Source organism: Halorubrum sp. CSM-61, from assembly GCF_003781945.1.
Classification (GTDB): Archaea; Halobacteriota; Halobacteria; order Halobacteriales; family Haloferacaceae; genus Halorubrum.
In genome coordinates this window covers 54,184-167,119 of record NZ_RJJW01000006.1, presented here as the reverse complement: position 1 = coordinate 167,119, position 112,936 = coordinate 54,184, and the positions used below count along the sequence as shown (strand labels likewise).

Below are 112,936 nucleotides of genomic sequence, written 5' to 3'. Positions count from 1 at the left end.
CGTAGTCGATGAGTTGGGTCGCCGGTCGTCGGGGGCCGTTTCCCCTCTCATGATTCGACCTCATCGAACGCACCGTGACGGCGTAAACGGTGGTCCGGTGCGTTTCGACTACCAACTTAAAAAGAGAGAAATTCGGAACCTCGCTGCCGACCGGTGGTCATCGAGATGGCCCGCCTCAGGTCGTCTCCGTCTCCCGCTCGAGGTCGCGTAGCCACTCGATCCGGTTTTCCGTTGAGGGGTGCGTCGAGGCGATCCGACCGACGAAGCCGGCGCAGACCGGGATGATGAAGAAGGCGTTCATCTCCGCCTCTTCGTGAAGGTCCTCTTTCGGCACGCGGTCCATCTGGCCGTCGATCGTCATCAGCGCAGAGGCGAGCGCGCCGGGCTTGCCTGTGATCAGCGACGATGACGAGCGCGCCCTGTCGGTTGTCGCCGCTGAAGTATCTCCGAGTTCACCGAATCTGTCGGTGAATAGGAGTAACGGCTGGTTGGCACAGCCATCGACGTTCTTGTTTGACAAGGAAACTGGCGCATTTGCGTCTCAAGAACAGGTCACATCGGCTTTGTTGAAATTCTCAGAAAATGATACGCTCTACGCCGGTTCCGGTCAACACAGTGGGACTACTTTCACGAACTCCTTGTACGGCCACCACCAGAGGCGACGCCCGCCACGGCGCGGCGTCGCCACATATTCGTAGTGGAGATACCGCCAGACGTTCTGTAACGGCAGACTCACCACGACGTACAGCAGTCTCACCGTCGCATCTCGTGTCGTTGTCGTCGCTATCGCTTGCTCGGACAAGCGATAGCTCGACTCGATACCGAACCGTTTCGCGTAGTGGTATCGAGCGTCGCGTGGTCTCTCGATGAACGGCGCGTCAGCGGCGTAGCCGTGACGCGCCATACCGTGTTCGTCATACTTCCCGTTCAGGTACGTACAATCGATGTAGACGGGAAACTCGACGGTCACAGCTGGACCGTCGAGTTTTCCTGTCAGATCATGCTGAATGACACGACTCCACCCTTCCGAGAGCTCTTGCTGAATCATCTTCCCCCACCGGATGATCGGGATTACGTACGCGTAGTTATGCGTCTGAAGCAGCGTGAGGCACTTGCTGTCGTAGAATCCGCGATCAAGATAGACGGCCTTGACCTCGGTGTCAAGGCCGTCGAGGACACCAAAGAACTCAGCGAGGACGCTGCTGGCGGTGTCGCCGTCTTCGAGACGGCGCACCGCCAGCGTGTAGCGTTTGTTCCTCACACGCGCGTAGAGTGTCGCGTAGGCGTGGAACGCGGTGGTTCCACGCTTGGCTTCCGAGTGATAGAGGGTCTCCGTGTCGTCTTCATCACCGTAGTAGGGCCGCAGGTAGAGGTCTGCGCAGACCTCCACCTGCTCAGGAAGCAGTCCGACGACATCTCGTCAAAGAAGCGTGTTAGCGACTCGTTCGAGCCGTTCCGGCTCGAACTTCGTCGGAGATGGTAGAGGATCGTGTTGGCAGCGAGGCCGTTCTGACTCGACGCACAGAGCGTAGAGACAGAGGTCCCGTCGGCGCAAGCGCCGACGAGGACCTCATAGATGTCCTCAGCAGTGATTTTAGCGTTATTGGCTAAAGAAAGCGGAACTTCCTCGTCAAGCCGGTTGCCGAGAAAGTTAAGAAGCTGGTCCTCGTGAATCTCACTGTCTGCTTGCTGGGTCGTAGACACACCTTCAGCAAGCAGACGTTCTAACTAAGCGGCTTTGTGATGTACTGAAAACTACTGCTACGCCGTCTGGTGGAATCATGGTTAACTTAACATGGCTCAATTGATAAAAAAGGCCGCGTTATCGGCTTGGTGTTTCTCACGTAGTCCACTTAATATTGACCGCAGTTGAGTCAAGTATGTTACCTACAATAGAGCCGTAGATTTAACACCACAACTATCTTTCTCATACTATATTGATGGCTCAGACCTCGAAACCCGCCGTCCGCGTCGATGTGCGAAACATCGGCGGCATCGACGAGGCGTCGGTGACGCTCCCCGACGGCGTCTCGATTTTGACCGGGCGAAATGCGACGAACCGGACCTCTTTCCTACAGGCGCTGATGGCCGGCCTCGGCAGCCGGCAGAGCTCGCTGAAGGGCGACGCCGAGGAGGGCGAGGTGAACCTCGAACTCGGCGACGAGACGCACACACGGACGCTCCAGCGCCGCGGCGACTCGATCTCCTTCGGCGGTGATCCGTACCTCGACGATCCGGAGCTGGCCGACTTGTTCGCGTTCATCTTAGAGAACAACGAGGCGCGCCGGGCGGTGGCGCGGGGCGACGACCTCCGCGAGATTATCATGCGTCCGATCGACACCGACTCGATCGACGCGGAGATCCGCGAGTGTAAGCGCGAGCGCGACAGCCTGGAGTCCGAGATCGAAAAGATCGACGACCTCGAACGCGACCTCCCCGGCCTCGAAGCCGACCGCCGCGAGAAGGTTGAGGAGCTGGAGGCGGCACAGGAAGAACTGGAAGCGGTCCGCGAGGAGCTCGACGAGCTCGACGCCGACATTGAGGAGAGCCGAACGCGCAAAGAGGAGCTCGAGGAGGCGTTCCAGCGCGTCCACGACGCGCGGTCCAAACTCGACGACCTCAAGTTCGAACTGGAAACGGAACACTCGACACTCTCGGAGCTGAAATCAGAGCGCGAAGAGTTACAGGAGACGGTCGAGGCGGCGGAGGATCCGGACGAGAACCCGGACCGCCTCGCCGGCCGCATCGACGAGCTGCGCCGCCGGAAGCGCTCGCTCGACAACGAGATCAACGAGCTCGGGAGCGTCATCGGCTTTAACGAGGACATGGTTGACGGCTCGGGGATCGACATCGACGAGGGGATGCCCGACGACGACCCGACGGACGCGCTGACCGCGGGCGACCAGACGATGTGTTGGACCTGCGGGTCCGAGGTTGAGACCGACCAGATCGAGGCAACGCTCGACCGCTTCCGGGAGCTCCGCTCCGACAAGCTCGACGAGCACAACGAGATCCGCGCGGAGATACAGGAGCTCACCGACCGGCAGTCGTCGGTCCGCGAGGAGCAACGCGAGATCGAGCGCGCCGAGGAGCGGCTCGACGCGGTCGGGACGGAGATTGAGTCGACCGAGTCGCGGATCGACGACTTAGAGGAGCGTCTCGAGTCCAAACAGGACGAGATCAAGGAGCTGGAGGAGAAGGCCGAGTCGACCGACGTCGATGGCTACAACGAGGCGCTGGAGCAGCACCGCGAGGCGAACGGGATCGAGCTTCGGATCGAGCGGCTCGAAGACGAGATCGACGAGATCGACGGCGAGATCGAGGAGCGGGAGGCCGCAATCGAGCGTCGTGAGGACCTGAATGCGGAGCACGAGGAGCTCGCCGACCGCATGACAGAGCTCCGGACGCGCGTCGACCGCATTGAGGAGAACGCCGTCGAGGGGTTCAACGAGCACATGGAGACGGTGCTCGACATCTTGGAGTACGGGAACCTCGACCGGATCTGGATCGAGCGTCGCGAGATCGAAGTTCGGGAGGGACGCCGCAAGGTCACGCGGACGCGCTTCGACCTCCACATCGTCCGCTCGTCGCCCGACGGGACAGCCTACGAGGACACGGTCGACCACCTCTCGGAGAGCGAACGCGAGGTGACCGGCCTCGTGTTCGCGCTCGCCGGCTACCTCGTCCACGACGTTCACGAGACCGTCCCGTTTGTCCTGCTCGACTCACTCGAAGCAATCGACTCGGACCGAATCGCGTGCGTCGTCGACTACTTCCGGACGCACGCCGACTACCTCGTCGCCGCGCTCCTCCCCGAGGACGCTGTTGCCCTCCCCGACGAGTACGCCCACGTCGAAACCATCGACTGATCCCTATCTTGACATCCTCCTGCGCCTGAAGATGGAGGAATCTCGAGCGGTCATCTGTCTTTAGTTAAGCGAGAAACCGCGAGATAGCGGCGGCTTATCGAGGCATCTTTCGGAAGGAATGAGGAAGTCCAGTCTGTGCACGACAAGGACTCCTCATCTCGAATTATGCGTCGACTCACTACACTGTTTCCCTCTGAGTTCCTCGAAGAGCACGCCGAGGAACTCGGCGTGGTCGAACGTGACCGCAAGCTCCAGATCCCTGCCTTCGTTTGGGCGTTCGTGTTCGGCTTCGCCGCAGGCGAAAGCCGAACACTCGCCGGGTTTAGACGCTGTTACAACTCTACTGCCGATGAGACGATCTCTCCGGGTGGATTCTATCAGCGGTTGACACCGACGCTTGCAGAGTATCTCCGCGACCTCGTCGAGCGCGGTCTCGACGAGGTCGCTGTTCCTAACGCTGTTGACGCTGATATCGACCGATTTAGAGACGTGATGATCGCTGATGGAACGGTGTTGCGGTTACACGAATTTCTCTCAGACCAATTCGAAGCCCGCCACGAGGAGCAGGCTGGAGCGAAGCTCCACCTGCTCCACAATGCCACAGAGCAGACGATTGAACGGCTCGATACTGCTAACGAGAAAACGCACGACAGCACCTTGTTCAAAACAGGGCCGTGGCTTGAGAATCGCCTCGTGTTGTTCGATCTTGCCTACTTCAAGTACCGCCGGTTTGCGCTGATCGACGAGAACGACGGCTACTTCGTGAGTCGGCTGAAGCAGAACGCAAACCCGGTGATTACGGCAGAATTACGGGAATGGCGCGGCCGCGCCATTCCCTTAGAGGGCAAGCAGCTCCGAGCTGTTCTCGATGACCTTGACCGGAAATACATCGATGTGGAGGTCGAAGTCGAATTCAAACGGGGGCCGTACAATGGGACACAGTCGCTGGATACGAAGCGATTTCGCGTCGTCGGCGTCCGCAACGAGGACGCCGACGACTACCACCTGTACATGACGAATTTAGCTAGGGAGGAGTTCTTTCCGGCGGATTTAGCGGAGATCTACCGCTGTCGGTGGGAAGTTGAGTTGCTGTTCCGGGAGCTGAAGACGCAGTACGAATTGGACGAGTTCGACACGAGTGACGAACACGTGGTGAGGATCTTATTGTACGCAGCGCTGCTGTCGCTGCTTGTAAGCCGCGATCTGTTGGATCTAGTCACTGAGCAGGCGGATGATGAGCTTGTGTTTCCGACAGAGCGCTGGGCGGCGACCTTCCGGTCGCACGCCCAGCTCATTCTCCACGAACTCGGTGAGTTCCTCGGCTACTCACCGCCGCCGCTGCTCGACCGGCTGATCGAAGACGCTCAAAAGATCCACCAGCAACGACCAATCTTACAAGAGACGCTCGCTACCGCTACACAACCGAGGTGTGAGACTTAACTAAAGACGGATGCTCGGCCAGATAGCGAGTGGGTTCTTCGCTGGCCGGAGTTTCGGTCTCTCCATTGAACAGGCCTCGAAGATGGCGAGTGCGCTCGCTCCCCGCGGGGAGTTTTCGTTAGTGATCGCCGCCTTCCTCGTGACTGCTGGAACCACTGACGCCCTCCGGGAGACGATTCCGGCGTTCACCGTCGGCTACGTCTTGCTCACGAGTATCCTCGGGACGATACTGATGCGGAACGCTTACTTCATCGAACGCGTCGCACGCGGATTCCACACTGAGTGAGACCGTAGTCAGGCGTCGCCCTTCGCTAGGGCATTCAGTGCTGAGTGCTCCTCACGCGTCCCGATAGCGACGAGGATGTCTCCTGCGCTGAGTTCAAAATCGGCAGCCGGATTCGGCGTCGTTTCCGTGCCTCGCTGAATTGCAATCACAGTCGTCCCCGTCCGGCGTTTGAGTTCGATCTCCTGGAGCGTCACCCCGGCAAGTGGGGAGTCCCTCGGGACCTCGATCCACTCGATGATTGCGTCGCCGAGTGGGACGGTCAACTCGTCGACATTCACCGACTCGAAGTACGCCCCTTCGAGAATCGACCCGAGTTTGTTTGCTTCGTCTCCCGTGAGGTCGAGGAGTTTCTCGCCGTTGGTGTCTCGATCAGGCCGTCGGTAGAGTTCACACCGGCCGTCGTGATGGACGACGACCGAGGCGAGGCTGTCATCAGCTAATTCGAGGTCGAATTTGCGGCCGACACCAGGGAGATCGGTCTCGTAGACGGTCATATCGGCTGTCCGTCGGCTAACCGAATAATACTGTGGCCTCTGATAGTGCCTATACGAATTTCAGTTTTCTGCTGTCGGATGGGACGAAGCTGCAACCCCTTCCAAATCCTCCGTCATAGGTCAGTATCCGCGTGTAGTATTCAGAAAGTGTTGAAGTTTCATGGATTCCCTACACTCATATCCCGAACAGCTGCCCCGTAGGACAAATATACATTTACCCCGGCATCGCTAGTTGTAGTGAATGAACGTTCTCGTTCCTGTCCAATATCCACTCACGGAGATGAACAGACAGGCAATCCGCCGCGGCCAGGATTTGACCGACGGAAATGAAGGAACTGAACTGTTGATCTTCCACCTTAACCAAGTTCTAGAGGACCGTCGTGTCAGTCGGAAAGAGCTCCGAGCCGCGGTTGAATCTGCAGTGGGGGAGATCGACGCAAACTACGTTATTCGAGATGGGTTCTTTGTAGAGGAAGCGGTCATCGAAATAGCGATCGAATTCGAGATGGATATGATCGTCCTCAGCGAACAGCGACGGAATCGATGGCAACGTCTCCTCAGCGTGATATTCGGGATAGAGCGAGACCCAGAGGAAGTGATTGAGGAAGCGACGGGTATCGAAGTAACTGTGATCCGGGATCCAGATGCCGAAAATAGTTCTCTCGAATAAATATCGAGCACCGTGGGTAGCACTCCCGCGAAGTTGACAACTGAGACACCTTTCGAACATAGTCGTCTCACGAATACCTCCATAGAGTGCGAATGGAGGAAGTGACCGATACAAAACTCTACGAGTACACAACTGAGGTGATCGTTGAAGTCATAGGGATCGATAACTGTAGCGACTGCGCTTTGGGTTCGTATCAATTTGCCTTAAGTGACAGAGATGGAATTATCCGGTCAAAAGCCGATATCGAGGATGAGCCCGTATCTCACGTGGAATCCACTCTTTAAGATGCCGGATACACCCTCAAACGGTCTGAAAAGAATTTAAGATCCCGCTGGACTATGCGGCCGAGACCACCATGTATTGAGCGATTCGAGTTCTCTCTACTGATCGAACTCAATCCGACTATACGATTCGCTGGGATTCAACAAAGTGTTGGTATTACACCCTTATCAGCGATTATATGGATTATTCTAATGGCTCTTCTCAGAGTGAGAGCCAACGAATCTGCTATCTGTGTGAAGCGTACCAACTCGGAATTGCTATCAGAAACAATCTCGAAGACCGCAACCTCATCACCGCGTTTGAGAGCCTTAGTCACTCGATTGATAATATTGAAGATGGGTATCCGTCGTGGCATCCCGCGCCACTCTCCTTTCGCGCGATGGTCTTCTCATTCGTGTTCATGGAGATCACTGGAGATTCGTACGCCGACTTCAGTCGACGACTTACCCGACAGCCTGAGGTGGCGACGGTCCTCGGGTTTAGTCGGGTGCCCGATGAATCAGCGTTCTCACGGGCGTGGCGAAATCGATTTGACGACGCGACCCACAAATATGTCCACGCTGCCGCCCACTTCGTTGTCAAAGAAGTCCACGATCGCAACATCTCAGCGCCGGAGGTGCGGCCTAAGGCAAAGATCGTCGACGACACGCAAGAAGACGGGGGATCAGTAGAAGACAAATCCTTCTCACAGGAGAAGATCATCCAGACGACGCGCCTCGCACGTGATCACGCCTATGAACACTTCGACTCGGATCGGGCGTCGAACGCCTCGTACGAGGACACGCAATTTTTCGAGTTACAGACGTTCATGGGGATGGTTCGGTGTGGAACCGCGCAGGGAGCGACTCGCTTCCAGTACCGTCGTGGTGAAGAGTATGGACCCCACGGAGACACGCACCTCCGCGCTGTCAAACAGTTCGATCCCGATGAGCTCGTGAACGGCTTCAATGAGACAACGGATCGCTTGCTTTCCGTGATCGCTTCTGAATCCTCATTCCGCCGTCCAGTCACTGCGGCGATCGACATCACGACCATCCCCTATTACGGGGATGTCGAAGGGATGTCGATGGTTAGCGGGACGAAGGACAGAGACGGTCGAGCGTTCAAATTTGCGACGCTTTCGATCATCGGACAGAACATTCCGCTGATCTTGGCTGTCGAGCCGGTCCGAGAGAGCTCTGAGTGGGATGAGAACCCGTCGAATCAGATCCATCGTACTGTTCGGCGCCTCGTTCGACGAGCGAAAGAACACGTTCCGATCGAGACAGTACTGTGTGATCGAGAGTTTGACTCGAGACAAGTGTTCCAGACACTCTCAAACCTCGATGTGAACTACCTCATACCCAAGCGGATCTCCAGCTCCGAACAGGATGTACTCGAACAAATGGTGGAAGACGACCAAGAGGTGGCTGTTGAATCGGCTTCTGTCCATGTGGAATCTGGATCGCATCCAATGCGGCTCCTGTACGTACCGTCGACGAGTGGAGAGGGAACGGCCGTCTTCGCTACGAATCTTCGAGTCGGTCCCGAGGAAGCCGAGACATTCTGTCAGCGCTACAGCCGCCGGTGGCAGATCGAGAGTGAGTACAAATCGATCAAAGGTGATTTTCTCGCGAAGACCTCCTCAAAAGATTACCGTGTTCGCCTATTCTACTTCGTGTTCGCGGTCCTCTTGTACAATATCTGGCGGCTGACCGACTTCCTGCTGAAAGCGGATATCGACAGCGAGATGGACTACGCACCTGTGATTACTGCGGGTGAGTGTGTTGAGCTCGTTGCCTCGGCGTTGATCCCGCACGACTAATCGGCTGAGCTCTCGCTGGGTCCGCCGCTCAAGAGTGACAACCGTATTCAGCAGCGCCAAAATCCACGCAATTTCGTACGCTCGTCCGGTAGTTCGAGAGTAAGGATTCAAAATCGATCCCCGACCGCTGAGAATCACCACGACTTGATGGCTATTCGAACCAAAACTAGCCTATCCTCCGAAACTGTGGGGGTCGTCTGTGTCCAGATTTTATATAGCGACATACAATTTATTTGCTCGGCTTCGGACGGTTCAGTGTCGTCCTACGAGCAACGGAATCCGCGCAGATCCGATCGAACTCCCGCCGAGAGCGGAACGATTACCCCGGATGCACCCCCAACGTCGGCCATGGCCGACTCCGACTGGGGCGACTGGCTGCCGCGCGCGATTGCGGACGCCGACCCCGACACGGTGGCGCTGTGGTACCTGGGCTGCAACGGCTTCGCGATCAAGGGGAGCGAGGGGACGACCCTCTGGATCGACCCCTACGTCGGCACCGGTGACCCGCCGCGGACGATCCGGATGATTCCGGTGCCGTTCGATCCCGAAGATATCGACGAGGCGGACGCGGTGTTGGCGACTCACGAACACACGGACCACGTCCACGGCCCCTCGCAGGCCCCGATTCTCGCGAACACCGACGCCGACTTCGTCGCGCCGGACGACTCCCTCGCTGTCGCCCGCGAGGAGGAGCGTTGGACCGAGGACTTCGAGGTCGACGAGGAGGCGTTCCTCGAGGTGACCGAGGGCGACGAGCTGAAGATCGGCGAATTCACCGTACACGTCGTCGAAACGCAGGACGCGGACGCGACGCACCCGGTCGGGTACGTGATCGAACACGACTTGGGCACCCTGTTCCACGCCGGCGACAGCAAGCCCTCGGAATCGTTCTCGGGGCTCGCCGAGAAGTTCGACGTCGATCTCGGTATCCTCGCGTTCGGGTCCGTCGGCCGAGTTCCGGACAAGGAAACGGGCGAGCCGGTCGAAACGAAGTGGTACAGCGACGAGAACGAGATCGCGGCCGCCGCCGAGGACCTCGCGCTCGACCGGCTCGTCCCGACTCACTGGGACATGTGGAAGGGGCTGACCGCGGACCCCACCGCCCTCCACGAGCACGTCAGGAGCCGCTCGCATCCGAATCGGCTGGAGATAGTCGAGATCGGCGACCGGATCGATCTGTAGGTCTCGACCCCGATCGGGTCGATACCGCGATTTTCTCCGATCGGTGGTTATCAACGCCGAAACGCGGCCCGTGGAATTTAAGCCCCTGCTCCGGGAGGGTCTCCGTATGAGCGAACGGACGGCAGAAGCGACGACGACCGTCGACGAGGACGGTATTCGCGTCGAGAAGTCCTTCACGGACGACGCGTTCCCCGTACCCGCGGTGATGTACGAGCTCTCCTCGACCCGCGAGGACCCGGTGCGCGTGCGCATCGTCGACCGGATCCCCGAGTCGTTCCCGATGGACCGCATCGGGTTCCACCCGGAGTACGAGAGCGAGAACTGGACCGCCTACAAGGACCACCGCGTGGAGTTCGAGCGCGTGATCGATCCCGACGAGGGGATCGAGACGGTGTTCGGCATCCGCGACGACGACCCGGACCTCGACGGGTTCCTCGGAACGCCGGTGATAGAGCACGTCCCGGTCGGCGAGGAGATCGAAGACGTCCTCGGCGCCGGCGACACCGACGCCGTCAGGGAGGTTCTCTCCGGTGACCGCGCGACGCTCCCCGGAATGGAGGAGCCGCTCGCGCCCGAAGGCGAGGCGGACGCGGTCGAAGCCGACGAGGGCGTGGTCACCGAGGCGGAAGCCGCGGCCGAACCGGGAGACGCCGACGAGTCCCCGGAGGCCGCGGAAGGCGACGAGGATCCGGCCGACACCGAGTCTCCCGAACCGCGTGAGGTCGTCGAGGGGACCGCCGCGGTCACCTCGCACGGCGAGGAATCGGTCGAAGACGTGCCTGGCGCGGACGGCTCCGAGACGGACGAGCCGGCGGTCGACGAGGCGGCAGGGACGACTGAGGGCGAGACGGACGAATCGGTTGACGACGGGCCGGAAGCGCCCGAGTCGGGCGTCGACGAGGAGCAGGAACCGATCGACGCGGCGGGGACGATACCCGCGCCCGCCCCGGAGGAGGGGCTCGCCGCGGCGCTCGCCTCGGAGATCCGCGCGGGCGAGGTGGACGACGACGACCTCGAAACCCTGCGGTCCGAACTCGATATCGGCGTCCCGCACAGCGTCGACGTGCGGATCGCCCGCCTCCAGTCGAGCGTCGCCGACATCGAGGCGTACGCCGACGCGCTCGCGGAGTTCATCGACGGCGAGGGGACCGCTCGCGAGATCCTCGACGAGCTCGACGAGAAGGTGGACGCGGTCGAGTCCGAGACGGCCGCGATCGACGACCGGCTCGCCTCTGCCGACGCCGACCGGAACGACCTGCGCGAGGAGGTCTCGCGGGTCGGCGAGTCGGTCGAGTCGGTGACCGACGAGGTCGACGCCGTGTCCGAGCGCGTCGATGACGTCGACGACCGTGTTGAAGGCGTTGAATCGGGCGTTTCCGGCGTCGAGGAGTCGGTTGCGAGCGTCGAGGAGACCGTCGACGGCGTCGCCGACGACGTGTCGCGGCTCGACGACGAGACGACGGGCCTCGACGAGGCGGTCGACGACCTGGGCGACGACGTGGAGACGCTGTACGAGGAAGTCGACGACGCCGCCGCGGGGCTGGAGGCGGCGGAGGCCCGGGTGGACGACGTGGAGTCCCGGACCGAGCGGTTCGACGAGGAGTTCGACGATCTCTGGGACGACCTCGCGGAGGTCGACACCCGCCTGACCGACATCGAGGGCCGTCTCGGCGAGGACCTCGACGACGTCGAGTCGGAGATCGACGCGATCAACGACCACCTCGAAGAGCTCGAAGCCTTCAGAAAACGGCTCAACGAGGCCTTCGGTCCGTAATCGGAGTCTGACGCGGCCCCGCGACGCCGAAGTGGCAGCGAGCGGAAAGCGCAACCCGTTTTACCCGCGGCGGCCCATCTCCGGTAATGAGCGAACCGGTACCGGTCGCCGTCCCGAGGAAAGGCCGACCGCTCGAAGCGGTCCTCGAGCGGATCGCGGCCGTCGGCCCCGACGACCGGCTTGACGGGCTCGCGGACCGCGTGAGCAACACCCTCCGGTACGAGAAGGCCGTCACGAAGGGCCGCGTCGACGCCGAGGACGGCCCCTACGAGCGGCTGAGCGAGTACTCAGACCCCGGAGATCCCCGCGAGCCCGAATTCACGCTGCTGCGCGACGACCGGGACGGCAAACCCCGCCGGATCGTCTTCGACGCGGCCACCGTCGATCTCGGCGACGTGACGCTGAAGCTCGTCGGCCGCGAGGAGCCGTTCCGAGCGCTCCGGACGCACGAGTTCGCGCTCGGGTTCGACTCCGCGGACCTCGTCTTGGAGGAGGTTGTCGGGATCCGGCCCGGCGGTCTCGGGCAGATCGCCGACATCAACGAGCGGATCGACCCCGTCGACACCGACGTACGCGTGGTCAACGGGCTCGGCGACACCGTGTATCACACGCTGATGGGGCGTCCAGATGGGATCGAGCCGGGCACCGACCTCGATCGGGCCTTCGTCGCGGAGTACGAGGGGCCGCTGTGTATCTCTCCGCGCTACGAGCGGCTCGTCACCGCCGTGCTGGGAACGGACGCGCTGGAGGGGGTCGAGTTCGTCTATCCGAACGCGGACGAAGAGGAGGAAGCCGCCATCGCTCGAGTCGGGCTCGGCGTCTACCTCACGGTCACGGGCTCGACGGCCCGCGAACACGGGCTCGTCGTCGGCGAACATCTCTTCCCCAGCGAGACCGTCCTGATGCGGAACGCGGCCGAACGCGATCCGCGCGTCGAACGCGCGCTCGACGCGATCGCCGTCGAAGCGGCGTCCTCGGAGATCCGCGTCTGACTCGATATCTTACTATAGCGGCATACGATATACTCGTCGGCGATCGATCGTCTTCCCCGTGCATCTCGGATCGATGTGCGGTGAGAGCGACCCGGTAACCGGGTCTCGCCCCCTCGACTACTGTGGCGCCGCAACGGGCCCGATGCTACTCGGTGGATTTCTCCTCCCGTGACGCTAGAACACTCGTAAGTGATGAGAGAGCGCCCGCGACGCCCCGGAAGAAGTGACGAGTGCGTTGATCCGGACGAGTCTGGGACAGCACCCGACATCGCGCACGATGACTTGGTCCGCCTCTCCGGCGCCACAGGGCCCGAGTGGTAGCCACCGTCCTCGAACGTGAGGTCGAACCCGCCGATCGGATTCGATCGACGGAGCACGGAATGAGGCGACCATCGCCTCGAGATCCGAGAACTCGTCCCCGCTGTCTCGTTGTCGCCGTCTCGAGTGACTCGGTACCACCCGACGTGATGATCTCGGCAAGCGAAGCTCGTCGGATCGACTGTTGAATTATATCTTGATTTCTAGTGACAACTTCTCTTCTTTACGGTACTAGAAACATAGATATTCGACACAAAGCCGCTCTTTAGCAGTCCTACAGTACTGTATAAGTGACCTTATCCGGAATTATGGGATAGATTGAAGGCGGCGGCCCGAGTAGCCCGAGTCGAGAGATGAGCGACGACCGACGCTCGGTGAAGACGTACGTCCCCGAAGATCAGAAGGCGATCTGGCAGGACCACGCCGACGAGTTGGGGATGTCCCAAAGCGAGTTCGTCAGAACGATGGTACAGGCCGGGAGACGCGGGTTTTCGATCGAGGAGCTCGGCAGCCCCGTCGAACCCGATCCGTCGGGGTCTGACCCTGGGGGTAGCGACCTCGAAAGGCGGGTGGAAGCGGCGCTCGCCGACGGGGTGCTCTCGTGGGAGGAGCTCGTCGACGCGGTGTTCGACGACTTCGAAGGTCGGCTGGAAGACGCGCTCGATTCGCTCCAAGATCGGAACCGCGTCCGGTACAACGGGCGGGAAGGGGGGTACGCGCTGATCGATGAGTAGCGCGCGAGCCCCCGCCGAGGTCGACGATCCGATCGGGTACTTCATCGAGGACCTCACCTATCACGGCAAAACCGAACGGACGCGGGAGTCCTACGAGCGCGTGCTCCGTCGGTTCGAGTCCTTTCTCGACTCGGGGACCGCGCCCGCGTCGGCCACCCACCGCGACTGCATGGCGTTCGTCCACTCGCTGCGCGGCGACGCCGCCGACAGCACGGTGGCGACGTACGCGGCGTACCTCCACCGGTTTTACGGGTACATGACCGAGGTCGGCGTCTTCGAGGGGAACCCCATGACGCTCGTCATGGAGGAGATGGACGAGACGGTGGACAAGGATCCCGCGCGACGAGACGTGTCGATTCCGGCGATGCGCGAGTTCGTCGCCGGTGTTCGGCATCCCCTCCACCGCGCGCTCGTCGTCGCCCTGTTGAAGACCGGAATGCGGGTCGGCGAGCTCTGCAACCTCGATCTCCGCGATCTCGCGATCGACGACGAGGAGGTCCGAGAGGCGTTCGACCTCGGGACGCGACCGGCCCTCGCGGACCGGCCGAACTCGCTGTACGTCACCCCGGACGCGACGGTGGGCGAGGAGCTGAACGGCGAGGTTCGGACCGCGTCGAACAAGCGCAAGCGGGCCACCGTCATCCCGGTCGACGACGAGCTGGCGCGGACGCTGAAAGGGTGGCTCGCCGTGCGGCCGGACGGATCTTCGGACGCGAACCCCCTGTTCGTCGGTACCGCGGAGAGGTGGGGCGAGCGGCTCGATCCGCAGGCGGTCAGACACGTCGTCGAGCGCTACGCCCGCGACGCGGGCTGGTACCGCACGGGCGGCGGCGCCGCCGAGAACGTCACGCCCCACTACTTCCGGCACTTCTTCACGACGCACCTCCGGGACAGGACGGGGGATCGCGGCGTCATCAAGTACCTGCGTGGCGATGTCGCCGACGACGTGATCGACACGTACACCCACAACTGGGGCGATCAGGTCCGCGAGACGTACGAAGCGAACGTGTACCGGCTGTTGGAGTAGCGACCGCATACGCTGAGCGACTTCACCGAATTCTGTCGCCGAGTATCCAACTCATCTGACGTTCGATGACGACCAAATAAATTGTATATCGCTATACTGAATGGGGAGATTTCTCGAATCGTCGCCGATTCGAAAAACCGGACGCAGAGTCACTCTCGAAGCGATGGCGGTCCGGACGAACACGATCCCGACGCGGGCGGTCGGGACGGCAAACACCGAACCGCTCATGGTGCGTCGCCGAAAGAGTGAACTAACCGACGTATGTCCCTCCTCGAAGTAATCACGGTCACCGGGCTCTCGGTGCTGACGGGCACGGTGGCGGCCCTCCTCTTCTGTGTGGAGCGTCGACAGCTGCATCGAACCGCGGACGAGTTCGCCGTCCGGTTCCGGGGCGTCTCCCCGTATCTCGGAGCCGCCGGGGCGTTCCTCCTGCTCAAGCAGGCCACGCACGGCTATCGGCTCCGGCTCTCGCGCGCGCTGAACTGGAACGTTACCGACGAGCTCCACGCCGTCGAAGGCGGGTTCGTGGCGACGCTACAGAACGCTGTGCCGCCGGCGGCACTAGAGTTCTTCTCGGCGACGTACGTCTTGGGGTTCGCGTTCCTGTTGGTGACCGCGCCGGTGCTGTACTTCGTGTCGTCCTCTCAGCGACGGCTGAAGGAGCTGCTGGTCGCGTACGTGGTGAACTACATGATCGGGTCCCTCTGTTACACGCTGTTTATCGCGTACGGACCCCGGAACCACCTCCCGACCGTGGAGGGGCTGATGTACCAGTTCTACCCGGCGACGCAGACGCTCACGGCCGCGGTGTCGTCGAACACGAACGTCTTCCCCTCCCTTCACACGTCGCTCGCGGTGGCCGTCGCCCTCGTCGCGTGGCGGTCCCGGCGCGAACATTCCCGCTGGTTCGCGATCGCCGCGTTCGTCGCGACGAGCGTCGTGATATCTACGATGTACCTCGGCATCCACTGGCTGACGGACGTGGTCGCGGGGCTCGCGCTCGGCTGGGGAAGCGTTAGGCTGGCCGGGCACATCGTCGCGTCCGCGGAGACGCGATCGAGCGCAACGCGGCCCCGACAGGGAGGGATCGGGATCGACGGCGACGACTGATCACGTCGATGTCACCCGAGTCGCTTATTTCACCAGCGTCGTCGGAACCGTGGTCTCTCGGGTGACTGCCTCGGCGACGCTTCCGATGAGGGCCCGTGAGAGCCCCGAGCGACCGTGCGTTCCGAGCACGACGTGATCGAAGCCTTCCGCTTCGACGTACTCGGCGATCCGGCGCTCCGCCTCGCCCGTGAGGAAGGTGACCGCCACGTCGCGATCGCCGGCGACCTCGCGAACGGCGTCGAACACCGACGTGGCCGTCTCATCGCCCACGTCGTCGAGTTCGTCGATCGGCGCTTGAAAGACCTCCTCCGTGTCCTCAGGGAGCATGTCGAAGTCGGGGTAGGCGACGTGGACGACGGTGATCTGCGCGTCCGGGAACGTTTCGAAGGCGAACGCGAGCGCCTCGCGGCTCAGCGGCGAGTCGTCCATCGCGACGAGCACGTCGTCGGTCATACGTCGCCTTCGACGGGTGACGGTATCAAACCGGGGCCTATCGGGGCGCCACGAATGTAGCCCGCCGCGCGTGAACACGTTCGGGATCGGACCCAAACGGATAGGGCGAAAACTCCGAGTAAGCTGATGTTCGACGACCTCGACACGGACCGGCGACCGCTGGTTCTCATCTGGGAGGTGACGCAGGCGTGCGGGCTCGCCTGCCGTCACTGCCGCGCCGACGCGAAGCCGGCGCGTCACCCGGACGAGCTGACGACCGAGGAGGGGAAACGGCTCCTCGACGACGCGGCGGAATTCGGGGACGGACAGCTCGTCGTGCTCTCGGGCGGCGACCCGCTCGCCAGAGACGACCTGTTGGAGCTGGTCGCGCACGGTGACGACCAGGGCCTTCGAATGACGATCACCCCCAGCGGGACGGGGTCGCTGACGCCCGCCCGGGTCGAGGATCTCGCCGACGCCGGGATCCGGCGGATGGCGCTCAGTCTCGATGGCGCGACGCGCGAGCGCCACGACCGATTCCGGGGCGAGGAGAGCTTCGAGAGCACCCTCGAAGCGGCAGAGGCGGCGTCCGACGCGGGTCTGCCGCTGCAGATCAACACGACCGTCTGCGCGGAGACCGTCGACGAGCTCCCGGCGATCCGCGACCGGGTGCGGGACCTCGGCGCGGTCCTCTGGAGCGTGTTCTTCCTCGTTCCCGTCGGTCGGGGACGGATCCTCGACCCCATCCCGCCGGAGCGGGCCGAGGCCGTGATGGAGTGGCTCCACGGGGTCGCCGAGTCGGAGCCGTTCGGCGTCAAGACGACCGAAGCGCCCTTCTACCGCCGCGTCGGGCTCCAGTCAGACGGCAACAAGGGTGCGGTCCGGCGGCGCGGCGGGATCACCGCCGGCCGCGGGTTCGCGTTCGTGAGCCACACCGGCGAGGCGTACCCGTCGGGGTTCCTCCCGGAGTCCGCCGGTAACGTCCACGAGCGGTCGATCGTCGACATCTACCGGAACACGGACCTGTTCGAGTCGCTGCGCGATCCCGACCGGCTGAAGGGGAAGTGCGGCGCCTGCGAGTTCCGGCAGGTGTGCGGCGGAAGTCGCTCGCGGGCGTTCGCGACGACTGGAGACCCGCTGGAGAGCGATCCCCTGTGTCCGTACGTGCCGGAGGGATACGACGGCGAGTTGCCGGCGACGCTCGCCGGCGGAGCGGGTGCATCGACCGGCACGCCCGACGCCGCGGACTGAGTCGCGGCGTGGGACCGTCGACGGCGTGGGCGACGATGCGTACCGTGGCGAACCGAACCCTGCGCTATGCGTGTGGGCGGGTGTGTGAAACTAGCCGCACGCCGAGTGCCAGCCATCCCAGACCGAGCGGGATGAGGACCGCGTTCGTCCGGACGAGAAGCCGTGCAAGCGGTAGCGGGAGGCCGAACAGCAGATCGGCGGCGATCAGAACGAGCGGAATCGCTGGCGCGAGTAGCAGCAGCCACGACGTGACGGAGGCCCGTTTTTCACCTCGGCGGAGGGCAAGCCCGATCCCGCCGGCGCCGGCGACCGTGAGGGTCAGTCCGAGCAGCGTCGCCATCGAAAGTAGGAGGCCCGCCGGATCCTCGCCCGTCGCCGGAACCGCTCGGAACCCCGCCTCGACGAACAGCGCTGTCCGGCGAACCAACAGCGCGGAAACGATCGCCATTCCGACCGCCGTCGCGGCGACGCTGGCGCGGCCCAGTCGGCCGAATCGATCTCCGATCGTCGCGGAGACGCCTCCGAGACCGGCAAGCATCAGTACCCAGCCGACGAGCGAGCCCGCATCGAAGGCGCTCGTGACGTAGGGGCGGGTTCCGAAGACGGCGATCTGTATCCACGGAAGGCCGACCGCGAGTAGCGTCCCGACGATAGCGGCCGCACCGCTCCACCTCCGCGCTCGGCGGCGACGATCGGCGTTCCGCGTTTCTTCGGATCCCATACTGAAGCGCCTCTCAGAACACCGAACGCGTGGCAGCTAGATATGGCGTTTGATCGGGACTGAGTCACCTCCTTCGAGACATCGTGTCCGGCCTGCGAAGCAAATCGCCCGACTGTGAGGGGCCGTTTTTCGGAACCAAATGGTCGCCAGAAAATCGGCGATTTTGAGAAACGCGAATCCGCCGAATTGGGAGCCGTAGACGGCTCTAGAAGTTGATTTTATTTTACTCTGATCCGGCTTAATTTCGGATGGGCGCTGCAGGATTTGAACCCGCGACAGCTTGGTCCGAAGCCAAGCACTCTATCCAGACTGAGCTAAGCGCCCGTACGCCTCGCTACTTCGGTGAGGATGTTAAGTCCCGCGATTCGAAATCGCTATGGACCGTCTGGGGTCGATGTCAGCGATCCCGATGTCATATGTGATCAAAAAGAATATTATCGGGACCCGGCATGGTTCCCGTAGTAGATGTGTCTTGGTCGTACGGCGTCATCGCCGAACGAGTGGCCCGAGTCGGTTCCGTCGTCGCTGAGGTACGCCCATGTATGACCTGAGGCCACACTTCGACGAGGAGGTCGAACCCGGGACGAACCTCCTTCTCACCGGGCCGCCGCTCACGGGCAAGCGGTCGCTCATGATGGACCTGTTGGCGGCCGGGACCGAGCACGGTGACGGCGCGATCGTCGTCACCACGAAGGACGGTGCCGACCGCGTCCTGAGAGATTACAAGAAGCGGACGCCCTACGAGGGGAAGCCGGTGGCGGTCGTCGACTGCGTCACCCGCCAGCAGGGCGTCAGCGACGCCCGCGAGTCCGATCGGATCAAGTACGCCTCCTCGCCCGTGGACATGACGGGCATCGGGATCAAGCTCTCGGAATTCCTGCAGGCGTTCAGCGATCGCGGGATCGAGGAGAACCGCGTGATGGTCCACTCGCTGTCGACGCTGCTGATGTACTCGGACCTCCAGACGGTGTTCCGCTTTCTCCACGTGTTCACCGGTCGGATCCAGAGCGTGAACGGCCTCGGGCTGTTCAGCATCGACTCGACCTCTCACGACGAGCAGGCGATGAACACCCTCAAACAGCTCTTCGACGGCGTCATCACGGTTCCCGAGGACGGCGAGCCGAAGATCCGGCTTGCCTGAGCCGGTCGGAGACCCGATTCGCCCGCGCCGCCGTGCGTTTCAGCTGGATAACATCTTCGCCGGCGGGCGTTTTAATCCTCGCAACCGCGTACACACAGCTATGCCCATCACCGACGACGAGGGACTCGATCGACTGCTCGACGCCGACACGATCGCCGTAATCGGCTGCTCGACGACGCCCGGGAAGGCCGCCCACGACGTGCCGGCGTACCTCCAGCAGCACGGGTACCACGTGATCCCGGTGAACCCCTTCGCCGACGAGGTGCTCGGCGAGACGGCGTACGACGAACTGGCCGAGGTGGAGGCCGACGTGGACCTCGTGAACGTGTTCCGCCCGAGCGGGGAGGTGCCGGAGGTCCTCGGCGCCGTGCGCGAGCGACACGCGGAGCGCGGCGACGCGGGCGCGGCGTGGCTCCAGTTGGGGATCAGCCACGACGAGGCGGCCGCGGAGGCGGAGGCCGACGGGATCGAAGTCGTTCAGGACCGGTGTATGAAAGTCGAACACGGGCGGCTTCGCGGGTAGCGAAGCGAATCAGACGACGCCTCGATCCCTATCCTTCCCACTCCTCGAAGGAGCGGTACACGCCCTTCGAGAGGTATCGCTCTGAGGAGTCGGCGAACACGGTGGCGACCGTCTCGTAGGGGGCGTCGATCTCGCCGTCGCGGATCCCGCGAGCGACCCGCTTGGCCGCGATCGCGTTCGCGGCCGCGGAGGAGGCGACGAGCTGTCCCTCCTCGGCCGCGAGCCGACCCATCTCCCCGTGGACCTCACGGTCGGGGATAGCCCGAATGTCGTCGACGAGCTCCGGGTCGAACAGCTCGTTCCGCTCGATGTCGTGGGTGCCGATCCCCTCGGTCTTGTACTCCTCGTGGTCGACCTCCTCGCCGAGGAACTCGCGGTACGCGGAACCGGCGGGCTCGACGGCGACGACGTGGGTGTCGGGATGCCGCTCGCGGAAGTAGCGGGCCATCCCCATCAGCGTCCCGGCGGTGCCGCAGCCGGCGACGACGGCACCGACCCTGTCGTCGAGCGCGTCGCCGATCTCGGGGGCGGTGGTCGCGTAGTGCGCCTCGGCGTTGAGCGGGTTCGAGAACTGCTGAGGAACGACCGCGTCGTCGAGCTCCTCGGCGATCTCGTGGGCGCGATCGATGGCGAACCCCATCCCGTCCTCGCTCGGGGTGTTGACCACCTCGGCGCCGAGCGCACGCATGAGCTGCTGTTTCTCCACCGAGAACCGCTCGGGGACGACGAACACCGCGTTCAGCCCCAGCTGTCTGGCGGCGACCGCCAGCCCGATCCCGGTGTTGCCCGCGGTGGGCTCGACGACGGTGCCGCCTTCACCCACGTCGCCGCGTTCGAGCATGCGTTCGAGCATGTACTTCCCGATGCGGTCCTTGATGCTCGCACCGGGGTTGAACGACTCCAGCTTCGCGTACACCGGCACCTCGTCCGGGGAGTCGTGCACCCGGACGAGCGGCGTCTCCCCGATCGTCTCCAACACCGACGAGAGGGGCTCCCGATGGGTCGTCATGTTGCCGCAATCGTTGCCGGCCCTTTTGCGTGTTTCCATGATCGGTGCGGTCGATCCCTCGCGAACGCCGCCTCGCCGCGCGTGAGACCGTGCCGGGGATCGAACAAACTTATGCCCCTCGTCCGGTTCCGAAGAGATATGAGCGAGACCGATGCGCAGGCCGACGTGACGGTCGTCCTTCCGGACGGATCAGAGCTGGACGTTCCGGCGGGGGCGACAGTCGAGGACGTCGCCTTCGAGATCGGCCCCGGGCTCGGTCGCGACACGGTCGCGGGGAAGATCGACGGCGAACTCGTCGAGAAGCACGCGGCGGTCCACGACGGCGCGCGGATCGAGATCGTCACGGACCAGTCCGACGAGTACCTCACGGTGCTACGCCACTCCGCGGCCCACGTCTTCGCGCAGGCGCTCCAGCGGCTCTACCCGCAGGCGACGCTCACGATCGGCCCCCCGACCGACGACGGGTTCTACTACGACGTGACCGACGTGGACCTCGACGAGGACGACCTCGACGCCATCGAAGACGAGATGGACGACATCATCGCGGCCGACTACGACATCGAGCGCGAGGTCCGCTCGAGCGAGGAGGCCAAGGAGATCTACGCCGACAACGAGTACAAACTGCAGATCTTAGCGGAGGAGGCCGACGACGAGGAGGTCACCTTCTACGCGCAGGACGGCTGGCGCGACCTCTGTCGGGGCCCGCACGTCGAGTCGACCGGCGAGATCGGCGCGGCGACGCTCTTGGAGGTCTCGGCCGCTTACTGGCGCGGCGACGAGGACAACGACACGCTCACCCGCGTGTACGGGACGGCGTTCGCCTCCGAGTCCGACCTCGAGGAGCACTTGGAGATGCGCGAGGAGGCGATGGAGCGCGACCACCGGAAGATCGGACAGGAGATGAACCTGTTCTCGATCCCGACGGTGACCGGCCCCGGCCTCCCGCTGTACCACCCGCCGGGGAAGACCGTGCTCCGGGAGCTGTCGGACTTCGCGAACGAGCTCAACCGCGAGCACGGCTACGAGGAGGTCGAGACCCCGCACGTGTTCCGGACGGAGCTGTGGAAGCAGTCCGGCCACTACGAGAACTACAAAGACGACATGTTCCTCCTCGACGTGAACGACGAGGAGTACGGGCTCAAGCCGATGAACTGCCCGGGCCACGCGACGATCTTCGACCAGCAGTCGTGGTCGTACCGCGACCTCCCGCAGCGCTACTTCGAGAACGGGAAGGTGTACCGGAAGGAACAGCGCGGCGAGCTCTCCGGGCTCTCGCGCGTCTGGTCGTTCACCATCGACGACGGGCACCTGTTCGTCCGACCGGACCAGATCCGCCAGGAGATCGAGTCCGTCATCGAGATGATCTTCGAGGTCGTCGAGACGCTCGACCTCGACGTCGAGGTCGCGCTGGCGACCCGCCCCGACAAGTCCGTCGGCGGCGACGAGATCTGGGAGTCCGCGGAGGAACAGCTCCGCGACGTGCTGGAGTCGGGCGGCTACGACTACGACGTCGAGCCCGGCGACGGCGCCTTCTACGGCCCGAAGATCGACTTCGGGTTCGAGGACGCGCTGGGACGGGTCTGGGACGGCCCGACGGTCCAGCTCGACTTCAACATGCCCGACCGGTTCGATCTGACCTACACGGGCGAGGACAACGAGGACCACCAGCCGGTGATGATCCACCGGGCTCTGTACGGGAGCTACGAGCGCTTCTTCATGGTGCTCATCGAGCACTTCGACGGCGACTTCCCGCTGTGGCTCGCGCCCGAGCAGGTCCGCATCCTCCCCGTCTCCGACGAGACGCTCGGCTACGCGCACCGCGTCAAAAACGAGCTGGAGGACGCCGGCTTCCGCGTCGAGGTCGAGGACCGCGACTGGACGGTCGGCCGCAAGATCCGCGCCGGCCACGACGACCGCCTCCCGTACATGGTGATCGTCGGCGACGACGAGCAGGAGGCCGGCACGGTCTCGGTCCGCGACCGCTTCGAGAACCAGCGCGGCGACGTCGACCTCGACGACTTCGTCGACCACCTCGTCGACGAGCGCGACGAGAAGCGGACGGAGCCGGAGTTCGTCGACGCGGAGTAGGGTCTCGGGGGCGAACGGTCAACCCCGCCTCTCGCGTTTCGTCGTACTTTTGCCCTTCCTCTGGATAGACTCTCGCATGAGTGACGCATCCGCGCTGACCAAGCGGGAAGACGACGCCCCCGACGTGGGCGAGCTGACGCCGCCGGACCGAACGCTGATGGGCCCCGGTCCGAGCGACGTTCACCCGCGCGTTCTCAAGGCGATGAGCACGCCGCTGGTCGGCCACCTCGACCCCTCGTTCGTGGAGATCATGGACGAGGTACAGGAGCTGCTTCGCTACACGTTCCGGACCGACAACAAGTGGACGATCCCGGTGTCCGGGACCGGTTCCGCGTCGATGGAGGCCGCCATCGGTAACCTCGTCGAGCCGGGCGACACGATGTTGGTCCCGACGAACGGCTACTTCGGCGGGCGGATGAAGTCGATGGCCGAGCGCGCCGGCGGCGAGGTCGTCGAGGTAACGGCTCCGTGGGGCGAGCCCCTCGACCCGGTCGACGTGGAGCGCGCGTTCGACGAACACCAGCCGGACGTGTTCGGGTTCGTCCACGCGGAGACCTCCACCGGGGTCCTCCAGCCGAACGTCCCCGAGCTGACCGAGATCGCACACGACCACGACGCGCTCGTGATCGCCGACACCGTCACCTCGCTGGGGGGCGTCGAACTGCGCGTCGACGAGTGGGGGATCGACGCCGCCTACTCCGGGCCGCAGAAGTGCCTCTCGTGTCCGCCCGGCGCGAGCCCGCTCACGCTCAACGACCGCGCGATGGACAAGGTGCTCGACCGCGACGAACGGCCTCGTTCGTGGTACCTCGACCTCTCGCTTTTGGAGGGGTACTGGGGGGACGACCGCGCGTACCACCACACCGCGCCGATCACCAACGTGTACGCGCTCCGCGAGGCGCTCCGCCTCGTCGCCGAGGAGGGGATCGAAGCGCGGTGGGCGCGACACCGCGAGGTCGCCGGCGACCTGAAGGCGGGGCTACAGGACCTGGGACTGGAGATGAACGCCCCCGACGAGTACTGGCTCCCGAGCCTGAACGCGGTGCGGGTCCCGGACGGGATCGACGACGGCGCCGTCATCGACCACCTCCTCGCGGAGTACGACCTCGAGATCGCGTCCGGGCTCGGCGACCTCGAGGGCGACATCTGGCGGATCGGCTGTATGGGCCGGTCCGCCCGCCCGAAGAACGTCGAGTACGTCCTCGCGGCGCTGGAGGACGCGCTGGCGGAGCAGGGGTTCTAGTCGGCCGGTACCCCCGAGAGCGTCGGAACCGCTCCGGCCGCGTCCCCGCCCGCCGCCGAGGGGTTTATCAGTTAGTGTCCCTCCCCTCGGTAAGGGTATGAACGATCTACGAACCGGACTGAGCTACGGGGACGTGCTGCTCGTACCGCAGCGGTCGCCGGTCGACAGCCGGAGCGACGTAGACCTCTCGACGCAACTCACGCCGGGCGTCGAGCTGGAGACACCGCTCGTCTCGGCGGCGATGGACACCGTCACGGAGGCGGAGCTGGCGATCGAGCTCTCCCGCGCCGGCGGGATCGGGGTCCTCCACCGCTTTCTCACCGTCGACGAGCAGGCGACACAGGTCGAAGACGTGGCCGCGACCGGCGAGCGGGTCGCCGCCGCGGTCGGCATCAACGAGGACTACCTGTCCCGGAGCGCCGCGCTGGTCGCGGCCGACGTGGACGCGCTCGTCGTCGACGTCGCGCACGGTCACCTCGAACGGACGATCACGGCGGTCGAGCGCCTCGCCGAGGAGTTCCCGGACACGGACCTAGTCGCGGGCAACGTGGCCACCCCCGCGGGCGTCGAGGACCTCGCGGCCGCCGGCGCCGACTGCGTGAAGGTCGGAATCGGCCCGGGCTCGCACTGCACCACGCGGAAGGTCGCCGGCGCCGGCGTACCGCAGCTGACCGCGGTCGACGACTGCGCGACCGCGGCCGAGGACCTGGACGTGACGGTCTGCGCCGACGGCGGGATCCGCACCTCCGGCGACGCGGTGAAGGCGCTGATGGCGGGCGCCGACACGGTGATGCTCGGGAGCCTCTTCGCCGGCACGGAGGAGGCGCCCGGCGCGGTCGTCGAGGTCGACGGGACGCGCTACAAGCGGTCGCGCGGGATGGCGACGACCGCCGCCGCCGAGGACCGCGACGACAAGGGCGAGAACGTCGGCGCCGACGAAGGCGTCGAGGCGCTGACGCCGTACAAGGGACCGGTCGCGACGGTCGCCGGGGAGTTCTGTCAGGGGATCCGCTCGGGACTCTCGTACTGCGGCGGACACACGATCGAGCGCGCCCGCGATAGAGCCGAGTTCATCCGCGTCGCGCCCGGCGCGAAGGAGCGCGAAGGGTTCCACACCGACGACGACTGGGAGGGGATCAGCGTGGACAGCGAGACGAAACGGGTCGCCGACTCGACCGGGGGATCGGCGGCCGAAAGCGACGACTGAGGGGCCGTTTCGGCCGTTCCGAGACCTGACCGGTGTCGGATTGCGCAGACCTACCATGAGGTTGTGTGACTAACTCGCGTGCAGTTTTTCAGGGTGACGCGGGTCGCTCGAACCATGACCGACGCGTTCGGGCGAGCGATCCGCGACCACCACCGTGGCGACCGGACCCGACCCCTCCGACAGGGCGACGGAGAGGAAACCCACGAACACCCGATCGAGGCGTTCTACTTCACCGACTTCGACCCGAGCGAGGACTCGGATCGCGAATGGCTGGCGTCCCGGCTTCGGGGCCCCCTCGTCGACCTCGGCGCCGGGGCGGGCCGGCACGCGCTGTACTTCCAGGAGGAGTTCGAGACGGTCGCGCTCGAACCGAGTCCCGCGCTCGTCGAGACGATGCGGGACCGCGGCGTCGCGGACGCCCGCGAGGGCGACATGTTCGCGCTCCGGGAGTCGTTCGAGCGCGACCGGTTCGGGTCGGCGCTCGCGATCGGCACCCAGATCGGACTGGCCGGGTCGGTTCGGGGGCTCACCGAGTTCCTCGGCGACCTCGCGTTCGTGACGGCGCGAGACGCGACCGCCGTGGTCGACTGCTACGACCCGGACCACCCCGAGGCCGCGGACCTCCTCGGGTACCGCGAAGACCCGACGCCGGGGCTCGCGCACCGCGTCATGTGGTTCGCGTACGACGGGGAGACGGACCCGACGCTCCGCTTCAGGCTGTTCTCGCCGGATCGGCTCCGCGAGGCGGCAATTGGGACCGGATGGGAGATCGAGGCGATCGACCGCGAGGGGACGGGGGAGGGACCGCACTACCGGGCCGCGCTCCGGAAGCGGTAGGTGGGATCACGGGGCGGGCAACGAGAGCAGAGATCCCGCCCTACCACGCCGACAGCGCCGCGTGCCCGTGGTCGTGCGCGAGGATGGCGAGGAACGCGAGCACGCCGGTGATCGCGAACGCGCCGCCGACGTAGAAGACGGACGCCATGCTCACCTCGACCATCAGCCAGCCGGCGATGAGGGGCCCCGCCACGGAGCCCGGTCGCCAGACGAGCTCGCGGATGCCGAAGCTGGACGCGACGCCCCCGTCGTCGGTCCCCTCGTCGGCGAACAGCGCCATGCTCGCCGGCTCGCGGAAGGAGTCTGCGACGCCGAGCAGCCCGGAGAAGGCGACGAGCGGCAGGTACGCCGGCGGCAGCTCGCCGAGGATCGGGAGCGTCACCTCGGTGCCGACTCCGGTCCCGATCGCGGCCGAAAAGGGGATCGCCATCGCGACTAGTCCATAGGTGCCGCCGCCGGCGAAGACGAACAGCGACCGACCGTAGGCGTCCGAGAGCCGGCCGGTGAACAGCTGGCCGACCATGTTGGTCGCCTTCTCGGCGGTGACCGTCACCGCGACCGCGGTCGCGCCGACCGCGAGCCCGCCCGCGGCCAGCTCCGTGCCGGCGTAGATCGGGATCCACGTCCGCACCATCGTCACCGCGAAGGCGTACTGCGCCCGGAAGCTCGTCATCGTGAGGATCTTCCGGTTGACCGCGAGGTCGGTGAACGGGAACCCCTTGACCCGGGTCGGGTCCGGATCGAGGACGCCCCAGGTGATCACCCACGCGACCACCATGAGCGCGGTGATGATGGCGAAGACCGGTCCGAATCCGACCGCGTCGTACACCGCGCCCGCGCCGAGCGACCCGACGATGGACGCGGCGAAGGCGGCGGCGTTCGCCTTCCCGATCTTGTCCGCGCGCGTGCCGACGTCCGCGATCTGGCCGACCAGCGAGAGCGTCATCAGCCCCGCGCCGGTGACGACGAACCCCTGCAGCGCCCTGACGAGGATGAACGAGGTGGAGGAGTCAACAAGCGGGAACAGGGCGTACACGCCGGCGCCGACGCCCAGAACGACGAGGAGGACGAGCCGCTTGTCGAGCCGGTCGCCAGCCCACGCCAGCGGGATCACGGCGACGGTCTGCGCGAGCGTGAACCCCGTGGTGTACATCCCGATGATGAACCCGGCCGAGACGGTGAGGCCGAGCACCGTCGTCGACTGGGGGTCCAGCGCGTTGATGTACGTCGGAAGCAGCGTCAGTAGGGTGATGAACCCGAACCCCTCGGCGAATCGGGTGAGGTAGAGCGCCCAGAACTGCGATCGCTTCGCCCCGTTGCCCGCGTCCGCGTTGCTCACACCGGATCGGCGCGTACCCGTTCAAAATGGGTTTCGGTTCGAAGCGTCCGACGGGCCGGATCGGTAGGTCCGCCGTCGGACTTATGCGGCGGCCGGGCGGACGCACGGGTATGGGAGACCCCGCCTGCGACCGCCGGTTCTGTCCGGAGTGCGACCTCGCGGTCTCGTGCGCCGACGAGGTCTGTCCGGAGTGCGGTGCGCGGATCGAGGGCGGCGAGGGGTGAGGTCGGACCGCCACGGTCCTCCCTCCGTCCCCGCCAACGCTCGTCCCCCGTCTACGACCGCCTCACTGCATGTCGGCGAACTTGTCCCTCCGGAAGAGGTCGATCTCCTGTGCCGTCGACCCCTCTCGCGTGACCGCGAAGGCGATCGCCTCGGCGATCTCCTCGGGCTCGGTCACCGTTCCGGGCTCGAAGCGCTCCTCGAACGGGTCGCCGTCCTCGCTGCCGAACTCGGTGCGCACCTCGGAGGGGTTCACGACGGAGACGGCCACGCCCTCGTCGCCGACCTGCGCCGCGACGCTGTGGGCGAAGCCCCGCGTCCACCACTTCGTCGCGGCGTACACCGGGTTGTACGAGCGGGGGTACTGCCCCGCGAAGCTCCCGACCACGACGAGCGTTCCCTCGCTTTCCCGTAACTCCGGGAGCGCCGTCCGGGTGAGGAAGAACGTCCCGTCGACGTTCGTCTCCTGCATGGCGAAGTACTCCTCGTCGGTCATCGACTCCACGTCGCCGCCGCGACCGATCCCCGCGTTGGAGACGACCGCGTCGAGCCCGCCGAAGCGATCGACGACCGACTCGACCGCGGCCTCGGCGGTCTCGCGTTCGCGGACGTCGCCGTCGACGACGGCCGCTCGCGCGCCGTAGTCCGCCTCCAGCGTCTCCGCGACCGCCTCCAGCGCCTCGCGGCGGCGAGCGAGGAGCGCGACGTTCGCTCCGCGCTCCGCGAGCGCGTGCGCGGTCGCCTCGCCGATCCCGGAACTCGCGCCCGTTACCAGTACCGTCGTGTCGTCGAGCGTCCCCATGCGTGAGTCCTCGTCGACGACGGAGATAATAGATCGGGTCGGATAACATGGGACTCGCTCGACGGCACACGCCCCCAAGAGCGCACCCGACGCCTACAACCGGTTTCGCGGGCCTATTGAAAAGCTCAGCAGTTGATAGTTTGGTCTCGCTCGGTCAGTACGGGAGCTGTGGTGATCGATAGCGGGAGTGGGTATTGCAGATCGGTGTCCGCGAGACAGTATTTAAAAAAGCCGTGAGTGACGGCGACGAGCATTTATAAAGGACAATGCGGTGGCGCGTGCCGCCGAGCGCCCGAAGGGCGTGAGGTGCACGCGCGAGGGAGTCGCTGGCGGCTATCGCCGCCAGCGACGAGGCTGGGGAGGCGTGAGGTGAGGGGCGGTGCGGTCGGGTGGGACTCAAAGGGGCAGTCGCGAGGACGAAGCACGGCGACGCAAGCACTGCAAGGAGCGAACGAAGTGAGCGACTGAAGCGCGTGGTTCGAAACGGCTTCGCCGTTTCGTCATCACGAGACGCCTTCGGCGTCTCGAACGACAGCGAGCCGCGCGAGTCCTCGCGGCTGGGGCTTTGGAGGTCGTCACCGCAACGTCATCAGCGACCACTTATAAACGACCGATCAACCGATTTGCGAAACGTACTCCCGCTATCGATCGGTAAGTCTTCTTTAGCGACCAGATGTTTCAGACGAAAATATGTCTGAAAAAATTATTTCAATAAAGCTGTTTCGAGGGAAACTCACAGCGGTACGAGACGGAAACTCACGGCTTCGGCTACGGTCACTGACCCGTGGCTCCACGGTCAAATCGGTCGACTCCGCGGGTCGGCTTCCTCGCGTCGGGCCGGCAAGAGACGCACGGACGGCCGGAGGGCCCACCTCTCGTCTCCTAGCAGTACCGATTAGCCCGTCGCTCCGGACTCCCGGACGCCGTCGACGTCGGATCGAGGGATCCGGTGTCGACCGACTCGCACCACTGGCGTGAGAACCGCCACTAAGGTTGCCTTAATCCGACATTCAGCGCATATAACAATGGCTTTGGGTCGGCTCGGACACTTATGTCCGGTCGCAAGAGTGCCGTTATCTGGATCTGTGCTGTGGTAATCTTCGCAGTGCTGGTTCTCTCGGGAAGCACTGGCATCGGCGTTTCGGCAGCCGGCGACGCCGTCGAGCTGCAGGTGGACGCTCCCGACACCAATGAGACGGAGACTGGAGCATCCACTAACGATACGGAAACGGGAGCGTCCACCAACGACACGGAGACGGGAGCGTCCACCAACGACACGGAGACGGGATCGTCCACCAACGACTCGGAGATCGGCTCGGGCACCAACGATACCGGGACCGATTCTGACGATCCCCTCGAGCGGAACGAGACGGACGGAACGAGCGAGTCTGATGAATCTGCCGAGCAGAATGACACCGCCGAGCAGAACGAGACGGACGGAGCGGACGGGACAGACGGACCTACCGAGACGAACGAAACGGACGAGTCTGATGAGCCTGCCGACCAGAACGACACCGCCGATCAAAACGGGACGGACGGGACAGATGAGCCTACCGCGACGAACGAAACGGACGAGACAGACGGACCTACCGAGACGAACGAAACGGACGAGTCTGATGAGCCTGCCGAGCAGAACGAGACCGCCGAGCAGAACGAGACCGGTTTCAACGAAACAGACGAGCAGACCGATCCCGCCGACCGGAATGAGACCGATCCGACCGGGACGAACGAAACGGACGGGATAGAGACCGACTCCACCGAACCCTCTGAGTCGACTGATTCATCAGACTCGTCTGGCTCGTCCGGATCGTCTGACCCGTCGAGCTCTTCGAGCTCTTCGGGATCCAGCACGACCGGGGACGAGGGGCCGACCGTGGTCCGGTCCGAATCGGACGAGGCCGTCACCCTCGACGTCGACGGCGCGACCGACGGGCAGTACGATCTCGCCGTGGATCTCGCCGGCCCGTCGGAGGGACAGCCCGCCCTGTCGGTTTCCTCGGTCGGCGTGGATCCGGCCGGTGACCGGGAGTCGTTCGAGACGACGGTCGGACGGCCGACGGCCGAGCCGGAAGGTCGCGATCCCGTCCCCCACGGGACGGCGCTCGGATACGTGGAGTTCACCTCGTCGCTCGACGCCGCGAACACGAGCGGGACGACGCTCCGGTTCGACGTCGACGAGGAGGCGATCCCGGACGGGTTGGGTCCGGAAGACGTCGAGGTGTTACGGTACGTCGACGGCGAATGGACGACGGCCGACGTCACGCACGAGGTGGACGGGGACGCTCACGCCGCGACGCTGCCTGCGGCCTCGCCCGTCGCCGTCGTCGCGCTCGAACCCGGACGCGTCGACGTCGTCGACGGAGCGGTCCCCGCGGACCGGGTTCGAGCGGGGTACGAAACGACGGTCCGGGCCGCGGTGAGGAATCCCGGAGACCTCCCGGCGACTCGAAATCTCACCGTCAGCATGAACAACGAGTCCGTCGCCGAACGGGAGGTGACGCTCGAACCGGGCGAGAACACGACCGTCGAGATCGGGTTCGAACCGAGCGAGAGCGGGCCGGTGTCACTCGAGGATGAGGAGGTCGGCACGATCACCGTGTTCGAGACCGACGACGACGCGCCGCCGGCGGACGCCGAAACCGACGAGAGCGTTCCCGGGTTCGGCGCGATCGCCGCCGTGCTCGCGCTCCTCGTGACAGCGCTCGCTGTCCGGTTTCGGAAATCGTGACGGCGAGCCGATCGGGGCGGACGCTCGCGTCGCGGACGTTCAGCGGTTCAGTAAAAACGGGCCGGGCGCGATTTGTAACACACGGTCGGACGTGCTCGCTTCCGCTGCGCGCGACCTCCCTGCGTTCAAATCTCGCAGGGTCCGATACTCGCCGCTCGCGAGATTGCTCGCGGCGAGAAAGCGGGCCGGGCGCGATTTGAACACGCGACCGACGGATTAAGAGTCCGTCGCTCTCCCTAACTGAGCTACCGGCCCTCACTCAATCGTACCCCCGTCGACGTAAAAGGCCTTTTCATTCGGCGGCGATCGGATCGTGTCGTCTGATCGAGAAACCGACGGATGTAACCGAGATACTCTGATCGAAGCGGACATTCTCATGGGAAACCGTTATCAACTCCCGTTGTGTACTACATGTCGTATGTCAGACAACCCAATCAGCGAACGTATCGACCGTCGGACGCTCCTCCGCGGGGCGGCCGCGGCCGGCGTCGTCGGCATCGCCGGCTGTTCGGATAACGGCGGCGACGGCTCCGACGGTGAAGACGGCAGTGACGGAAGCGACGGAAGCGACGGCAGCGACGGCAGCGACGGTTCCGATGGCTCCGACGGTTCCGACGGCGACGACGGAGGCAGCCAAGACGTCATCCGCTGGCACGCCGGCGGCACGGGAGGGACCTACTTCCCGCTGTCCGGCGAGTTCGAGGGAATCATCGAGGACAACACCGACTACCCGGTCGAGGTCTCCTCGACGGGCGCGTCGGTCGAGAACGTCGGCAGCCTCGGCAACGGCGACGCCGACTTCGCGCTGATCCAGAACGACGTCGCCTACTTCGCCCGCAACGGCGAGGGCCTCGACGCGTTCGACGGCTCCCCGGTCGAGAACCTCCGCGGCGTCGCGACGCTGTACCCGGAGACGATCCACGTCCTCCTCAACCCCGAGGCCGACGTGAGCTCGCTGTCCGACCTCGAGGGCATGCGCGTCAACACCGGCGACCTCGGCAGCGGGACGCAGGTGAACGCGCTTCAGATCCTCGAGTCGGCGGCCGGTCTCACGACCGACGACTTCGAGGAGCAGAACACCGACTTCACGCAGGCGGCCAACCAGCTCCGCGACGGCGACGTCGACGCGGCGTTCGTCGTCGGCGGGTGGCCCGTGGGCGCGATTGAGGAACTCGCGACGACCACGGACGTGCAGATCCTCAACATGTCCGACGAGGAGCGGCAGGCGGCCCGCGACGACGCGTCGTGGTTCGCGGACGACACGATCCCCGGCGGCACCTACGAGGGCATCGACGAGGACGTCGACACCGTCTCCGTGCAGGCGATGATCGCGACCCGGTCCGAGTACTCCGCCGACGCGGTTGAGGCGGTCACCGAGGCCATCTTCGAGAACCTCGATCAGCTGTCGATCAAGACGGACTTCATCACCGTCGACTCCGCGCAGGACGGGATGTCGATCGAACTGCACGAGGGCGCGGCCCGCTACTTCGAGTAGCGTGGCGTTCCGGTCGCGACTCCCGTCGGGCCGACGCGGAACCGCCCTCGTCGCGGTCGCCGTCGTGGCGATCCTCGTAGCCGCGACGGGGGCGGCGTTCGCCACCGGCGCGGTCGACGCCGTCGCCGGCGGCCCGACGCTGGTCGTGACCGACGAGAGCGGTACCGAGCTGGTGACGGCTCCGGTCTCCGACGACACGGAGATCGCCATCGAGTACACGCACAGCGTCGAGAAGACGACCGTCCGAGACGTGTACGTCCCGAGGGACGGGGAGCTGGTGATGACTCGGATGGAGTTCAGCTCCTTCGGGGCCGGGCTCCCGTCGCAGGCGGACGTGACGGAGCGCGACGGACGGTACGTCTTCGAACCGCCGTCCGAGTCGCACGAGACGCTACACCTGAAGACGGGTCACGTCGCCGACCACGACCTGATCGTCGGCGACGAGCGGTACGACATCGCGGGGATGACCGACGGCGGGGCCGTCGAGCTGACGGTCGAGCGGCGGGTGGCGCCGCGGCTGTAGCGGTCGCCGTCGCGTCCGCCGACACGGGAAGACGGGAACGAGACAGGGACACGAGAGGGTGACACAACTGTGACGACGAACACATCAGACGGGATCGAACCGGACGCGGAAGGGACCGAAGCGGCCGATCAGGTATTCGAGGAGATCGACAACCGACGCTCGCTGAGGGGGGCCTCGCTGGTCGCCGTCGCGCTCGTCGGGATCGCCTTCTCGGCGTACCAGCTGTGGCTCGGCGCTCGGGGGTTCGTCTTCGAGTTCACGATCCCGGGCCTCACCACGGTGCGGCTCGGCGCGCTCTCCTCGCTGCAGGTGCGCGCGATCCACGTCAACTTCGCGCTCGTGATGGCGTTCCTCCTGTTCCCGGGATCGGGCGGTAGCGGGGCGATCACGAGCCGGATCGCCGCGCTCCCCTCGCTCGCGCGAGACAGGCTCGGCGACTCGCCGGTGACGCGAGCGACCGAGGGAGTTCGACGGGGCGTCTGGTGGCTGTTCGTCGACGAGGAGTCGACCCGGATCACGCCGTCGGACCTCGGGCTGGTCCTGCTGTCGACGTTCCCGACCCTCTATTATCTCACCCGGTACGACGAGATCACGGACATCATCCGCGTGCGGGGACTCGGCGGCGCGGGCACGCTCGGCGAGGTCGTCCCGTGGCTCTCGTTCGCGGAGGTCGGGTTCCTCACCGACTACAGCCTCGCGTACCTGATGGGAGTGCTCGCGATCCTCCTCGTGTTGGAGGCGACGCGGCGCGCGCTGGGGCTGCTGCTCACGATACTCGTGAGCCTCTTCCTCCTGTACGCAAAGTACGGGTACCTCCTGCCGCGCGACCTGCCGATCGCGCAGACGTTCGCCACCTCGGAGCTGCGCTGGAACCAGATCGTCCAGAACCTCTGGTACACGGTCGAGGGAATCTTAGGCGTGCCGGTCGGCGTCTCCGTGCGATTCATCTACATCTTCATCCTCTTCGGGGCGTTCCTGGAGATGTCCGGCGCCGGCAAGTGGTTCATCGATCTGGCGTACTCGATCACGGGCACGCGGAAGGGCGGCCCGGCGAAGGCGAGCGTCGTCGCCTCCGGGTTCATGGGGATGCTCTCCGGCTCCTCGGTCGCGAACACGGTGACCACCGGCGCGCTGACGATCCCGCTGATGAAACGCTCCGGCTACTCGCCGGAGTTCTCCGGCGCGGTGGAGTCGTCGGTCTCCTCCGGCGGCCAGATCCTCCCGCCGGTGATGGGCGCGGCCGCGTTCCTCATCGTCGAGTACACGGGGACGCCGTTCCGCGACGTGGTGATCGCCGCGACGCTGCCGGCCATCGCCTTCTTCTTCGGGATGTGGGTGATGGTCCACTTCGAGGCAGCCAAACACGGGATCGGCGGGCTGAATCGGTCCGAGCTGCTCGACATGGGCCCGCACATGCGTCGCGGCTGGTTCTATCTGGTCCCGCTCGGGCTCCTCCTGTACTACCTCGTGATCGCCCGGCTCTCCGTGGGCCGCGCCGGGTGGCTCACGATCATCGCGACCGTAGCGCTCATCGCCATGGTCGCCGCCTACAACGAGCGGACGGGACAGTACCTCGTCGGGGCGATCGCGGCCGGCTACGCGCTGTTCGCCGTCTCGTTGGCATCCCTCGGCGTGACGCCGATCGAGTTGGCGTACGGCGCCGAGGCCGCGGAGTACGGCGCGGCTGGCGCGCTCAGAGAGGCCGCATCCTCGCTGCCGACGATCATCACGGCGATCAGCGTCGCCTTCCTCCTCGCCGACCCGCGTGGGGACGCGCCCCTGCTCGACCTCGACGACGACGTGATCGACGCGGCGACGTGGTTCGACGAGCGGACCGGCTCCGAGGTCGCGTCGTCGCGGGCCGGCCAGTTTGGGTCGTTCGTGCTGAAGGCGATGGACTCCGGCGCGAAGACCGCGACCATCGTGGTCGTCGCGGTCGCCGCCGCCGGGATCATCCCCGGCGTCATCGGGATCACCGGGCTCGGCGGCAGCCTCCGGGCGCTCATCATTAGCGTGAGCGGCGGGTCGCTCGTCCTGCTGTTGATCCTCGCCGGCCTCGCGGCCGTGATCGTCGGGATGGGAATGCCGACGACGGTGATGTACATCATCATCGTCGTACTGCTCGGCCCCGTCCTCCCCGATTTCGGGATCGCGATCTTAGCGGTCCACCTGTTCGTCCTCTACCTCGGGCTGATGGCGGACGTGACGCCGCCCGTGATGGTCGCCGCGTACGCCGCGGCCGGGATCGCGAAGTCCGACCCCTTCGATACCGGCAAGCAGGCGTTCCTGCTCTCGCTGAACAAGATCCTCGTTCCGTTCGCGTTCGTGTTCTCGCCCGGAATCCTGCTGCTCCGCACGACCGACGGACAGGGATCGATTCTGACCGGCGCCGACGTCTCCGACCTCGGGTTCTTCCTGCCCGAGGTCGTCGCCCCGGTCGTCGCGGTGTTCGCCGGCGTGTACGCGCTCGGCGTCGCGATCATCGGCTACTACCACACCGACGTGCGGTCCGGGTCGCGCGTCGCGCTCATCGCCGCCGCGGTGTTGCTGTCGGTCCCCGCCATGGTGCTGTTGCCGGCGAGCGCCGCGTTCGGGCTCGTCGGCGTCGACGTCGCGCTGAACTCGATCACGAACGAGCTCGTCGCTCGGGGCGTCGGCGCCGCGCTGCTCGTGATCGGTCTCGTCCGCAACCGCCGGCGGGCGGACGGCGACGATCACGAGGAAGACGAGTCGAACAGGCGCGGGCGGCGGGACTCCCAGACGGCGGCCACGCAGTAGGTCTCCGCGCGGAGAGCGCACTCGTTAAGTGTCGTCCCGCGGAAATCACGGGCAATGAGTAGTGGGCCATCCGGATCGGCGCGAACGCGATACGCGATCCTCGGCTGTGGGAGCGTCGGGCACGCCGTCGCGGAGGACCTGACCGGTCGCGGTAAGGACGTGCTCATCCTCGACCGCGACGAGAGCAGGGTCGAGGCGCTCCGCGATCAGGACCTCAACGCCCGCGTGCAGGACATCGCCGACTCGGACGTGGTCGAGGCGCTCGACGACCGAGACATCGTGTTGATCTTAGCGAGCGACGTCGAGGCCAACAAGGCGGCCGTCTCGGCGGTGCGCGACACGGGCGGCGACCACTACGTCGTCGTCCGCGCCTCGGACCCCGTCAGCGAGGACGAGCTGCGCGATCGCGGCGCGGACGTGGTTATCAACCCCTCGACGGTGATCGCCGACAGTGCGCTCCAGTCGTTAGAGACCGGCGAGCTGGAGTACATGGCGCGCCAGCTCGCGGAGATCATCGAGGGCGGGGAGGGGCGGATGGCGATCTTGACCCACGACAACCCGGAGCCGGACTCCATCGCGTCGGCGACCGCGCTGCAGGCCATCGCCGACGCGTTCGGCGTGGAGGCGGACATCCTCTACTCCGGCGACGTGGGCCACCAGGAGAACCGGGCGTTCGTCAACCTCCTCGGGATCGACCTGCTGGCCCGCTCGGACGCGCCGGACCTCTCGGAGTACGGGACGGTCGCCGCGGTCGACCTCGCGAAGTCGGCCGAGGACGGCTTCGACTTCGACGTCGAGATCGATATCTACCTCGACCACCTGGAGGCGGAGGTCCCCTTCGACGCCCGGTTCGTCGACGTGCGGACCAACGTCTCCTCGACGTCGACGATCCTCACGAAGTACCTCCAGGAGTTCGACCAGTCGCCGACGGAGGCGGTCGCGACCGCCCTCCTCTACGGGATCCGCGCCGAGACGCTCGACTTCAAGCGGGACACGACGCCCGCGGACCTGACGGCGGCCGCCTACCTCCACCCGTTCGCGAACCACGACACGCTCGAACAGGTGGAGTCGCCGTCGATGAGCCCGGAGACGCTGGACGTGCTCGCGGAGGCGATCCAGAACCGCGAGGTGCAGGGGAGCCACCTCTTCTCGACGGCCGGGTTCATCCGCGACCGCGAGGCGCTCGCGCAGGCGGCCCAACACCTGCTCAACTTGGAGGGGATCACGACGACGGCCGTCCTCGGGATCGCCGACGACACCATCTACCTCGCGGCGCGCTCGAAGGACATCCGGCTGAACATCGGTAACGTCCTCGACGAGGCGTTCTCCGAGATGGGGGACGCCGCGGGCCACTCGACGCAGGGCTCGCTCGAGATCCCGCTCGGCATCTTCACCGGGATCCAGTCGAGCGGCGACAACCGCGACACCCTGCTCCACCTCACCGAGGAGGCCGTCCGCCGGAAGCTGTTCGACGCGTTCGGAGTCGAGGGCGGCGGCGAGAGCGGGAACGGCTCGTAGGCCCGCCGGATCGGTTTTCTTCTCGCGGGCCGTAGACGGAGCCGACCGCGGCTCCCGCCATGTACGTCCCCGAGAACCCGCCCGAGACCTGTCCCGCCTGCGGCGACCCCTACGCGTCGATGTCGCGCCACGACGACGGGTTCGTCGTCAACCTCCTCGATAACGAGCGATACCGGCGGGTGTGTTTCCACCCGGTCGATCCCGACGCCGACGCGGACGCCGCGTTCGACTGCTTCCACCACACGCACCGGCAGGCCGGGAGCTCAGTGGGGGAGTAGCGGGCGGGAAGTGGAAAATCACCGCCGACCGCGCGCTAGAACTCCTCGCCGTCGGTGATCGAGGTGTACGACCCGATCAGCGCGCCGGTCAGGTCCACGTTCTCCAGCGTGACGCCCTCGTCGAGCACGGAGTTTTCGATCTTCGAGTCCGTGATCGTCGCGTCGGGGAAGACGACGGTGCGCTCGAGCGTGGAGTCGGTGACGGTCGCGCCCGACATGACGTGGACCACGTCGCCGAGGTCGGAGTTCTCGACGGTCGCGTCGTCGGCGACGAGCGTGCCGCCCTCCAGGGCGTACTCCACCGCGTCGAGGTAGCTGTCGGCGGTGCCGATGTCGAACCACGCGCCGTCGAAGGTGTACGCGTGGACCGCGCCGCGCTCCTGGAGCCACTGCAGGAACCAGCCCGGCTCGTCCGGGTTGTTGCCGTCTTCGAGGTACGTCGAGAGGTCCGGCAGCGTCTCGGCGGGAAACGCGTAACACGCGATGGAGACGAGCGTGCTCTTCGGGTCGTCGGGCTTCTCCTGGAAGCTCACGACCTCGTCGCCGTCGAGCTCGACGAGCCCGTACGACTTGGCGCGCTCGCGGTCCCCCACGTCGTAGGCGGCGAGCGTCGGCGTTCCCTTGCTCTCGAAGAAGTCGGCGAACTCGCCCAGATCGAAGCTGATCAGGTTGTCGCCGGCGACGACGATGAGGTCGTCGTCGACGCCCTCGCGCTCGATCAGCTGGGCGAGCGCCCCGACGACGCCGAACTTCTCGTCCTCCTCGACGGTCTCCTCGACCGAGAGCGTGGGCTTCTCGAACGGGCTGTCGGCGAGGTAGTCGGCGAACGTATCGGCGAAGCGCTCGTTCGTCGAGACGAACACCTCGTCGACCCGGTCGTCGGCCTCCAGGTCCTCGAAGATCTCGTCGATGACGGTGTTCTCGCCGACCGGGAGGAACATCTTCGGTCGGGTCTCGGTGATCGGCCAGAGCCTCGTCGCATATCCCCCGGCGAGTACGACGGCTTTCATACGCCCACCGTCTCACCCCGGCGTCATACCTCTTGTGCTCGTGTCAGCGGAAGGAAACGGATCGAGGAGCGACTCGCGGGGGAACGGTTCGACCGAGACCACGGCGCAGCGCCACCGCCGCCGGCTACTCGCTCAGGCGGTCGGTGTCGATGTTCACGCCGGGCGGCGTGACGACGAGGAAGCCGCGGAAGTGCATCAGCTCGCCGCCCATGTCCTTGACCTCGCGCGCGAACCCCGCGGCCAGCTCGTTGAGGTCGCCCTCGACCGACAACACGAGGGTGTTGCCGTAGTCGACGCTGCGGACCCACTCGTCGGGGTCGGTCGTCCCGTCGAGGACGCCGAGGACGACGTCGCCGTCGGCCGCGAACGCCTCGTCCATCTGCTCTTCGGCGTCGCGTAAGTCGAGGTCCCAGTCGCTCATACCTCAGGGTTGCGAGGCGACGGCAAAAACGTTCGGACGCGTCCTCGACGGCACCCCGCGGGCGCGTCCCGTCTCTTCCCCCGATTTCCCCTCTCGGTGCGGTTAAGTGCGCTCCGGCCGGATCGGCGGTATGGAACACACGCGGCGGTCTCTGCTCGCGGGCGCGGCCTCGGTCGGTGTTATCGGCGCGGCCGGCTGTCTCGGCGGTGGCGGGGGAGCCGACGGCGGACTAAACCTCGACCCCGAGGCGTACGACTGCGATCTCTCCGAGCCGTCGGACCCTGACCTCGACTACCGACCGACGCTTGGAAATCCCGACGCAGACGTGACCGTTCAGGCCTTCGAAGACTTCACCTGCGGACACTGTGCGACGTACAAACTCGACCACTTCCCGACGATCCGCGAGGAATACATCGGGTCGGGCGACGTTCACTACGAGCACTGGGATTTCCCGCTCCCCGTCGACGAGCAATGGGCTGTCCCCGTCGCCAGCGCGGCCCGCGGTGTCGGTGCCCGCCACGGCGACGAGGCATTTTTCGAGTTCGCCACTGCGGCTTACGAGTCGCAGGGAAGCTACGGGGGAGGCAGCAGTACGGACGACATGCCGGCTGGTGCCGATACCTGTGCGGTCCTCGCCGATGCGGAGTTCTCGGCGTACGAGGAGTCCATTCAAAATGACAAGTCCGAGGGCGAGTCGATGGGCGTCTCGGGGACGCCGACGATCTTCGTGAACGGCGAGGCGGTCGCCGATTACCAGGCGGAGACGATCGCGGCGGCGATCGACGAGGCGCTGTAGTTCGGTTCGGCGGCGCCGGCCGTGTCGACCCGCCGAGCGTCGGTCTTTTGGGCGTTCGGCGCGTTTTATAAGTAGATGACGGAGGACGACCGCGGCGACCGGCGGCGGCTGGGCGCCGTCGTGCTCGCCGTGTTGATCTCCCAGGTGCTCCTCTACCCGGGGGTGCCGGACCTCGTGGTCGCGCTCGGCGCGCCGGCCGGGATCGACGCCGGGATGTGGTTCCTCGTCGCGGAGTTCGGCGCGTTCGTGACCTTCGCGGTCGTCTGGGGCGCCGCCAGCGACGCGCTCGGACGGCGATCGCCGCTGATCGCCGCCGGCGCGTTCGGGGGCGCGGCCTCGTACGTCGCGCTCGCCGCGGTCCCCGAGCTCGGGTTCGGCTTCCGGGCGGCGCTCGCGGTCCGGGTCGTCGGCGGCGCGCTCACCATCGGCGCCTTCTCGCTGGCGATCACCTCGCTGATGGATCTGGGCGGCGGCAACGGGCGGAACATGGGGACCGCCGGGGTCGCCATCGGGCTCGGCGCGGCGGTCGGCTCGGTGATCGGCGGTGCGCTCGCCGATCTGAACGCCTTCTACCCCGTCTACGCCGGCGCCGCGGTGCTCGCCGGATCGGGGCTGATCGCGGCCACCGTCGACGATCGGGTCGTCGACGGAGGAGAACGCGCCGAAGACGACGTCGGCTTCCGCGACGTGCTCGCTCGGGCGCGGACGACCCGCGGGCTCGCGGTCCCACTGGCGTTCGGCTTCGTCGACCGGCTCACGGCCGGCTTCTTCGCGCTGGTCGGCGTCTACTACTTCCAGGACCCCGAGACGTTCGGCCTCTCGGCGGGGGCCGCGGGGGCGACGCTCGCGCTCTTCTTCGTCCCGTTCGCGGTGCTGCAGGTCCCGTTCGGCTCGCTGTCGGACCGGGTGGGTCGCTTCCTCCCCGTGGTGGTCGGGTCGATCGCGTACGGGATCGCCACGATCGGCGTCGGCGTGGCGCCGATATACCCTCTCGCGGCCGCGCTGATGGTGCTCGTCGGCGTCTGCGGCGCGCTGATGGCGCCGGCGACGATGGCGCTCGTCACGGACCTCGTCGAGCCCGAGGCTCGCGGCGCGGCGATGGGGCTGTTCAACGTGTTCGGCTCGCTCGGGTTCCTCGCCGGCTTCCTCATCGGCGGGAGCGCCACCGACCTGTTCGGCTACACCCCCGCGTTCCTCGCGGTCGGCGGCCTCGAGCTCGCCATCGCGCTGGCGCTGTTCCCGGCCGTGAAGGCGATCGCGCCGGGCGACGGCTTCCTCGGACTCGGCGGGGGGACCGGGCGGTCGCCGTCGGAGTGACGCCCGCTCGCGACCCGAGAGCGGCTCGGACTGCGGCGACGGGTCCGCCCGAGTCGAGCCCTTTTAAGGCGCTCGTCCCGTCCGTACGGACGACAGATGGACCTCCTCGTGGTGGGCGCCGGCGAGATCGGCCGCTGGATCGCCGACACCGTGTCGGCCGACGAGTCGCCGGTCGACGCGACCGTCTCCTTCGCCGACAGCGACCCTGACGTCGCCGCCGACGCGGCCGACGCTCGCGACGCGGAGACGGTCCCGGTCGACGGCGACACCGCCCACGACGCGGTGTGTCTCGCGGTGCCGATGTCGGCGGTGCCCGCCGCCGTCGAGGCGTACGCCCCCCGCGCGGAGCGGGCGATCCTCGACGTCTCCGGGGAGATGACCGACGCGGTCGCGGCGATGCGCGAGCACGCCCCGGACCGCGAGCGCGCGAGCTACCACCCGCTGTTCGCGCCGCCGCGCGTCCCCGGCAACGTCGCCGCGGTCGTCGACGAGGGCGGCCCGGTGATCGAGGGGATCTCGGCCGCGATCGAGGCCGGCGGCAACGAGGTGTTCGAGACGACGCCCGCGGAGCACGACGAGGCGATGGAGACGGTGCAGGCCGGCGCGCACGCGGCCGTGCTCGCGTGGCGGCTCGCGGGCGACGACGTGCGCGAGGAGTTCCACACCCCCGTCTCGGCCGCGCTCGACGAGGTCGCCGACACCGTCACCGAGGGGTCGCCCGCGGTGTACGCCGAGATCCAGCGCGCCTTCGACGGCGCCGACGACGTGGCCGACGCGGCCCGCGAGATCGCCGACGCCGACTCGGCGGCGTTCGCCGACCTGTACGAGCGCGCCCGCGGCGACCGCGAGAGCCGGAATCGACACGAGTAACGCGAGAGACGCCAAGACGACGCCGCGACCGCGACTGAGACGAGGACCCACATGATAGACAGAGCAGCCGTCCGGAACAACGCCAACTACCTGCGCAACGTCAGACCGATCGACCCCGAGGAGATCGCGGAGTACATCGAGGGGGGCGCCCACCCCGCCGTCGTCCGCGAGACGCTCCGCGAGGAGGCGTTCGACCTCCGGCTCCGCGAGCGCGAGGACGGCGCCTTCGAGCCCGTCCCCGAGGAGCCCGTCCCCGACCCCGGCTGGGCCCCGACGGCGTTCCCCGAGGCGTACTCGTTCGCCCTCGAAGACCTGTTGGTCCGGGAGTTCGGCGCGAACTGGCACCGCGGGGAGTCCGGCGACGAGCTGCGCGAGGCGGTGCGCCGGCTGAAGGACGACTACCTCTACGGGAACGACGTGGCGTACGACCGGGTCGCGGCGCTCGGGTACGCGATCTACCACCTGCCCGCCTACTACGCGACGGTCGGATACGTCCTCGACGACCTCGTCGAGAACGGGCTGCTCGACCGGACCCTCCGCGTCCTCGACGTGGGGGCGGGCGTCGGCGGTCCCGCCTTGGGACTTCACGACTACCTCCCGGACGACGCCGTCGTCGACTACCACGCCGTCGAGCCGAGCGCGGCCGCCGACGTGCTCGAACACATGCTCGACGAGACGGGGCGGAACTTCCGGCCGACGATACGCGAGGAGACCGCGGAGTCCTTCTTCGGGATCGACGGCGAGACCGCGACGGGCGGGGGCGCGGAGGCGGAGGCGCGCGGCGACGCTCCCGACGAGTTCGATCTGGTCGTGTTCGGGAACGTCCTCTCGGAGCTGGACGAGCCGGTCGCGGTCGCCGACGCCGCCCTCGACCGGCTCGCTGACGACGGGAGCGTCGTCGCGTTCGCGCCCGCCGACCGCAACACCGCCATGGGGCTCCGCGAGGTCGAGCGCGCGGTCGCGACCCCGGAGAGCGGGGTGTCGGTGTACGCACCGACCCTCCGCCTCTGGCCGAACGCGACGCCCTCGGACGGCGGGTGGTCGTTCGACGTGGCCGACGACCTCGAGGTCCCGCCGTTCCAGCGCCGGCTCGACGAGGCGGCCGAGCGCGGCTCCGGGGACGAGCCGGGCGAGTTCGTCAACGTCGACGTGCAGTTCGCGTACGCGATCCTCCGCCCGGACGGAAAGCGACGGGTGGACATGCAAGCGAGCGCGGGGCGCTGCGCGCGTATGGCCGACTCGGAGGAGCACGTCACCGACCGCGTGAACCTCCTCGCCGTGAAGCTGAGCCACGACCTGAGCGAGGGCGACAACGCCCTCTACCGCGTCGGCGACGGCTCCCAGACCGTGGACCACTACCTCGTCTGCACGCGGGAGACCGTCCTCAACGAGGACCTCCGCGCGGCCGACTACGGCTCCGTGGTCTTCGTCGAGAACGGGCTCGTGCTCTGGAACGACGACGAGGGGGCGTACAACGTGGTCGTCGACGACGAGACGGTCGTCGACCTGGTCGCCCCCTGAGCGGGCCGCGGTCCCGACTCCGGCCGTGGAGAGGCGAGGCCGGACTCACGAGCGGCCCTTCGCGGCCAGTCCGCTCCGGCCGACCTCGTCGCGGACGACGAGGTAGAGCACCCAGACCACGACGCCGCCGAGAAGCGCGGCGACCGTCCACGCGAGCGCGTGGCTACTGTCGCGGTCCACCGCGTCGAGGTAGACGATCAGAGACGCGCACACGGCCGTGACGACCAGTGCCGCGGCGAGGATGAGGACGACTATCAGCGGCGGGCCGCCGGGAACGCCGACTTGGAGGGCAGCGGGCATTACGTCTCGTTCAGTTATCAGCAATAAAAATATTACTTCCAGCGGACACGTTCTGAGTCTGTCACTCAACCGGCTCGATCAGCTCCGGCGCGTCGACGGCGGGCGAGTTCACCCGCGTCGAGACCGGATACGCCCGCATCTCGTCGGCCGGATGCGGATCGAGCAGCGCGGCGGCCTCGTCGGAGTCGCCCTCGAGCCACGTCTCCTCCTCGTTCGGCCCGAGGATCACCGCCATCCGGTGGTGGAGGTCGTCGACGAGGTCGTTCGGCTCGGTCGTGACGATCGCGAACGTCTCGATGGGTCCGCCGTCGTCCGAATCGCCGCCTTCCTCCGCTCCGCCGCCGAACGCCCCGAGTCCGGTCTGCGTCGTGTCGGGCTCCGGCGGCTCCCACCGCTCGTAGATCCCCGCCATCGCGAACGGGCGGTCGTCCTCGAAGGCGACGCGGTAGGGGGTCTTGCCGGTGCCGCCGTGCGCCCCGTCGCCGCCGGACCCACCGTCCCCCTCGACCCACTCGTAGAACCCGTCCGCGGGAACGAGACACCGCCGGCGCTCGAAGGCGTCGGCGAAGCTGCGCTTCTCGCGGACCGTCTCCGCGCGGGCGTTGATGAGGTCGAACGACTCGTCGGCCCACGAGGGGGTGAGCCCCCACTCCATCCGCGTCGCGGCGGTCGGGTCCGCGTCGGCGATCACCGGGAGGTCCTGCCCGGGCGCGCGGTTGTAGCTCGGCTCGACGCCGGCGAAGTCGGCGTCGAACCGGGCTTCGAGGTCGCCGGCGGGGGTGAAAAGGGTGTAGCGGCCGCACATGCTGTCTCCTCCTTCGGTCCGCGTCGGCATAAATCGCGCCGCCGCCTCCCGTCGGAATCCGCCGCCGGCTCCCGTCGGAATCCGCCGCCGCCTCCCGTCGGGTTTTTGCCCGCGCGCCGCCGCGGTCAGGTATGCGCATCGAGAACAGTTTCATCCCGGTCGAGGGGGTCGGCGAGGCGACGGAGCGCCGGCTCTGGCGCGAGGGCGTCACCACGTGGGAGACGTTCGATCCCTCGGTCGGCGTTTCAGGCGTCGGCCCGACCACCGCCGACCGGATCGAGTCGTTCATCGCCGAGGCGCTGACGCGCCTCGACGACGGCGACGCCGCCTACTTCGACCGCGCCTTCCCGAGCGGGGAGCGCTGGCGGCTCTACGAGAACTTCCGCGAGGAGACCTGCTTCTTCGACATCGAGACGACCGGGTTAGACGAGCACCGCAACCAGGTGACGACGGTGAGCTTCCACCAGGACGGCGAGACGACCACGCTCGTCGCCGGCGAGGACCTAACCGCGGAGCGGCTCCGCGAGCGGTTCGCCGACGCCAGCCTGCTCGCGACGTTCAACGGCGCCCGGTTCGACGTGCCCTTTTTAGAGACCTCCTTCGACATGGAGATCGACACCCCCCACCTCGATCTCATGTATCCCTGTAAGCGAGTCGGGCTCTCCGGCGGGCTGAAGCCGATCGAGAAGCAGCTCGGGATCGACCGCGACCGCCCGGACCTCTCGGGGCGGGACGCCGTGCGGCTCTGGCGCGAGTACGAGCGCGGCGACGACGAGGCGCTCGATCAGCTCGTCTCGTACAACCGCGAGGACACCGAGAACCTCCGGACCCTCGCAGACGTCGTCACCGAGACGCTCCACGAGGACGTGTTCGTCGGCGAGAGCGTCGAGGGGTAGTCTCTGTAGGCAGAGCGACGAGCGATTTCGGGAGTAGATGTTGCAGATCGTCGACATCGAGCGAGTATTTAAACAGCCATGAGCGACGGCGACGATTGCTTATAAATGAAATGCGGTGGCGCGCGCCTCCGAGCGCCCTGATAAGGGCGCGAGGAGCGCGTGCGAGGGAGTCACTGGCGGCTACCGCCGCCAGTGACGAGGCTGGGGAGGTGTGAGGCTGTACGGGGCGGGACTCAAAGGGGCAGCCGCTGAGGGCGGCGCAGGCGACGGAAGCACCGCAGCGAGCAACGCGAGCGAGGAGCGCAGCGAGCGTGCGCCGCCCTCAGCGGCTGGGGCTTTGAAAGTGTTCACCGCAGCGCTGCCTATCGCGTATAAACAGCCGTCAGCAACATCACTCGGCCACTTATAAACAACCGTTCCACCAATTCGCGATACTTACTCCCGCAGTCGATCAGGAAGCACGCTTCGACGGACAGGTGTTTCGGAAGAGGATTCGTCTGAAGAAGACAGTCTCCACAGGGCCTATCGCTTATAAATAACTTCAGCTACGTCGCTTCAGCTACGTCGCTTCAGCGTCGGCGTCTCGTTCTTCGGTCTCCGGCTCATCAACGTCTGAACCCGCAGCCTCTGAGTCGTCGGCATCGGACTCATCGTCAGAGCTCTCTTCGCTGGACTCGGCGTCCTCGTCGGCCGCGTCGTCCTCGTCGGTTTCGGTCACTGCTTCCGAGTCCGCCGTATCGCCGTCCGTGGAGTCGTCGCCGTCAGACGCTTCGTCCTCGTCGGACAGCCCGTGGGCGTCCGTCTCGTCCGCCTCATCCTCATCTCCGTCTGCGTCCTCACTTTCGTCGTCCTCATCGCTCTCGGCCTCGTCCTCTCCATCCCGATCTTCGCCGCCGCCGGTCTCCTGAACGAGCTTCATCTCGCCGCGGGCGCGGAGGGTCCCGTCGATCTCGGCGCCGTCGTGAACGACGAGGTCGCCGGCGGAAACGTCGCCGAGGACCCGCGCGCCGGCCTCGACCGTGACGGTTCCGCCGCGCGTGGTGACGTCGCCGTGGATGACCGTGTCCGCGCCGACCGTGATCTCCTCGCGGGCGCGCAGGGAGCCGAACACCTCGTTGCGCTCGCCGACGCGGATCGACTCCGCGCGGAGGTTACCGTGGAGCCGGCAGTCGTCGCCGACGGTCGCTGGCGTCGAGACGCGCCACGCGTCGTCGGATATCTCGGCGCCGCGCGGGATCAGCAGGGGGTCGCGCACCTCCTCGCCGTCGGCGAGCGCCTCCGCGAGGTCGTCCGCCGCGTCGGTCTCGCCGAGCCGCAGGAGCTGAGAGAGGACGATGAAGTAGAAGACGAGGGTGGGAACGGGGTTCCGGATGACGATCCAGCCGTTCGCCTCGAACCCCTCCTCGATCGTCACGTCGTCGCCGATGTCGAGGTCGCCGGAGACCATCAGCCGGCCGGTGACGGTCACCCGCTCGCCGAGGTACGCGTCCTCGCCGACGAGGACGTTGCCGTCGACTGAACACCACGTGTCCAGCCGGCAGTCTCCCTCGGCCTCGATGTCGTTCTCGACGCTCACGCGCTCGCCCAGCGCGACGTTGCGCCCGCGGAGCCCGAACTCCACGGTCGACTGGCCGCCCACGAGCACGTCGCCGTCGGTGACGAGGTCGTGCTCCTCGACGGTCGTCCCGGACGGGACGGTGAGCTCCTCTATCGGACCGCCTCCCCTCAGCGACACACCGGGAACACTCCCTCCGCCCGTATAAACCGTATGGCGTCGTCCGACGGGCGTCCGACGCGGACCGGTGGTGCGCCTCGGTCCCGTGTGCGGGGCGTTGCCGAACCGTCGCGGTGTCACTACCCTTTTGAAGCCGGCGCTGAAGGGTTACTCATGGGATTCGGATCGTACGACGAGAGCGAGCAGAAAGACCAGGACGTGGACACCGACGACGACGGCGCCGTGAACGTCCACGAGAACGACCACGACGGCGAGGTCTCCATCGAGGGCGGCGCGTCGACCGACGACCTCGTCGGGCGCCTCTCGGAGATGAAAGACGACGAAGGCGACGAGTAGCCCGGCCCTCCCGAAGGCGAGGGAACGCAGAAGGGCAATCTCTCGGTCGAACGCCGCCGCACCACGCCCCTCGTCGTGTCACGCCCCTTTTATCCGGTCGAAGCCTACCGACCTCCATGAGCACCGACCTGACGTTCACCGACGACGGCGTCGACGTCGTCTACGAGGGCACCGAGTTCGAGCTCGACAAGGACCTGATCGAAGAGGCGACCGGGAAGGGGTACCGCGACGTCACCGACCACGAGGTGTTACAGATCGTCGCCGAGGAACCCGACCTTGACGGCGAGCCGGTCCGGATCGGCGACGTGCTGTAGGCCGCGAATCGGGCTGCCGAACGCGTCCGGCGAGACCTGTTACCGAGCCGAAAACTGTGCGAGACGATGCCAATGCGGTACGATTTTACGATTCCGTCGGGTTCAGCGAATATGAATCCGAGCGACGCCGTCTCCGCGCTCGTCGGTTCGAAGCTCAAGATCGCGCTCCTCGGGGTGCTCGTCGTCGGCGGAACCGTCGGCGGGGCGTTCGCCCTCGGGATACTCGGCGTGCCGAGCGTCGCCGCCGTGGACAACACCTTCGGCGACGTGACCAACGAGACCACGGCGATCGAGACGGATCTGGTCGTGTCGAACCCGAACCCCGTCGGGGTCGGCCTCGACGGCGTCTCGGTGAACTACACGGTCTCGATGAACGACATCGAGATGGCGCAGGGCGGCCGGGAGGGCGTGCGCGTCGGCACCGGGAACTCCACGCTGGAGCTGGAGACGCGGCTTCGGAACGAGGAGATCCCGCCGTGGTGGGTGAGCCACGTCCGCAACGGCGAGCGGACGACCCTCGACATCGACGCGACGGCGACCTCGGACCGGCTCGGTCGGGGCGTCGACTTCTCGCGGAGCCGCGAGATCCAGACGGATCTGCTCGGCGCGTTCAACTCCGACGAGACGCGGCCCGTGAACGCCGACAGCCCGCTGACGGACGACCCCGTCCTCTACGTCAACGAGACCCGGGGCGAGTGGGGGTCCGTCAGCGAGTCGGAGACGCCCATCGACATGGCGTTTACCGTCTACAACCCGAACTTCGAACCGTACGCGGTCACGGAGATTGGCTACGACATCACGATGAACGGGGTGGAGATGGGGTCGGGACAGACCGAGGAGGGGTACGTGATCCCCTCCGAAAGCACCGAGACGATCGAGTTCACGACGGCGCTCCAGAACCGCCACCTCGACGAGTGGTGGGTCACCCACCTCGACGAGGACGTTCGCGGGCATCAGGTGTCGGGTCTCCGGATCGAGTTCCACGCCGTGATCGAGTTCCCCGGCGGCGAGGAGGCCACCGTGCCGCTCGACGCGCTCACCTACGAGGAGACGATCGAGACGGACATCTTCGGCGAGGGCGACGACGTGCGGAACGGGAGCGACTCGTCGGGCTCCGAGGGCGGCGGAAACGAGACCGACGACGGCACGTCCGACGGCGACGACACGAGCGGTAACGAAACTGACGACGGCACCACCGAAAACGAGACCGACGACGGGTCGGATGACGGAACGGAGAACGAGAGTGACGGCGATGATGACGACGGCGTGTTGCCGGTATAACGGTCTCGGTGACTACGCCCGCTGTTAGCTGATCACTGCCTCGGCGTGTTCGGGGTCACCCAGCTCGTGAACGTCGGCCGCGATCAGGTCGATCTCTGCTGTCTGTGCACTGCTCCCGAGAGTGGGTAGCTTCGCGGCTGACGTGAGGCCTCACTCAAATGGTCGATTCGACGTGGGACTACGGACAACTGACCTCGGTCCAGTTCAGCGCCGACAACGCGGGCGATGTCGGCGGGGAGTACGACGCGACGCTCGAGGTCAACGGCGAAACGATCCGGGAGGGAGAAGTCACGATCCCGTCGGATGGCACCTCCGGAGCGACGTTCGCCGAGGACTCGTATTCGGGTATCGGCTACGTGGCCGATTCCGGGGGCGAACACGATGTTACGCTGACGATCGAGACTGACAACGGGCCTGTTTCAGCGACTGATACGGTCGAGCTTGACGGGATCGACTCCACGATCTCCGAGGTCGACACCACGTTCTACGAATCGTTCGATACCTGCGGGTTCGAACTCTCTTCCGTGAGTTTCTCAGTGAGAAACGACGGCGATATTTCGCTTCAGTATGATTCGGTGGAGATCGAGATCGCCGGTGCGTCTCGGACTGACGATCCCTACGGTACGGCGGAAATCGAGCCCGGAGCCTCTACGAGCGAGTACGTCACCATTTCGGACAATATCGTGATGGACCAAGGATCGCACGATCTCACGATTCGGCTGGTTCTCGACGGAGATACCGTAGCCAGCGAAACGACGACAGTCACCACGAAGTAGGTAGCGACTTCTCACACAGTATGACCGAACACTTTTCACCCATTCCACGCCTTGAGACAGGTAATGGCGACCACTTCGGAGAACGACCGCGCCGACGGGGTGGAGTTCACGTATGAGGGTGACCTCGTGACGGCTCGCGATGTCGAGTCGGGCGTCGCCGCGTCGGGGGAGTCGAAGCCGGTCGCGCTCTCCCGACTCGCGGACGCGTTGACCCTCCACGCCGGCGGCGGCGAGCCGATCGATGACGAGGAAGCGTTCCTCGAAGAGATCGGGATCGACGCTGACGAGGTCGAAGGCGCCGGCACGCCGCCGTGGGAGTAGTTCCTGAATGGTCTATGCGAGTTTTGACGGTCGAGAGATCGTGAAGGCACTGCGATCGATGGGATATCGCCCGGCCGGTCGCGAGGGAAGCCACGTGAAGCTCCGGTACGAGAGCTCGGACACTGACGAGGTCCGTATCGTGAGCGTTCCGATGACTGACAGCGACCAGATCTCTCAAGACACGTACCGGTCGATCGCCGAGCAGTGCGGTGCCGACGACTTTGACGCGTGGTGCGGGTGGATCGAGGCCCTTCTGTGAACTACCCCACCCTACTCACCAGCTGACGCTGGTTCCTTGAGGGTGGGGCTTCCTGTTTCCACGACGTGCTTTGCAGATACGGATGTATCCACAGGGAGCGCAGTCTCCACAGGCGTTGATTCGGAGCGTTCCGCTCCTAACCGCTTCTTGATACCGCGAGAAAGAATGTTCCACGCCGCGTTAGCGTCTCTATCCGCCTCGAACCCACACGCCGGACAGGAATGTTCGCGCACCCACAGCGGCTTCTCTGTCGAAACGCCGCAGGACGCGCACTCCTTCGATGTGTCCTTCGGGTCAACCGCGACATAGTGCGTCCCTTCGCGTTCGCACTTGTATTCGAGCATCCGCAGGAACGTCCCCCACGCCGCACCTGCCCGGTTCCGCGAGTTGCCCGGTAGCTCGACCAACCCCTTCGCGTCGAGGTCTTCGACTGCCACAAGCTCGTACTCTCGGGCGTAGTAGTTCGAGAGTTTGTGGAGGAAGTCTCGCCGCTTGTTTTTCAACTCCGCGTGACGCTCGGCCATGACACGGCGCTGTGCCTCCCAATTCGCGGAACCGTGCTGTTTCCGAGAGAGGTTACGCTGTGCGCGTTCCAACCGGTCGCGTTCGTTGGACAGGTCAAGCGATTCGACGGCGGTTCCGTCTGTGTCGTGGGCGTACTTGAGAATCCCCACGTCGATGCCGACGCACCGCTCGGGATTCTCGGGGTTCGCGGGCGGGTCGTCGGGGGTTTCGACGCCGAGAATGGCGTACCACTTGCCCGTGGGTTCCTGTTTGATGGTGACGGTCTTTATCTCGGCGTTGTCGGGCAGGTCGCGGTGGAATGTGAGCGGGATTTCTCCGAGTTTCGAGAGCCACAATTTCGTCCGACCGCTCGTGTTCTTGAGCTTGAAGCCGGATTGACTGTAGGTGAAACTGCGGTACTCGCTCGGTGCTTTCCACTTGAGCGTGCCGACACGGTAGCCGTTCTCTTTGCGTCCGTGAAGCGTCGAAAGGTTGTCGTACAGCCGTTGCACGACTTTCTGAAGGACTTTCGAGTGAACGTTTTTCAGGTCGTTCCACCACTTCTTGAGATACGGTAGGAGTTTCTGTTCGGAGTATGCCGAGGTGTCGTCGGTTCGGTTGAGTCGGTGGAGAAAGTGGTTGTAAACCTGTCTACAGGTATCGACAGTCCACGCTAACTGCTCTTCGAGCGCGTCGGCCGGTCGGAGCCGATACCTGTAGTTGTAGTTCATCTACGAGCGTTCTTCGATGAGTTCGTCAAGTTTCTCTTGAACGAACGACGAAAGGTTGAGGTGGTTGTCCTCCACCCACTCGGCTTGGTCGTCACGGATAGAGATATTCTTGCGCGTTGCCACACCACATAATACACAAAATACACAAATAAGAGTTGCGGTTGCGTGGGCCTGTGGGCCGAGTGTCGGACGTATATGAGAACTGTGCGGCGCTGTATCCCCTCCCTACTCGCTCGCTTCGCTCGTTCGTTGAGGAAGGGGCCTTAGCGCCGCACAGTTCAGGTAAGTAGCGAGTTCTGAAAGAACTCGTTAACAAACCCTGATTTGGCCTCGATCACGCCGGTCGGTCCGTGGATTCTGCCGCCTTTTGTGTGACCTTGTTAGAGAATGTCCCATGCGCCTCGAAGCGACCGAGAAGACGGACCAGTACAAAGTGCGGCTCCGTGACGACGAGCTCGAGGAGCTCTTCCGGGCGGCCGTCGACCATCGCGACGACCTGATCGTCGAATAGACACCTCTCGGAAATGATGAGATAGAGCAAAAAACGCTATGGGGCCGGAGGGATTATGAACCCCCTCGCCGGTGGCAGATGCTGTACGCAACGAATACAGCATCCACCGGCTACCGCACCGCGAATGCTGATATTCGACGGGTGCGCGGAGAACTCCCCCGACGGTCGTCACCGTGTTGCGGTTGAGGATGCCAATGAATCCCAACCCAAACGAGGACGTTGACGAGATCGTATCGCCGCGGCAAGCACGACGACAGTTCCTCGCCTCCAAGAAGGGCGTCGTCAAAGACTCAACCGTTCGTGCGTACCGATTCCCCACGAAACACTTCATCGAGTTCTGCGAGGAACACGAGATCGAAACGACGGGAGACATATCCGGGTACGTCATCGAGAGTTGGAAGCAACAGCGCCGGAGTGAGAACATCAAGATCGTCACGCTCCACAACAACGTGAAGCACCTCCGCGTCTTCGTTCGCTGGTGCGAATCCGTCGATCTGGTCGAGCAGGGATTGGCCGACAAAATGACCGTGCCAAACCTCTCGAATGAACAGGCGCGGAGTGACGACACGCTCCGACTCGATCACGCCGAGGACGTACTCCGGTATCTGAAGACCTACGAGTACGGGAGTCGGAATCACGCCCTGTTTCACACGTTGTGGCATACCGGCTGTCGCATCAGCGGCGCGCTCGCTCTGGACAAGAACGACTTCGTACAAACTCGGGAAAAGTCGATCCTCCAGTTCCGAAATCGGAAGTCCGCGGGAACCGCATTGAAGAACGGAAACTCGGGTGAGCGCGACGTGACGATCTCAGAGGCGTTGCGAAAAACACTGGTTGACTACATCGAGGGGAAGCGGGAAAACGTCGAGGACGACTACGGGCGCGATCCGTTGTTCACGACGATCAATAGCCGAGTACCTCGCCAACGGGCGTACAAAACGCTCGTGCCGATCACCCGTCCGTGCGTTCTGACGAACAACTGCCCCCACGACCGAGTGATCAACGACTGTGAGGCCGCCCAATCCGTCGATCAGGCACCGAGCTGTCCATCGTCTGTCTCACTTCATCCCATCCGTCGCGGTTCGATCACCTATCACATCAACCGTGGCTGGCCGAAGGAAAAATTGAGTGAACGAGTCGATGTGTCTGTCGCCGTCTTGGACAAACACTACGACGCCCGAACGAAGGAACAAGAGCGAGAAGGTCGGAAGGAGTACATCGACTTGTTATAACAAATACCAATCTCTCACCACCTGTTAATAATGGTATGCGAGATACATATCTGTACCCGGGTTCAGAAACACGGTCATCAGTAGTAGAACAAATCTGGTGAGTTGGACTTAGAAGACTGGATCTTCATCTAACGATGATTTTTGAATGTCGCATTCAATACCATACCTTTCTTTGATTAATTCAACTTGTTCTGAAAACCACTCCGGGGAGGTTGGTGAAATATAGAGAGTGTCAATGAGTTTCTCAAGGTTCACGTCAACATACACTCCCGCGGGGTTCTCACTAGAATTATGCATGAAATCGGCTTCATCACTTTCTCGCAATTTTTCAAAGTGTTTGGAGAATGCGGCTCGAAATTCTCGTTCGTGTTCAAAGCTAAGTCGTTTAAAAAATAGAGGAGCATATAAATTGGATTCTGGCATCAACTGTCGGTCATAGTCGATATACTGTACCTTTCCAAAGGTGATTGTTCTATCAATTTTATCTGCATCATCAGGCGTATCTTCGCCACTCATGAAAACACCGGGCTTATCAGTCAAAGATTTTATCAAATCACCAACAGTTGTCTGGATAGCGATTCCTTGTTCGTTAGTAGAATACTGCTCCCACATCGCCGCTGATTCATAATTATTGAGATGCCAACAGCTCAGATACGTGGTTTTCCGGTGTTGTCGAGCCGCCTGAGACAAAGTTTCGAGAACCGACGGAGGAATCTCTGTGTCCTCATATCGAATCTCTCTCGTTTCAACATTAGCCCTAGATAGAGATCCTTCTAATGGGTCTTCAAATAGGTCTGCTCGATTGAACCAGAGAGATTGACGTTCAAGAATTGAAATTAATTGTGTGAAGTCAAGATATCTCCAAGCAGGAGTGTCATAATTCGGAAGTTGTGGGCTCCAAGAGCGTGATTCTTGTTCATTCTCGTTATCAGTTCCCATCTCTATCAGGCATTTATACGTACCGAGAATAAGGGTCTTTGCCAAATCAAGCGTATTACTTCATCGAGCGGGGGAGACTCCATCCCTCCTAAATGTCGCAACTATTGCTCACAACGTGCATCGAAATGATCGCCATACAGCGTGGTGGCTGTACCCATTACCCACTCAAATCAACGCTGAAACCAGTAGTACAGAGTACGCTCAGAATACCGAGATACTGGCGTCTGGTGGTTTTAGGGTTTGAAAGGAAGGGTATGGGGCCGGAGGGATTTGAACCCCCGATCGACTGATATCTCCGGTGCGCCTCGGAACTCCAGAGGGTCGTCAACACGGCCGATGATCAGTCGGCCGCTCGGTATATCAGTCTGGAGTGTCGTCCCGGGCGCAAGCCTCTGGAGTCAGTCGCCATGCCTGGCTTGGCCACAGCCCCGCGTGATCTCGCATCAGTTGGTTGCCGAAACGCGGATAAAGGGGTTTCGATCGCGAGCGATCGGCCGACGGAACGGCCGATCGAGGCGGGGCGAGACGGAACGAGGCGAGAGAGTGACGGCGACGCCGCGGGCTCACTCCTCCCGGTCGTCGGCGCTCCAGTCGCACTCCTGGCACTTGTAGCCGGTGACGAACTCGGTGACGCTCGGCATGTAGCCGACGGTGATGACGTCGCCGCCGCACTCCGGGCAGTCGCGGTCGGCGTCCGCGATCGATTCGGCCTCGAGGATCGACTCGCCCTCGACGAGCTCCGCGAGCTTCTCGGGCGTCACCATCCGCCCCTGCACGACGCGATTTGACATACCCGTCGTACACCGCCGAGCACCTAAACCCCGGCGACACGCGGGGCGGGGAACGGTTCCCGTCGACCGCGTCCGGCTCGCCGCGTCAGTCGGCGCCTACAGCCACGGCGCTCGGGAGTCGTCGTCCGCGAAGGGGTCCGTCCCGTCTCCGTCGTCGCTCGCAGTCGAGGGGTCGCCGCCGTTGGCCATCACCGCCACGTCGTCGTCGACGATGGGGCCGGGGGCGGTCGGCGCGTCGAGCGGGGGCGCGGACTGCTCCGCGTCCTCGCCGCTCTCCGCGTCGTCGTCGACATCGTCCGCGACGTTCGCGCCGGCCTCGGCGCCGGCGTCGTCGGGGTCGTCGCCGGTTCCGTCGTCCGCGAGACCGTCGGCCGGCCCGGCGTTCGGGTCGTAGGCGAACAGCGTCGTCACGCCGAGCACCGCCAGCGCGATGGGCGCCTCGGTCTGCATGAGGTCGAAGGGGCCGAGCAGGATCGGTAGCGCGAGCACGCCCAGCGCGACGGCGGAGCCGAACCGGAACCGGTCGATGTCCACGCGCCCGCGGAGGTGCGGCGACAGCAGCGCGATCGCCAGCGCGAATCCGACGCCGACGCCGGCCGCGGCAGCGCCGTTGAGCACGTACTCGGGAGAGGTCCGGATGACGAACCCGGACGGGTCGAAGCTGGCGACGAGTCCGAGCGCGATGATGACGCCGGGGCTCGGCAGGTACTCGCCGATCTCCGAGCTCGCGGTCTTGGCGGCGATCGTGAGGATCACCAGCCCGGCGAAGCGCTCGAAGACGGGGAGGTTCAGGAACCCCCTGAACGTGGGAGCGAAGGCGGCCTCCAGCGCGGCGAGCGGGACGATGATCGCGCCGATCAGCAGCACCGACCCGGCCATCTGCCGGCGGCTGCCGTCCATCTCCGCGAGGATCACCGCGGCGGTCGCCGAGCCGCCGAAGATAAGGATACCCGTCTCGATCACGCCCGTCGCGGTCGTCAGGACGCCGGCGACGACTAGGGCGGGGAAGATCCCGTCGACGAGCGGCAGTACCATCACCGTCGCGAGCAGCTTCGTCGCGCTCCCGACTCGCTGCTCCAGCCGGAGGGCGATCGGGTGACGTGAGACGCTCATTCAGGGACGATGCCCCTGACCGACGGGTACACGGTAGGAAGCGGACGACCCGCGATAGCCGAGGGCCCGGCATACGGAGTCGAATCCGCGAGCGGCCCGACGAGCCCATGTAAAGCGTTTGCGCGGATTGCCGGCTGTAAAGCGGGCGCCGAGGTTGGGAATCGGCTGGCCGGCGATGCGCGCGTTCACGGGACTGTCGGAGTCCATACACCATATATCAATTTCGGTTGCGTTAAAGGTTGTGTGAGACGTGCCCGCATGGAACGAGTAGTTCGTACACGCTATTTATAAGCGCGTCAGAGATATGACGACGGAAGAACGAAATAGCTGATAATTCTTCGAAGTCACCCCGAGCTCGGTGACCGATCCGTGTGCGGTTTTCGTCGCGTCGATCGGCTGGGTCACAAAGACGTAGCGACCCGGCTACTATCGGATGAAATTCGGACGAACGATCGGTTTTCCATCGGACAGGTAGCTACTCGTCGACGGTACCGCGAAGGTACTGGAGCGACGGCGACTCCCGAGGTTGTCGTCTCGGCGAACAGCGCGATTCGATCCAAAATCGATCCACAATTTTGCATATTACGTGGATCTGGATGACAACGACGTACACGTCCGTGATGACTCGCAACGCTTTTTATCGGCGACTCACGACGGTTTATATGGCGACAGACTCCGGCCGATTCTCGGCGAAACTCGACGTCCCGGAAGCGTTGACGTTCGACGACGTGCTCTTAAAACCCAAGGAGAGCCGCGTCGAGCCCGACGACGCGGACCTCTCGGCGCGCGTCTCGAAGAACGTCGAGCTCACGGTCCCGGTCCTCTCGGCGGCGATGGACACGGTGACCGAGAGCGACCTCGCGATCGCGATGGCCCGCGAGGGCGGGCTCGGCGTCCTCCACCGCAACATGACCGTCGAGGAGACGGCCGAAGAGGTCGAGCGCGTCAAGCGCGCACACGAGCTGGTCATCCGACGCGAGAACGTCGTGACCGTCTCGCCCGACGACACGGTCCGCGAGGCCGACGCCGTGATGGAGCGGCAGGGCGTCTCCGGCGCCCCGGTCGTCGACGGGGACGACGCGGTCCTCGGGATCATCTCGGGCACCGACATCCGCCCCTACCTCGAGGTCGGCGAGGACGACGACGTCAGCGAGGCCATGACCGACGAGGTCATCACCGCGCCCGAGGACGTCGACGCCCGCGAGGCGCTGGAGCTGATGTACGACCACAAGATCGAGCGCGTCCCGATCGTCGACGACGCCGAGCGGCTCGTCGGGCTCGTCACGATGCAGGGAATCCTCCAGCGCCGCGAGCACGAGGAGGCCGCCCGCGACGAGGACGGGCGCCTGCTCGCCGGCGTCGCGGTCGGGCCCTTCGAGGAGGAGCGCGCCGTCGCGGCCGACGAGGCCGACGTCGACGTGATCTTCATCGACTGCGCGCACGCCCACAACCTCAACGTGCTCGACTCGGCGCGGGCGATCAAAGAGACGGTCGACGCCGACGTGGTCGTCGGCAACGTCGGGACGCGCGAGGCCGCCGAGGCCGCCGTCGACTTCGCGGACGGGCTGAAAGTCGGCATCGGTCCGGGCTCGATCTGCACCACTCGCGTCGTGAGCGGCGCGGGGATGCCCCAGATGACCGCCGTCTCGCAGGTGGCCGACGTGGCCGCCGAACACGGCGTGCCGGTGATCGCCGACGGCGGGATCCGCTACTCCGGCGACGCGATCAAGGCGCTCGCCGCGGGCGCGAACGCGGTCATGCTGGGCTCGTACTTCGCCGGCACCGACGAGGCGCCGGGCCGCGTCATCACGATGCAGGGGAAAAAGTACAAGCAGTACCGCGGGATGGGCTCGGTCGGCGCGATGAAGTCTGGCGGCGGCGACCGCTACCTCAAGGAGGAGGACGAAGACGAGGAGTTCGTCCCGGAGGGCGTCGAGGCCGCGACCCCGTACAAGGGGAGCCTCGCCTCCGAGCTCCACCAGCTCACGGGCGGTATCTGCTCCGGTATGGGGTACGTCGGCGCCGAGACGGTCCCGGAGCTCCACGAGCGCGCCGAGTTCGTCCGCGTCTCCAGCGCCGGCCAGACGGAGGGCCACCCGCACGACGTGATGATCACCGACGAGGCGCCCAACTACAGCCCGAACGAGTGACGCGGCGGGAACCGCTCGGTCCGGGGGTTCGACCCGGTCCCGGAGCGATCACGACCCGGTCCCGGAACCGGTGACGCGGGCCCGAAGAGGTATTTTAATATAGTCCGCGCAGAGACGAAACGTGTGAGCGAACACGTCGTCGCTCCGAGAATCCATGAGTGAGCAATCGCCGCTCGTCCTCGTGGTTGAGGACGAACCAGACTTGGCCGACCTGTACGCCGCGTGGCTCGGCGACGAGTATCGAGTCCGGACCGCGTACGGGGGTCAGGAGGCGTTAGACGAGCTCGACGAGGTCGACGACGGAGTAGACGCGATACTGTTAGATCGTCGGATGCCGGGGCTCTCCGGCGACGAGGTCCTCTCCGCGGTCCGCGAGCGCGGCGTCGACTGCCGGGTCGCGATGGTGACCGCGGTCGAACCCGACTTCGACATCCTGAAGATGGGGTTCGACGACTACCTCGTGAAGCCGGTCACCAGCGACACCCTCCGCGAGACCGTCGAGGGACTGCTCCGCCGCGGGGAGTACGACACCGAGATGCAGGAGCTGTTCTCGCTGACCTCGAAGAAGGCGATGCTGGAGACCGAGAAGAGCGCCACCGAGCTCGCCGACCACGAGGAGTACCAGCGGCTCACCGACCGGATCGGGGAGCTCCGGTCGCGGGCCGATCAGTCGCTGGAGGCGGTGACCGAGGACGACGACGACTTCGAGAAGCTGTTCCAGGAGTTCGACGCGGGCGAGTGAGGGCGACGCCGGTCGAAGACCGGTGACGCCGCTCCGCGCGACTTTTTAAATGCGTTCCCGCCGAAGGAGGTATCCAATGCGCGTCCGCGACCTCCCGCTGTCGGAGCGGTTCGTCGACCACTTCGCAGACCGGGGGATCCGCGAGCTGTACCCGCCGCAGGCGGCCGCGGTCGACGCCGGCGTCTGCGAGGGCGAGAACGTCGTCGCCGCGGTGCCGACCGCCTCGGGGAAGACGTTCGTCGCCGAGCTGGCGCTTTTGACCGCCGACGGCCCCGGACTGTACGTCTGTCCGCTCCGCGCGCTCGCCCGCGAGAAGTACGAGGCGTTCGCGGCGCTGCCCGGGGTCGACGCCGCCATCTCGACCGGGGACTTCGACGCGTCCGGCGAGGCGCTCGCGGGCAACGACGTGTTGGTCGCCACGAGCGAGAAGGTCGACTCCGCGATCCGCAACGGCGCGTCGTGGGTCGACGAGCTCGCCTGCGTCGCCGTCGACGAGGTCCACCTCCTCGGCGCCGAGCGCCGCGGCCCGACCCTCGAAGTGACCCTCGCGACGCTCCGTCGCCGGAATCCGGATCTACAGGTGGTCGCGCTGTCGGCGACCGTCGACAACCCGGAGGCGATCGCGGAGTGGCTGGACGCGACGCTCGTGGAGTCCGAGTGGCGGCCGGTCGACCTCCGCACCGGAGTCGCCGTCGGCGGGGACGTGACGTTCGACGACGGGACGGCGATAGCGGTCGAGATCGGGAACGAGGACAGCGACGAGAGCAGTGACGACGGCGATCCCGACGACACCGAGGTCACCGCCGCCCTCGTCGCCGACGCGGTCGATCGGGGCGGTCAGTGTCTCGCGTTCGTCCGGTCACGGACCGAAGCGGTCGCGCTGGCCGAGCGGCTCGCAGACGACGGGCTCGCCGAGCGTCTCGGGGTCGAGTCGGCCGCCGCGACCGCGGGCGACGAGGCGGCCGACGTGGACGGCACCGCGACCGGTCGGCAGCTGGCCGACTGCCTGCGGTCCGGCGTGGCGTTCCACCACGCCGGGCTACGAGCCGGCCACCGCGCGGTCGTCGAGGAGGCGTTCCGCGACCGCGAGCTCGCCTGTATCTGTGCGACGCCGACGCTGGCCGCCGGCGTCAACGTCCCCGCGCGGCGGGTCGTGGTCCGCGACCAGAAGCGGTACGAGGGGTCGGCGATGGAGTGGCTCCCGACGCTCGAGGTCCACCAGATGTGCGGGCGCGCCGGCCGCCCCGGCCTCGACCCGTACGGCGAGGCCGTGCTCGTCGGCGACGCGGACACCGAGGCCGAGCTCGTCGAGCGGTACGTCGAGGGGGAGCCGGAGGCCGTCGAGTCGAAGCTCGCCGACCCCGCGTCGCTGCGGACCCACGTCCTCTCGGCGGTCGCGACCGGGTTCGCCGAGACCGAGGCCGAGATCCTCGACGTGTTCGAGGGGACCTTCTACGCCCGCGAGGCCGGCGCCGGCGGGCTGGCCGACGCCGTCGCCGTCGCGGTCGACGACCTCGTGGCGGCCGGACTGATCCGCCGGGAGACGGGCGAGGGCGGCGTCGAGGCGTACCGGCTGGTCGCCACGCCCGTCGGCGAGACCGCGTCGAAGCAGTACGTCAGGCCGGAGACCGCCGAGCGGGTCGTTTCCGGGCTCCGGATCGCCGCGGGAATGCCGAACGCGACGACGCTCACCGTCTTCGAGGTGATCTGCGACACCCCCGACATGCAGGACACCTACCTCGGCAACGCGGAGCGCGCCGAGATCTACCGGTTCGCGCGGGCGAACGCGGGCGCGCTGACGACCGCGATGGACGAGACGGACGACTTCGAGGAGTGGCTTGAGTCGGTGAAGACGGCGCGGATCCTCGACGAGTGGATCGGCGGCGCGACAGTCGAGGAGCTGGTGGAGTCGTACCGGATCGGGCCGGGCGACCTCGACTCCCGGATCGAGCGCGCCGAGTGGCTGTTGAGCGCGGCCGAGGCGCTCGCCGAGACGATCGGGGTGCGCGTGCCGGCGATCACGAGGGCGCGCTCGCGGCTGTGACAGGCGGGAGGAGCGAGAGAGACGGAGAGGGATGAGGGCAGAGAGAACGCCGGTCAGTCCGCGGGCTCGACGGCCCGGTGGAAGGGAGTTCGGGCGATCGTCTTCCGGAGTTCCGCGAGGGAGTCGCGGCCCGCGTCGTTGGCGACGGACATCACCGCGAACACCTCCTGACGGGAGATCTTCACGCCGGTCTCGGTGAGCGCGTCCTCGGGCCGGGAGCTGAGCTCGCGGAGGGTGCCGACCGCGAGCAGGTACGGGACTGTCCACGCCTCCATCGTGTTCCCGTTCGAGAGCGGCATCGTCTCTAAGTACGCCTGCGCGTCGTCGAGGAACGAGCGGGCGTACTCTGCGGTCCGGTCGACCACGCGGGCGGACGACTCGCGGTTTTCGGGGTGGACGACGCGCTCCTGTTCGACCCCCTCGTCGGCGAGCCACTCGGCGGGGAGGTAGACGTTGTTCTCCTCGGTGTAGTCGTCGTACACGTCCTTCGAGACGTTCACGAGCTGGAGGAGGAGTCCGAACTCCTCGGCGGTGTCGCGCAGCCGCCGCGCGCGGTCCTCCGTGACGTCGCCGCGGGTGAGCAGATTCGTGATGAGGTTGCCGACCGTCCCCGCGGCGTAGTAGCAGTACTGTTCTAACTCGTCGCGGTCGTCGATGCGGAGCCCGCCCTCGGTGGCGTGGCGGTCGACGAACATCGCCATCCCGTCGACCATCTCCAGGACGGGCGGGACGATCGCCTCGCGGGCCTCGGGCTCGAACTCCGCGAACGTCGCCACGATCGTCGGGGCCTCGGCGACGACCTCCCAGTCGTCGTCGCGCTCCGCGGGGGCCGGAAGCCACTCGTCGACCGCCTCGCGGAACGCCGCGATGTCCGTCCCGTCGTCGGGGTCGATCGCCCGTCGATACGTCCGCAACACGCCGCTCTGGGCCTCGGGGGGGATGTGCCCGGCGTCCTCGACGGTGTCGGCGACCCGACAGAGGAGGTACCCCACGCAGATCTGCGAAGCCATCGGCTCCTCCAACACGTCGACCGTTAGCGCAAAGGTCCGAGAGACGCCCTGAACCGCCTCGTGGCACCACTCGAGGTCGGGATTGACGGGACCGTGTTCACGTCCGCTCATTCGGTTACGGACACTTACGGCACAACGCATAAAAAGCCTCGTGGAACGACGGGGGCGCTCGCACGGTCGAACACGGCTTCGCGGCGTCCGCTTTCTGCCCGACCTCGTCCCCCCAACGCCGGACCCGTGTACAACCGTGTGGAAACGGCTAAGTTGCCGTGCGGACACCCGCGATCATGGACTTCACTCTCTCCGGAGAGCAGCGTCAGATCCGGGACACGGTCGCGGAGTTCGTCGACGAGGAGGTGGTCCCGCGGGCCGCCGAGATCGACGAGACCGACGAGTTCCCGGCCGATCTCATCGGCGAGATGGCGGAGTTGGGACTGATGGGAATGCCGTTCCCGGTCGAGTACGAGGGAGCGGGGCTCGACTACCACAGCTACGCGATCGGGCTCTCGGAGATCGCGCGCGGCTCCGGCGGGCTCGGGACGGTCGTCGCCGCCCACACGTCGCTCGCGGGCAACATGCTCTACGAGTTCGGCGACGAGGAACAGAAGGAGGAGTACCTCACCGCCCTGAACACCGGCGAGGACATCGGTGCCTTCGCGCTCTCGGAGGCAGAGGCCGGCTCCGACGTGCCCGCGATGTCGACCACCGCGGAACGCGAGGCGCGGAGCGCCTCGAAGCGGAGCGGCGTAGCCGCGGAGCGCGACGGCGACGGCTACGTCGTCGACGGCGGGAAGCTCTGGATCTCGAACGGCTCAGTCGCCGACACGGTCACGCTGTTCGCGAAGACAGATCCCGACGCGGGGCGGAAGGGGATCTCCTCGTTCGTCGTTCGGCCGGAGGAGGACGACGGGTTCGTCGTTGAGGGGACGGAGGACAAGCTCGGCGACAAGGGGTGTCCGACCGCCGAGCTCCGGTTCGACGACATGTGGATCCCCGAGGAGCGCCGGCTCGGCGAGGAGGGCGAGGGGTTCGTGCAGGCGCTGAAGACGCTGAACGGCGGCCGGATCACCATCGCGGCGCGCTCGGTCGGGATCGCCCGCGCCGCCCTCGACGAGGCGACCGAGTACGCGCAGGAGCGCGAGCAGTTCGATCGCCCCATTTCGGACTTCCAGGCGATCCAGCACAAGCTCGCCGACATGGACACGAAGGTCCGCGCCGCCGAGCTGTTGATGCACGAGGCGGCCGATCTGAAGATGCGCGGCGAGGACTTCGTCAAGGAGGCCGCGCAGGCGAAGCTGTACGCCTCCGAGATCTCACGGGAGGTCGCCAACGAGGGGATCCAGATCCACGGCGGCTACGGCTACACGAAGGACTTCCCGGCGGAGCGGTTCTACCGCGACGCGAAGCTGAACGAGATTTACGAGGGGACGAGCGAAGTGCTCCGGAACACGATCGCTCAGAAGCTCCTCGACGAATAGGGCGACGCGAGCGGGAGGCAACGCGGCAGAGTGTTATTTCTCGTCGTCGTCCGCGTCTTCCGCTTTCTCGTCGTCACTACTGTCATTGTCCTCATCCCCGTCTCCGCTCTCACTCGTTCCACCCACGTCCGACGGATTGCGGTCCACCGCGTAGTCGCCGGTGTCGATCCGTTCCGCCGGCTCGGAGTAGTCCCGATCGCTCCCCGAGAAGTCGGGGCGGATCACGCCGTCGTCCGGGGTGTCAGACCGGTCCTCGTCGCGCTCGCCGCTCTCGCCGCTCTCGCCTCCATCGTCAGAGCGTTCCCCGTCGTTCGTGTCGGAGGTCGGCTCGTCGGCCTCACCGGTCTGTTCGTCGACTGGGTCGGCACCCTCCGCGTCGCCGTCGAACCACTCGAACCGGTCCCGGCGATCGCGGTGCTCCGCGACGGCGATCCGAAGCCGCTCGCGGAGCGTCTCCCGGAGGTCGACGGCCTCGTCGGTCGCGAAGTCGACGGCGGCGGCGTCGCTGCCGGCGATGGAGCCGCCGCCGGCGGTGTCGGCGACGATCGTCGCCACGTCCCAGCGGCGCTGGAAGACGGTCCGGGCGTCGATGACGTTCTGGATCCGGTAGTACGGCACGACGGTCACCGTGCGGCTCCAGAACCCGTTCCGGGTGAGGAGGTGGTCCTCGCCGAGCCAGTAGCCGCGGTGTCTCCACTTCAGGTGCGCGGCCGGCGGAACCGCGAGCAGGAGCGCGGCCGGGGCGTACCACGGGAGGCCCGCGCCGAGGAACCACTCGATCCCGAACGCGATCGCGACGAGGACGCCGACGACGATGGCGTACCGGAACGCGTACCGCCACCGGATCCGCTTCGGGGGGCGGTTAAATTGCGGGTCGCCGAACGACTCGACCTCGCGCGCCAGCCGGTACACCCGGTCGGTGGTCGCGATCGGGACGGCCGCCTGACTCCCCTGCTCGCCGCCCTGTCCGGGGGCGTAGCCGGCGGTCTCGATCGAGAGGCTCGCGTAGCCGAGCGCGCGCTTCGCCGGGTTGTCGGCGATCCGGAGCGCCTGCACCTTCTCGGTCGGGATCGAGCCGCTGTACCGGCGGAACAGCCCGCGCTCGTACCGGAGCTCGTCGCCGGCGCGGGAGAGACGGAACCCGTAGTAGTTCGTGAAGGCCACTCCCGCGCCGAGCACCCACGACACGAGGAACAGCCCGCCGACGCCGACGATCGCGGTCGCGGTGAGCGCGACCGCCGACGCGTCCGGGATGAAGCTGGAGAGGACGGGAACCGACCCGGAGCTCAGGAAGGCCAGCAGGCCGATGAGCCGCCCGTCGAACGAGAGGGCGCCCACGAGGGCGAGCTCGCCCGGCGAGATCGCGAACAGCTCCTCCTCGTCGGGGCCGACGCGGTCCGCCCCGACACCCGCTCCGGTTCCGGCACCGCTTCCGGCTCGACCCGCGTCTTCGTCGCCCGCTCTGGCCGATCCGGCCGATCCGGCCGCCTTCCGACGCTGGACCTCGCGCTGGAGCCGGGTCGCCTCGTCGGGGGTGACAAAGCGGATCGATCCCTCGGTGCTGGAGCCGCCGGCGGTCTCTAAGTCGACCGCGGCGACGCCGATCGCGCGCTGGATCACGCTCCGGCTCACGTCGACGTTCTGGATCCGGCGGTAGGGGATCTCCCGCTCGCGCCGCGATATCACGCCGGAGGAGATGTCGAGGGTGTCGTCGGTCAGCTCGTAGTCGAACCGGCGGTAGTACGCGACCTCGTACCCGACCGCGGCGAGGACGACCGCGCCGGCGACGCCGGCCGCGACCGCGAACCCCCAGTCGGGATTGTTGTTCACGACGAAAAAGAGGATCACGACGATCCCGGACACCTTCTGGAGCGCGCGGTACGGGACCGACTGGGGCGCGAGCTTCACACCGCGTCCTCCCCGTCCGCGCGGATGGCCAGTCGCTTCAGCTCCTCGCGGAGATCGCTCGCCCCCTCGGGTGTTAGCCCCGGGATCCGAACGTCCGCGCCGCGGGAGCCGGCCGTGTACACCACGCAGGAGGCGAGTCCGACGCCGCGTTCGACGGGACCGCGCCGGGAGTCGACGTGCTGGATCCGCACCAGCGGCACCGTCGTCCGGACCTGCGTGACCACGCCGCGGTCGAGGTACAGCGCGTCCTCCCGGATCTCGTAGCTCCAGCGGCGGTACCGGAGGAGCGCGTGCGCCACGCCCAGCGAGAGGAGGACCGCCCCGACGGCGATCGGCACCCACTCCGGGAGCCGATCGAAGTACACCGCGCCGGCGAACGGCGCCGTCACCACCGCGGCGATGAGGACCGCACGGAGGACCCACACGACCTGAACGCGGGGATGGAGCGTCTGTGTCGTCATCGACGCACCCCCGGCGAACGTCCGAGTGTCATGGACCGTCGTTCTCGGGGCCGACGTATAAGTCCGGTCGAAAGCGACGGGCGTCGACAGTCGTCGCGGCGCCGCCCTCGATGCGCGGTTTCCCCCCGCCGGCGGAGGACCGCCCCGCCGACTGATCGTGCCTGTTAATTTCTGTCATAGGCCATAATTGCCGAAACCGATATCACCCGGGGCCGAGTCGGGCCGATCATGGCGGACGACCCGTTCGAGAACATGCTCGCACAGATGGACCGCGCGGAGGAGTACGCCGACGTGGACCACGGTATCTTCGAGCGGCTCAAACACCCGGAGCGCACGCTCAAGGTCACCCTCCCGGTGGAGCTCGACTCCGGGGAGGTCGAGGTGTTCGAGGGGTACCGCTGCCAGTTCGACAGCGCCCGGGGGCCTTTTAAAGGTGGCGTCCGGTTCCACCCGTCGGTCACCCAGCGCGAGGTCGAGGCGCTCGCCGGGTGGATGACCTGGAAGACGGCGCTCGTCGACCTCCCGTACGGCGGCGCGAAGGGGGGCGTCATCTGCGAGCCGAAGGACCTGACGAAAAACGACCTGGAGAGCCTCACTCGGCGGTACACCGAGGGGATCCGTCGGATGATCGGCCCCGAGACCGACGTTCCCGCGCCGGACATGAACACGAACCCGCAGACGATGGCGTGGATGATGGACACGTACTCGATGTACGAGGGCCACTCCGTCCCGCAGGTCGTCACCGGGAAGCCGCTGGAGATCGGCGGGACGCCGGGCCGCGTCGCCGCGACCGGCCGCGGCGTCTCCATCGTCACCGAGCGGCTCTTCGAGTACCTCGACCGCGACCTCTCGGGCGCCAGCGTCGCGGTCCAGGGGTTCGGCAACGTCGGGTCGAACGCGGCCCGGCTCCTCGACGAGTCCGGCGCGCGGGTCGTCGCCGCCTCCGACGTGAGCGGCGCCGCCTACGACCCCGACGGGCTCGACGTAGCGGCGCTCGGCGCCCACGTCGACGCCGGGGGGCTGATGGAGGAGTACGTGGCCGGGGAGCCCCGGGCGACGCTGGAGGACCGGCGCACCAGCGGGGGGAACCAGTACGACGACCCCGACCAGATCACCAACGAGGAGCTGTTGACCCTCGACGTCGACGTGCTGATCCCCGCCGCGGTCGAGGGCGTGATCACCGCGGAGAACGTCCGCGACCTGCGGGCCTCCGCGATCGTCGAGGCCGCCAACGGGCCGACGACGGTCGCCGCCGACGAGGTGCTCACGGAGCGGGACATCCAGGTCGTCCCGGACATCCTCGCGAACGCCGGCGGGGTCATCGTCTCGTACCTCGAGTGGGTCCAGAACGCACAGGAGTTCTCGTGGCCGCTAGAGACGGTCAACGCCGAGCTGGAGCGCCGCATCGGAAAGGCCTTCGACCAGACGATCGAGCAGTACGACCAGAAGGACCTGCCGGACCTCCGGACCGCGGCGTACACGCTCGCGCTCGAACGCACCGCGAGCGCACACGAGTACCGCGGGCTGTTCCCGTAGACGGCGATCGATAACGGGAGTGGGTATAGCACGCTTGTAGAGTGGTTGTTTATACGTGATCGAGCGGTGTTGCTGGCGGCTGTTTTTAAGCGATCGGCGACACTGCGGTGACGACCTCCAAAGCCCCAGCCGCTGTGGGCGGCGCACGCTCGTTGCGCTCCTCACTCAGTCGCTTCGCTCCCTCGTTGCGGTGCTTACGTCGCCTGCGCCGCCCACAGCGGCTGCCCCTTTGAGTCCCACCCGACCGCACAGCCTCCCGCCTCCCCAGCCTCGTCGCTGGCGGCTGTCGCCGCCAGCGACTCCCTCGCACCGTCGGTTCGCGGCCGCCGATGGCGGCCGCTCACTGGGGCGCGCCACCGCGTTGTTCTTTATAAGCGATCGTCGCCGCCGCTCACGGATCCTTTAAATACTGATTCGCCACCACCGATCTGCAATACCTACTCCCGCTATCGATTATGGCTGTGCCGTATTGACCACAGCGAAGCCAATATGCCACTTAAACAGGCTTTCAACAAAGCCGTCACCTATAGTTCGATCCGAGACCGGCGTAACCTCCATGAATACCGAACTGCTACCAACATATAATCGTACAGATAGCTTGAGAAAATACTTTTCTTTCATAAATATTCGAAAATCGTTCAGGTCGGAATCGATCAGTACCGAACACTAAGTCACTGTGTACCAAACGGTGCGGTGATGGACGTGATCGATCCGGCGACGGACGAAGTGATCGAATCGTACGAGGGGCACTCGCCGTCGGACGTCGACGAGATGCTCGGGACCGCGACGGCGGCGTTCGAGACGTGGAGACAGCGCCCGCTCGCCGATCGGGAGCGACTGCTCGCGTCGGCGGGGGAGGTGCTCCGAGAGAACGCCGACGAGTACGCCGAGACGGTAACGCGGGAGATGGGCAAGCCGATCTCGCAGGCCGAGGCCGAGGTCGAGAAGTGCGCGCGGGCCTGCGACCACTACGCCGAGCACGCGAGCGCCTACCTCGAACCCGAGCACCACCCGAGCCCGCCGGGGACGGCGGTCAAGACCGCCTACGAACCGCTGGGGCCCGTGTTGGCGGTGATGCCGTGGAACTTCCCGTTCTGGCAGGTGTTCCGGTTCGCCGCGCCGTACCTCACGGCGGGCAACGTCGGCCTGCTGAAACACGCCTCGAACGTCCCCGGGTGCGCGCTCGCCATCGAGGAGGTGTTCCGCGAGGCGGGCTACCCGGAGGGAGTGTTCCAGTCGCTTCTGATCCCGTCCGACCGCGTCGAGGACGTGGTCGCCGACGACCGCGTGACCGCCGCGACCCTCACCGGGAGCGAGGGCGCGGGGCGTGCCGTCGCCGCGACCGCCGGCGAGAACCTGAAGAAGACGGTGTTGGAGCTCGGCGGGAGCGACCCGTACGTCGTCTTATCGGACGCCGATCTGGAGGCCGCGGCGACGACCGGGGCGTGGGCCCGCAACCAGAACGGCGGGCAGTCGTGTATCGCCGCGAAGCGGTTCGTCGTCGTCGACGACGCGTACGACGAGTTCCTCGGCCGGTTCGCGGAGGCCGTCGAGTCGCTCGCGGTCGGCGACCCGCAGGACTCCGAGACGGACGTGGGACCGCAGGCCCGCCAGGACCTGCTCGAGGAGGTCCACGAGCAGGTGCGCGACAGCGTCGAGGCCGGGGCGACGCTCGTCACCGGCGGCGAGCCGCTCGACCGCGAGGGCGCGTACTACCCGCCGACGGTGCTCGCCGACGTTCCGGAGGGGTGTCCCGTGGACACGGAGGAAGTGTTCGGCCCGGTGGCGGCGGTGTACCGCGTCGACGACGAGGCGGCCGCGGTCGAGAAGGCCAACGACACCGAGTTCGGGCTGGGCGCGAGCGTGTGGACGACCGACCGCGACCGGGGCGAGCGGCTCGCCGGCCAGATCGACGCCGGCTGCGTCTACGTGAACGAGCTCGTGAAGTCCGACCCGCGGGTCCCCTTCGGCGGGGTCGGAATCTCGGGGTACGGCCGCGAGCTCTCCGAGGCCGGCATCAAGGAGTTCGTCAACCGCAAGACCGTCTGGCTCGCCGACGAACCGGAAGACGGAACGGTGGTCGAATGAAGGCCTCCGACCTGCTGGTCCGGTGTCTCGAAGCGGAGGGCGTCGAGTACGTCTTCGGGCTGCCCGGCGAGGAGCTCGAGGACCTGCTGTTCTCGCTCGAAGACTCCGACGTCGAGTTCATCCCCACGCGCCACGAGCAGGGCGCGGCGTTCATGGCCGACGTCCACGGGCGGTTGACGGGACGGGCCGGCGTCTGTCTGGCGACGCTCGGGCCGGGAGCGTCTAACCTCGTCACCGGCGTCGCCGACGCCCAGCTCGACAAGTCGCCGCTGGTGGCGATCACGGGGCAGGGCGGGCGCGAGCGACTGCACAAGGAGAGTCATCAGGCGCTGGACATCGTACAGATGTTCGAGCCGGTGGTCAAGTGGAACAGCCAGATCGCCGAGCCCGAGACCGTCCCCGAGTCGGTGCGGAAGGCGTTCAAGCTGGCCGAGTACGAGAAGCCGGGCGCGACCCACCTCGAGTTCCCCGAGGACGTGGCCGCCGAGGCGATCGAGGCGGAGCCGCTCTCCGTCCGTCGGCGGGTGTGTCGCCCGGACCCGGACCGGTCCTCGCTGGACCGGGCGGCGGACCTCGTCTCGGACGCCGAGGCGCCGCTGGTGCTCGCCGGGAACGGAGCCGTCAGGACTCCCGCCGCCGGCAGCCTCCGAGAGCTGGTCGAACGGGTCGGCACGCCGGTCGCGTCGACGTACATGGGAAAGGGGGCGGTCTCCGACCGGCACGACGCGTCGCTGATGACGCTGGAGTCCGGGCCTGACGGGGAGGCGGCCGCCGCGATCGAGCGGGCCGACTGCGTCCTCGCGGTCGGGTACGACATCGCCGAGCACGACCCGAAGTCGTGGAACCCCGACCTCGACACGGCGATCGTCCACGTCGACCACGAACCGGCGGAGGTGTACGAGCACTACAACCCGGACGTCGAGATCGTGGCGGACATCTCGGCGACGCTCCGCGGGCTCCGCGAGCGGTTGGACGGCGTGACGGCCCCGTCGTGGTGCGAGGACAGACGCGAGCGGATCGCCGCCGCCGCCTCCCGCGAGCCCGACCCGGACGACCCGTTCTCGGTGGCGAGATCGCTCCCGTACCTCCGGGACGCGATGGCCGACGAGGACGTCCTGATCTGCGACGTGGGGAGCCACAAGGCGGCCATCGCGCAGGGCTTTCGCACGTACGAGCCGAACACCTGCATCGTCTCGAACGGGCTCGCGAGCATGGGGATCGCCGTTCCCGGCGGCGTCGCGGCCGACCTCGCCGTCGACGCCGACGTGGTGGTGGGGACCGGCGACGGGGGGTTCCTGATGAACGCCGCGGAGATCGAGACCGCGACGCGGCTCGGGCTGGGATTCACGATCGTCGTCTTCAACGACGACGACTACGGGCTCATCTCGGAGAAGCAGCGCGAGCACACGGGCGAGCAGTTCGGGACCGAACTGACGAACCCCGACTTCCGGTCGTTCGCGGAGAGCTTCGGGATCGACGGGTACCGGCCCGAGACGTGGGGCGAAGTCGAGTCGACGCTCCGCGAGGTCGTCCCCGGAGACGAGATGGCGCTCGTCGAGATCCCCGTCTGACGGGCCCGTGCGATCGCCGACGACCCGCGACTCGCGTTAATCAGATGTTATCCGTGGGCGAAACGCGGACGGAATCGGCCGCCGACCAAACCGTGCGGCTAACTATTCCGCTCGGTAACGAAGGCGAAGTATGGCGATTCGAACGACGATAGGGTGGTCCCTCATCACGTCAGGCATCGTGACGCTGCTGCTCGTGTACCTTCCCTTCCCCTCCGTCTACTGGGGCGTCGGTCTCCTGATCGCGGGCGTCCTCATCTTCGTCACTCGACGGGCCGCCTGACCGGTCGAGCGACGCGCGGCCACGAGTGGCCCAGATCGTCGACGGACGGACCGAGAGTCAGGACCGGCCGGCGGCGACCGAACCGGCGGCGCTACTCGTTCCGGTACTCTTTCTGGAATCCCTTGAACTCGGCTCGGTGGGCCTCCTCGTCGGCGAGAATCTCGACCGCGAGGTCCTCGGTCACCGGGTCGTCCGCCTCCTCCGCGGCGTCTATCAGCTCGTGATAGGTCGAGATGGCGTCTTCCTCCGCGTCGAGGACGCCCTCGATGACCGCGAGGACGTCGGTCGAGTCCTCGGGCGGTTGGAGCGAGTCCTGCCGAGCCGTGAAGTCCTTCGACGACGGGGGGCGCGCGCCCAACTGCTTGAGGCGCTGGCCGAGCTTGTTCGAGTGAGCGAGCTCCGCCTGGATGTCCTCCTGCAGGCTCTCCTTGATCTCCTCCGCTCGGACCCCTTCGAGGATGATCGCGTTCGTCTGGTAGTTCATCACGGTCTCGATCTCGTCCTCGTAGCTCCGTCGTAGCAGCTCGACGGTCCGTTCTGAAGACATAGCATCCGATCGTCGGCCGGACGCAGTATAATTATACTCGGTGTAATCAAAATCCTACATCGAGAAAGTTACAATAATTCGGGTGAAGCGGTTCGGTACGCCCCCGGAGCGTCACGAATACGACCGGCCCCGCCGGCGGTCAGCGAGAGGCGGTCACTTCAGCGAGAAGATCCCCGCGGACGTCGTCAGTCGAGCGACCGCGGCGAGCCGGAGCATGTACGCGGTCAACACCAGGTACGGCGCGAGCGAGACCGTGAACGCCGCGGCGACGAACGTCTGCAGCGGCGGGAGACCGAATATCCAGAATTCGGGGAGCAGCCCGGCGTTTATCGCGAGGATCGTCGACGCGTTGATCAGGATCGCCGGGAGGGAGATCACCAACAGCGTCTGTGAGAGCTTCGACACCTCTTGGGTGTAATAGAGCGTTTTGAAGTACTCCCTCCCGATGGCGAACAGCTCCAGCGCTTCGATGAGACGGTCGAGTTGGTCCGTGAGGGAATCGGCCCCCTCGTTGTCGTGTATCGATCTGAGCGTCCGAGACCGCTCCATCTGGTCGCCGTACCTGAACTCCAGCCCCTTCCAGAGGACCGCGAACTCGGCCCCGTCCGTGTCGTCGACGTCCCCGAGCGTGTCGGCCTTCTCGGCGACGGCCGAGCCGAAGGTTCGGATCGCTTCGACCTCGTCCGAGTCGAGTCCGCTGACGTGGTCGCCGAGCCCGCGGGCGCGTTCGCGGATCGTCCGCGACATCACCCTCAGGAACGACGACGGGTCGGACGGGTTCTCGGCCGGTCGGGACAGCTCGCTCAGTTTCCGGCGGAAGTCCGCCGCGCCCTCGACGCGCTTTTCCTGGTTGTTGACGGAGTTCATGTCGTACGACAGGACGATCGAGTTGATGGACACCACGATCGAGACGAGGAGGATCATACCGCTCAAGAGGGTGTTCAGTATCGTCTGGACCGTCGAGGTCTCGGTCAGCAGGTTCTGCATCTCGAAGGTCCAAATGCTGCTTATGAGCAGGAACGAGACGAAGACGAACGTGAGAAGCGATCCCGTGACGGCCAGTCGGTTGGCCTCCAGCAGGATCCATCGGACGATACCGATGTCTCCCTCCGGCGTCGGCGTCGGGAACCAGTCGCGCCACCGTCTGAGCACGTTCCGCTGGCTCATGGATTTTCCGTCACGTGAGCCACACCGATGTCACGGCGAGCGTTCGACTCCATGCTCTCACGACGGGAGAACAGCGACAAAACGCTGCGGCCAATATACTGATAGCGGTCCCTCTCGCGGGCGCGCTGAAATCCGCCCGTCGACCGCGCCGCGCGCCCACCGCGAACCGCGATAGGTCGCGATTAGTTAACCCGTTCGAACGAGTAACTCGGGTATGGACTTCGAGGCCCGAAAGACGAGTCCGGCGGGCGACCAGGCGGTGGATCGGGTCGGCGAGGGGGCAGCCGGCTCTCGGATCCGGCGGTCCCCCGAGAGCGGTCGGCGGACTGGTGCGTCCGCGGCGGTTCCGAGGGATCCGCCCGGTCGCCTCGAGCGCAGATGACGACGGGCCACCTCGCCGCGACCCTGCTCCAACAGGCCCCCGAACCGGATCCCGGTGCGGACGAGCTGATCGTGTTCTGGCCGCTCCTCGTTCAGCTCGGGTGGTTTCTCGCCGGCTTCTCCGCGGTCCTCCTGATCGGGCTGCTTGTCGTCCAGCCGGTGCTCAGGCGGGCGGTCCGGCGACGGAACCGCAACAATCCGACCCTCCAAGCGGCCATCGTTCTGTACTTCCGCCTGTTCGTGGTGCTGGTGGGGGCGCTGGTCGGGGTGGCGGTCGCCGGCTACGGGGAGCTTCTCAGCGACTCCGCGCTCCTCATCAGCGCCGTCGCGCTGGCGGTCGGGATCGCGGCGCGCGAGGTGATCGGATCGCTCGTCAGCGGGGTCGCGCTGGTCCTCGACCCCGAGTTCAACGTCGGCGACCACATCGAGTGGAACGGCGGGGTGGGGGTCGTGCAGTCGATCGCGCTCCGGATCACCCGCGTCGAGACCGCCGACGGCGACCTCGTGACCATCCCGAACACCATCCTGACTGCACACGAGATCACCCGGTCGTACGGACGGGGGAAACACCGGGTCGTCCAGGAGCTCGGCGTCGGGTACGAGAACGATCTCGACGACGTACTTCGGCATCTCACCGGCGTCGCCGCCGAGACCGAGGGGATCCTCTCGGAGCCGTCGCCGACCGCGTACGTCGACGAACTCGGCGACGACGGAGTTTCGGTCCGAGTCCACTACTGGATCACCGACCCGACCCGACGCGACGTCTTCGCGGTCCGGTCGGCGTACGCTCGGGGAGTCAAAGACCGGCTCGAAGCCGAGGGAATCGACATGAGCTCGCCCGCCGAACGCGAACTCTCCGGGCAGATCCGTCTCCGCGACCCCGATGAACGAGAGTGAGCGGTCGGCGGTCCCCCGACGCTCGGGCTGCCGTCGCCGGGTGCCGGTTCCGTGCGACTTCGACGGGTCGACCCCTCTGTAAGAGCGCTCCCTTTCGGCACCCAAATGCTCTTTGCGATGCGTGGTCGCAACTGCGTATGCCCGATTCCGCGGACACCGAGGAGTCGCTAGTGACCGATCCGGTCGACGACACGTCGACCGACGAGGTCCCGTCCGTCCTGACGGCGCTCTATCGGGGCGAGGTGGACAGAGTGACGACGTGGCGGGGGCGGCTCGACCAGACGACGAACTGGACCGTGACGATCATCGCGGCCGTGTTGACGTGGGTGTTCTCCAGCCCCGACAACCCCCACTACCTCCTGTTGATCGGGATGTTGACGGTGATGACGTTCCACGCCGTCGAAAGCCGTCGGTACCAGCGGTACGACGTGTGGCGGGCCCGGGTCCGCCTGCTCGAGCGGAACGTGTTCGCCGCCGCCATCGATCCCGCGAACCGGGCCGATCACGACGACTGGCGGGAGGAGCTCGGCGCCGACCTCCGCCGCCCCGCGTTCAAGAGCCCCTTCGTCGAGGCGTACGCCCGCCGATACCGCCGCGTGTATCTCCCGCTCCAGACGGTCCTGCTGATCGCGTGGATCGTTCGGCTCACGGTGTTCGGGGCGGACCAAGGGCCGCTCGCCACCGCCAGCGTGGTCCAGATACCCGGCTCGGTGGTGGTCGGTGCGGTCGTGGCCGTGTACGGGGCCATGGCGGTGATCGCGTTCTGGCCCCGAGAGCGAAAAGCCACCGGCGAGATGTACGACCGCGACATGGAAGGAGACTGGAAACCGTGACCGTTTCACTGGTGTTACGCCCGATTATCTATCCGTTAAGCGATGTGTATATAAGTGGTAACAACGGATGATCCGTATCATGAGCCCATCGCCGGGTAGTAGCAACGGAGACTTTTTCCCGGACGCCGTCGACGAGGCGACCCGTGGAGGGTCCGACGCTCTCGCCGAGGACCTCGCGAAGACGGTGAGTGACGGTGTTTATCAGTTGAGTTCCGATATGCGATTCGTCGCGGTCAACGAGGCGTTCGCGGCGACGGCGGGATATTCCCGGGAGGAACTGCTCGGAGAGCACGTCTCCGTCCTTTTCAGCGACGAGGACGTCGAGCGCCTGAACGACGAGATCGCGCGCCAGCGCGAGTCGCGTGATCCCGTCCCCGTCGAACTGTCGATCCGGACCGCCCACGGGGAGCCGATCGAGTGCGTCGTGCGAGTGATCGCGCCGTCTTCGGACGCCGAGTTTCGGGGATCGCTCGGTGTCGTCCGGTCCGACGACGTGACGTACCCGTCCCTTCGCGGGTCGACGCCGCGGTCCAGAGACGTCCTGATGAGCCTCGTCGAAGGGGGGGAGGACGCGGCCTTCCTGCTCGACGACGCCTACTCGATCGTCTGGGCCGACGAGGATATCGGTCGGTACTTCGGCGTCGACGCGGCCGAGCTGATCGGCCGCGACAAACGGCGGGTCATCGAAGAGAGCCTGAAAGAGGCGGTCGAGGAGTCCGACCGCTTCGAGGAGCGCCTCCTCGCGGCGTACGACGACAACACCTACGCCGAGGAGTTCGAGATCCACGTTATCGGGGGGGACAACCGCGAAGAGCGGTGGCTCAAACACCGAAGCAAGCCCGTCACGTCCGGTCGGTTCTCGGGCGGTCGGATCGAGTGGTACACGGACGTCTCGGACCAGAAGCGGTCGGCCGACGCGCTTCGGGAGACCGAAGCTGAGTTCCACTCGCTGGTCGACGCTATCACGGAGTACGCCATCTTCAGCCTCGATCCGGACGGCAACGTCACCAGCTGGAACGAAGGAGCGAAGGCGATCAAGGGGTACGAGGCGGAGGAGATCCTCGGCGAACACATCTCGGCGTTCTACACCGAAACGGACCGGGAGGCGGGCGTCCCCGAACGCAACCTCAAAGCGGCGGCCGAGGCGGGATCCGTCGAGGACGAGGGGTGGCGCGTCCGCGAGGACGGGTCCCGGTTCTGGGCGAACGTGACGATCACCGCGATCCGCGACGCCGACGGCACTCTCGAGGGATACCTGAAGATCACCCGCGACATGACGGAACGACACAACCGTCAGCGGGGCTTAGAGAGCGAGCTGCACCAGATCCTCAACCGCGTCTCGGACGGCTTTTTCGGACTCGACGACGAGTGGCGGTTCACCTATATGAACGACTGTGCGGCCGAACTCCTCGAAGTGTCCCCCGAGGAGGCGAACGGAGCAGTCGTCTGGGACCTGTTTCCGGAGGCCGCCGACTCTCCGTTCTACGAGAACTACGTCCGGGCGATGGAAGAGCAGGAGTCCGTCTCCTTCGAGGAGTTCTTCCCGCCGCTGGACGCCTGGTTCGAGGTGTCGGCGTACCCCTCGGTGACCGGACTCTCGGTATACTTCCGCGACGTCACCGAACGACGGAGACATCAACAGGCGATCCGCGACCGGGAACGGGAGCTCAAGGCGCACAAAGACTACATCAACGACGTCTTGAACACGATCGACGACCTGTTCTACGTCATCGACAGGGAGGGGAACTTCCGGCGCTGGAACGAGAGCGTCCGCTCCGTCACCGGCTACACGGACGAGGAGATCGAGGAGATGGGTCCGCTGGGGCTCATCGTCGAAGAGGACCGAGAGCGGCTCGCCGACAACATCGGCGAGACGTTCAAGACCGGAAACGGCCGCATCGAGGCGTCCGTCAGGACGAAAAGCGGCGATCGGATTCCGGTGGAGTTCGTCGCGTCCGTGATAGACACGCCGGACGACGAACACATGATCGCGGGTATCGGACGGGACATCAGCGAGCGAAAAGAGCGCCAACGACAGCTCGAAGAGTCCAACGAGCGGCTCGAACAGTTCGCGTACGCCGCGTCTCACGACCTCCAAGAGCCCCTTCGGATGGTCTCAAGCTACCTCCAACTCATCGATGAGCGCTACGCGGACGCGCTCGACGAGGACGGACAGGAGTTCCTCGAGTTCGCCGTCGACGGCGCCGACAGGATGCGCGAGATGATCGACGGGCTGTTGGCGTACTCGCGGATCGAGTCGAAGGGGGACTCGTTCGAGCCCGTCGAGCTGGAGGCGGTCGTCGCGGACGTCCGAGACTCCCTCCAGATGAGGTCCGACGAGTGCGAGGCCGAGATCACGGTTGACTCCCTGCCGCGCGTCGAGGGCGACCGAGGACAGTTACACCAGCTGTTCCAGAACCTGTTGGATAACGCGATGGCGTACAGCGGCGACGCTCCTCCGCGGATACGGGTCTCCGCCGAGCGAGACGGCGAGCGATGGGTCGTCTCCGTCAGCGACGAGGGCGTCGGGATCGATCCGGCCGACGCCGACCGCGTCTTCGAGGTGTTCCAGAGCCTCGACGGTCCGGACGGGAACGGATCGGGGATCGGACTGGCGCTCTGTAAGCGGATCGTCGAGCGTCACGGGGGCGACATCTGGGTCGACTCCCGTCCGGGAGCGGGCGCGACCTTCTCGTTCACTCTCCCGCCCGCGGGTGATGACGATGAGTGACCGGGCCCGTTCGAACAAGAGGGCCGACATCCTGCTGATCGAGGACAACCCCGGCGATATCCGGCTCACCCAGGAGGCGTTCAACGAGAGTCGCATCGCCAACACCCTCCACGTCGTGAACGACGGGATCGAGGCCCTCGACTTCATGAACAAGCGCAACGGGTACGAGGACGCCCCGCGGCCCGACCTCATCCTCCTCGATCTCAACCTCCCTCGGAAGAACGGCAACGAGTTTCTCGAAGAGCTGTACGAGACGGCGCCGCACCTCGCGTCCATCCCGGTGATCGTGCTGACGAGCTCGCAGGCCGAAGAGGACATCGTCAAGTCCTACGAGCTACGAGCGAACGCCTACATGACGAAGCCGGTCGATCCGTCGGAGTTCATCGCCACCATTCAGACCTTCGAGGACTTCTGGCTCGAGGTCGTTCGGCTCCCGCCGGCACGAGACGACCATGAGTGACGACACGCTCGACGTCCTCCTCATCGAGGACAACCCCGGCGACGCCCGGCTCGTCGAGGAGATGCTGAAGGGGGCGGGAGCTGAGCTCAGGCGGATCGACCTCGACGGGTCGGCTCCCGACCGGTCGTCGGTTCACCACGAGTCAACCCTGGAAGCGGGGTTGAAACGCCTGTCAGAACGGGAGTTCGACGTGATACTGCTCGACTTGGAGCTTCCGGACAGCACCGGCTTCGACACGCTCGTCGGCGTCGTCGACGCGGTCGAGTTCACCCCCGTCGTCGTGCTCACGGGACAGGACGACCGCGATCTCGGCGTCCAGACGATCCAGCGCGGGGCCGTCGACTACCTCGTGAAAGACGAGGTGACGAGCGACCTGTTGGTCCACTCGATCCAGTACGCGATCGAGCAGTCCCGGCAGGAGCGCGAGCGGATCCGCCACCGCGAGCAGTTGGAGGCGTTCAACCGACTGTACCGGATCAGCCAGGACGTCATCCACGCGCTCATCACGGAGACGACGCGCGAGGACCTCGAGCGGGCGGTCTGTGAGCGGCTCGTCGAGTCCGACGCGTACGGCTTCGCGTGGATGGGCGGCGTGACGCACTCGACCGATCGGTTCTCGATGCGCCAGTCCGCGTCCGCCGGTTGCGAGTTCGACGCCGCCGAGATCCCGTTCGACGGTGAGACGGAGCGCGAGCGGGCCGAAGTCGAGGCGGTTCGGACCCGAGAGGTACAGGTCGTCCGGGACATCGAATCGGTGTCCGAGTCCGAGCGCCGTTACGAGCAGATGCGCGCCTGCGGGTTTCGAACCGTGGCCGCGATACCCGTCGCCTACGAGAGCGTCTTCTACGGCGTCTTAGCGGTCTACGACGAGTCGCCGAACGCCTTCGCCAACACCGACCGAGAGAACCTCTCGCGGTTGGGAGAGATCATCGGCCACGCCATCACCGCGGTCGAGCGCAAGGACGCCCTCATGAGCGACACGGTGCTCCAGCTGACGTTCGATCAGGGGGGCGACGCCGACGAAATCGTCTCCGCGTCGGCGGGGGGGTTGACCCTCGAGATCGAGCACCTCATTCGGACCGATCCCGGGATCCTCGCGTACGGCAGCGTCGCGGGGATCCCGATGGAGGAGTTCCGGGAGCTCGCCGAACGCTCGCGGCTGATCGAAGACTTCCGGATCCTCTCTCCCGAAGGCGACGCGTACGAGATCGAGGTCACCACGAACTGGGGGGAGGAGCTGGTACCGGAGCTCGCGAAACACGGCGCTCTCGTGACCGAGATCACCGTCGCGGACGGCGAACTGCAGTTCGTCGTCGACGTTCCGCCGGGGCGGGACAAACACCAGCTGGTCGAGATCGTCAAAGAGCACTACCCGGACGCGACGCTCCGCGCCCAGTGGACGGTCGCCCGCGACGACCCGTCTATCGCCGACTTCCACCTGGCCTTTGAAAACCAGCTCACGAGGAAGCAGCGGGCCGTGCTCAAGACCGCGTTCCACGCCGGCTACTTCGACTGGCCGCGGAAGAGCACCGGCGAGGAGGTGGCCGAGCTACTCGGAGTCACGCAGGCGACGTTCAGCGAGCACTTCCGGGGGGCCGAACGCACGCTGTTCGAAGCCGTGTTCGACGGTACTTCGGGCGACGACGCGACGCCGCCCTCGCCGTGGGAACCGTCGGATCCGGGCGCGAGTCCCCAGTGACCGATCGTCTCCTTCTCGATCCGATCGGTCACCCGTCCAGACTCGTTAAGCCGGTATTATCTGAGACGAGCGCGCGGATCTCGCGAAACAGCCAATTCGTAACAACGGGACCGGTGTTATGGAAACGCTTACTACTTCGGCGGCCGAGACGCCGGTATGGCCGATCCTAACCGAGACTCGTCAGGGCCCGGACGGGAGTCGAAAGTCGCCCGTCTGCTCCGGGAGCGCGAACTGGAGCCGCTCGGCGACGAGCTCGAACACCTGTGGACGAGAGCCGAGGACCGGCGGAGCCTCCGTGAGCTCGCCGACCACTTCAACCGGGAGCTGCTGCGATCCGCGTTGCGAGAGGCCGAAACGGCCGACCTCGACGGCGCGGCCGCGAACTACTACCGGCTCCTCACCGACGACGACGTGAGCCCCGGGGACCGGGTCGAGGCCACCCGGTGGCTCGAACGCGCGGGCGTCGACGTCGAGCGGCTGCGAGGGGAGTTCGTCAGCTATCAGGCCGTTCGGACGTATCTGAAGGACTACCGGAACGCCGAGTACGAGCGGAACGAGGGGGACAGGGTCGGCCGAGAGGCGGAGAGCATCCGGCAGTTCAGCGCTCGGACGGAGGCGATCGTCCAGGACAAGATCGACCGGCTCCGGAGTCGGGGACACCTCGCGGTCGGGGACCCGTCCGTCACCGTGCAGGTCCGCGTCTACTGCTCGAAGTGTAACTCCCAACACTCCGTCGACCGACTGCTGGAGCGGGGACGCTGCGACTGTTCGACGGCGTAACGGAGCCCACGCACATCCGCGTATAATATACACGTAAACGGACGGAAGACCTCCTAACAATTCGACGGAGGCGCGATCGGGACAGCATGTCTCGAACGCCAGTGAGTGCTTCGAAGGGAAGAATCCGGACGCCCAGCAGCCCCGCCGCGATCGAGGGTGCATAGACATGGGAGAGACCGTGATCATTCACAACCCGGAGAGCGGAAGCGGCTCCCACACCGAGACGGTTCGGGCCCGGGCGGACCTGTTGGGGTACGCGCTCGAACAGTCCGAGCGGGAGGGCGAGATCGTCACGCTGACCGAGGAGGCGATCGAGGCCGGCTACTCGACGATCGTGGCCGGCGGCGGAGACGGGACGGTCAACGAGGTCGTTCGGGGGATCGACGGGGCCGACGCGTTCGACGACGTCACGCTCGGAATCCTCCCGCTCGGAACGGGAAACAACTTCGCGAAGCAGATCGGGATCACCGATATCGAGACCGCGTTCACCGCTTTGGAGGACGGTTCCCGGCGCACCGTCGATCTCGGGATGGCGACCGATCGACCCTTCGTGAACTCCTGCGTCGCCGGGTTCACCGCCGAGTCGGTGGACGACACGTCCGGGGCGTTGAAGTCCCGCATCGGCGGGTTGGCGTACGTGCTCACGACCCTCCGCACCGTGACGGAGTTCGATCCGCTGCGGCTCACCATCGACGACGAAGGGAGCGACGACGGCGAGCCGAGGTGGAGCGGCGAAGCGCTCTGCGTGGTCGTCGGGAACGGGCGTCAGTTCGCGGCGGACGGAACGACGCAGGCCGACATGGAAGACGGCCGCTTCGAGGTCATGATCGTCAGGGACGTGCCCGCGATCGATCTGATGGGCGACACGGTGCTCGAGCGCCTGTTCGGACGCGATTCGGCGCACATCGAGCGGTTCCAAGCCGCGTCGTTGGACATCGAGACCGACTCGTCGGACCCCGTGAGATTCAGCCTGGACGGGGAGGTCATCGAGGAACGCGAGCTCGCGCTCACTGTTCGATCGAACGTCCTGCGGCTGGTCGTGGGCGAGGAGTACGACCCGGCCCCGACCGACGCATGAGATCTGACCGATCCGCTGACCGATCCGAACCCGGTGACGCCTCACGCGAGGGGTCGAGGTTCACGGTTGACCTCCACGCGCACACCCGGTTCTTCCACGGTTTCCCGGGGGCGCCGACCCCCTACGACCCGATCGGTGCGCGTCTGTTGGCGCGTTGGGGACGCCGGTCCGGCCTCGACGGCGTCGCCCTGACCAACCACGACTACTACAGGCCGTTCGACCGCGTGACGGGACGTCCGCGATTCATCCCGGGCGTCGAGGTCACGACGACGGCCGGACACCTCCTCGTCGTCGGGCCGGACCCGCCGCGTCGGACCGTTTCCGGCGAACGGACCCCCGAGGAAGTCGTGTCGCGCGCGCACGACAACGGATGCGCCGCGATCGTCCCGCACCCGTACCGGGACAGTCGCGTTCGCGAGAGCGACGCGCCGTTCGACGCCGTCGAGATAAACGGGAAACATCCCGACAACGCCGATCGCGTGCGGGCGCTCGCCGAATCGCTCGACGTCCCGGTCGTCGGCGGGAGCGACGCCCACTTCCCCTTCGAGGTCGGCCGAACGATGACCCGGATCGACGCGCCGGAGCTCACGCCGGAGGCGGTGGTCACGGCGATCCGCGAGGGTGCAGTCGAGGTCGAGGTCCGAAACTCACCGGTCGACGAACTCATGAGAAGGGGGTACGAGCACACGCATCGGTTTCTCTGACGTCCTCCCCGCGCTGAAGCGAGGCCTTCTCCTCGACTCGCCGCAATCGCATATGTCAGACGGACCGCTCCGCCCCCCTCGATCCGCTCACTCGTAGGCCTCGCCGGTCCGCTTGTCGAAGCCCACCCACGTCCCCAGCGTCAGCCCGTAAATGACGTGTCCGACGTGGAATATCACGGCCTCGTCCGGATCGAGGTCCTCGTCGAGGAGGACACGAAAGACGACTCGCGTCCCGAAGACCGACAGCGCGAGGCTGTACACGAGCGAGAGCGCGATCGCGCCGAGGCTGTCCTCGCGTTCGGTCTCGAATCCGAGGGCGTCGATCAGGACGGCGAACAGGCCGCCCGCGACGCCCCCGTACAGGAAGTGCAGGACGAGCCCGACGCCGGGGTACGTCTCGGTGGCACCGCCGCCGACGTACTTCGCCCAGAAGTCCGAGGTGGGCGGTAGGGCACGGAAGACCGGGAACCGGTAGAGGGTCATCAGCGCGGTGGCGATCAGGCCGCCGACGACGCCTCGAACGAGCCTCCGGAGGAGGCCCGCCCCGGAAGCGGAGGCGACGCCGGATTCGGTGTCTGCCCGTCGAGGACTCTCGTCCGAACCGTGAGTAGTCACGGGAGAACGTGCGTCACACGTCCGGATAACCGTATCCCCAATAAGCGTTACCGCCGAGCGACGCCGCCGTTACGCGGAGACGGTGGGGTTCTCACGCGCCGGATCACCGACGACCGCCGCCAGCGCCGGGTACCGCTCGGTCAATCGCGGCGCGAGGTAGACCAGCCCGCCGATCACGACGGCGGTGGCGATCAGGGCACCGACCGGACCGAAGCGCTTCCTCGCCAGTTTCCAGACCGTCCACGCGGTCCCGAGGAGCTGTGCGGACGCCATCGGATTACGCCCCCGGGACCCCGAAGGCCCCGATCCCGAGACCGAGGAGCCCGTTCAGGACGAAGAGGATGACGAGCGCGGAGACCCACGCGAGGAGCCCGATCAGTCCCGCCTGCACCCAGCCGCCGGGGTACCGCCAGTTGATGACGGCTATCCACACGATCAGGGCGATAACGGGTCCGAAAAGCGGGATCCACGCGGTCAATGCCCACGCGATGGCGCCAACCAGCGCGGTGATGACGGCGTAGCTGTAGTCGTCGGTGTCCGCGATCACGCGGGCGCTGATGTAGATCGCGAGCCCCCCGATCAGGAGCGCGACCGCGAATGCCACTACCGAACCGATGAGTCCTGGTGTTGTCACACGTATAAATCACCGAGCTATCATCAAAAAGACCGGGCCAATATGTATTGGATCGCTCTCAAGACCGGTGACCCCGTCGAACTCTCGCTTTCGGGTCCGACGCAACTCAAACAGTCCGCCGCCGAAGACTGATTTTTGATCGATAGCGGGAGTGAGTATCGCAGATCGGTGGTGGCGAATCAGTACTTAAAGGATCCGTGAGCGATGGCGACGATCGCTTATAAATAACAACGCGGTGGCGCGTGCCTCCGAGCGGCCGATAGGCCGCGAGGAGCACGCGCGAGGGAGTCGCTGGCGGCTATCGCCGCCAGCGACGAGGCTGGGGAGGCGTGAGGCGCGGTTGCGGTGCTGTGCGGGTGGGATTCAAAGGGGCAGTCGCTGTGGGCGGCGCAGGCGACGTAAGCACCGCAGCGAGCACCGCGAGCGAGGAGCGCAGCGAGCGTGCGCCGCCCACAGCGACTGGGGCTTTGGAGGTGTTCACCGCAGCGCCGCCGCTCGCTTATAAACAGCCGCCAGCAACACCGCTCGATCACGTATAAACAACCACTCTACAAGCGTGCTATACCCACTCCCGCTCTCGATCACGCTGTTCGTATTGATCGATTGGTAGCGCGAAAACAGCAGCTTCTCGTGATCTCACCGGCACTTTTATTTCTGTATTTTCCTAGAAAAATTTGTTTCTATAAATAGTTAGTAATAGCACGCTCCGTACTGTTTTCCACGTCACCACCCTACGCTCACGAAGATGATCGCCGATGTCGCTTGTCTCGCGCCGCCACTGTTCGGCGGCGTTTCGAGTGGAAGCGTCCCCGCCCCGCTTCAGGCCGCGTCGGCGGTGCGACCGCTGTATCTCGCCGTCGGCGCGACGGTGCTCGTCGCCGCGATCGTCGACATCCTGTGGACGACGCTCTGGGTTGACGGCGGCTCCGGGCCGCTCTCGTCGCGGTTGACGACCTGGATCTGGCGCGGGCTCCGCCAGCTCGGCGGGACGCGGTCCCGGATACTCAGCCTCGCCGGCCCGATCATCCTGACGTCGACGCTCGTCATGTGGGTGGGCCTCATCTGGGGCGGGTGGACGCTCGTCTTCGCGGGCGGCGAGAACGCGCTCATCGCCGCCCGCGACGACGTTCCGCTCACGTGGGGCGGCAGGATCTTCTACGTCGCCTACACGATGTTCACGATGGGCAACGGCGACTTCTACCCGCCGGCGGGCGTCTGGCAGATCGCCTCGTCGCTCACGACCGCGAGCGGCATGCTGTTCGTGACGATGGGCGTCTCGTACGTCCTCTCGGTGCTCGGCGCGGTCTCGAACAAGCGCTCGTTCGCCAGCAGCGTCTCCGGGATGGGGGCGGACAGCGAGAGGCTCGTCAGCGCGGCGTGGGACGGCGAGGACTTCGACGGGCTCCACCTCCCGCTCAATTCCCTCGCGTCGCGGCTCGACACGCTCGCAGACCAACACAAGTCGTATCCGATCCTCCACTACTACCACAGCGAACAGGCCAAACACGCCTCCGCGATGGCGGTCGCCGTCTTCGACGAGTCGATGACGGTCCTCCGGTTCGGGGTCCCGGAGGACGAACAGCCCGACGCCGTGCTCGTCGACAACGCCCGATCGGCGACGCAGAACTACCTCGAGACCCTCAACAACGCGTTCATCGATCCCGCCGAGGAGACGCCGCCGCCCCCCGATCTCGACAGGCTTCGGGCCGAGGGGGTCCCCGCCGTCGCCGACGACGAGTTCGCCGACGCGCTCGACGAGCTGGCGGAGCGGCGACGGAAGCTGCTCGGGATCGTGAGCGCCGACGCCTGGCACTGGCCCCCCATCGACTCATGACCGACGTTACCTTCTACTTCACCGGCTGGGAGCCGCTCGTCCGGATCCTCGTCGTCGGCGTCTCCATGTACGTCACGCTCGTGCTGTTCCTCCGTCTGTCGGGGAGCCGAACGCTGTCGAGCATGAACGCCTTCGACTTCATCGTGACCGTGGCGATCGGCTCCGTGTTCGGCCGGGCGCTGACGGCGAAGGGCGTCGCGCTCGCGGAGGCCGTCGTCGCCCTCGGGCTCCTCATCACGCTGCAGTACACCGTCACGTGGATTCAGGTCCGGTGGCCCTTCTTCGGACGGATCATCACGAACCCGCCGGCGTTGCTGTACTTCCGTGGCGAGTTCGTCGACCGAGAGATGCGGCGTCAGCGGGTGGCGAGAGACGAGATCCGGAGCGCCGTCCGCAAGAAGGACTTCGGGTCCCTCGAAGAGGTGGAGGCCGTCGTGCTCGAATCGAGCGGCGAGTTCTCCGTCGTGGGGTCCGTCGAGAACGGGTCGGCGTTCGGAGAGAAGCTGGAAGAGGAGATCGGTGAGCCAGTGACCTACGACTGAAGCCGCGGGGTTCCGCCGTGTCAGTCCGCAAAAACGGGGGCCTCCGCGGGCTGCGAGAACGGGGCCTCCGCGGGACCGGATCGCCGGTCTCGCGGCGCTCCGACGCAACCCTTACGCCTCGTGACCCGCTAAACCGGGTATATGACCGACGAACGCGACGACGACCGCCACGAGTTCTCCGCCGGGCAGGGCGTCGACGCCGACTACGAGGAGTTCACCCTCGACCCCGAGGAGATCGACGCCGACCCGAACACGGTCGACCCCGTCGACTCCCGCGTCCTCACCGACATCATGGACAGGCGCAACGTCGAGAGCGACGCGATCGACGTCGAGCGCCTGATCGACGTGGGGCTGTCGTACATGGGGATCAACAAGTTCGAGGAGGCGACCGAGACGTTCGAGCGCGCCGCCAGCTTCGCCGAGGAGGACTCGCTCGACGCGCAGGAGGCGTGGGTGAACAAGGGCGCGGCCCACGCGCAGCTGGAGGAGTTCGATCAGGCGATCGGCGCCTACGAGGAGGCGCTGCGGATCGACGACGACTCCGAGCACGCCGCGACCGCCGAGACCAACCTCGCGTACGCGCTCTGGGAGTCGGGCCGCGGCGAGCAGGCGCTCCGGCACGCCGAGCGCGCCGTCGAGACCGACCCGCGATTCGCGGAAGCGTGGTACAACCGCGGGTTCCTGCTGGTCGAGCGCGGGCTCGCCGAGGACGCCGTCAGCTGCTTCGACAACGCGATCCGCCTCGGCTACCGGAGCGCGGACGTGTTAGAGGAGAAGGCTCGCGCACTCGAAGAGGCCGGCGAACACGAGCAGGCCGAGGAGGTCGCCGACCGCGCCGAGGAGATCCGCCGCGAGGCCGAAGAGCAGATGGTCGAGGAACAGACCGGACAGGCCCCCGGTCCCGGCGGGCGACCCGGACAGGGCGGTCAGCCGGGAGCCGGCGGCCGGCCCGGTGCGGGTGGCCGCGGCGGGCGGGGCGACCGAGGCGGACGGGGCAGCGCGGGCGAGGAGCCGGAGCGAGAGCTCCAAGGCGAGGGGCCCGAGGGCTTCTGAATGCTCCTCCGCGAGCGCGAGACCGCCGAGGGGCGGCTCGTCTCCGTCTGCGACGCCGACTGCCTCGGCGAGACGTACGACAACGGACGCGCGACGATCACCGTCAGCGAGGAGTTCTACGGCGGCGACGACGCGGTCGAGGCGACCGCCGAGGAGGTCGTCGCTGGCCTCCAACGCGCGCAGGTCGCGAACATCGTCGGCACCGAGGCCGTCGGCGTCGCCGTCGAGGCCGGGCTCGTCGACGAGGAGACCGTCCTGGAGTTCGAGGAGACCCGACACGCACAACTGCTCTGGCTCTGACGTGCGGGCATGAAGCGACTGACGAGAGCCGAGTTGGCCGAGCGCGTGGGGCCGCGGCCGCCCTCGGACGCGTTCTGGAACCGCGTGATCGCGGCCGAACGGGGGACGGTCAGCGTCGGTCCCGAGGTCGTCGGCGACACCGACCGTCGGGCGCGAGAGAACCGACGGCGGCGCGGCGAGTCCGGCGACGACGGCCCCCTGTCGCCGGGGGACATGATCGACGTGGGCGAGGAGTCGTTCGTCGTCGTCGGTGTCGAGGAGACGCGATCCGGCGGACGGCGCTATCGGATCGAGCTGGTCGAGCCGCGACGGGACGGGTGAGAAGGGAATACCGACGGACTGTCCGCGCTACAGGTCCGCGACGTCTTCGATCGCGTCGGTCAGCGCTTTCACGCTCTCGACCGTGTGCTCGCCCATGTGGCCGATCCGGAACGTCTCCTCGCCGAGTTGCGAGCCGTAGCCGTTCGAGAAGGCCATGTCGTACTCCTCGCTCACTTGCTCGATGGTCGCCGCGACGTCGATCTCCTGCGTGTTCTCGATGCAGGCGACCGTCTGCGACTCGTACCCCGCCTCGGGGAACATCGCGAAGTGCTCGTCGGCCCAGTCGTGGACGTACTCCATCATCTCCCGGTGGCGCTGGTCGCGGGCGCGGTGGCCCTCTTCGAGCATGTGTTTCATCTGCTTGCGGTACGCTAACATGACCGGGATCGAGGGCGTCGAGTGGGTCTGGCCCTTCCGGTCGTAGTAGTCGATCGTGCGGCGGAAGCCGCCGTACCACGAGGAGTCGCCCTTCTCGACCTCGCGGTCGTAGGCGTCGTCGCTGACGACGCAGACGGCGAGTCCCGGCGGCATCGCGAACGCCTTCTGGGTGGACGCGAAGATCACGTCGATGTCGTGGTCGTCGATGTCGACGTAGTCGCCGCCCAGCGCGGAGACGGCGTCGACGACGAAGTACGTGTCCGGGTACTCGCTGATCACGTCGCCGATCTCCTCGATGGGGTTGCGGACGCCGGTCGACGACTCGTTCATCACGGTCGCGACCACGTCGTACTGTTTGTCCGTCGATTCGAGGTGCTCGCGGACGTCCTCGGGCTTGACGGCCTCGCCCCACTCGTACTCCAGCCGGTCGACGTCTTTCCCGAGGCGCTCGGCGACGTTGGCGTGGCGCTCGCTGAAGCTCCCGCAGGTCGGCACCAAGATGTTCTCGTCGACGAGGTTGAGCGTCGACGCCTCCCAGAACTCGGTGCCGGAGGCGGTGAGGACCACGACCTCGTTGTCGGTGCCGAGGAACGTCTTCGTGTCCTCGACGATGGTGGTGTACAGGTCGGTCATCCGGTCCATCCGGTGGCCGAACATCGGCTCCGCCATCGCCTCGATCACGTCGTCGCGGACCTCCGTCGGGCCGGGGATGTACAGCGTCTTGTCGTCGTAGTCGTCGCGGTATTCGCGTTTCTTCGTCACGGGATCCACCTGATGGATCGTACCGCGTCGCGCTGGGGTATGTTCCTTGTGATACGCTCGAAAGTCCCGGTCGTCGCGGCCGCGCGGACGGGTCGTGGCTTCCGGAGACGGTACCGTTGCCCGGATCGGCCGGGTTTATACGAACGGGGGAGAGAGAAGCGGTATGACACACGTCCGGAGAGTAACAACCGTCCGAGGTGGTCCGCCGTGAGCGGGGACGAGGAGCTCGCGAAGGACCTCGGGCCGCTCGCGGCGCTCACGATCGGGATCGGGACGATGATCGGCGCCGGGATCTTCGTCCTGCCCGGCACCGCGGTCGCCCGCGCCGGACCGCTCGCGGCGCTCACGTTCGTCCTCGGCGGCGTGATCGCGCTGTTCACCGCGCTGTCGGCCTCCGAACTCGGGACCGCGATGCCGAAGTCGGGCGGGGCGTATTTCTACGTCAACCGCGCGCTCGGACCCATGTTCGGCTCGATCGCGGGGTGGGCGAACTGGCTCGGGCTCGCGTTCGCCTCCGCGTTCTACATGTACGGCTTCGGCGAGTACGTCAACGCGCTCGTCGGGCTCGAACCGGTCGGGCTCGGGGTGGTGACGCTGGAGGCGGCGCAGGTGATCGGGCTCGTCGGCGCGCTGCTGTTCATCGCGGTCAACTACTTCGGCGCGAAGGAGACCGGCGGGCTCCAGATCGTCATCGTCATGTCGCTTCTGGGGATCCTCGCCGTCTTCACCGTCGTCGGCCTGCTGAACGCGGACATGGACTCGCTGCGACCGCTCGCGCCGCCGGGAACGACGAGCGAGGTGCTCCCGGTGACGGGGATCATCTTCGTCTCGTATCTCGGGTTCGTCCAGATCACCTCTGTCGCGGAGGAGATCAAGAACCCGGGGCGGAACCTCCCGCTCGCGGTGCTCGGCTCGGTCGTGATCGTCACGGTCGTGTACGCGCTGTTCCTGCTGGTGTTGCTCGCGGCGGTCCCGAACGACCTCGTCGCGAACAACGAGACCGCGGTGGTCGACGCCGCACGCCTGCTGTTCGGCAACTACGAGGTGTTCGGCTTCTCGCTGGGCGCCGTCGGCGCCGGCATGCTTCTGATCGGCGGGCTGCTCGCGACCGCCTCGTCGGCGAACGCGTCGATCCTGTCGTCGTCGCGGATCAACTTCGCGATGGGCCGCGAGAAGATCGTCACCCCGAAGCTCAACGAGATTCACGACCGGTTCGGCACGCCGTACAAGTCGATCGCGCTCACCGGCGCGCTCATCCTCGTGTTCCTCGTCGCCGGCGGCGTCGAGTCGCTGTCGACGATGGGCTCCGTGCTCCACCTCATCGTCTACGGGCTGCTCAACCTCGCGCTGATCGTGATGCGCGAGTCGGAGGTCGAGGGGTACGACCCCGACTTCGAGGTCCCCTTCTACCCGATCGTGCCGATAATCGGGACGATATCGTCGTTCGCGCTGATCGCCTACATCGAGCCGCGGATCATCGCGCTGTCGGCCGGACTCGTCGCCTTCGCCGTGCTCTGGTACCTGCTGTACGCCCGCGGGAAGGTGGAGGCGCGGGGCGTGTTGGGGACGTGGATCCTCGACCGCTCCGACGAGCTCCCCAAGCCCGCGGTGTCGGCGGCCACCTCGGTCCAGCCGAGCGGCGGCGACTACCGGGTGATGGTGCCGCTCGCGAACCCCAAGACCGAGGAGCACCTGATCACGCTCGCGTCGGCCATCGCCAAGCAGCGGAACGGGACGGTCGTCGCGGTCAACATCGCGAACGTGCCCGACCAGACCTCGCTGGAGGCCGCGCGCGACCGCGGCGCTCACCAGGCGGCACACGACCTGCTCGACAAGGCCCGCGACGACGCCGAGACGTTCGACGTCGACGTCGAGACCCACGTCGTCTTATCGCACCGCGTGTTCGAGGAGGTGTTCGACGCCGCGCGAACCTACGGCGCCGACCTCACGGTGATGGGCTGGGGCGAGGACTCCCACGGGGCGCCGGGGCGAGCCGAGTCCGCCGTCGACGAGCTGGCGTACTCGCTCCCCTCCGACTTCCTCGTGTTCCGCGACCGCGGGTTCGACGCCTCTCGGATCTTAGTGCCGACCGCCGGCGGTCCGGCCTCGGACCTGTCCGGGGCTGTCGCGAAGATGCTCCGGGCCGAGTTCGACAGCGAGGTCACGCTGCTGCACGTCGCCGACGACGAGGCCGAGGGACGCGCGTTCCTCTCCGGGTGGGCCGACCAGCACGACCTCTCCGACGCGACGCTGCGCGTCGAGAGCGGCGACGTCGAGGCGTCCATCGAGCGCGCCGCGCGCGACGCCACGATGCTCATCGTCGGCGCCACGGAGAAGGGGCTGCTCTCGCGGATCGTCCGCGGATCGCTCGTGTTGGACGTCTTGAACGACGTGGAGTGCTCCGTGCTGCTCGCGGAGAAGCGCAGCGACCGCGGGATCCGAGCCCGGCTGTTCGGCAGCGGGGCGCGAGCGAACGACATCGTCGAGACGGACGAGACGCCCGCCGAGACCGGCGTCGAGCCGGAGCCGTCGACGCCGGAGATCGACGACGACGGCGACGGCGACGCGGAGAAGTAATCGGTCGGTGGGGAGACGTTCGGATTCGATCGGCGGGAGCGATTTATGGGTGAACGTGCAGACGGTGGGTCTGTTTCTAGAGAGATGTGCGGTGGCGCGTGCCCGTGAGCGGCCCGGAGGGCCGCGAGCGGCACCGCGCGAGGGAGTCGGTCGTCCGGAGCGAAGCGACGGGCGACCGACGAGGCTGGGGAGGCGTGAGGCTGCGGTCCCGTGAGCGACCGATGGGAGCGAGCGGGAGCACGGAAGTCGCAGCCCGCGCAGCGAACGGAGTGAGCGAGCAGGACCGTCTTCCGGTGGTGCTGTGCGGGGTGGGATTCAAAGGGGCAGCCGCGAGGCGGGCGCAGGCGATGTAAGCACCGCAACGAGGGAGCTAGCGACCGAGTGAGGCGCGCAGCGAGCGTGCGCCCGCCTCGCGGCTGGGGCTTTGGCGGTGTTCACCGCGAATTGTTCGATGGCGTATCGCCGAGCGGCTGGGACTTTGGCGGTGTTCACCGCCGAACCACCAGCGATCATTTATGAGTAAACACCGCCGTCTCCACGGCGACACGCATTAGCGCGCGGAGCCGCAACCGCGACGTATGGCCTCGGAGTCCTGTGACGTCTGCGAGCGGTCCGTCAGGATCGCCGGCGGGATCGGCGACCTGTGGAACTTCGCGTTCGAGTCGACGCAGGGACTGACGCTGGAGCTCACCGACGGCTCAGAGTTCTTCCTCTGTTTCGAGTGCATGGAGTCGCTCCCCGACGATCACGAGCCGACCGCCGACGACGTCGCCGCCCTCCGGGAGCGGACCGACCCCGTCGAGGAGGACGGGAACCACTTCTGGCACTGGAAGTAGACGGCTCGAGTGAGGGGGTTTCGGCGGTCGATCGTTTATAAACGGTTGACTACGGATCGACGGTGAACTCCGCCGAAGCCCCAGCCGCTCGGTGATACGCGGTTGTCGTCGATCCAACTACGAAGACCTGCAAAGCCCCAGTCGCGAGGGCTCGCGCACCTCGTTGCGCGCTCCAGTCGCTCGCTTTGCTCGCTCCTTCCAGTGCTTACGTCGGCGGGCTTCGCCCTCGCGGCTGCCCCTTTGAGTCCCGCCCCACAGCGACCGTAGCCTCACGCCTCCCCAGCCTCGCGGTTCGCGCTCTCCGAGCGCTCACCGCGTCCCTCGCACGCGCTCCTCGCGCCCTTGGGGCGCTCGGAGGCGCGCGCCACCGCATATCCCCTGATAAGTAGCCGTCCGTCACGCTCCGTCGCTGTCGATCACGTGCGCGTCTTCGGTGTCGAAACCGACGACGACCTCGCCGGAGAGCGGGTCGCGCGTCCGGACCACGAGGTCGCGCCCGCCCCAGTCGAGCGTCACCCGGGTCGTCTCGCCGAGGAACTCCGCGCTCTCGACGGTCGCCCGAAGCCGACTTTCCCCGTCGCCGATCCGGAGGTATTCGGGACGGACGCAGAAAGTGCGGCGATCGCCGGGCTCGATGTCGACGTCGTCAATGTCCACACGTAGAATCTCGCCGCCGACGTCGACGGCAGCGATTCGAGGGACGTCGTCGCCCTCGACCGCGCCTTCCTCCACGTCGACCACCCGCCCAGCGAACACGTTGTTGTCGCCGACGAACTCGGCGACGAACCGGCTCGACGGCTTCCGGTACACCGTCCGCGGGGGCGCGATCTGCTCCGGCCGCCCGTCGCGCATCACCGCGACGCGGTCGGAGATCGCCAGCGCCTCCTCCTGGTCGTGGGTGACGTAGACGGTGGTGATTCCCAGCTCCGACTGAATCTTCCGGACTTGCACCCGGAGGCGCTCTCGGAGCTGCGCGTCGAGCGCGCTCATCGGCTCGTCAAGCAGGAGGAGGTCGGGACCCGGCGCGAGCGCGCGGGCCATCGCGACGCGCTGCCGCTGCCCGCCCGAGAGGCTCTCGGGGTCGCGGTCGGCGGCGTCCGGGAGGTCCACGAGTTCGAGCAGCTCGGCGACGCGCTCGTCGCGGCTCATGCCCGCCGGCGGGTCCGCGAAGTTGAGCCCGTACCCGACGTTCTCGCCGACGGTCATGTGCGGGAACAGCGCGTAGTTCTGGAAGACGACGCCCACGTCGCGGTCCTCCGGGGGGACTCCGGCGACCGACTCGCCCGAGAAGCGGATCGTCCCCGCGGTCGGCTCCTCGAACCCCGCGATCAGCCGGAGCGTGGTGGTCTTCCCGCAGCCGGAGGGCCCGACGAGCGTGAAGAACTCCCCCTCGCGCACGCCGAGGCTCACGTCGTCGACGGCGGCGGTGTCGCCGTAGCGCTTGGTGACGCCGTCGAGTTCGACGGCGGGCGGGGCGTCGGAATCGGCACCGCCGGACGAAGGGGCTCCCTCAGAGCCCACGCGTCTCACCCCCGAGCCGCTCGATGACGACGAAGCTGCACCCGGTAACCACGAGGAGGACGACGCCCATTGCGGTCGCCGGTCCGAGCCGACGCCCGATGAACCGTTCGATGGCGACCGGCATCGTGTACGCGTCGGCGCCGGTCGCGAGCACCACCGTCGCGGTGAACTCGCCGATCGAGATGGCGAACGCGAACGCCGCGCCCGCGACGACGCCGGGCCACACGAGCGGCAGCTCCACGTCGCGGATCACCCGCGCTCGCGACGCGCCGAGCGCCCGCGCCGACTCGATCAGCGAGCGGTCGAGCCCCTCCAGCCCGGGCGCGACCGTCCGGACGACGAACGGGTAGCCCGCGACCGCGTGCGCGACGACGATGGCGACCGCGCCGGTCGCCGCGAACCGCCAGCCCGCGATCTCCACGCCGAAGACGAGCCCCCGCAACAGGCCGAGCCCGACGATGATCCCGGAGACCGCGAGCGGCGCCATCGCGGCCGCGTCGACCAGCTTCCGCCCGCGGAACCGCCGCGTCGTCAACACGGCGACGACGACGCCCATCGGGAGCGCGAGCAGGGTCGCGGCGCTCGCGAACGCCAGCGAGTTGCGGATCGCGGGCCACGGGCGCACCTGAAACGCCGCCCCCGTCTGCTGGCGGTCGATCAGGAACCGGTAGTGGTCGAGCGTGAGCGCGCCGTCCCCGCCCGTGACGCTCGCGAGCACCATCGAGGCGATGGGGGCGACGAAGACGAGCCCAGCGACGACGACGTAGGCGGCGAGCCCGAGCCGGGGGAGCACCTCTCGGAGGGAGGGGGTTGAAGGGATCAGGGACTTGCGCGGGAGGGGTCGGACGCCACGCGAACTGACCGTATTTTTCGCCTCGTACCGCAGGTACGCGAGCAGGACGCCGAGCGAGATGACGAGTTCGACGATCGCCAGCGCGGCCGCCTCGGCGTAGTTCAGGTCGCGGACGAGCCGGTAGACGAACACCTCGACCGTCGCCAGCTCGAACCCGCCGAGCGCGAGCACGATGGGGAAGGTGCCGAACGTGAACACGAAGGTGAGCGCCGCGCCCGTCAGCACGGCGGGGTACACCTGCGGCGCGACCACGTCGAAGAACGCCCGGACCGGCCCCGCGCCGAGGCTCCGGGCGGTCTCGACCGCGCTCGCGTCGACCGACTCCCACGCCGCGGTCGTCACCCGGGCGACGAGCGGCGCGTTGTAGAAGGCGTGGGCGATCACGATCGCCTCCAGCGTGAACATGAGGTCGACCGGCGGGAGCCCGAGCGCGCCGAGGACCCCGTTGAGGGTCCCGCCGGTGCCGAACGTGGCGACGAAGCCGACGGCGACCATGATCGAGGGGAGGACGAACGGGACGATCGTCAGCGACCGCAGGGTCCGCCGGCCGGGGAACTCGAAGCGCGCGAGGAGGTAGGCGGCCGGGAGCCCCAGGGCGACGCTGGCGACCGTCGACAGCGCGGCCTGGTACGCGGTGAAGCCGACGATCCCGAGCCTGCGGTCCGGCGAGAGCAGGGCGCGCGCGACCGCGAGCGGCGACTCGCCCGCGAACAAACGGGCGAACTCCCCGAAGTAGAACGGGTCGCGGAGCAGCTCCGCGAACACGCCGAGGGTGGGGGCACCGTCGACGACGACCGCCTCGATCAGGACCGTCCCGACCGGGTAGTAGAACGCGGCGACGAGCACGGCGCTCGTGACGACCGCGAGCGCGGTCAGGAGGCGCCCGCGGAGGCGTCCCGCGAGGCGGTCGCGAAGCGTGTAGCGGTCGCCGTCGGCGCCGCGGCTGGCGTCTGCCACGCCGCCGTCAGTTCCCGGCGAACTGCCGCTCCCAGTCTTCGACCCACTCACTGACCGAGCCTTGGAGCTCGTCGTACGTGAACGTCACCGGTTCTCCCGGCTCCTGGGCCAGCTCGGCGTAGTCGTCGGGGAGCTCGGCCGTGTCGGTCGCGGGGAACGCGACGTTGCGCTCGGCGATCTGCCCCTGCACGTCCGGCTCCAGCATGAACGACATGAACTCGCGGGCGAGCTCCGGCTCGTCGGCGGCGGCGAAGACGGCCATCCCCTCCGGGGTGGCGTACGCCTGATCGTTCAGGAATCGGATCTGGTGTTCTTCGAGGGGCTCACCCTCCATATCCGCGAAGACCTGGTCGGTGGAGTAGGAGACGACCATCGGAGCCTCCCCGTTGCTCCAGGCGCTGTAGGCGTCGTCCCACGAGCCGAGCACGCGCACGTCGTTGTCCTGTAGCTCCTCCCAGTAGTCGAGGTAATCGTAGTCGGGGTCGCCGTCGCCGCCCTCCACCGCGCCGTCGGGTCCGTCACCGAACATGTGGACCGTGTGGAGCAGGAACGAGCGCCCCGTCGAGGAGGCGCCGGGGTTCTGCGCGATGAGCGCGCCGGCGTGCTCGTCGTCGAGCAGGCCCTCGAACGTCTCCGGCGCCTCGATCGCGGTGCCGTCGTACACGAGGCTCACGTAGCCGGTGTCGAAGGGCACCGCGCGGTCGAACGGGTCGAACAGGAGTCCCTCTCGCACGTCGTCGAAGCCGTCGACCTCGCCGCGCTCGGCGAACAGGTCGTCGTCGAGCGCCTCGTCGACGCGCACGAGGTCCTCGGTGGTGAGCCCGACGTAGAGGTCGGCGTCGATCGACACGCCCGAACTCGCCCGTTCGACGTAGTGGTTCACCCCGTTGTCCGGGGTCGCCCACTCTAACTCGGCGTCGACGCGCGACTCGAACGCCTCCTTGAGCCACTCGCCCGGGCTCACCGACGGCGCGTCGATGAAGCTGCTGTAGGTCGCGACCGTCAGGGTGGGCGTCTCCTCGTCGTCCCCGTCGTCGCCGTCCTCTTCGCTGTCGTTTCCGTCCGCTCCGTCGCCGTCAGCCCCGTCGGAACCGTCGCTCCCGTCCTCACCGTCAGTCTGCTCAGCGCTACACCCCGCGATCGCGACGGCCCCCGCCGCGCCGCCGAGCGCGAGGAACCGCCGCCGGGTGGGGCGCTCGGCGCGCATGTCGGCGGGTCCGGCGGTCGGTCCAGCAGCGTCCTCCGGGGAGCCCGCCCGCCGGTCGTCGAGATCGTCACGCCGGTCGGTCTCGGTCGCGTCGTCGTTAGTCATTACCGAGTTGTTGCACCCAGTGGTTACATAAGGGATTCGTGTCGACAGCGGCGGGGCAAGCACACGAATGGAATCGCGATATCGCTCGCGATAGCGCCACCGACACCGATTTACCGCGTACCGACCTTCACACGTTCATGAACGAACCGACCATCGGAGGAGACGCGACGGGGCCGAGCGGGGACGAGACCGGGGTCACGCGACGGCGCCTGCTCGCGGGCGGCGCGGCCGTCGCCGTCGCGGGGTTGGCGGGCTGTCTCGGGGGGCGCGACGGACCGGTGCCGGAGCCGACGGTGACGAGCGACCGGATCGAGGACTGGCGACAGATAGACGAGTCGGAGAGCACGGTGTTCGAACAGTCGTACGGTCCGGTGACGGTGACCGCGCTCGAACACACGCGGATCTACGAGTACGTCGACGTCGCCGAGGCGCTCGCGGAGACGTTCGACGCGAGCGGCTCGCCCGTGGTCTTTTTCGCCACCCGGATCGACCTCCGACCGGCGATCGACAGTCTCCCGGCCGGCGTCGGCCGCGACCGCCTGATGAGCGAGGTGGAGACCGCGGCGGTCGACGCGTTCCGCTCGCAGCTCCGGAACAGCGGCATCGAGAACGTCGAGGTCGTCGACGAGGGGACGACCACGGTACAGAGCGGCCACACCGCGACGACGTGGCAGCTGGAGGGGGAGTACGCCTTCGACGGCGAGGTCCCGCTTCCCGACGGGTCGACGAACGAGATCAGCGAGACCGTCGAGATCGAGTCGCGGCTGGGCGTCTGGCACGACGGCACCGACGTGCTCGTCGCCGGCGGTGCGTACCCGACGGACCCGTTGATCGAGGTCGTCGACGAGGCCCTCCCAGACCTGGCCGACGCGGAGACGGTCGTGACGGAGCTGGCGGACGAGGAGACGGCCGACGCGCTCGCGACCGACCCCGCCGCCTTCGACGAGGACGTCTCGCAGCTGCTCATCTCGGTGGAGTGAGCGGGCACGGGCCGGTGGCGACCGATGTCGCCGGAACCGATTCCCGCCCGAACCGACCGGTTTAATCGGCACGCGCGGCTCCGCTCGGGTATGAGCCACTTCCCTTCCTTCGAGGTGATCCCCGCCGTCGACGTGCAGGACGGCGAGGTCGTCCAGCTGGTCGGCGGCGAGCGCGGCACGGGCAAGCGCTACGGCGACCCCGTCGAGGCCGCCGAGCGCTGGATCGAGGCGGGCGCCGAGACGCTCCACCTCGTCGACCTCGACGGCGCGTTCGAGGGCGAGCGCGTCAACGCCGACGCGATCGAGGCGGTCGTGAAGGCGGTCGGCGACGGCGTGGACGACGACGGGGTCGGCTTCCAGCTCGGGGGCGGCATCCGAACCGCCGAGGGCGCGCGCGACCTCCTCGATCTGGGCCTCGACCGCGTAATTCTGGGGACCGCGGCGGTCGAGACGCCCGAGATCGTCGCCGAGATCGACGGGACTCACCCCGGTAGCGTCGTGGTCAGCCTCGACGCGAAGGACGGCGAGGTCGTCGTGAGCGGGTGGACGGAGGGGACCGGCCTCGACCCCGCCGAGGCGGCCGCGCGCTACGAGGAGCTGGGCGCGGGCGCGATCCTCTTCACGAACGTCGACGTGGAGGGACAGCTGGAGGGGATCGACCGCGAAGCGGTGGAGAGCGTGGTCGACGCGGTGGAGATTCCGGTTATCGCGTCCGGTGGGGTGGCGACGATCGACGACGTGACGGCGCTGAAGGAGGCCGGCGCGGCCGCGGTCGTCGTGGGGACCGCGCTGTACGAGGGCGAGTTCACGCTGCGAGAGGCGCAGAAGGCGGCCGACGAGGTTTAAGTATCGGAGCGTGAGTTTACCGGCGTTTGTTTATAAGTAGTCGATCGGGGAGTGAGGGTGAACACCTCCAAAGCCCCAGCCGCTCGCTTATAAGTGATCGCTGATGACGTTGCGGTGAACACCTCCAAAGCCCCAGCCGCGACGACTCGCGCGGCTCGCTGTGCGCTTCAGTCGCTCGCTTCGCTCGCTCCCTGCAGTGCTTGCGTCGCCGTGCTTCGTCCTCGCGACTGCCCCTTTGAGTCCCACCCATCCGCACAGCACCGCAGCCTCATACCTCCCCAGCCTCGCGGCTCCCTTCGGTCGCCGCTTCCCTCGCGCGGCGCTCCTCGCGCCCTGCGGGCGTTCGGAGGCGCGCGCCACCGCTTCGTACACTTATATTGAACTCTCCGCACACCCGCAACCGCCTTAAGAATCGGCTGTGACGGACCGGTATGAGCGAGCACGACCGGAGCGCGGCCGTCTCCCGCGAGACCGCGGAGACGACGATCGACCTCACCCTCGCGATCGACGGCGACGGCGACAGCGAGGTCGACACGGGGATCGGCTTCTTCGACCACATGCTCGAATCGTTCGCTAAGCACGGCCTCTTCGACCTGACCGTCGACTGCGACGGCGACACCGACATCGACGACCACCACACGGTCGAGGACGTGGCGATCTGCCTCGGCGAGGCGTTCGACGAGGCGCTCGGCGACAAGCGGGGAATTCGGCGGTACGCCGACCGACGCGTCCCCCTCGACGAGGCGGTCGCGAGCGTCGTCGTCGATGTCGCGGGGCGCCCGTACTACGAGTTCTCGGGAGAGTTCTCTCAGGAGTCGGTCGGCGAGTTCACCAGCGTCATGGCCGATCACTTCGCGCTGTCGCTGGCACAGAACGCCGGCTTGACGCTCCACGCCGCGGTGGAGACGGGAGACAACGCCCACCACGAGGTGGAGGCGCTGTTCAAGGCCCTCGCGCGGGCGCTCGACGACGCGACCCGGCTCGACGGGCGCCGGAGCGACACGCCGAGCACGAAGGGCGAGCTGTAAGGAGGAACGACTCCCGTCACCGCCCCGTTCCGACGATTTAAATCGGGTCGGGACCCACGCTTCGGTAATGCAACCGAGTTCGCTCTCCGGGCTCCCCGCGGGCGTCGGCGAGGCGCTCGAAGCGGAGGGCGTCGCGGAGCTGTACCCGCCCCAAGCGGCCGCCGTCGACGCCGGCGTCGCCGACGGCGAGAGCCTCGTCGCCGCGGTGCCGACCGCCTCCGGGAAGACGCTGATCGCCGAGCTCGCCATGCTCTCGGCGGTCGAGCGCGGCGGGAAGGCGCTGTACATCGTCCCCCTGCGCGCGCTCGCCAGCGAGAAGAAGACCGAGTTCGAGCGCTGGGAGGAGTTCGGCGTCACGGTGGGCGTCTCCACCGGCAACTACGAGTCCGACGGCGAGTGGCTGGCGACCCGCGACGTCATCGTCGCCACCTCGGAGAAGGTCGACTCGCTGATCCGCAACGGCGCGCCGTGGATCGACGACCTCACCTGCGTCGTGAGCGACGAGGTCCACCTCGTCGACGACCCGAACCGCGGCCCCACCCTCGAGGTGACCCTCGCGAAGCTCCGGAAGGTGAACCCGGGGCTCCAGACGGTCGCGCTCTCGGCGACCGTGGGCAACGCCGACGTGATCGCCGAGTGGCTCGACGCCGAGCTCGTCGAGTCCGACTGGCGACCCATCGACCTCCGGATGGGCGTCCACTTCGGCAACGCCATCGACTTCGCCGACGGCAGCAAGCGGGAGGTGCCCGTCGAGCGCGGCGAGGACCAGACCGCCCGTCTCGTCGCCGACGCCTTGGACACCGAGGAGGACGGGCAGGGCGGCTCCTCGCTCGTCTTCGTCAACTCCCGGCGCAACGCCGAGTCCTCGGCCCGGAAGCTCACCGACGTGACCGGACCCCGGCTCACCGACGACGAGCGCGATCGGCTCCGCGAGCTCGCCGACGAGATCCGGTCCGGCTCCGACACCGACACCGCGTCCGACCTCGCGGACGCGGTCGAGCAGGGGTCGGCGTTCCACCACGCGGGGCTCCGGAGCGAGGACCGCGCCAGCGTCGAGGACGCGTTCCGCGACCGGCTGATCAAGTGCATCTCCGCGACGCCCACCCTCGCCGCCGGCGTCAACACCCCCGCCCGCCGCGTGATCGTCCGCGACTGGCGCCGGTACGACGGGGAGTTCGGCGGCATGAAACCCCTCGACGTGCTGGAGGTCCACCAGATGTGCGGGCGCGCTGGCCGTCCCGGCCTCGACCCGTACGGCGAGGCGGTCCTGCTCGCGAACGACGCCGACACCAAAGAGGAGCTGTTCGAGCGGTACCTCTGGGCCGACCCCGAGCCGGTCCGCTCGAAGCTCGCCGCCGAGCCCGCGCTCCGGACCCACGTGCTCGCCACCGTCGCCTCCGGGTTCGCCTCCACGCGCGACGGGCTGCTCTCCTTCCTCGACAACACCCTCTACGCGACCCAGACCGACGACGAGGGACGGCTCGCGGCCGTCACCGACACCGTCCTCGACTACCTCGCCGTCAACGACTTCGTCGAGCGCGACCGCGACGGCGGGAGCGAGGGCCTGACCGCGACCGGCATCGGTCACACCGTCTCGCGGCTCTACCTCGACCCGATGAGCGCGGCCGAGATGATCGACGGGCTCCGGTCGGTCGGTCGGGACGCCGACGCCGCAAGCGCGGGCGCCGAGGGGACCGGCGAGTTCGTCAGGACCGGCGACGACGGCGACGAGCCCGGGTTCGGCACGTACACGCGACCCGGCGAGGAGGAATCGGTCGAGCGAGAGGAGACGGAGGCGCCCGACGACTCCGGCGCCTCGCCTCCCGAGGTCACCTCGCTCGGCCTCTATCACCTCGTCAGCCGCACCCCCGACATGTACGAGCTCTACCTGAAGTCGGGGGACCGCGAGGAGTACACCGAACTCTGCTACGAGCGCGAGACCGAGTTCCTCGGCGACGTGCCCTCCGAGTACGAGGACGTGCGCTTCGAGGACTGGCTCGCGTCGCTGAAGACCGCCCGCCTGCTGGAGGACTGGGCGAACGAGGTCGACGAGGACCGCATCACCGAGCGGTACGGGGTCGGCCCCGGCGACATCCGCGGGAAGGTCGACACCGCCGAGTGGCTCCTGCGCGCGGCCGAGACCCTCGCGCGCGACGTGGAGGGGGTCGACGGCGACGTCGTCGTCGCGGTCCGCGAGGCCCGGAAACGCATCGAGTACGGCGTCCGCGAAGAGCTCCTCGATCTGGCGGGCGTCCGCAACGTCGGTCGGAAGCGCGCCCGGCGGCTGTTCGAGGCCGGGATCGAGACCCGCGCCGACCTCCGCGAGGCCGACAAGGCCGTCGTCCTCGGCGCGCTCCGCGGCCGCGAGCGCACCGCCGAGCGCATCCTCGAACACGCCGGCCGCGAGGACCCCTCGATGGACGACGTGCGGCCGGACAAGTCGGCCTCCGCGGCGGCGACCGCCGGGTCCGCGAGCGACGACGACGGCGACGGGCAGGCGAGTCTGGGTGATTTCCGATGAGCGATGGCGACAACTCCCCCAATCCGCCGACCCCGCCCCACCGCCTCGTCGCGGGCACCGCCGCCATCGACGATCTCGACGCCTTCCTCGCCTCGCTCGACGAGATCGCGACCGAGACGGGCGCCGTCGTGCAGGCGTTCGACGCGGAGCTGGTCGTCTCGGCCGCGCACCTCGGCGAGGCGACCCGTCTCGCCGCCCGCGCGATCGCCCGCGGCGAGGCCGTCGCCCGCGACCCGGGCGTCGAGGTCATGCTGTACGCGGCCGGCAGACGCCAGATCGACCGAGCGCTCGAACTCGGGGTCGAGGAGGGGGAACAGCGCGCGGTCGTCCTCGTCGCCGACTTCGGCGGGGTCCCGGGGGCGAACCGACCCGACGCGGACCTCGACGCGGCCGCCGCGTCAGTGAGAGAACTGCTCGCGTCGCCAGCGGAGCAGATCGGCGCCGGAGGCGGCGAGTTCGATCCCGCGTTCGACGAGGCGCGGGTTCGAGAGTTCTACGACGTCGGCGACCGCGAGATCGCGGCGACCGCCGGCGACCTCTCCGACATCGTCCGCGAACGCGTCGCGCTGCTCGACGTCGAGAAGTAGTCGAGCCCCTTTGCTTCGATTGGAAAACGCGGTACGTGACGGCGATCGCGTTCCAGTGGAAATTCGGAGGAGCGACGGTCGAACCGCGACCGTGAGGATCGAGACGCGGCCCGACCGCCGGTAGGTCGTCGGGTCGGGCGAGAATCGACCGGAGCGAACCGCGAGAATAGTCCATCCTGGATTCGAACCAGGGTCGTTGCCCCCAGAAGGCAACAGGATTGGCCACTACCCCAATGGACTGTGCGCACTCATCGATAGCCAGTGGGTCTTTGTAAGCGTTGCGCGTCGCCGGCCCTCTGTCACGCGTTCACAGACGTTCGTGGCGGAGCGGGAGGGATACGGAGAGCGGACGGGGGAGTTTCGCGCGAAATCGATCGCCGAACGTGCGTATATCGATGCGCTTTAGCCGGTCGGATAGCCACGACCCTGTATGTACGTCGGACGATTCGTCGTCGTCGCGCCCGGTATCGGCGCCTACCGCGTCTCCTCGCGCTCGTTCCCGAACCGCCGAGTGACCGACCGAGACGGAACGCTCACCGTCGGGCCCACCCCCGACGCGCCCGACACGGACAACCCGTACGTCTCGTACAACTGCGCTCGCGCTGTCCGGAGGCCCACCGACGAGCCGCTGGCGGTAGTCGGCAACGGCTCGCACGTCGACCCGATCGCTGAGAAGCTGGAACTGGGGTACCCCGCCCGCGACGCGCTGGCGACGCCCCTGCTCGCGCTCGACTTCGAGAAGGACGACTACGACACCCCGCGGATCGCGGGCGTCGTCGGCGCCGAGACCGCCACGATCGGGGTCGTCCGCCGCGACGGGCTCGTCGTCGAGGCCGTCGAGGAGCCCACCATCGTCGCCACCTACGAGACGGACAGCCCCGAGCCGTACGCGCTCGCGGCCGCGGACGCCGAGACGCCCGACGCCGCGGCGGCCGCGACGGAAGTCCTCGGCGCCGACTTCGAGCACCCGGTGTGCGCCGCGGGCGCGACCGTCGACGGCGACGGCGTGGCGCTGGCGTTCGACAACGACGCGGAGTAGGAGGCCGTCCGAATCGGGTCCGCCCGACCGCCTTTCCGGCTCCCGACGCCTTTTGAGCCCGGCGAGCGACCCCTCCCCATGGAGCGCGTCACTGCGGCCGATTACCACGACATCGCGACGCCCGCGGACCCGCGGCTCTCCCCCGACGGCGACCGCGTCGCCTTCCTCCGACGGGAGCCGATCGACGACGAGACCACCGAGTCGACGGTGTACCTCGTCGACGCCGACAGCAGCGGCGGCGACCCCCGCCGGCTCACCCTCGCCGAGGGGTCGGACGCGGAGCCGCGCTGGAGCCCCTCCGGCGACCGGATCGCGTTCACCGCCACGCGGGGGGCCGACGACGACCGCCAACAGCTGTGGGTGCTCCCGCTCTCCGGCGGCGAGGCCCGGCGGGTCACCGACGTCGTCGGCGGCGTCTCCGAGATCGCGTGGTCGCCCGACGGCGAGCGGATCGCCTTCGTCCAGTCGGTGACGGCCGACGACCGGGACGAGGGACGCGACCTCACGGTCCCCGAGGGGTACGAGCCGGACGAGCACCCCGACCCCCGCGTCGTCGACCGCACCGTCTACCGCTCGGGACAACGCTACTTCGACGGGCGGCGATCGCACGTCTACGTCGCCGACGCCGACGCGGCGGTCGACGGCGCGACGGGCGGCGACCCGGCAGCGGGGATCGAGCGCGTCACCGACGCCGACGCGGACTTCGGCGCGCCCGAGTGGGGAGACGCCGAGACCCTCTACTTCACCGAGGAAGTCGGCGACGACCCGGACGACTCGGTCGAGATCGCGATCCGCGAACGCGACTTTTCGACCGGCGAGACGGAGACCGTCCACGAGACGACGGGGTGGGGCGCCGCGCTCGCGGCGACGGGAGACGGCCGGATCGCGTTCACCCACGCGGAGGCGGAGCGGGTCTCCATGCGGCAGACTGACCTGCGCGTGCTCGACCGCGAGAGCGGCGAGGTGACCGAGCTCACGGGAGGCCTCGACCGCGGGGTCGGCGGCGCGATCGCCCCGCAGTGGGGCCCCGACGACGCGACGCTGTACTACGCGGCGCCCGACGAGGGGAAGACCGCCCTCTGGCACGTCCCCGGCGACGGGAGCGCGGAACCCGAGCGGCTCTGTCGCCCCGGCACGGTGGCGGGCGGGACCGTCGGCGGCGACGCGGGCGCCGGTCCCGAGGAGGTGACGGTCGCGTTCGCCGCCAGCGAGTGGGACCACCCGGGCGACGCCTTCGTCTACGACGCCGAGGACGACGAGAAGAGGCGGATGACCGATCTCAACGCCGACTACCTCGCCGAGCGCGCCGTGGGCGAGCCGGAGGAGGTCCGGTTCGAGTCGGACGGGACGGAGATACAGGGATGGGTGTTGACGCCGCCGGGGGTCGATCCGGACGGCGACGGCGGGGCGGACGAGGAGTACCCCCTCGCGGTCGAGATCCACGGCGGCCCGCACGCGATGTGGTCGACGTCGGGGACGATGTGGCACGAGTTCCAGACGCTCGCGGCCCGGGGGTACGCCGTCTTCTGGTCGAACCCGCGCGGCTCGACCGGCTACGGCGAGGCGTTCACGCAGGCGATCGAGCGCGACTGGGGCGACGTCACCCTCGCGGACGTGATGGCGGGCGTCGACGTGGTCGCGGAGCGCCCGTACGTCGACGAATCGAACGCCTTCGTCACCGGCGGCTCCTTCGGCGGGTTCATGACGGCGTGGGCGGTGGGCCAGACCGACTACTTCCGCGCGGCCGTCTCGCAGCGCGGCGTGTACGACCTGACCGGCTTCTACGGGTCGACTGACGCCGCGTACAAGCTCGTCGAGGGCGACTTCGACGCGGTCCCCTCCGACGACCCCGAGTGGCTGTGGGAGCAGTCGCCGACCGGCCACGCCGACGCGGTCGCCACCCCGACGCTTTTGATCCACGCCGAAGACGACACCCGGACGCCGATCTGCACGGCGGAGCTGTACCACCGACTGCTCCGGAAGAACGGCGTCGACACGCGGTTCGTGCGCTACCCGCGCGAGGGCCACGAGCTGTCGCGGTCGGGCGAGCCCGCCCACGTCGTCGACCGGATCGAGCGGATCGCCCGCTGGTTCGACGGCTACTCCGAGCACCACGACGCGCCGCGCGCGCTCGACCGTTCCGACGAGGAGGGGCTGAGCGCGGCGGACGGCGAAGAAAGGGGCGAGGAGAACGAGCCCGGCGACGAGGAGTAGCGCGCTACTCCCGGTCGTCCGGGTCGAACGCGTCGATCGCGTCGTGGACGCCCTCCGCCCACTCGTCTAAGGCGTCGTGGAGGCGCGCTTTCGCCTCCGGGATCGGAATCGCGGTGTACTGGTAGACGTAGCCGCCCGAGTCGAGGAGGCGGCGGCGGCGCTCGACGAGCCCCTTCTCCCGCAGCGTCGACAGCGACCGGTTCACGTTCGACCGGTCTCGATCGAGGGTCTCGGCGAGCTCGGCGACGGTGCTTCCCGGGTGATCGAGCAGCGTCAGGTACGTGCGGCTCTCGTGGTCCTGGACGCCGAACACGCAGGAGAGCACGTGTTCGAAGGAGGGAGACACGTCGCCGACGAGGTCCTCGATCTCGGGGTCGCTCATGGACGCCGTTCGACGGCGGGCGGGTTAAAAGTCGCCATCCGCCCCGCGCGGTGGCGGCGTCGCGGTCGTCAGCCACCGAGATTAGTCGTCGTCCGCGGCGTATCCCATCTTGCGAACGCATCCGCGCATTCCGGACTCGTCGCTGTGGCGGTGCAGGTTCGTCGGCGTGTCGCAGTGGTACGTCTCGCCGTCGTACCGGAGCACGACCTCGTGGTCGCCGCCGGCGACCTCGACGTCGACGAGGACCCGCCGCCCCTCGTTGAGGGCGTCGATTATCTCGTCGGCAGACAGCTCGCCGGCCGCCACCCGGAGTACCTCGGTCATTGGCGTCCGTTCGCGGTTCCGCGAGTTAAGTTCGACGTGTTCGCACCGGAGGTTAGCGGCTCCGAGTCGGAGAGGTGGCGCGTTCGCGCCGCCGGCGGACCGAGATCAGGTCGTCGTCGAGTCCGGACCCCCCCTCCTCCTCCGGCGGTTCGACCCCCTCAGCGGCGGCCACGTCCTCAGTCCGCTTCTCGGCCTCGACGTGCCAGCGGTCGATCTCCGACTCGTAGTCGGCGAGGATGTCGCTCACCTCCGCTTTCAGCTCGTCGTCGTTGACGTTCACCTCGAAGACGAACGTCTCGCCGTTCTCGCCGCGACCGACCTCCTGGATGTTGGCGCTGACGAGCTCGTTGTCGAAGTAGTACGGCGCCATCTGAGTCATCACCTTCCGGTACACCGTGTCCTCGACCTTCCGGAGCGCCTTGCGGCTCGCGGAGTCGGCCGCGCGGGCGACGTGACCGATCGACTCGCCCCAGCTCTCCACCGCGCTCTCGGTGTCGTCCTCCTCGACCTTCTCGTAGGACTCGGTGAGCTTCTCGCCGGCCGTCTGGAGGTCCTCGCCGGGCGATTTCCCCGCCTGTTCGCCCTCGCCTTCGCCGACGGACGCCTGCTCGGCGGTCTTTTCCGACACGTCCTCGTCGATGCGCTCGTGGGACTTCGGGCGCCAGTCGTCGAACTCGTGGAACGGGTCGCCGTCGGCGCCCGTCTCCCGGAGCGCCAGGGCGATCCGCTCGCCGTGTTCGACCGCGTCGCCCCAGTCTCCGCGCATCTTGAAGCCGGAGATGCTCTCTTCCATCGGTTGCCCCCGTTACGGCGCGAGCGCGTATAAGTCCCGGCGACCGGACCGAAGCCGCTACTTCCCGTACGCGAGCCGGCGACCGAGCGCGTCGATCCGGTCTTTGAGGTCGCTCAGGAGTCCGCCCGGCGACACGCGCCGGATAGACGACTCGTCGACCTCGATGCGCTCGCCGGCGAACGGGTCGCGCTCGGCGCGCTCCTCCGGGCCTTGGTCACCGCTCACCGCGCCGACGACCGTCGACATCGAGCACCGGCCGCACGCCTCCGCTTTGATCTCCTCGTCGGACATGGGTATCTCTACCGAACGTTCGTGTTCGATCGGCTAAAAACCCCTCGCCGACGCCGATTCGGGAGTTCCGGATCGCCGGTGACCGCGGCGAAACCGACCGACTCCGGTCCGGTTTCGGTTCGACGCCGGCCCGATGCGCTTTTCAACCGGCCATGGAATGTGTTCACATGGGATATCGCGTCGTCGACACGGACTCGGTTGAGCCGAAGCCCGACCGACCCTGCGAGTGCCGGAAGCTCTCCGAGCCGGGCGGCCTCGATGCCGCGGCGATAAACCGCTTCCGCGCGGAGCCGGGCGAGCAGCTGCCGCTCGCATACCACTACCACGAGACCCAACAGGAGGCGTTCTACGTCCTCGACGGGACGCTCTCGGTGGAAACGCCGGACCGGACCTACGAGGTCCTCGCGGACGACCTGTTCGTCGTCGACCCCGAGAGCCCGCAGCGGGCGTACAACCCGGCCGACGCCGACGGCCCCGTGACCGTGCTCGCGATCGGCGCGCCGCCGGCCGACAACGACGCGGTCGCCTACGACCCGGACGATGAGTGACGCCGCCGACGGCGCGGACGACGAGACGCGCGCCGACGCGGCGGCTCCGGCGGCGGGCGACGCCCGCCGCGACCCCGAGGAGCTGCCGGCCGAGATCCGCGAGGCGGTCCCCGACTACGACGACGAGTACTTCGACCGCGTCTCCGACCGGCTGATGTACAGCTACGACCTCGATCGCGACGTCGTCGTCGACGGGGAACGCTTCGATCTCACCGCCGAGATGCGGGTGCGCAACCAGAAGCAGTTCCTCCACCCCGCGCTGAGCTACGCGGACCACGACGTGATGGAGTACCTGTTCGCCCGACGCGTCGCCAGCCCGACGGTCGGCGAGCTAGAGCGGCTCGTGGAGTTCGCCCACGGCGTCGCCGACGAGCGGGTCGAGGGGAACGAACAGCACTACGGTACCGATATCACCGTCGCGCTCGTCGCCGATCGAATCTCAGACGACGTCGCCGCGTTCGTCGACGGGTTCCGCGACCGGACGCTGCTGAAGTTCGGCTACTACGGCCACTACGAGGTGAACCTCGTCGTGGTCGCGCCCGACGAGGAGCGGCTCGTCACCAGCGAGGCCGCGAGCACCGCCGAGGCCCTCCGACTGTGGGAGCCGGTCGAGAGACCGGACGAGGGGTTCCTCTCGCGGTTCGCGAAGCGGTTCTGGCGGTGAGGTCGGCGCGTCACCGAAGAGATGACCGAAGAGGGCGAGAAGGCGAGGTCGGTCGTCTGCGTCAGTCGTCGCTCGGTTCCGCGGCGGTGCGGTCGCCGCCGCGGACGCTCGCGATGTTGCCGTAACCGATGCGCACGAGCGCCAGCGCGAGGTAGACGAGCACGACCGCGAGCGCGATTCGGACGACCATCGATATTTGGTTACCGATGCCGGTCACGCCGCCCTGGATCAGGTTGACGAACAGCCACTGATACCCCGCCAGGAACGCCAAGGCGATCACGGTTATGACGACCATGATCGCCATCGGCACGCCCGTGCTGACGAGCTGTTTCGACTCGTCCCAGTTGGCGAGCCAGACGGTTCCGGTGAGCAGCGCGAGCGCCGCGAGCAGCTGATTCGCGCTGCCGAACAGCGCCCACAGGGTCGCCCACTCGCCGGAGATGACCAGCGCGTACGCGATCAGTCCTTGGACGATCGGGTTCGTGTAGCGACCGCGGGCGAACGAACCGATCCCGCCGGCGAAACCGGTCTCGCTCTGGGTCCCTTTCGTGCCGACGATCTCCTCCATCATGTAGCGGCCGAGCCGCGCGGCCGTGTCCGTGGAGGTGAGCAGGAAGCTCACGAGCACCAGCGCCATGAAGGGGGCGCCGTACGTGGCGGGAATGCCGAGGCTCGTCAGGATGATCCCGCCGCCGCTCGCGAAGTTCGGCAGCGCGCCGCCGATGCCGCCGGCCGCGGCGTCGGAGGCGAACCCGGCGATGGCGAGCGCTGACAGCGCCGTCGCCGCGAGCAGCCCCTCACCGAGCATGCCGCCGTAGCCGATCAGTCGGGCGTCGCTCTCCTTGTTCAGCTGTTTGGCCGTGGTCCCCGAGGAGACCAGCGAGTGGAACCCGCTGATGGTCCCGCAGGCGATAGTGACGAACAGCATGGGGAACAGCGGGTACGGCGCCCGGCTGTCGACCCCCATGAACCCCTGGAACGGCTGGATGCTGCTGTCGATCACGAGCGGCTGCGACGAGGTGCCGAAGATCGTACCGACGATGATCGCCACCAACGCACCGCCGACCCCCGCGTACAGCAGGAACGACGAGAGGTAGTCACGCGGCTGCAGCAGCGTCCAGACCGGGAGCGCGCTCGCGATGACCGCGTATATCAGGATGACGGGCACCCACGCGGCCGTGTTACCGCCGAGTGCACCCGCGCCGGGTACCCACGAGCCCGTGCTCCCCTCGAAGAGGACGAACGTGCCCGCGGTGTGGGACGCCTCGCCGGCCAGCGAGAAGAACGCGAACGGGTACTGGATACCGACCCAGACGCCCGCGAACACTCCGGCGACGAACAGGACGGTCCCGGGGATGAACGGGCCGTCGAGCTGGTAGAGGTACACGCCGAAGACGACCGCGAGCGCGATGTACACGAAGCTCGCGGTCGCCGCCGACGGGAACGCGTTCAACACGATCCCGACGACTAATGCGAACACGGCGACGACGAGGATGATCGTGAGGAACGCGAACCACAGCAGCAGGTTCTTCCCACGTTCCCCGACGTACTGGCCGACGATGTAGCCGATCGAGCGACCCTCGTGGCGGATCGAGCTCGACAGCGAGATGAAGTCGTGGACCGCACCCATCAGGGGGTTCCCAATGGCGACCCACAACAGCGCCGGGACCCAGCCCCAAATGGCCCCCGCCGTGATCGGGCCGACGATCGGCGCGCCGCCCGCGATACTCGAGAAGTGATGCCCCAGTAGTACCGGTTTCTTCGACGGTACGTACTCCTGTCCGTCCTCGTACTTGTGCGCCGGCGTCTCCCGCTCGTCGTCGAGGTCGACGAACTGCGAGAGGTACCGCGAGTACCCCATATACCCCACGGTGAAGGTGCCGAGCACAGCAACTACGATCCAGATGATGCTTGTCATGAATTCCCCTGCCTCACGAGACCGGTTCGGAAAGAGCGTATTAAATATTGGCTTCGACCGTGATAGTTACGCGCTCGATCCGATCGAATCACCGGACAGGACGCCACCCGGCGATTACTTTCCGCGATCCAGACGTTGGTTTCGTCTATCTATCCCTGATTCTTATTCGCGCGCGTCCACGGGCGCTCCCGTTTCGACGTCGAGCGCGGCCGCGACTTCCGAGAGCACGTCCCCGCGGACCTCCCGCGTCCGCGACTCGATCTCGGCGACCAGCGGCGGGTCGAACTCCTCGCGCACCTGATCGAGCCGCTCGCGCTCGGTCGCGGCCTTCTCCCGGAGGTAGCTGGCCCCGCGTCCCTCCTCGTCGTCGTCCGGCGACGGGGTGAGCTTGTTCGCGACGAGCCCGCGGACTCGGAGGTCCCGCTCGGTGAACCCCTCGATCGTCCGGCCCGTCTCGTTGACCGACAACTGGTCGGGGTTCAACACGAGGAAGAAGGCGGCGTCGGACCGCAATGTGTCGCCCGCGAACTCGAAGAACTCCTTGCGGCGCTGGAGGCGTTCCAAGACGGGGTCGCCGTCCATCAGGCGCCGGGGTTCCATGTCGCCGATGGCGGCCTTCTCGAACAGGTCGATCGACTGCTTGCGCTTGTACAGCAGCCGGTCGATCCAGTCGCCCAAGAAGTCCGGGAGCCCGAGCAGCCGCAGCGTCGACCCGGTCGGCGCGGTGTCGAAGACGACGCGGTCGTACGGCTCGCTCTCCTCGCGCATCACGCCCACGAACGCGTCGAAGAGGGCGGCCTCGTACGCGCCCGGCGTCCCGTGCGACATCTCCAGCTGCCGGTTGATCTCCGAGACCATCGACGCC

At 66.9% G+C, this 112,936-nt stretch carries 102 protein-coding genes, 4 tRNA genes and 4 pseudogenes (1 of these 110 cut by a window edge); 70 read left to right on the top strand and 40 right to left on the bottom strand.

The annotated features are described in order from the left end of the window. Positions 1–175: 175 nt before the first annotated feature. Positions 176–403 (bottom strand): annotated as a pseudogene (locus EDM04_RS12145) (zinc metalloprotease HtpX); the annotation flags it as partial. A 25-nt stretch (positions 404–428) separates the two neighbouring features. On the opposite strand from EDM04_RS12145, the pseudogene EDM04_RS19150 reads away from it, so the two are divergent. Continuing rightward, positions 429–560 (top strand): annotated as a pseudogene (locus tag EDM04_RS19150) (RNA-guided endonuclease TnpB family protein); the annotation flags it as partial. 59 nt (positions 561–619) lie between these two features. Here EDM04_RS19150 and EDM04_RS12135 read toward each other — a convergent pair. Further along, a pseudogene (locus tag EDM04_RS12135) lies at positions 620–1,704 on the bottom strand (ISH3 family transposase); the annotation flags it as partial. Between the two features lie 236 nt (positions 1,705–1,940). Here EDM04_RS12135 and EDM04_RS12130 point away from each other — a divergent pair. From EDM04_RS12130 to EDM04_RS12120, 3 genes are all read left to right on the top strand, one after another. Next, positions 1,941–3,869, top strand: a complete 1,929-nt coding sequence (locus tag EDM04_RS12130; protein ID WP_123622464.1) for an archaea-specific SMC-related protein — start codon at positions 1,941–1,943, stop codon at positions 3,867–3,869. 165 nt (positions 3,870–4,034) lie between these two features. Then, complete coding sequence (locus tag EDM04_RS12125) at positions 4,035–5,309, top strand: IS4 family transposase (protein ID WP_123622722.1); 1,275 nt, start codon at positions 4,035–4,037, stop codon at positions 5,307–5,309. Between the two features lie 10 nt (positions 5,310–5,319). Then, a complete protein-coding gene (locus tag EDM04_RS12120; protein WP_123622462.1) occupies positions 5,320–5,595 on the top strand; it encodes a hypothetical protein in 276 nt (91 codons plus the stop codon). A gap of 8 nt (positions 5,596–5,603) precedes the next feature. Here the strand turns inward: EDM04_RS12120 and EDM04_RS12115 are convergent, their stop codons facing one another. Further along, complete coding sequence (locus EDM04_RS12115; RefSeq protein ID WP_123622460.1) at positions 5,604–6,089, bottom strand: cation:proton antiporter regulatory subunit; 486 nt, start codon at positions 6,087–6,089, stop codon at positions 5,604–5,606. A gap of 241 nt (positions 6,090–6,330) precedes the next feature. On the opposite strand from EDM04_RS12115, the gene EDM04_RS12110 reads away from it, so the two are divergent. The 9 genes from EDM04_RS12110 (at position 6,331) to EDM04_RS12070 (ending at position 15,982) form a co-directional block, all read left to right on the top strand. Further along, positions 6,331–6,759, top strand: a complete 429-nt coding sequence (locus EDM04_RS12110; protein ID WP_123622458.1) for a universal stress protein — start codon at positions 6,331–6,333, stop codon at positions 6,757–6,759. A gap of 92 nt (positions 6,760–6,851) precedes the next feature. Then, positions 6,852–7,043: a hypothetical protein gene (locus EDM04_RS12105; protein WP_123622456.1), complete on the top strand. Its 192-nt coding sequence runs from the start codon at positions 6,852–6,854 to the stop codon at positions 7,041–7,043. 176 nt (positions 7,044–7,219) lie between these two features. Further along, positions 7,220–8,845: a transposase gene (locus tag EDM04_RS12100; protein ID WP_394338982.1), complete on the top strand. Its 1,626-nt coding sequence runs from the start codon at positions 7,220–7,222 to the stop codon at positions 8,843–8,845. Positions 8,846–9,193: 348 nt separating this feature from the next. Further along, positions 9,194–10,027 carry an MBL fold metallo-hydrolase gene (locus EDM04_RS12095; RefSeq protein ID WP_123622454.1) on the top strand — a complete coding sequence of 278 codons (834 nt, stop codon included), beginning with the start codon at positions 9,194–9,196 and terminating at the stop codon, positions 10,025–10,027. A 106-nt stretch (positions 10,028–10,133) separates the two neighbouring features. Then, positions 10,134–11,801, top strand: a complete 1,668-nt coding sequence (locus tag EDM04_RS12090; RefSeq protein ID WP_123622452.1) for a hypothetical protein — start codon at positions 10,134–10,136, stop codon at positions 11,799–11,801. Positions 11,802–11,887: 86 nt separating this feature from the next. Beyond that, entirely contained in the window at positions 11,888–12,793 is a 906-nt protein-coding gene (locus EDM04_RS12085; RefSeq protein WP_123622450.1) for a hypothetical protein, read from the top strand. Between the two features lie 671 nt (positions 12,794–13,464). Beyond that, complete coding sequence (locus tag EDM04_RS12080; RefSeq protein ID WP_123622448.1) at positions 13,465–13,845, top strand: DUF5805 domain-containing protein; 381 nt, start codon at positions 13,465–13,467, stop codon at positions 13,843–13,845. Then, a complete protein-coding gene (locus tag EDM04_RS12075; RefSeq protein WP_123622446.1) occupies positions 13,838–14,872 on the top strand; it encodes a tyrosine-type recombinase/integrase in 1,035 nt (344 codons plus the stop codon). The genes EDM04_RS12080 and EDM04_RS12075 overlap by 8 nt, the downstream gene beginning before the upstream one ends. 261 nt (positions 14,873–15,133) lie before the next feature. Continuing rightward, positions 15,134–15,982 (top strand): phosphatase PAP2 family protein, encoded by an 849-nt coding sequence (locus EDM04_RS12070; RefSeq protein ID WP_123622444.1) that lies wholly within the window; start codon positions 15,134–15,136, stop codon positions 15,980–15,982. A 24-nt stretch (positions 15,983–16,006) separates the two neighbouring features. Here EDM04_RS12070 and EDM04_RS12065 read toward each other — a convergent pair whose 3' ends face one another. Beyond that, a complete protein-coding gene (locus EDM04_RS12065) occupies positions 16,007–16,435 on the bottom strand; it encodes a universal stress protein (RefSeq protein WP_123622442.1) in 429 nt (142 codons plus the stop codon). A 126-nt stretch (positions 16,436–16,561) separates the two neighbouring features. Here EDM04_RS12065 and EDM04_RS12060 point away from each other — a divergent pair, with 126 nt between their 5' ends. Continuing rightward, positions 16,562–17,665, top strand: a complete 1,104-nt coding sequence (locus tag EDM04_RS12060; RefSeq protein ID WP_123622440.1) for a radical SAM protein — start codon at positions 16,562–16,564, stop codon at positions 17,663–17,665. 64 nt (positions 17,666–17,729) lie between these two features. Here the strand turns inward: EDM04_RS12060 and EDM04_RS12055 are convergent, their stop codons facing one another. Next, a complete protein-coding gene (locus EDM04_RS12055; protein ID WP_123622438.1) occupies positions 17,730–18,386 on the bottom strand; it encodes a hypothetical protein in 657 nt (218 codons plus the stop codon). 249 nt (positions 18,387–18,635) lie between these two features. After that, positions 18,636–18,710: transfer RNA gene (locus EDM04_RS12050), tRNA-Arg, on the bottom strand. A gap of 214 nt (positions 18,711–18,924) precedes the next feature. On the opposite strand from EDM04_RS12050, the gene EDM04_RS12045 reads away from it, so the two are divergent. Further along, a complete protein-coding gene (locus tag EDM04_RS12045) occupies positions 18,925–19,527 on the top strand; it encodes a recombinase RecA (RefSeq protein WP_123622436.1) in 603 nt (200 codons plus the stop codon). 100 nt (positions 19,528–19,627) lie between these two features. Beyond that, entirely contained in the window at positions 19,628–20,050 is a 423-nt protein-coding gene (locus tag EDM04_RS12040) for a CoA-binding protein (RefSeq protein ID WP_123622434.1), read from the top strand. Positions 20,051–20,078: 28 nt separating this feature from the next. Here the strand turns inward: EDM04_RS12040 and EDM04_RS12035 are convergent, their stop codons facing one another. Continuing rightward, entirely contained in the window at positions 20,079–21,059 is a 981-nt protein-coding gene (locus EDM04_RS12035) for a PLP-dependent cysteine synthase family protein (protein WP_123622431.1), read from the bottom strand. 111 nt (positions 21,060–21,170) lie between these two features. On the opposite strand from EDM04_RS12035, the gene thrS reads away from it, so the two are divergent. From thrS to EDM04_RS12015, 4 genes are all read left to right on the top strand, one after another. Then, positions 21,171–23,147: a threonine--tRNA ligase gene (gene thrS, locus EDM04_RS12030; RefSeq protein ID WP_206424460.1), complete on the top strand. Its 1,977-nt coding sequence runs from the start codon at positions 21,171–21,173 to the stop codon at positions 23,145–23,147. Between the two features lie 76 nt (positions 23,148–23,223). Further along, positions 23,224–24,390: an alanine--glyoxylate aminotransferase family protein gene (locus EDM04_RS12025; protein WP_123622427.1), complete on the top strand. Its 1,167-nt coding sequence runs from the start codon at positions 23,224–23,226 to the stop codon at positions 24,388–24,390. A 97-nt stretch (positions 24,391–24,487) separates the two neighbouring features. Continuing rightward, positions 24,488–25,597: a guanosine monophosphate reductase gene (locus EDM04_RS12020; protein WP_123622425.1), complete on the top strand. Its 1,110-nt coding sequence runs from the start codon at positions 24,488–24,490 to the stop codon at positions 25,595–25,597. Between the two features lie 114 nt (positions 25,598–25,711). After that, the gene (locus EDM04_RS12015; RefSeq protein WP_123622423.1) at positions 25,712–26,434 is read left to right on the top strand and encodes a class I SAM-dependent methyltransferase; all 723 of its coding nucleotides are present in this window, start codon (positions 25,712–25,714) and stop codon (positions 26,432–26,434) included. A 40-nt stretch (positions 26,435–26,474) separates the two neighbouring features. Here EDM04_RS12015 and EDM04_RS12010 read toward each other — a convergent pair whose 3' ends face one another. Further along, positions 26,475–27,773, bottom strand: coding sequence for an MFS transporter (locus tag EDM04_RS12010; protein WP_123622422.1), 1,299 nt, complete (start codon positions 27,771–27,773; stop codon positions 26,475–26,477). Positions 27,774–28,059: 286 nt separating this feature from the next. Further along, a complete protein-coding gene (locus EDM04_RS12005) occupies positions 28,060–28,797 on the bottom strand; it encodes an SDR family oxidoreductase (protein ID WP_123622420.1) in 738 nt (245 codons plus the stop codon). A 1,105-nt stretch (positions 28,798–29,902) separates the two neighbouring features. Here EDM04_RS12005 and EDM04_RS12000 point away from each other — a divergent pair. Continuing rightward, the gene (locus EDM04_RS12000) at positions 29,903–31,525 is read left to right on the top strand and encodes a PGF-CTERM sorting domain-containing protein (RefSeq protein ID WP_123622418.1); all 1,623 of its coding nucleotides are present in this window, start codon (positions 29,903–29,905) and stop codon (positions 31,523–31,525) included. A gap of 181 nt (positions 31,526–31,706) precedes the next feature. On the opposite strand, the gene EDM04_RS11995 is transcribed toward EDM04_RS12000, so the two are convergent. Next, positions 31,707–31,780 (bottom strand) — tRNA-Lys (locus EDM04_RS11995). 163 nt (positions 31,781–31,943) lie between these two features. Between EDM04_RS11995 and EDM04_RS11990 the strand changes: the two genes are divergently transcribed. The 5 genes from EDM04_RS11990 (at position 31,944) to EDM04_RS11970 (ending at position 38,117) form a co-directional block, all read left to right on the top strand. After that, on the top strand, positions 31,944–33,020 hold the full coding sequence (locus tag EDM04_RS11990) for a TAXI family TRAP transporter solute-binding subunit (RefSeq protein ID WP_123622416.1): 1,077 nt from the start codon (positions 31,944–31,946) through the stop codon (positions 33,018–33,020). Between the two features lie 64 nt (positions 33,021–33,084). Further along, the gene (locus tag EDM04_RS11985; protein WP_241154903.1) at positions 33,085–33,543 is read left to right on the top strand and encodes a DUF1850 domain-containing protein; all 459 of its coding nucleotides are present in this window, start codon (positions 33,085–33,087) and stop codon (positions 33,541–33,543) included. A 69-nt stretch (positions 33,544–33,612) separates the two neighbouring features. Further along, complete coding sequence (locus EDM04_RS11980; protein ID WP_123622412.1) at positions 33,613–36,321, top strand: TRAP transporter fused permease subunit; 2,709 nt, start codon at positions 33,613–33,615, stop codon at positions 36,319–36,321. Between the two features lie 54 nt (positions 36,322–36,375). Then, positions 36,376–37,839 (top strand): DHH family phosphoesterase, encoded by a 1,464-nt coding sequence (locus tag EDM04_RS11975; RefSeq protein ID WP_123622410.1) that lies wholly within the window; start codon positions 36,376–36,378, stop codon positions 37,837–37,839. Positions 37,840–37,898: 59 nt separating this feature from the next. Beyond that, positions 37,899–38,117 (top strand): hypothetical protein, encoded by a 219-nt coding sequence (locus EDM04_RS11970; protein ID WP_123622408.1) that lies wholly within the window; start codon positions 37,899–37,901, stop codon positions 38,115–38,117. Between the two features lie 35 nt (positions 38,118–38,152). On the opposite strand, the gene EDM04_RS11965 is transcribed toward EDM04_RS11970, so the two are convergent. Further along, positions 38,153–39,127 (bottom strand): sugar phosphate nucleotidyltransferase, encoded by a 975-nt coding sequence (locus EDM04_RS11965; protein WP_123622406.1) that lies wholly within the window; start codon positions 39,125–39,127, stop codon positions 38,153–38,155. A 127-nt stretch (positions 39,128–39,254) separates the two neighbouring features. Next, a pseudogene (locus EDM04_RS11960) lies at positions 39,255–39,548 on the bottom strand (DUF5779 family protein); the annotation flags it as partial. A gap of 130 nt (positions 39,549–39,678) precedes the next feature. Between EDM04_RS11960 and EDM04_RS11955 the strand changes: the two are divergent. The 4 genes from EDM04_RS11955 (at position 39,679) to EDM04_RS11940 (ending at position 44,052) form a co-directional block, all read left to right on the top strand. After that, a complete protein-coding gene (locus EDM04_RS11955; RefSeq protein ID WP_123622402.1) occupies positions 39,679–40,344 on the top strand; it encodes a thioredoxin domain-containing protein in 666 nt (221 codons plus the stop codon). 75 nt (positions 40,345–40,419) lie between these two features. Next, a complete protein-coding gene (locus EDM04_RS11950; RefSeq protein ID WP_123622400.1) occupies positions 40,420–41,661 on the top strand; it encodes an MFS transporter in 1,242 nt (413 codons plus the stop codon). Between the two features lie 96 nt (positions 41,662–41,757). Beyond that, a complete protein-coding gene (locus EDM04_RS11945) occupies positions 41,758–42,531 on the top strand; it encodes a prephenate dehydrogenase/arogenate dehydrogenase family protein (RefSeq protein WP_123622398.1) in 774 nt (257 codons plus the stop codon). Between the two features lie 51 nt (positions 42,532–42,582). Beyond that, entirely contained in the window at positions 42,583–44,052 is a 1,470-nt protein-coding gene (locus tag EDM04_RS11940; protein WP_123622396.1) for a small ribosomal subunit Rsm22 family protein, read from the top strand. 45 nt (positions 44,053–44,097) lie between these two features. On the opposite strand, the gene EDM04_RS11935 is transcribed toward EDM04_RS11940, so the two are convergent. After that, complete coding sequence (locus EDM04_RS11935) at positions 44,098–44,352, bottom strand: hypothetical protein (RefSeq protein WP_123622394.1); 255 nt, start codon at positions 44,350–44,352, stop codon at positions 44,098–44,100. A gap of 61 nt (positions 44,353–44,413) precedes the next feature. Continuing rightward, a complete protein-coding gene (locus EDM04_RS11930; RefSeq protein WP_123622719.1) occupies positions 44,414–45,157 on the bottom strand; it encodes an SOS response-associated peptidase in 744 nt (247 codons plus the stop codon). Between the two features lie 131 nt (positions 45,158–45,288). Between EDM04_RS11930 and EDM04_RS11925 the strand changes: the two genes are divergently transcribed. Then, the gene (locus tag EDM04_RS11925; protein WP_123622392.1) at positions 45,289–46,053 is read left to right on the top strand and encodes a ribonuclease H-like domain-containing protein; all 765 of its coding nucleotides are present in this window, start codon (positions 45,289–45,291) and stop codon (positions 46,051–46,053) included. A 559-nt stretch (positions 46,054–46,612) separates the two neighbouring features. Here EDM04_RS11925 and EDM04_RS11920 read toward each other — a convergent pair. Then, a complete protein-coding gene (locus EDM04_RS11920) occupies positions 46,613–47,788 on the bottom strand; it encodes a polymer-forming cytoskeletal protein (RefSeq protein ID WP_123622390.1) in 1,176 nt (391 codons plus the stop codon). Between the two features lie 153 nt (positions 47,789–47,941). Here EDM04_RS11920 and EDM04_RS11915 point away from each other — a divergent pair, with 153 nt between their 5' ends. The 6 genes from EDM04_RS11915 to EDM04_RS11890 all read left to right on the top strand — a co-directional run bounded on the left by EDM04_RS11915 (position 47,942) and on the right by EDM04_RS11890 (position 51,075). Continuing rightward, complete coding sequence (locus EDM04_RS11915) at positions 47,942–48,124, top strand: DUF5786 family protein (protein WP_123622388.1); 183 nt, start codon at positions 47,942–47,944, stop codon at positions 48,122–48,124. A 116-nt stretch (positions 48,125–48,240) separates the two neighbouring features. Further along, positions 48,241–48,438 (top strand): DUF5800 family protein, encoded by a 198-nt coding sequence (locus EDM04_RS11910; protein WP_050026971.1) that lies wholly within the window; start codon positions 48,241–48,243, stop codon positions 48,436–48,438. A gap of 111 nt (positions 48,439–48,549) precedes the next feature. After that, a complete protein-coding gene (locus tag EDM04_RS11905) occupies positions 48,550–49,719 on the top strand; it encodes an LEA type 2 family protein (protein ID WP_123622386.1) in 1,170 nt (389 codons plus the stop codon). 356 nt (positions 49,720–50,075) lie between these two features. Next, entirely contained in the window at positions 50,076–50,495 is a 420-nt protein-coding gene (locus tag EDM04_RS11900) for a carbohydrate-binding protein (RefSeq protein WP_241154902.1), read from the top strand. 63 nt (positions 50,496–50,558) lie between these two features. Next, positions 50,559–50,816 carry a hypothetical protein gene (locus EDM04_RS11895; RefSeq protein ID WP_123622382.1) on the top strand — a complete coding sequence of 86 codons (258 nt, stop codon included), beginning with the start codon at positions 50,559–50,561 and terminating at the stop codon, positions 50,814–50,816. 7 nt (positions 50,817–50,823) lie between these two features. After that, on the top strand, positions 50,824–51,075 hold the full coding sequence (locus tag EDM04_RS11890; RefSeq protein ID WP_123622380.1) for a type II toxin-antitoxin system HicA family toxin: 252 nt from the start codon (positions 50,824–50,826) through the stop codon (positions 51,073–51,075). Between the two features lie 11 nt (positions 51,076–51,086). Here EDM04_RS11890 and EDM04_RS11885 read toward each other — a convergent pair whose 3' ends face one another. Next, the gene (locus tag EDM04_RS11885) at positions 51,087–52,310 is read right to left on the bottom strand and encodes an RNA-guided endonuclease TnpB family protein (RefSeq protein WP_123622378.1); all 1,224 of its coding nucleotides are present in this window, start codon (positions 52,308–52,310) and stop codon (positions 51,087–51,089) included. Continuing rightward, positions 52,311–52,433 carry a hypothetical protein gene (locus EDM04_RS18985; RefSeq protein WP_004971932.1) on the bottom strand — a complete coding sequence of 41 codons (123 nt, stop codon included), beginning with the start codon at positions 52,431–52,433 and terminating at the stop codon, positions 52,311–52,313. It lies immediately after the preceding gene. Positions 52,434–53,015: 582 nt separating this feature from the next. On the opposite strand from EDM04_RS18985, the gene EDM04_RS11880 reads away from it, so the two are divergent. Further along, positions 53,016–54,053: a site-specific integrase gene (locus EDM04_RS11880; protein ID WP_123622376.1), complete on the top strand. Its 1,038-nt coding sequence runs from the start codon at positions 53,016–53,018 to the stop codon at positions 54,051–54,053. 108 nt (positions 54,054–54,161) lie between these two features. On the opposite strand, the gene EDM04_RS11875 is transcribed toward EDM04_RS11880, so the two are convergent. The 4 genes from EDM04_RS11875 to EDM04_RS11860 all read right to left on the bottom strand — a co-directional run bounded on the left by EDM04_RS11875 (position 54,162) and on the right by EDM04_RS11860 (position 56,896). Further along, entirely contained in the window at positions 54,162–54,992 is an 831-nt protein-coding gene (locus EDM04_RS11875; RefSeq protein WP_123622374.1) for a DUF2971 domain-containing protein, read from the bottom strand. Positions 54,993–55,247: 255 nt separating this feature from the next. After that, a tRNA-Trp gene (locus EDM04_RS11870) sits at positions 55,248–55,422 on the bottom strand. 133 nt (positions 55,423–55,555) lie between these two features. Next, complete coding sequence (locus EDM04_RS11865) at positions 55,556–55,783, bottom strand: DUF5795 family protein (protein ID WP_123622372.1); 228 nt, start codon at positions 55,781–55,783, stop codon at positions 55,556–55,558. A gap of 96 nt (positions 55,784–55,879) precedes the next feature. Further along, positions 55,880–56,896 (bottom strand): DUF5794 domain-containing protein, encoded by a 1,017-nt coding sequence (locus EDM04_RS11860; protein WP_123622370.1) that lies wholly within the window; start codon positions 56,894–56,896, stop codon positions 55,880–55,882. 662 nt (positions 56,897–57,558) lie between these two features. Between EDM04_RS11860 and guaB the strand changes: the two genes are divergently transcribed. From guaB to EDM04_RS11840, 3 genes are all read left to right on the top strand, one after another. Beyond that, on the top strand, positions 57,559–59,046 hold the full coding sequence (guaB, locus tag EDM04_RS11850; protein WP_123622366.1) for an IMP dehydrogenase: 1,488 nt from the start codon (positions 57,559–57,561) through the stop codon (positions 59,044–59,046). A gap of 154 nt (positions 59,047–59,200) precedes the next feature. Continuing rightward, a complete protein-coding gene (locus tag EDM04_RS11845; protein ID WP_123622364.1) occupies positions 59,201–59,788 on the top strand; it encodes a response regulator transcription factor in 588 nt (195 codons plus the stop codon). A gap of 76 nt (positions 59,789–59,864) precedes the next feature. After that, a complete protein-coding gene (locus EDM04_RS11840) occupies positions 59,865–61,832 on the top strand; it encodes a DEAD/DEAH box helicase (RefSeq protein WP_123622362.1) in 1,968 nt (655 codons plus the stop codon). 53 nt (positions 61,833–61,885) lie between these two features. Here EDM04_RS11840 and EDM04_RS11835 read toward each other — a convergent pair whose 3' ends face one another. Next, positions 61,886–62,953 carry a phytoene/squalene synthase family protein gene (locus tag EDM04_RS11835; RefSeq protein ID WP_123622360.1) on the bottom strand — a complete coding sequence of 356 codons (1,068 nt, stop codon included), beginning with the start codon at positions 62,951–62,953 and terminating at the stop codon, positions 61,886–61,888. Between the two features lie 176 nt (positions 62,954–63,129). Here EDM04_RS11835 and EDM04_RS11830 point away from each other — a divergent pair, with 176 nt between their 5' ends. Next, entirely contained in the window at positions 63,130–64,320 is a 1,191-nt protein-coding gene (locus tag EDM04_RS11830) for an acyl-CoA dehydrogenase family protein (protein WP_123622358.1), read from the top strand. A gap of 33 nt (positions 64,321–64,353) precedes the next feature. On the opposite strand, the gene EDM04_RS11825 is transcribed toward EDM04_RS11830, so the two are convergent. Together EDM04_RS11825 and EDM04_RS11820 are read right to left on the bottom strand one after the other, a co-directional pair. Further along, positions 64,354–66,228 (bottom strand): PH domain-containing protein, encoded by a 1,875-nt coding sequence (locus EDM04_RS11825; RefSeq protein WP_123622356.1) that lies wholly within the window; start codon positions 66,226–66,228, stop codon positions 64,354–64,356. Then, positions 66,225–66,689, bottom strand: coding sequence for a PH domain-containing protein (locus EDM04_RS11820; protein ID WP_123622354.1), 465 nt, complete (start codon positions 66,687–66,689; stop codon positions 66,225–66,227). Before EDM04_RS11820 ends, EDM04_RS11825 begins: the two co-directional genes overlap by 4 nt. Positions 66,690–66,917: 228 nt before the next feature. Between EDM04_RS11820 and EDM04_RS11815 the strand changes: the two genes are divergently transcribed. The 4 genes from EDM04_RS11815 (at position 66,918) to EDM04_RS18555 (ending at position 72,164) form a co-directional block, all read left to right on the top strand. Continuing rightward, complete coding sequence (locus EDM04_RS11815; protein ID WP_123622352.1) at positions 66,918–68,225, top strand: Glu/Leu/Phe/Val dehydrogenase; 1,308 nt, start codon at positions 66,918–66,920, stop codon at positions 68,223–68,225. A 696-nt stretch (positions 68,226–68,921) separates the two neighbouring features. Further along, positions 68,922–70,313, top strand: a complete 1,392-nt coding sequence (locus EDM04_RS11810; protein ID WP_123622349.1) for an NAD-dependent succinate-semialdehyde dehydrogenase — start codon at positions 68,922–68,924, stop codon at positions 70,311–70,313. Then, complete coding sequence (locus EDM04_RS11805; RefSeq protein ID WP_123622347.1) at positions 70,310–71,884, top strand: acetolactate synthase large subunit; 1,575 nt, start codon at positions 70,310–70,312, stop codon at positions 71,882–71,884. Before EDM04_RS11810 ends, EDM04_RS11805 begins: the two co-directional genes overlap by 4 nt. A 130-nt stretch (positions 71,885–72,014) precedes the next feature. Beyond that, entirely contained in the window at positions 72,015–72,164 is a 150-nt protein-coding gene (locus tag EDM04_RS18555) for a hypothetical protein (protein ID WP_164471123.1), read from the top strand. Between the two features lie 91 nt (positions 72,165–72,255). On the opposite strand, the gene EDM04_RS11800 is transcribed toward EDM04_RS18555, so the two are convergent. Together EDM04_RS11800 and EDM04_RS11795 are read right to left on the bottom strand one after the other, a co-directional pair. After that, positions 72,256–72,711: a ferritin-like domain-containing protein gene (locus EDM04_RS11800; protein ID WP_123622345.1), complete on the bottom strand. Its 456-nt coding sequence runs from the start codon at positions 72,709–72,711 to the stop codon at positions 72,256–72,258. A gap of 153 nt (positions 72,712–72,864) precedes the next feature. Next, positions 72,865–73,878, bottom strand: coding sequence for a hypothetical protein (locus tag EDM04_RS11795; protein ID WP_241154901.1), 1,014 nt, complete (start codon positions 73,876–73,878; stop codon positions 72,865–72,867). Between the two features lie 378 nt (positions 73,879–74,256). On the opposite strand from EDM04_RS11795, the gene EDM04_RS11790 reads away from it, so the two are divergent. The 8 genes from EDM04_RS11790 to EDM04_RS11755 all read left to right on the top strand — a co-directional run bounded on the left by EDM04_RS11790 (position 74,257) and on the right by EDM04_RS11755 (position 83,441). Further along, positions 74,257–75,156 (top strand): mechanosensitive ion channel family protein, encoded by a 900-nt coding sequence (locus EDM04_RS11790; protein ID WP_123622343.1) that lies wholly within the window; start codon positions 74,257–74,259, stop codon positions 75,154–75,156. 137 nt (positions 75,157–75,293) lie between these two features. Then, on the top strand, positions 75,294–75,989 hold the full coding sequence (locus tag EDM04_RS11785; RefSeq protein WP_123622341.1) for a DUF2270 domain-containing protein: 696 nt from the start codon (positions 75,294–75,296) through the stop codon (positions 75,987–75,989). Positions 75,990–76,068: 79 nt separating this feature from the next. Continuing rightward, positions 76,069–78,720: a PAS domain S-box protein gene (locus EDM04_RS11780; RefSeq protein ID WP_123622339.1), complete on the top strand. Its 2,652-nt coding sequence runs from the start codon at positions 76,069–76,071 to the stop codon at positions 78,718–78,720. Beyond that, complete coding sequence (locus tag EDM04_RS11775; RefSeq protein WP_123622337.1) at positions 78,707–79,180, top strand: response regulator; 474 nt, start codon at positions 78,707–78,709, stop codon at positions 79,178–79,180. Before EDM04_RS11780 ends, EDM04_RS11775 begins: the two co-directional genes overlap by 14 nt. Then, positions 79,173–80,879 carry a bacterio-opsin activator domain-containing protein gene (locus EDM04_RS11770; RefSeq protein ID WP_123622335.1) on the top strand — a complete coding sequence of 569 codons (1,707 nt, stop codon included), beginning with the start codon at positions 79,173–79,175 and terminating at the stop codon, positions 80,877–80,879. The genes EDM04_RS11775 and EDM04_RS11770 overlap by 8 nt, the downstream gene beginning before the upstream one ends. A 156-nt stretch (positions 80,880–81,035) precedes the next feature. Then, positions 81,036–81,659 carry a rod-determining factor RdfA gene (gene rdfA, locus EDM04_RS11765; protein ID WP_123622333.1) on the top strand — a complete coding sequence of 208 codons (624 nt, stop codon included), beginning with the start codon at positions 81,036–81,038 and terminating at the stop codon, positions 81,657–81,659. Positions 81,660–81,825: 166 nt separating this feature from the next. Next, positions 81,826–82,737: a diacylglycerol kinase family protein gene (locus EDM04_RS11760; RefSeq protein WP_123622331.1), complete on the top strand. Its 912-nt coding sequence runs from the start codon at positions 81,826–81,828 to the stop codon at positions 82,735–82,737. Then, entirely contained in the window at positions 82,734–83,441 is a 708-nt protein-coding gene (locus EDM04_RS11755) for a PHP-associated domain-containing protein (protein ID WP_123622329.1), read from the top strand. The genes EDM04_RS11760 and EDM04_RS11755 overlap by 4 nt, the downstream gene beginning before the upstream one ends. A gap of 87 nt (positions 83,442–83,528) precedes the next feature. Here EDM04_RS11755 and EDM04_RS11750 read toward each other — a convergent pair whose 3' ends face one another. The 3 genes from EDM04_RS11750 to EDM04_RS11740 all read right to left on the bottom strand — a co-directional run bounded on the left by EDM04_RS11750 (position 83,529) and on the right by EDM04_RS11740 (position 84,690). After that, on the bottom strand, positions 83,529–84,056 hold the full coding sequence (locus tag EDM04_RS11750) for a hypothetical protein (RefSeq protein ID WP_123622326.1): 528 nt from the start codon (positions 84,054–84,056) through the stop codon (positions 83,529–83,531). Between the two features lie 69 nt (positions 84,057–84,125). Continuing rightward, positions 84,126–84,329 carry a hypothetical protein gene (locus EDM04_RS11745; RefSeq protein ID WP_123622324.1) on the bottom strand — a complete coding sequence of 68 codons (204 nt, stop codon included), beginning with the start codon at positions 84,327–84,329 and terminating at the stop codon, positions 84,126–84,128. 4 nt (positions 84,330–84,333) lie between these two features. Continuing rightward, entirely contained in the window at positions 84,334–84,690 is a 357-nt protein-coding gene (locus EDM04_RS11740) for a hypothetical protein (protein ID WP_123622322.1), read from the bottom strand. A gap of 835 nt (positions 84,691–85,525) precedes the next feature. Between EDM04_RS11740 and EDM04_RS11735 the strand changes: the two genes are divergently transcribed. The 5 genes from EDM04_RS11735 to EDM04_RS11715 all read left to right on the top strand — a co-directional run bounded on the left by EDM04_RS11735 (position 85,526) and on the right by EDM04_RS11715 (position 88,740). Next, positions 85,526–86,524, top strand: coding sequence for a two pore domain potassium channel family protein (locus EDM04_RS11735; protein WP_123622715.1), 999 nt, complete (start codon positions 85,526–85,528; stop codon positions 86,522–86,524). Next, a complete protein-coding gene (locus tag EDM04_RS11730; protein WP_123622320.1) occupies positions 86,521–87,066 on the top strand; it encodes a DUF421 domain-containing protein in 546 nt (181 codons plus the stop codon). Before EDM04_RS11735 ends, EDM04_RS11730 begins: the two co-directional genes overlap by 4 nt. Positions 87,067–87,207: 141 nt before the next feature. Further along, positions 87,208–88,119: a tetratricopeptide repeat protein gene (locus EDM04_RS11725; RefSeq protein ID WP_123622318.1), complete on the top strand. Its 912-nt coding sequence runs from the start codon at positions 87,208–87,210 to the stop codon at positions 88,117–88,119. Further along, positions 88,120–88,419: a DUF424 domain-containing protein gene (locus EDM04_RS11720; protein ID WP_123622316.1), complete on the top strand. Its 300-nt coding sequence runs from the start codon at positions 88,120–88,122 to the stop codon at positions 88,417–88,419. Between the two features lie 9 nt (positions 88,420–88,428). Continuing rightward, positions 88,429–88,740, top strand: coding sequence for a hypothetical protein (locus EDM04_RS11715; RefSeq protein ID WP_123622314.1), 312 nt, complete (start codon positions 88,429–88,431; stop codon positions 88,738–88,740). Positions 88,741–88,767: 27 nt separating this feature from the next. Here EDM04_RS11715 and EDM04_RS11710 read toward each other — a convergent pair whose 3' ends face one another. Next, entirely contained in the window at positions 88,768–89,880 is a 1,113-nt protein-coding gene (locus tag EDM04_RS11710; RefSeq protein ID WP_123622312.1) for an alanine--glyoxylate aminotransferase family protein, read from the bottom strand. A 207-nt stretch (positions 89,881–90,087) separates the two neighbouring features. Between EDM04_RS11710 and EDM04_RS11705 the strand changes: the two genes are divergently transcribed. Together EDM04_RS11705 and EDM04_RS11700 are read left to right on the top strand one after the other, a co-directional pair. After that, positions 90,088–92,457 carry an amino acid permease gene (locus tag EDM04_RS11705; protein ID WP_123622310.1) on the top strand — a complete coding sequence of 790 codons (2,370 nt, stop codon included), beginning with the start codon at positions 90,088–90,090 and terminating at the stop codon, positions 92,455–92,457. Between the two features lie 578 nt (positions 92,458–93,035). Then, positions 93,036–93,293 carry a hypothetical protein gene (locus tag EDM04_RS11700; protein ID WP_123622308.1) on the top strand — a complete coding sequence of 86 codons (258 nt, stop codon included), beginning with the start codon at positions 93,036–93,038 and terminating at the stop codon, positions 93,291–93,293. A gap of 396 nt (positions 93,294–93,689) precedes the next feature. On the opposite strand, the gene EDM04_RS11695 is transcribed toward EDM04_RS11700, so the two are convergent. The 3 genes from EDM04_RS11695 to EDM04_RS11685 are packed head-to-tail and all read right to left on the bottom strand — an operon-like array spanning position 93,690 to position 97,831. Beyond that, positions 93,690–94,814 (bottom strand): ABC transporter ATP-binding protein, encoded by a 1,125-nt coding sequence (locus EDM04_RS11695; RefSeq protein ID WP_123622306.1) that lies wholly within the window; start codon positions 94,812–94,814, stop codon positions 93,690–93,692. Then, complete coding sequence (locus EDM04_RS11690) at positions 94,804–96,624, bottom strand: iron ABC transporter permease (protein WP_123622304.1); 1,821 nt, start codon at positions 96,622–96,624, stop codon at positions 94,804–94,806. Before EDM04_RS11690 ends, EDM04_RS11695 begins: the two co-directional genes overlap by 11 nt. Positions 96,625–96,631: 7 nt before the next feature. Continuing rightward, on the bottom strand, positions 96,632–97,831 hold the full coding sequence (locus tag EDM04_RS11685; protein WP_241154908.1) for a thiamine ABC transporter substrate binding subunit: 1,200 nt from the start codon (positions 97,829–97,831) through the stop codon (positions 96,632–96,634). 242 nt (positions 97,832–98,073) lie between these two features. Between EDM04_RS11685 and EDM04_RS11680 the strand changes: the two genes are divergently transcribed. From EDM04_RS11680 to cgi121, 5 genes are all read left to right on the top strand, one after another. Next, the gene (locus EDM04_RS11680) at positions 98,074–98,916 is read left to right on the top strand and encodes a hypothetical protein (protein ID WP_123622301.1); all 843 of its coding nucleotides are present in this window, start codon (positions 98,074–98,076) and stop codon (positions 98,914–98,916) included. A 90-nt stretch (positions 98,917–99,006) separates the two neighbouring features. Continuing rightward, positions 99,007–99,762, top strand: a complete 756-nt coding sequence (hisA, locus tag EDM04_RS11675) for a 1-(5-phosphoribosyl)-5-[(5-phosphoribosylamino)methylideneamino]imidazole-4-carboxamide isomerase (protein ID WP_123622298.1) — start codon at positions 99,007–99,009, stop codon at positions 99,760–99,762. A gap of 431 nt (positions 99,763–100,193) precedes the next feature. Continuing rightward, the gene (gene hisB / locus EDM04_RS11670; protein WP_123622296.1) at positions 100,194–100,790 is read left to right on the top strand and encodes an imidazoleglycerol-phosphate dehydratase HisB; all 597 of its coding nucleotides are present in this window, start codon (positions 100,194–100,196) and stop codon (positions 100,788–100,790) included. A gap of 67 nt (positions 100,791–100,857) precedes the next feature. Further along, positions 100,858–103,311 (top strand): ATP-dependent DNA helicase, encoded by a 2,454-nt coding sequence (locus tag EDM04_RS11665; protein ID WP_123622294.1) that lies wholly within the window; start codon positions 100,858–100,860, stop codon positions 103,309–103,311. Next, positions 103,308–103,898: a KEOPS complex subunit Cgi121 gene (gene cgi121, locus EDM04_RS11660; RefSeq protein ID WP_123622292.1), complete on the top strand. Its 591-nt coding sequence runs from the start codon at positions 103,308–103,310 to the stop codon at positions 103,896–103,898. The genes EDM04_RS11665 and cgi121 overlap by 4 nt, the downstream gene beginning before the upstream one ends. A 167-nt stretch (positions 103,899–104,065) precedes the next feature. On the opposite strand, the gene EDM04_RS11655 is transcribed toward cgi121, so the two are convergent. Beyond that, positions 104,066–104,138 (bottom strand) — tRNA-Gln (locus EDM04_RS11655). A 190-nt stretch (positions 104,139–104,328) separates the two neighbouring features. On the opposite strand from EDM04_RS11655, the gene EDM04_RS11650 reads away from it, so the two are divergent. Together EDM04_RS11650 and EDM04_RS11645 are read left to right on the top strand one after the other, a co-directional pair. Next, positions 104,329–104,937 carry an IMP cyclohydrolase gene (locus EDM04_RS11650; protein ID WP_123622290.1) on the top strand — a complete coding sequence of 203 codons (609 nt, stop codon included), beginning with the start codon at positions 104,329–104,331 and terminating at the stop codon, positions 104,935–104,937. A gap of 78 nt (positions 104,938–105,015) precedes the next feature. Beyond that, positions 105,016–107,151: a S9 family peptidase gene (locus tag EDM04_RS11645; RefSeq protein ID WP_123622288.1), complete on the top strand. Its 2,136-nt coding sequence runs from the start codon at positions 105,016–105,018 to the stop codon at positions 107,149–107,151. A 4-nt stretch (positions 107,152–107,155) separates the two neighbouring features. Here EDM04_RS11645 and EDM04_RS11640 read toward each other — a convergent pair whose 3' ends face one another. From EDM04_RS11640 to EDM04_RS11625, 4 genes are all read right to left on the bottom strand, one after another. Further along, positions 107,156–107,533, bottom strand: coding sequence for a helix-turn-helix domain-containing protein (locus EDM04_RS11640; RefSeq protein ID WP_123622286.1), 378 nt, complete (start codon positions 107,531–107,533; stop codon positions 107,156–107,158). A gap of 81 nt (positions 107,534–107,614) precedes the next feature. Beyond that, the gene (locus EDM04_RS11635) at positions 107,615–107,857 is read right to left on the bottom strand and encodes a hypothetical protein (protein WP_123622284.1); all 243 of its coding nucleotides are present in this window, start codon (positions 107,855–107,857) and stop codon (positions 107,615–107,617) included. A gap of 52 nt (positions 107,858–107,909) precedes the next feature. Next, positions 107,910–108,650, bottom strand: a complete 741-nt coding sequence (locus EDM04_RS11630; RefSeq protein WP_241154899.1) for a DUF5828 family protein — start codon at positions 108,648–108,650, stop codon at positions 107,910–107,912. 57 nt (positions 108,651–108,707) lie between these two features. Then, positions 108,708–108,941 carry a hypothetical protein gene (locus EDM04_RS11625; RefSeq protein WP_123622282.1) on the bottom strand — a complete coding sequence of 78 codons (234 nt, stop codon included), beginning with the start codon at positions 108,939–108,941 and terminating at the stop codon, positions 108,708–108,710. Positions 108,942–109,108: 167 nt separating this feature from the next. On the opposite strand from EDM04_RS11625, the gene EDM04_RS11620 reads away from it, so the two are divergent. Together EDM04_RS11620 and EDM04_RS11615 are read left to right on the top strand one after the other, a co-directional pair. Further along, a complete protein-coding gene (locus tag EDM04_RS11620) occupies positions 109,109–109,489 on the top strand; it encodes a cupin domain-containing protein (protein ID WP_123622280.1) in 381 nt (126 codons plus the stop codon). Continuing rightward, a complete protein-coding gene (locus tag EDM04_RS11615) occupies positions 109,482–110,153 on the top strand; it encodes a hypothetical protein (protein WP_206424458.1) in 672 nt (223 codons plus the stop codon). Before EDM04_RS11620 ends, EDM04_RS11615 begins: the two co-directional genes overlap by 8 nt. Before the next feature lie 61 nt (positions 110,154–110,214). On the opposite strand, the gene EDM04_RS11610 is transcribed toward EDM04_RS11615, so the two are convergent. Both EDM04_RS11610 and EDM04_RS11605 read right to left on the bottom strand, forming a co-directional pair. Then, the gene (locus EDM04_RS11610) at positions 110,215–112,071 is read right to left on the bottom strand and encodes a carbon starvation protein A (RefSeq protein WP_123622277.1); all 1,857 of its coding nucleotides are present in this window, start codon (positions 112,069–112,071) and stop codon (positions 110,215–110,217) included. A 162-nt stretch (positions 112,072–112,233) separates the two neighbouring features. Next, on the bottom strand, positions 112,234–112,936 hold the 3' portion of the coding sequence (locus tag EDM04_RS11605; RefSeq protein ID WP_123622275.1) for a TRC40/GET3/ArsA family transport-energizing ATPase. It continues 275 nt past the right edge of the window; 703 of the gene's 978 nt are visible here — the last part of the coding sequence; its start codon lies beyond the right edge, outside the window — the gene reads right to left on this strand; the stop codon is at positions 112,234–112,236.

Excerpts from the sequence above, each read along its gene's own strand:
- EDM04_RS11725 (WP_123622318.1), top strand. The coding sequence starts at position 87,208 with ATGACCGACGAACGCGACGACGACCGCCACGAGTTCTCCGCCGGGCAG.
- EDM04_RS18555 (WP_164471123.1), top strand. The coding sequence starts at position 72,015 with ATGGCGATTCGAACGACGATAGGGTGGTCCCTCATCACGTCAGGCATC.
- EDM04_RS11950 (WP_123622400.1), top strand. The coding sequence starts at position 40,420 with ATGACGGAGGACGACCGCGGCGACCGGCGGCGGCTGGGCGCCGTCGTG.
- EDM04_RS11720 (WP_123622316.1), top strand. The coding sequence starts at position 88,120 with ATGCTCCTCCGCGAGCGCGAGACCGCCGAGGGGCGGCTCGTCTCCGTC.
- EDM04_RS11760 (WP_123622331.1), top strand. The coding sequence starts at position 81,826 with ATGGGAGAGACCGTGATCATTCACAACCCGGAGAGCGGAAGCGGCTCC.
- EDM04_RS11975 (WP_123622410.1), top strand. The coding sequence starts at position 36,376 with ATGAGTAGTGGGCCATCCGGATCGGCGCGAACGCGATACGCGATCCTC.
- EDM04_RS12015 (WP_123622423.1), top strand. The coding sequence starts at position 25,712 with ATGACCGACGCGTTCGGGCGAGCGATCCGCGACCACCACCGTGGCGAC.
- EDM04_RS12125 (WP_123622722.1), top strand. The coding sequence starts at position 4,035 with ATGCGTCGACTCACTACACTGTTTCCCTCTGAGTTCCTCGAAGAGCAC.
- EDM04_RS11885 (WP_123622378.1), bottom strand. The coding sequence starts at position 52,310 with ATGAACTACAACTACAGGTATCGGCTCCGACCGGCCGACGCGCTCGAA.
- EDM04_RS12100 (WP_394338982.1), top strand. The coding sequence starts at position 7,220 with ATGGATTATTCTAATGGCTCTTCTCAGAGTGAGAGCCAACGAATCTGC.
- EDM04_RS11815 (WP_123622352.1), top strand. The coding sequence starts at position 66,918 with ATGGCGGACGACCCGTTCGAGAACATGCTCGCACAGATGGACCGCGCG.
- EDM04_RS11930 (WP_123622719.1), bottom strand. The coding sequence starts at position 45,157 with ATGTGCGGCCGCTACACCCTTTTCACCCCCGCCGGCGACCTCGAAGCC.
- EDM04_RS11820 (WP_123622354.1), bottom strand. The coding sequence starts at position 66,689 with ATGACGACACAGACGCTCCATCCCCGCGTTCAGGTCGTGTGGGTCCTC.
- thrS (WP_206424460.1), top strand. The coding sequence starts at position 21,171 with ATGCCCCTCGTCCGGTTCCGAAGAGATATGAGCGAGACCGATGCGCAG.
- EDM04_RS12110 (WP_123622458.1), top strand. The coding sequence starts at position 6,331 with ATGAACGTTCTCGTTCCTGTCCAATATCCACTCACGGAGATGAACAGA.
- EDM04_RS11945 (WP_123622398.1), top strand. The coding sequence starts at position 41,758 with ATGGACCTCCTCGTGGTGGGCGCCGGCGAGATCGGCCGCTGGATCGCC.
- EDM04_RS11715 (WP_123622314.1), top strand. The coding sequence starts at position 88,429 with ATGAAGCGACTGACGAGAGCCGAGTTGGCCGAGCGCGTGGGGCCGCGG.
- EDM04_RS12120 (WP_123622462.1), top strand. The coding sequence starts at position 5,320 with ATGCTCGGCCAGATAGCGAGTGGGTTCTTCGCTGGCCGGAGTTTCGGT.
- EDM04_RS11645 (WP_123622288.1), top strand. The coding sequence starts at position 105,016 with ATGGAGCGCGTCACTGCGGCCGATTACCACGACATCGCGACGCCCGCG.
- EDM04_RS12085 (WP_123622450.1), top strand. The coding sequence starts at position 11,888 with ATGAGCGAACCGGTACCGGTCGCCGTCCCGAGGAAAGGCCGACCGCTC.
- EDM04_RS11615 (WP_206424458.1), top strand. The coding sequence starts at position 109,482 with ATGAGTGACGCCGCCGACGGCGCGGACGACGAGACGCGCGCCGACGCG.
- EDM04_RS11915 (WP_123622388.1), top strand. The coding sequence starts at position 47,942 with ATGGGATTCGGATCGTACGACGAGAGCGAGCAGAAAGACCAGGACGTG.
- EDM04_RS11865 (WP_123622372.1), bottom strand. The coding sequence starts at position 55,783 with ATGTCAAATCGCGTCGTGCAGGGGCGGATGGTGACGCCCGAGAAGCTC.
- EDM04_RS11640 (WP_123622286.1), bottom strand. The coding sequence starts at position 107,533 with ATGAGCGACCCCGAGATCGAGGACCTCGTCGGCGACGTGTCTCCCTCC.
- EDM04_RS11685 (WP_241154908.1), bottom strand. The coding sequence starts at position 97,831 with ATGCGCGCCGAGCGCCCCACCCGGCGGCGGTTCCTCGCGCTCGGCGGC.
- EDM04_RS11770 (WP_123622335.1), top strand. The coding sequence starts at position 79,173 with ATGAGTGACGACACGCTCGACGTCCTCCTCATCGAGGACAACCCCGGC.
- EDM04_RS11795 (WP_241154901.1), bottom strand. The coding sequence starts at position 73,878 with ATGAGCCAGCGGAACGTGCTCAGACGGTGGCGCGACTGGTTCCCGACG.
- EDM04_RS11680 (WP_123622301.1), top strand. The coding sequence starts at position 98,074 with ATGAACGAACCGACCATCGGAGGAGACGCGACGGGGCCGAGCGGGGAC.
- EDM04_RS12035 (WP_123622431.1), bottom strand. The coding sequence starts at position 21,059 with ATGACGACCCATCGGGAGCCCCTCTCGTCGGTGTTGGAGACGATCGGG.
- EDM04_RS12040 (WP_123622434.1), top strand. The coding sequence starts at position 19,628 with ATGCCCATCACCGACGACGAGGGACTCGATCGACTGCTCGACGCCGAC.
- EDM04_RS11610 (WP_123622277.1), bottom strand. The coding sequence starts at position 112,071 with ATGACAAGCATCATCTGGATCGTAGTTGCTGTGCTCGGCACCTTCACC.
- EDM04_RS11840 (WP_123622362.1), top strand. The coding sequence starts at position 59,865 with ATGCGCGTCCGCGACCTCCCGCTGTCGGAGCGGTTCGTCGACCACTTC.
- EDM04_RS11730 (WP_123622320.1), top strand. The coding sequence starts at position 86,521 with ATGACCGACGTTACCTTCTACTTCACCGGCTGGGAGCCGCTCGTCCGG.
- EDM04_RS11970 (WP_123622408.1), top strand. The coding sequence starts at position 37,899 with ATGTACGTCCCCGAGAACCCGCCCGAGACCTGTCCCGCCTGCGGCGAC.
- EDM04_RS11965 (WP_123622406.1), bottom strand. The coding sequence starts at position 39,127 with ATGAAAGCCGTCGTACTCGCCGGGGGATATGCGACGAGGCTCTGGCCG.
- EDM04_RS11700 (WP_123622308.1), top strand. The coding sequence starts at position 93,036 with ATGGCCTCGGAGTCCTGTGACGTCTGCGAGCGGTCCGTCAGGATCGCC.
- hisA (WP_123622298.1), top strand. The coding sequence starts at position 99,007 with ATGAGCCACTTCCCTTCCTTCGAGGTGATCCCCGCCGTCGACGTGCAG.
- rdfA (WP_123622333.1), top strand. The coding sequence starts at position 81,036 with ATGGCCGATCCTAACCGAGACTCGTCAGGGCCCGGACGGGAGTCGAAA.
- EDM04_RS12020 (WP_123622425.1), top strand. The coding sequence starts at position 24,488 with ATGAACGATCTACGAACCGGACTGAGCTACGGGGACGTGCTGCTCGTA.
- EDM04_RS11665 (WP_123622294.1), top strand. The coding sequence starts at position 100,858 with ATGCAACCGAGTTCGCTCTCCGGGCTCCCCGCGGGCGTCGGCGAGGCG.
- EDM04_RS11935 (WP_123622394.1), bottom strand. The coding sequence starts at position 44,352 with ATGCCCGCTGCCCTCCAAGTCGGCGTTCCCGGCGGCCCGCCGCTGATA.
- EDM04_RS12070 (WP_123622444.1), top strand. The coding sequence starts at position 15,134 with ATGTCCCTCCTCGAAGTAATCACGGTCACCGGGCTCTCGGTGCTGACG.
- EDM04_RS11955 (WP_123622402.1), top strand. The coding sequence starts at position 39,679 with ATGGAACACACGCGGCGGTCTCTGCTCGCGGGCGCGGCCTCGGTCGGT.
- EDM04_RS12060 (WP_123622440.1), top strand. The coding sequence starts at position 16,562 with ATGTTCGACGACCTCGACACGGACCGGCGACCGCTGGTTCTCATCTGG.
- EDM04_RS11745 (WP_123622324.1), bottom strand. The coding sequence starts at position 84,329 with ATGGCGTCCGCACAGCTCCTCGGGACCGCGTGGACGGTCTGGAAACTG.
- EDM04_RS12105 (WP_123622456.1), top strand. The coding sequence starts at position 6,852 with ATGGAGGAAGTGACCGATACAAAACTCTACGAGTACACAACTGAGGTG.
- EDM04_RS11845 (WP_123622364.1), top strand. The coding sequence starts at position 59,201 with ATGAGTGAGCAATCGCCGCTCGTCCTCGTGGTTGAGGACGAACCAGAC.
- EDM04_RS11875 (WP_123622374.1), bottom strand. The coding sequence starts at position 54,992 with ATGGGAACTGATAACGAGAATGAACAAGAATCACGCTCTTGGAGCCCA.
- EDM04_RS12075 (WP_123622446.1), top strand. The coding sequence starts at position 13,838 with ATGAGTAGCGCGCGAGCCCCCGCCGAGGTCGACGATCCGATCGGGTAC.
- EDM04_RS12025 (WP_123622427.1), top strand. The coding sequence starts at position 23,224 with ATGAGTGACGCATCCGCGCTGACCAAGCGGGAAGACGACGCCCCCGAC.
- EDM04_RS12090 (WP_123622452.1), top strand. The coding sequence starts at position 10,134 with ATGAGCGAACGGACGGCAGAAGCGACGACGACCGTCGACGAGGACGGT.
- EDM04_RS11625 (WP_123622282.1), bottom strand. The coding sequence starts at position 108,941 with ATGTCCGACGAGGAGATCAAAGCGGAGGCGTGCGGCCGGTGCTCGATG.
- EDM04_RS11790 (WP_123622343.1), top strand. The coding sequence starts at position 74,257 with ATGACGACGGGCCACCTCGCCGCGACCCTGCTCCAACAGGCCCCCGAA.
- EDM04_RS11990 (WP_123622416.1), top strand. The coding sequence starts at position 31,944 with ATGTCAGACAACCCAATCAGCGAACGTATCGACCGTCGGACGCTCCTC.
- EDM04_RS11925 (WP_123622392.1), top strand. The coding sequence starts at position 45,289 with ATGCGCATCGAGAACAGTTTCATCCCGGTCGAGGGGGTCGGCGAGGCG.
- EDM04_RS12065 (WP_123622442.1), bottom strand. The coding sequence starts at position 16,435 with ATGACCGACGACGTGCTCGTCGCGATGGACGACTCGCCGCTGAGCCGC.
- EDM04_RS11755 (WP_123622329.1), top strand. The coding sequence starts at position 82,734 with ATGAGATCTGACCGATCCGCTGACCGATCCGAACCCGGTGACGCCTCA.
- EDM04_RS12095 (WP_123622454.1), top strand. The coding sequence starts at position 9,194 with ATGGCCGACTCCGACTGGGGCGACTGGCTGCCGCGCGCGATTGCGGAC.
- EDM04_RS11775 (WP_123622337.1), top strand. The coding sequence starts at position 78,707 with ATGACGATGAGTGACCGGGCCCGTTCGAACAAGAGGGCCGACATCCTG.
- EDM04_RS11860 (WP_123622370.1), bottom strand. The coding sequence starts at position 56,896 with ATGAGCGTCTCACGTCACCCGATCGCCCTCCGGCTGGAGCAGCGAGTC.
- EDM04_RS11895 (WP_123622382.1), top strand. The coding sequence starts at position 50,559 with ATGGCGACCACTTCGGAGAACGACCGCGCCGACGGGGTGGAGTTCACG.
- cgi121 (WP_123622292.1), top strand. The coding sequence starts at position 103,308 with ATGAGCGATGGCGACAACTCCCCCAATCCGCCGACCCCGCCCCACCGC.
- EDM04_RS11880 (WP_123622376.1), top strand. The coding sequence starts at position 53,016 with ATGAATCCCAACCCAAACGAGGACGTTGACGAGATCGTATCGCCGCGG.
- hisB (WP_123622296.1), top strand. The coding sequence starts at position 100,194 with ATGAGCGAGCACGACCGGAGCGCGGCCGTCTCCCGCGAGACCGCGGAG.
- EDM04_RS11620 (WP_123622280.1), top strand. The coding sequence starts at position 109,109 with ATGGGATATCGCGTCGTCGACACGGACTCGGTTGAGCCGAAGCCCGAC.
- EDM04_RS11635 (WP_123622284.1), bottom strand. The coding sequence starts at position 107,857 with ATGACCGAGGTACTCCGGGTGGCGGCCGGCGAGCTGTCTGCCGACGAG.
- EDM04_RS11630 (WP_241154899.1), bottom strand. The coding sequence starts at position 108,650 with ATGGAAGAGAGCATCTCCGGCTTCAAGATGCGCGGAGACTGGGGCGAC.
- EDM04_RS11910 (WP_050026971.1), top strand. The coding sequence starts at position 48,241 with ATGAGCACCGACCTGACGTTCACCGACGACGGCGTCGACGTCGTCTAC.
- EDM04_RS11780 (WP_123622339.1), top strand. The coding sequence starts at position 76,069 with ATGAGCCCATCGCCGGGTAGTAGCAACGGAGACTTTTTCCCGGACGCC.
- EDM04_RS11785 (WP_123622341.1), top strand. The coding sequence starts at position 75,294 with ATGCCCGATTCCGCGGACACCGAGGAGTCGCTAGTGACCGATCCGGTC.
- EDM04_RS12130 (WP_123622464.1), top strand. The coding sequence starts at position 1,941 with ATGGCTCAGACCTCGAAACCCGCCGTCCGCGTCGATGTGCGAAACATC.
- EDM04_RS12045 (WP_123622436.1), top strand. The coding sequence starts at position 18,925 with ATGTATGACCTGAGGCCACACTTCGACGAGGAGGTCGAACCCGGGACG.
- EDM04_RS11905 (WP_123622386.1), top strand. The coding sequence starts at position 48,550 with ATGAATCCGAGCGACGCCGTCTCCGCGCTCGTCGGTTCGAAGCTCAAG.
- EDM04_RS11650 (WP_123622290.1), top strand. The coding sequence starts at position 104,329 with ATGTACGTCGGACGATTCGTCGTCGTCGCGCCCGGTATCGGCGCCTAC.
- EDM04_RS12055 (WP_123622438.1), bottom strand. The coding sequence starts at position 18,386 with ATGGGATCCGAAGAAACGCGGAACGCCGATCGTCGCCGCCGAGCGCGG.
- EDM04_RS12080 (WP_123622448.1), top strand. The coding sequence starts at position 13,465 with ATGAGCGACGACCGACGCTCGGTGAAGACGTACGTCCCCGAAGATCAG.
- EDM04_RS11835 (WP_123622360.1), bottom strand. The coding sequence starts at position 62,953 with ATGAGCGGACGTGAACACGGTCCCGTCAATCCCGACCTCGAGTGGTGC.
- EDM04_RS12115 (WP_123622460.1), bottom strand. The coding sequence starts at position 6,089 with ATGACCGTCTACGAGACCGATCTCCCTGGTGTCGGCCGCAAATTCGAC.
- EDM04_RS11805 (WP_123622347.1), top strand. The coding sequence starts at position 70,310 with ATGAAGGCCTCCGACCTGCTGGTCCGGTGTCTCGAAGCGGAGGGCGTC.
- EDM04_RS11830 (WP_123622358.1), top strand. The coding sequence starts at position 63,130 with ATGGACTTCACTCTCTCCGGAGAGCAGCGTCAGATCCGGGACACGGTC.
- EDM04_RS11940 (WP_123622396.1), top strand. The coding sequence starts at position 42,583 with ATGATAGACAGAGCAGCCGTCCGGAACAACGCCAACTACCTGCGCAAC.
- EDM04_RS12005 (WP_123622420.1), bottom strand. The coding sequence starts at position 28,797 with ATGGGGACGCTCGACGACACGACGGTACTGGTAACGGGCGCGAGTTCC.
- guaB (WP_123622366.1), top strand. The coding sequence starts at position 57,559 with ATGGCGACAGACTCCGGCCGATTCTCGGCGAAACTCGACGTCCCGGAA.
- EDM04_RS11890 (WP_123622380.1), top strand. The coding sequence starts at position 50,824 with ATGGTCTATGCGAGTTTTGACGGTCGAGAGATCGTGAAGGCACTGCGA.
- EDM04_RS11800 (WP_123622345.1), bottom strand. The coding sequence starts at position 72,711 with ATGTCTTCAGAACGGACCGTCGAGCTGCTACGACGGAGCTACGAGGAC.
- EDM04_RS11810 (WP_123622349.1), top strand. The coding sequence starts at position 68,922 with ATGGACGTGATCGATCCGGCGACGGACGAAGTGATCGAATCGTACGAG.